Raw genomic sequence first — 111,363 nt, forward strand, 5'->3', positions numbered from 1 at the left:
CACCCCTGACCGCCGCTGGTACCCGATCGAGATCGAGGCGACGGCCAGGAGCCGCTTCGCGGAGTGGGAGGAGCAGCTCGACGCCGTTCTCGACGCCTACTTCGAGGACGGCGAGGAGGAGACGGACGCGGAGGACGTGGAGCCGACCGCGGATGCCGAGCCGACCGCGGATGCCGAGACGGCCGAGGACGCCGAGACGGCCGAGGACGCCGAGCCGACCGCGGACACCGAGACGGCCGAGGACGCCGAACCCACCGAGGACGCCAAGTCCCCGGACGGCAAGGCGAAGTCGTCCGACAAGGACTGAACTAGCTGCAGTACTGGGCTTCCTTGCCGATCGACCGGTACATACAGTCGGCGTTCTCCAGGAGTTGCAGCACCGCGTCGCGGTTGCGTGACGTCTCCCGGGCGATCACCTCGTCGGGCGGGTAGAAGCCGCCGCCGGAGCTGGAGGTCGGGTACATCTCGAAGGTGTACCCGAAGATCTTCTGGCTGCCCCACAGCCAGTCGTCGATCGACCCGTCGGTGATGTACAGGTCGCTGGACTGCTCGGGCGTGTAGCCGTTGCTCGCGGCCATCTTCTGCCCCACGGTCGCGAACGCGTTGCGGTCGTCCGTCGTCAGGCCGGTCGCGGTGTCCGCGGTGGTGTAGCCGTAGGGCCACAGCACCAGTTCGCTGTACGTGTGGAAGTCGATGCCGGCCTTGATCTGCTGCACGCCGCCGACGACCCGGCTGCGCACGAAGTTCGCGACGACCTTGACCTCGGGCGCCGACTCGGCGGCCGTGCCCCGGTAGGTCTCGGAGGACGTCGACCCGGAGGAACCGCCGCAGCAGCCCCAGCGGTAGTTCCAGTTGCGGTTCAGGTCCGTACCGACCGCCGAGGAACCGGAGTTGGGCTGCCGGTTCTTGCGCCAGGAGCGGTAGGCGCCGGTGGCGACGTCGTACTCGCCGCCGTCGGGGTTGAGGTCCGGGACGATCCAGATCTCCCGGTTGTTGACCATGCTGGTCACCCGGGAGTCGGTGCCGTAGTCGGACGTCAGCTCGCTGAGCAGATAGAGCGCCATCTCGACGGTGAGGTGCTCGCGGGCGTGCTGGTGGTGGGTGAACAGCACCTCGGGCTCGGCCTCGTCCGTGCCCACGTTGTCGCTGATCTTGATGGCGACGATGTTCCGGCCCTGGTACGAGGTGCCGATGACCTGCTGGCTCACGATCGACGGGTAGGCGGCGACGGCCGAGTTGATCGCGCTCGTCATCTCCGCGTAGTTGTGGTAGTTGGAGTCGGCCGAGGGGAAGTCGAAGAGCTGGAACTCGTCCGCGCTGCTCGACCGGTCGGGGGCGGCGCCGAGCGGTGTGATGTCGTAGCCCTGGGCGCGCAGTTTCGCGATCTGCGCCGCGCGTCCGGAGATCACCACCCCGTGGTCGTCGACCTCGTCGATGCTGACGCCGGCCTGCTGGAGCGCGGTGCGCTCCTTGACGGTGGCGTGCGTGTGGACCTCGTACTGGAGGATCTGGTCCGCCGCGGGGGTCGCCGTGGCGGTGCTGTCGGCGCTGGCGTCCATGGTGTTCATGGAGACGGGCGCCGCGAGGGCGAGGGCGAGCAGGGCGGCCAGCGCGGTGGTCCGTCTGCCGCCACGGGCGCCTGAGCCTCGGATGCGAAGTCGCATGAAGCCTCCTAGTTGCTCCGGGGTCTCCGGAGGTGGGGGCGCTCATCGTCCGGCGATGGCATGAACAGGTCAAGAGTCAATAAAGGCCCGATGGCCAAAAACTGTGTGACTCCTGTGGAGCCCCGGCCTCCGCCGTTCCCCCCACCCGCCGCGCGGGTAGAGGCGCGGGTATGGCTGACACCTCGGGGAACACGCGGGCCACAGGGGCCGACTCCGCACCACGCAGGTCCAGTTGGAGACACATCGGTCCCGGCATCGTCGTCGCGGCCACCGGGGTCGGCGCCGGTGACCTCGTCGCCACACTCATCGCGGGCAGCAACTTCGGTTACACCCTGCTGTGGGCGGCCGTGCTCGGCTGCCTCGTCAAGATCTCCCTCGCCGAGGCGGCCGGCCGCTGGCACCTGTCGACCGGCCGGACCCTCTTCGACGGCTGGGCCGGCCTCGGCCGCTGGACCTGGTACTTCTTCGGGATCTACGCCGTCGTCTGGGGCTTCGTGTACGGCGCGGCGGCGATGTCGTCCAGCGCGCTGCCGCTCCAGGCGCTCTTCCCGGACGTGATGGACCTGGAGTGGTGGGCCATCGCCTGCGGCCTGACCGGACTGGTCTTCGTCTGGTTCAACAAGTACGCCGTGTTCGAGAAGGTCATGACGGTCCTGGTCGGCGTCATGTTCCTGGTCACCGTCTACCTGGCCGTCCGCGTCACCCCCAACCTCCCCGACGCGCTGGCCGGCCTCGTGCCCGTGCTCCCCGACGAGAAGGACTCCGTCCTCAACACCCTCGGGCTCATCGGCGGCGTCGGCGGCACCATCACGCTGGCCGCGTACGGCTACTGGGTCAACGCCAAGGGCTGGACCGACACCGGGTGGATGAAGGTCATGCGGCTCGACAACCGGGTCGCCTACGCCACCACCGGCATCTTCGTCGTCGCGATGCTGTTCGTCGGCGCGGAACTGCTCCACTCCTCCCACGTGGCCATCGCGAGCGGCGACAAGGGCCTGCTCCAGCTCACCGACATCCTGGAGGAGAAGTACGGCACCGCGACCGCCAAGTTCTTCCTGATCGGCTTCTTCGCCACCTCCTACACCTCGCTCATCGGCGTCTGGCACGGCGTGAGCCTGATGTTCGCGGACTTCGTGAGCCGCGTGCGCGGGGCGACGGCCAAGGGCGAGGAGGTCGCCTCGGGCGTCCGCGAACGCTCCTGGCCGTTCCGCGCCTACCTGCTCTGGCTGACCTTCCCGCCCATCGTCCTGCTCTTCCAGGGCCAGCCCTTCCGCCTGATCATCCTCTACGGCGTCCTCGGCGCGGCCTTCCTGCCCTTCCTCGCCGGCACCCTCCTGTGGCTCCTCAACTCCTCGCGCACACCGGCGCCCTGGCGCAACGGGCCGCTCAGCAACGTCATGCTCGTCATCGCCGGACTGCTGTTCCTGGTCCTGTGCGTGAAGCAGATCTGGGACCAGCCCTGGGCGGACTTCTTCTGATCCCCTGACCCTCTGATCCCCTGATCCCCGCCCACGTGTCCTACGGGAGCCAGGTCGTGCTGAGGGCGATCTCCCGGAGCTGCTCCATGGACAGGGCGGGCGCGGTGCGCGTCGGCGCCTCGTGCTGGGTGCCCGCGTTGAAGGCGCTGATGACGACACGGAAGCCGTCGGGGCGCAGGGTGTCGACGGTCCACATGGCCTGGCCCGCGACGTCCTTGTCGCCGCCGCTCTTCTGCTCGGCGACGAGGGTGCCGTCGTCGAGGGTCTCGGCGCCGCTGAAGGCGGGCGTCCCGACCATGTCGCCCATGTCCGGCTGCACATTGACCTGGACGAGGCTCCTGCCCCTGCCGTCGTCGACGACGACATAGCCGAAGGCGGAGGCGTCCTCCTCCCGGCTCCGGGTGACCACGTCGAGCCCGGCGGGGAGGAGATCGACGAGGTGCTTGCCGACGTCGGGCACACCGGTCGTGGACTGCGAGGGCGTGGGCTCGGCCGAGGGACCCTCTTCCTCCTCGGGCACCGCGTCGATGATGGGCAGCCACTTCGGCGAGGTCACCGCCTGCTGCAACTCCGTGACGTCCAGCGGCGGTGCGGGCCGGGTGACCGAGGCCCCCTTCTCCTCGGGGGAGTTCCACTCGTTCAGCGACACGTGCCTGCCGTCCGCGGTGATCAGGTCGGCGGACCAGTGCAGGGTGCCCTCGGGCTGGTCCGCGTAGACGTACCCCTGGAGGACCATGAGCAGCGAACCGTCGTCCAGCCGGGTCGTCGTGCAGTCGTCGTACGGCGTGTACACCTTGCTCGGGCAGGTCGTCAGCTCGCGGGCCCGCGCGCTGCCCGGCTCGGTGCGCCCGAGGCTCAGGGAGACGAGCGCCTCCCCGTCCCCGTCGTCCCAGACGAGTCGCGCCAGCGGACCGAACGTCGCGTCCGTCCCCTCGCCGCTCTGCCGGGTGAACTTCCCGTACCCGAGCACCTCCTGGAGCGTGGAGACGATCGTGTCGCCCGACACGGGCGGCACCGTGGAGGAGGCGCTCGGCTTCGAGGCGACCGTGGACCGGTCCGCCGCGGGGGAGCCGCTGCCCGGCGAGACCAGCAGGGCGCTGCCCACGCCGACGAGGGCGAGGGACGCGGCGCCGCCCACGACGGCGGCCCGGCGCCGCAGCCGCAGCCGGCGCCCGCGCGCCAGACCGGCGTCGACGAGCGCGGTCCGGTCGGCGTCGAAGGTCCCGCCGGCATCGCGCAGCGCGGCGGCGACACGGTCCTCGAAGGGATCGCTGTCCTGGTGAACGGGCATGGCAAACCACCGTTTCCGCGAGGGTGTGAGGTGAGGTGAGGGGGTGGGAGGGAAGGGGGTGTCAGTGGCGTGGTGTCAGCGGCGCGCGTACTCGCCGAGATCCTCGCCGAGCAGGTCCCGCAGCCGCCCCAGCGCCCGGGTGCAGCGGGTCCGTACGGCGGCCGAGCTGGCGTGCAGGGCGTCGGCGGTCTCCTCGATCGAGCGGTCCTCCCAGTAGCGCAGGACGACCACCGCCCGGTCCTTGGCGGGGAGCCGGGCCAGCGCCTGGAGCAGCGTCAGCCGCAGCGGTACGTCCCCCTGCTCGGCGCCGGCTCTGTCGGGCAGGACGTCGGTGGCGCGCTCGGTGCTGCTGCGCCGCCGCTGATGGGCGAGGAAGGTCCGGGTCAGGACGGTCTGCGCGTAGCCCGCCGGGTTGTCGGCGCGGTTCACCCGGTGCCAGCCGATGTACAGCTTGCCCAGGGTCTCCTGGACGAGGTCCTCGGCGAGATGCGTGTCCCCGGCGGTGAGCAGACAGGCCGACCGGTACAGATGGCCCGCCCGCGCCGCCGCGAACTCCGCGTACTGGTCCGCAAGGACCTGCCTCATGTGTCTCCCCCCCCGCCGTGCACCGTCTTCACTTCACTGATGCGGTGGCCCCCGGGAAATGTTTCACGGGAACAGGACCGGAAACGGCGAGCGGCGGCCGGTCGCGGGCCGGGTAGGTTCTCCGGTATGACCCAGCAGCCGCCGCAGCAAGGAGTGTTCGGCCCGCCGCCCGCGTACCCCGCGTACCCCCCGTCCCCTCCGTACCCCCCGGCCCCTGGGGCGGCCCCGCCCGGTCCGGAGTTCATGGCCGTCGACCGGTACGGCTCGGTCGTCGTCGACGCGTCCGGTGTCGCCTTCGAGATCCGGGGCGCGGAGGCCGAGTTCGCCTGGCCGGAGATCCACACCGTGCACTACAAGGCCACCGAGAACGGCAAGGCGCTGGTCGTCGCGGTCGTGCTGCACGACGGCCAGTTCTACGAGTGCGAGGTCACGGCGAGGCCCCGCGAGCGGTTGCGCGAGTGGTTCGCGGGCCTCCAGGCGGTCCTGGGCCACTACAAGCCCATGCGCTGACGGGCGCCCCCCGGTGAGGGGGAGCGCCCGTCCAGGTTTCCGTGACGCGTTACGGCAGCGCGTGGACGTGCGCGCCCACCGCGTTGGACCAGGCGTTGCCCGCCGAGGCGTCCCAGTTCGTCGACCACGTCATGGCGCCGCGCAGGTCGGGGTAGGTCTTCGAGGGCTTGAAGGAACCGCAGCCGGTGCCCTGGGTGAGGCAGTCGAGCGCGTTGTTCACCACGGTCGGGGAGACGTAGCCGCTGCCCGCGCCGCTGGTGGAGGCCGGGAGGCCGAGGCCCACCTGGGAGGGGGCGAGGCCGCCTTCGAGCTGGATGCAGGCGAGCGCGGTCAGGAAGTCGACCGAGCCCTGGCTGTAGACCTTGCCGTCGCAGCCGAGCATCGAACCGCTGTTGTAGTACTGCATGTTGACGACCGTGAGGATGTCCTTGATGTTCAGGGCCGTCTGGAAGTAGGAGTTCGACGTCGACTGCATGTCGATGGTCTGCGGGGCCATCGTGATGATCAGCGAGGAGCCCGCCTTCGACGACAGCGAGCGCAGCGCCTGGGTCATGTAGGTGGCGTTGAGGCCGTTCTCCAGGTCGATGTCGACGCCGTCGAAGCCGTACGTCTGCATCAGCGAGTAGACCGAGTTGGCGAAGTTCGTCGCGGACGAGGAGTCGTTGACGGTGATCGTGCCCTTCTCGCCGCCGATCGAGATGATCACCTTCTTGCCGGCCGCCCGCTTCGCCGCGACGTCGGCCTTGAACTGGTCGACGGTGTATCCGCCGAGCCCCGCCGAGTCCAGGTTGAAGGTGACCGCGCCCGGCGTGGTCGTGGCGTCCGCGAAGGCCACCGCGATGATGTCGTACTGCGACTGGACGGCCGAGATCCTCTGCACCGTGGCGCCGTTGTTGAAGTTCTGCCAGTAGCCGGTGACGGCGTGCCTGGGCAGCGCGGGTCCGGTCGGGGTCGCCGTCGTCGTGCCGGTCACCGCCGCCGACTTCGCCGACTCACCGGCCGAGTTGGTCGCCGTGACCTGGAAGGAGTACGAGGTCTGCGCCGCGAGCCCGGTCACGGTCGCCGAGGTGCCGGTCACCGCCGCGACCTTCGTACCGGAGCGGTAGACGTTGTAGCCCGTCGCGCCGGACACGGCGTTCCAGGCCAGCGAGACCGAGGACGAGGACGTCCCGGAGACCGCGAGGCCGCCCGGCGTGGCCGGGACCGTCGGCGCCGGGTCGGTGCCGCCGCCCCCGTCGGGGCCGAACACCGACACGTCGTCCGCGTAGTAGGCGGCCTGGCCGTACCAGCCGTGCGTGTAGACGGTGACCGAGGTGGTGGAGGCGCCGGTGGTGAACGTCGTCGACAGCTGCTTCCAGGACGCCGAGTCCGGTGTCCACGTCGACACGTCCGTGGTGCCGGTGCCGGTCACCCCGAGGTAGGAGTAGCCGCCCTGCACCCAGGCGCTGAGCGTGTACGTCGAGTTGGCCTTGACCGCGACGGTCTGGGTGCACTTGGCGTTGTCCTGCCCGGCGGGGGTCGCCTTGAGCGCGGACGCGCCGCCGTGCACCGGCGAGGAGACGGTCGTGCCGCTGCTCGCCGTACAGGTCCAGTTGGTCAGGCCGGACTCGAATCCGGCGTTCTTGGCGTTGTTGACGTCCGCTGCGGACGCCTGGCCCGCACCGGCGAAGGAGAGGGCGAGGGCAGCGGTGACGGCTCCTGACCAGAGCCGTAGAGATCGTCTCTGTGGGGACATGACAACAAAATGGTCTAGGCCAATCGGTCTGTCAAGGGGCCTGGGCCGAATAGGTCCAGACCAGATGTGCGGGAGTGGGGGTGCGGGCCGAGGCAAGGGCCCCTGGTTCGCATTCCGTCCGGCGAGATGCTCAACCTGCCCCGTTTTGGCGTAACTTGTGTCACGGCAGTTCCTCGCCAGCTACACAAACGCTGTTCTCCGGTCACAGAGCCGTGGTTAAAGTGCTCAGGTAGTCACGCAGTGAAGTCGACTGAGTGTGCCGGAGTGACGCCGGTCGGTCCGGCGGGCAGGGGAACGGGGAGCTGCGCATGCCAACTGCCATTGCCGTGACCGGCGCCGACATGGCACTGCCGCCGCACGACGAACGGACCGTGCCCGCCGTCGTCCTGGGGGACCTCGCGACCGAGCCCCTGGAGCGGTCGCTGGCCGGGGTGCAGTCCCTCGTCGAGCAGTACGGGCATCTGATCGTCGTCGCCTCGCAGGCCGTGCCCGCGAGCGTGGAGCGCAGACTGCACACCGTCCGCTCCCTCCTGGAGAGCGACCGGATCGCCTTCTTCCGCCCCGATCTGCCGCCGCTCGGTCTCGCCGTCCTGGCCCGCCAGTTGCGGCAGCTCGCCTCCTGCGACCTCAGCCCCGGTGTCCTCGCCTCCGCGGGCCGGCTGCTCACGCACTACATCCACACCGGCGCCGTGCTCGGCTCGGTCGCCAGGCTCGACCGCGTGCCCGTCGGCCTGAAGTCCCACGCCAAGTCCTGGGTGCCCGGCAGCCAGTTCGGGGTCGTCGCCCACCCCGAGCCGCAGCTCGTGCGCATCGGACCCGAGGCCGCCCTGTCCGGCCCCGAGTTCGGCACCAGCATGCTGATCGCCCGGGGCCAGCTCCAGTCCGACTGGGTCGCCTCCACCCTCGCCTCGTCCTGGAACGTCCAGGGACTGCGGGAGGTGCCCCTGCCCGCCGAGTCCGCGACCTGGTGGGGCACCCCCAAGCTGATCGAGTTCTGCTCCTTCCTGCCCGACCTGTCCGTCCTCTACCAACTGGTCACGTCCGTCCGCCGGACCACCTGTCACTGGTGCGGCATCGACGTCATCGGTGACCGCTGCGTCTTCTGCTCCGCGACCTCCCCGCTCGTCGAACAGCGGGACGTCGAGCACGGGGCGGAGGACGGCCGGGTGCCGGCCGCCGGCCGGGCCGCGGGCCGCCGCGCCATCGAGGGCGGCCGGACCGCCACGAACCAACTCACCGCCGGATAACAGCTGGTGAGCCCTGTCGACCGAGATCCCCCAATGAGGTTGTACGGTTCATGAACTCCCGTCAGCGCCGCGGCGTCATACTCCTGGTCCTGTCCGTCGTCTGCGCCCTCGCGGCCTTCGCGGGCGTCCTCACCGTCATCAGCGACGTGAAGTCCAAGGTCGGCCCAGAGGTCACCGCGTACCAGGTCAAGGCCGAGATCCAGCCCTACGAGACCTTGAACCGAGGCCAGTTCGAGAAGATCTCGATGCCCGAGCGCTGGCTGTCGTCCAACGCGGTCACCGATCTGCGGGACATCGAGGGCAAGATCGCGGTCACCGCCCTCAAGAAGGGCTCCCTGCTCCAGAGCGACATGATCGTGCCCCAGCCCGCCCTCCAGGCCGGGCAGCAGGAGGTCGCCATCATGATCGACGCGGCGACCGGCGTGGCGGGCAAGATCACGCCCAACTCCACCGTGAACGTCTACGCCACCTTCGAGGGCCAGCGGCAGGGCGATCCCGCCCAGTCCAAGATCATCGTGACCAACGCCCGCGTCCTCGACGTCGGCCGGCTCACCCCCCTGGACCCCGACGACGGCGACCGCACCGGGCGGACCACCGAGGCCGTCCCCATCACCTTCGCCCTGTCCACGCTCGACGCACAGCGGCTCACCTACGCCGAGTCGTTCGCCCAGCGCGTCCGGCTGGCCCTGGTCGCACCCGGCGGCGACACCCCGGTCCCCGACCAGGACCGCACGTACGAACTCGCGAAGGACAAGTGAGCGCCGATGCCCATCAGGATCCTGCCCGCCTCCGGTGACGCGGACGCGGTCCGCTCCCTCACCACCCTGCTCAGCCAGCTCCCCGACGCCGAGCCGGTCGCCCCCGTCGCCGACTCCACGCAGCTGATCGACACCCTGGCCCGGCTCGCCGCCGAGTCCGTCGACGAACTCCCCGAGGTCGTCGTCGTGCACGAACGCATCGGCCCGGTGCCCGCCCTCGAACTCATCCGCGAGGTGGCCCTGCGCTTCCCCGCGGCAGGCGTCGTCCTCGTCACCTCCGACGCCGGCCCCGGCCTCTTCCAGGCGGCCATGGACTACGGCGCCCGCGGTCTCGTCACCCTGCCCCTGCACTACGAGGAACTCGCCCAGCGCGTCCAGGCCGTCGCCCAGTGGTCCAGCGGGGTGCGCCGCCATCTCGGCAGCGGCGGCGACGTGTTCACCGGAGTAGGCGGCACCGTCGTCACCGTCAGCGGCTCCAAGGGAGGCGTCGGCGCCACCCTCACCGCCATCCAGCTCGCCCTCGCCGCGCAGGCCGCGGGGCGCAGCACCGCCCTCATCGACCTCGACCTCCAGACCGGGGACGTCGGCTCCTTCCTCGACGTCCAGTTCCGCCGCTCGGTCGCCGACCTCGCCACCATCACCGACATCTCCCCCCGCGTCCTCGCCGACGCGGTCTTCCGCCACGACACCGGGCTCGCGCTGCTCCTGGCCCCCGGCGAGGGCGAACGCGGCGAGGAGGTCACCGACCGGGCCGCCCGGCAGATCGTCAGCGCCGTCCGCTCCCGCTACGAGGTCGTCGTCGTCGACTGCGGTGCCCAGCTCAGCGGCGCGGGCGCGGCGGCCGTCGAGATGGCCGACACGGCCCTGCTGGTCACCACCCCGGACGTCGTCGCGGTCCGCGGCGCGAAACGCACCGTGCGCATGTGGGACCGGCTCCAGATCCGCAAGGCCGAGGAGACGACCGTCGTCGTCAACCGGCACACCCGCGGCACCGAGATCCAGCCGCCGCTGATCCAGCGGATCACCGGCACCGCGGTGGCGGGCACCCCGATCCCCGCCAACTTCAAGGAACTGCAAGGGGTGGTGGACGCCGGCCGCGTCCACGAACTCGACAACAAGAGCGTCGTGAAACAGGCCTTGTGGACCCTGGCCGGCGAACTCGGCCTGCTCGGACCGCCGAAGACGGCGGGCGCCGCGCACAAGGCCGGCCGCTCCTCCGTGGCGTTCCGCCGCCGCAGGGAGCTGGAACCGTGAAGCGGCGCGACGCGGGCCAGGTCACCGTCGAACTCCTCGGCATGACCCCGATCATCATCGCCACGCTGGTGCTGATGTGGCAGTTCGTGCTGGTGGGGTACACCTTCACGCTCGCGGGGAATGCTGCCGACGAGGCGGTGCGGGCCGCGACGGCCGCGGCCCCGGGCGAACGCCTCGGGGCGTGCCGGGCGGCGGGACTCGACAAGCTCCCGGACGCCTGGGACGGCGAGGTGGAGTGCGGCACCGGCGGCGGCTACGTCACCGCCGACGTCACGCTCCGCGTCCCCGTGCTCTTCCCGGGCTCGATCGGCTTCCCGTTCGACGTGCGCGGCCACGCGGGCGCCGTGGAGGAGGAGACGGACTGACATGTCGTACGACGGGAAGTCCCGCGCCCCAGGCCCCCGCCGCGGCCGGGAGCGGCACCGCACCCTCCGGGACCGGGAGCGGCATCGCACCCTCCGGGACCGGGAACGGCACCGCACCCTCCGGGACCGGGGGCAGGCGGCCCTGGAGTACCTCGGGTTCATCCCCGTCCTGATCCTGGTGGCCCTCGCGGGCGTCCAGGTGGGCCTGGTCGCCTACACCGCCCAGCAGGCCGGTACGGCGGCCCGGGCGGGCGCGCGGGCGGCGTCGCTGGAACGGGGCGCCCAGGACGGCTGCGTCAACGCGGTCAGCGGCTGGCTGTCCGTGAGCTGTTCCGAGGCGGTGGGCGGCGACGAGGTGACCGTCACCGCCAGCGTCGACATCCCGTCCGTCGTGCCGGGCTGGGACTTCGGCGACGCCCACCGGACGGCGACGATGCCGCTCGACCACTGAACGAGGCTGGACGAGGAGCAAGATGAGTCTGCGGTCACGCATCAACACCCCCGAGGAGAACGGCAAGCGGGGCGAGGACGGCCACCTCGTCGCCTCCTACCGCGCCAAGCTCCTGGAGGAGATCGACCTCGCCGAGATGAGCTCCCTCGCGGCGGCCGAACGAAGGGCCCGCCTGGAACGGGTCCTCGGCCACATCATCAGCCGCGAGGGCCCCGTCCTGTCGACCGTGGAACGCGCCCAGCTCATCCGCAGAGTCGTCGACGAGGCCCTCGGACTCGGCATCCTGGAACCCCTCCTGGAGGACGCGTCGATCACCGAGATCATGGTGAACGGCCCCGACTCGATCTTCGTCGAACGGGGCGGCCGGGTCGAGCAGTTGCCGCTCCGCTTCCCCTCCCACGACCAGCTCATGCAGACCATCGAACGGATCGTCTCGACCGTCAACCGGCGCGTGGACGAGTCGAATCCGATGGTCGACGCCCGGCTGCCGTCCGGCGAGCGCGTCAACGTCATCATCCCGCCGCTGTCCCTGACCGGCGCGACCCTCACCATCCGCCGCTTCCCGCGCTCCTTCACCCTGCACGAGATGGTCGGCTTCGGCTCCCTCGACGAGCACATGGTGTACCTGCTGGCCGGCCTGGTGCAGGCGAAGTTCAACATCATCGTGTCGGGCGCGACGGGCACCGGGAAGACGACCCTCCTCAACGCCCTGTCCGGACTGATCCCGGAACGCGAACGCATCATCACCATCGAGGACTCCGCGGAACTCCAGCTCCAGCAGTCCCATGTGGTCCGCCTGGAGTCCCGCCCCCCGAACGTCGAGGGCCAGGGCCGCGTCACCATCCGCGACCTGGTCCGCAACTCGCTGCGGATGCGCCCCGACCGGATCGTCGTCGGCGAGGTCCGCGGCGGCGAGTCCCTCGACATGCTCCAGGCCATGTCCACCGGCCACGACGGCTCGCTCGCCACGGTCCACGCCAACAGCACCGAGGACGCGCTGATGCGCCTCAAGACACTGGCGTCCATGTCCGAGGTCGAGATCCCCTTCGAGGCCCTGCACGACCAGATCAACAGCGCGGTCGACGTGATCATCCAGCTCACCCGGTTCCCCGACGGTGCCCGCCGGATCACCGAGATCGCCGTACTGGACAGCCACGGCGGGGAGCCGTACCGCCTGGCGACCGCGGCCCGCTTCCACGCCCGCCCCATGTCCGCGGACGGCCGGGTCCACGGCGTCTTCGAGTACTTCCCCCTGCCACGCCGCACCGCCGACCGCCTCTACATGGCGAACCAGCCCGTCCCGCAGGTCTTCGGTGTGGCCCAGTCCGTGGCCCAGCTAGCGACGAGAGAAGCCAGGTAGGTCGACTCATGGAGCTGCACGATCTGATCACGCTCACCACCGGTGTCACGCTGCTGACCTGCGCCTTCGCGGTGGCGGGCCTGCATGCCTACGCCGCGGGCCGGGCGCAGCGCCAGGCACTGGTGGACCGGCTGTCCTCGACCGGCCAGATCCCGGCCGGTCTGCGCAGGCGCCGCTTCCCCACCCTCGACCGACGCCTGCGCGCCACCCGCTTCGGCCGGCGCCTCGAACTGCGCCTGGCGGCCACGGGCCTGGACGTCACCCCCGGCGAGTTCTTCGTCTACATGCTGGCCACGGTGGCCGGCCTCTGGCTCCTCGGCCAGGCCGTCCTCGCCCCGTTCTTCGGCCCCATCGCCGGACTGCTCGGCGCGTGGGCCGCCTTCCAGTTCCTCAACTGGCAGCGCCAGAAACGCATCGAGAAGTTCATCAACCAACTCCCCGAGATGGCCCGCATCCTGGCCAACGCCACCCAGGCGGGCCTGGCCCTGCGCACCGCCATCGGCATGGCCGCCGAGGAGATGGAGGCCCCGGCCGCCGAGGAACTCGGCAAGGTCTCCAGCCAACTCGCCCTGGGCGCCTCCCTGGACGACGCGCTCGGCGAGATGGCCGCCCGGCTCCCCTCCCGCGAACTGGTCGTCCTCGTCACCACCCTCGTCCTGTCCAACCGGGCCGGCGGCCAGGTCGTCGGCGCCCTGCGCAACCTGACCGAGACGCTGGAGGAACGCAAGGAGACCCGGCGCGAGGTCCGCACCCAGCTCTCCCAGGTCAACATGACGGCATACGCCGTCCCCGTGCTCGGCGTGGGCTCCCTGCTGCTGATGAACAGCGTCAAGGACGGCGCCCTGGACCGGATGACCGGCTCCCCCCTCGGCCAGGGCGCCGTCATCATCGCGTTCCTCCTCTACGCCGTCGGGTTCGTCCTCATCCGCCGCCTGTCCCGCATCGACGTCTAGGGGGACACGACCATGGCACTCGTCCTCGCACTCCTCATGGCCCTCGGCGTCTACGGCGCCTTCGCGGGCGTCCGCATGTACCGCGCGGACACCAAACTCCCCAGCGACCTCGCCCTCGCCCTGGAGATCGGCTCGACCCGCACCGGCGCGGTCGACTCCGTCATCGACCGCCTCGGCATGCGGTACGCGCCCGCCGTGCTGCGCGTCATGGGCCCCAAGCAGGTCGCCAAGTACCGCCGCAAGATCGACCTCGCCGGAAACCCCGGCGGCCTCACCATCGACCGGTACGCCGCCCGCCGCGCCGTCTACGGCTTCCTCGGCTGCTTCGGCGGACTGGCGTTCATCCTGCGCGGCCAGTTCCTCGGCGCGCTGCTGATGTTCGCCTTCGCCGCGTTCTGGACGGAGGTCGGCATCTGGTCGGCGATCCGCGTCCGCAAGGACGTCATCGAACGCACCCTGCCGGACTTCCTCGACGTCCTCGCCGTCGTGGTCAGCGCGGGCCTCGGCTTCCGCCAGGCACTGGACCGCGTCGCCACCCGCTACGAGGGTCCCTGGGCGGACGAACTGCGCATCACCCTGCGCCAGATGGACCTCGGCATGAGCCGCCGTGAGGCCTTCGCGGAACTGCGCCGCCGCAACGACTCCGAGCAGGTCGCCATGTTCGTCACCGCGCTCCAGCAGGGCGAGGAGCTCGGCGCGCCGATCGTCGACACGCTCATCGCGCTGGCCAAGGACATGCGCCGCACCGACGCGCAGAACGCCCGCCGCAAGGCGGCCCGCGCCGTACCCAAGGCCACCATGATGATCACGACCTTCATGGTCCCGGCCACGATGCTCCTCCTCGCCGCCGGCCTCATCCTCGGCTCCGGCACGGACTTCGGAACGATCACGGGGGAGTAGGGGCGGGTATGAGTGGGGTGGGGGTGAGCGGGGTGAGCGGGGTGAGCGGAGTGGACGGGCTTCGGGCGAACGGGTTCCGGGTGAACGGGCTTCGGGCGAACGGTCTCCGGGCGAGCGGGGTCCGGGCGAGCGGGCTTCGGGCGAACGGGTTCCGGATGAACAGGTTCTTGGCGAACAGGTTCTGGGCGAACGGGTTCGGCCTGGGGCGCTTCAAGAGGCCGGAGGCAGGAGTCTCGCTGCCCGCCGAGGGCGAACAGCCTCCCCTGCCACCGTCCCCCGCTCCCACCCCAGCCCCCGCCCCCGACATCCAGGTCAACGCGCTCCAGGCCCTGTGCCGCCAGGTCTCCGGCTTCCGCCTCGCCATGATCGCCGTAGCCGCCCCGGCCGCCCTCCTCAACGCCGCCCCCGGCGTCGGCGCCCGGCTGGTGGGCGCGGCGGTCCTCGTCACCTTCATGGGCTCCTACGTCCTGTTCCGGGACTGGGAGCGGTTCGGCCCCCTCCTCCTGCGCCACCCCACCCTGCTCGTCGTGGACACCTTCTTCGGGGCCCTGCTGCTCGTCGCGGCGGGCCCCGACAGCACCCTGGCCTACGTCAGCGTCTGCACCCCGCTGCTGGCCGGTCTCCTGTACGGCTGGCGCGGCGCGGGCTGCTTCGCCAGCCTCCAGGGCCTGATCCTCCTGACCGTCTACGCGAGTTCGCGGACCCTCCACTCGACGGTCGCCGAGGATCTCCTCCTGCCCGGCCTGTGCGTCATCACGGGCGCCGTCGGCGTCACCCTGCGCGGCCTGATGTTCCGCTTCGGGGCGGCGACACGCGCGCTGACGGAGGTCCAGGCCCGGCTGGCCGTCGCGGAGGCGGTGAGCGCCGAACGCGCCCGTCTGGCCCGCGAGATGCACGACTCCGTCGCCAAGACCCTGCACGGCATGGCCCTCGCGGCGGACGGCCTGGCCGCCTCGGCCGCCGCGGACGGCATGAACCGGGAGCAACTCGGCCGGCAGGCCGAACTCGTGGCCCGCGCCGCGCGCCGCGCCGCCGCCGAGTCCCGCGAACTCCTGACGGACCTGCGCCGCGAGACGGACCCGGCCCACGGCACGGACGTGTTCACCGAACTGGCCGCCAGGGTCAGTGACTTCGCCGCGCGCACGGGCCTGAGGACGACGTGCAGGACACCGGAAGCACCCACACTGCCGTCCCTCCCACCCGTCCCGCCCGCCGTGGCCCGCCAGGTGCTCACCATCGTCACGGAGGCCATGGAGAACGCCGCCCGGCACGCCTCCCCGACCCGGGTCGACGTGAGCGCGGCCGTCGAGGACGACGTACTCGTCGTCAGCGTGTACGACGACGGCTGCGGTCTCGCGCCCGACACCAGCCTCGAACAACTGCGCCGCGCGGGCCATTTCGGCCTCGTCGGCATGGTCGAGCGGGCCATGGCGGTCGGCGCCCGCCTCCGTATCGGCCGCGGCACGCGTTCCACCGGCACGGAGGTCCGGTTCGAACTCCCGCTGACCGCCCTCGCCCCAGGCTCGTCCCCCACCCCACGAGAGGAGGCCGCCCGATGCCGGACCTGACCACTCCGCAGCACGGCCCCGCGCAGCCACCGCCCCACGATCCCGTGCCCCGGGCCCACCTGCGGGTGCTGGTCGCGGACGACAACCCGGTGGTCCGCGCGGGCCTGACCGCCCTGCTCTCCGGCCGTGCCGACATCACCGTCGTCGCGGAGGCGGCCGACGGCCGCGAGGCCTACGACGCGGCCCGCCGCCTGCACCCCGACGTCATCCTCCTCGACGTCCGCATGCCCGGCGTCGACGGCCTCTCGGCCCTCCCGCACCTGGTGCGGATCGCCCCGGTGCTGATGCTGACGTACAGCAACGAACCGGAGACCGTCCGGGAGGCGATGCGCAAGGGGGCCAAGGGGTACCTGGTGCACGGCGAGTTCAAGGTGGACGAGCTGGTGACCGCCGTACGCCGCAGTGCGAGTGCATACGAATCATCACCCGGGAAACCCAGCAGGGAAGCTATTTCTACGGAAAACCTTTCGCGAATGCAACCGGATGTGGGACAGTCGTCATCAGGATGGCCGGGGGGCCGCGCGGCCACCCCCGACAACTCGCGCTACCAACTCAGCACGAGGGAGGCGGAGATCATGGACCTCATCGCATCGGGCCTCAACAACCAGCAGATCGCCGCCACTTGTTTCATCAGCGAGAAGACCGTCAAGAACCACATCAACCGGATCTTCGCCAAACTCCACAGCACGAGCCGGGCGGAAGCCGCGGCGAAGTGGCTCGGCACGGCTCCGGGGTTGGGGTGAGGAGCGGTGACCGGAATTTGGGCCCTGGGGCCCTCGGCGAACAGGGGTTCTCACCAGTACGTTCCTCGTACCCCGGACAACGGAGAGGAACGTCATGAGCAACTGGATCCACACGACGGTCTCGTACCTCAAGGCTCGTGCGGAGCGGAGCGACAAGGGTCAGACGGCGGTGGAGTACCTCGGCATCATCGCGGTGGTCGTGGCCATCATCCTCATTCTCCTCGGCACGAACTTCGGGCAGCAGATCGCCGACGCGATCACCACCAAGATCGGAGAGATCACGGGCGGCTGATGCGCGGGCGCGCACGCGGAGACGCAGGGCAGGCATTCCCCATCTACATCACGGTGGTGGGCGGCCTGCTCTTCCTCGCGTTCGCGTATCTTGCGGTCGGCCAGGCCGCGGCGAACAGGAACGGAGCACAGACGGCCGCCGACGCGGCGGCCCTGGCGGCAGCCCAGGACCGACGGGATCTACTCGCCGGCCAGTGGGAGACGGACATCCTCGACCCGACCAAGTGGCAGGACATCTTCGACGGCATCGCCGACCTCGGCGAGTCGTGCTGGCGAGCGGACCAGCTCGCCGCACAGAACGACGCCGCGGTGCTCTCCTGCGCCCTGGACGGGCCGCTCAGGTACACGGTCCAGGTGAGGACCGACAAGACCGTGGGCGAGTCCGTGATCCCCGGCACCGAGAACAAGAGGTCCCAGGCGTCCGCCACCGCCGAGATCGAGCCGCTGTGCACGTTCGAACCCCCCGCCGAGGACGCGGAGGACGACGTACTGCCGCGCCTCACCTGCAAGGACCGGAACTGGGACCTGGACCCGGAGGATCTCGGTGAACTGCCCGAGCCCCAGGACCTGTTCGACGTCCATCTGGCCGACTGACAAGCGAACGACGAGGGACGAAGGAAGCAGACCCATGAGCATTCGGTTCACGGCGAAGGCCCGCAGGGGGGTGGTCGCGCTGACGCTCGCGACCGGACTGGCCATCGGTGCGGCCGGTTGCGGCGGGAGCGGAGACGACGACAAGAAGCCGGAGACGACGGCGTCCGCTTCCAAGAACGAGGGCTCCGATCCCAAGCCGCAGGAAGGTGACTCGGACGAGGTCCAGGCCGAACTGAAGGGCTCCAACGGGCTGAGTCTTCAAGTGACCACCGCGGACCGGGACTCCGGTGGCTTCCTCACCGTGAACGGCACGCTGAAGAACGACAGCGACAAGTCGGTGACGGTGCCGATCGCGCTCCAGGGCGACGAGACCGAGGTCATCGCGCACGGCAGGTCACTGGGGGGAGCCACCCTCGTGGACTCCCAGGAGAAGAAGCGCTACTACGTCCTGCGCGACACAGACGGCCGCCCGCTGACGACGACAGGCTTCTCCATCCTCAAGTCGGGGGAATCGGTGGCCGTCTTCATGCAGTTCCCTGCCCCCTCGGCCGCCACCACGGAGGTAACGCTCCAACTCCCCACCTTCTCCAGCGCCACGATCAAGATCTCCGGGTGAGGCCGGTCATGACCCGTACCCACACCCGCGTGGCCCTGGCGGCAGCCGCCGTCCTGGCCGCCACGAACCTCTACGGCGTCACGTCCGCCCACGCCGACGAGAGCCCCAGCGTGCCCCCGGGCACCGAGGCCTCGGCGTCCGCGCCGGTGGAGGTGGACCCCAACGACCCCGACCTGAAGCTCCCCGAGGGCGCGACGCTCGCCGAGCCCAAGGTCCTGGACATCAAGCAGGTGGTGGAGGACGAGGCCGGCGAGGAGCGCCGCGAGGACACCAACGCCGACGTCAAGTTCGCCCTCCAGGCCGAGGTCCTGTTCGGCAAGGACAGCTCGAAGCTGAGCGCCGACGCGAAGGCCCGTATCGCCGGGATCGCCGAGGAGATCAAGAAGCAGAACGCCACCCGCATCCGCGTGTTCGGCTTCACCGACAACCTGGGCTCCTCGGCCCACGGTGACGTCCTCTCCCGTCAGCGCGCCAACGCCGTACAGGATCTCCTGGACGACCAGCTCAGCGACTCCGGCGTCACCTACGAGGTCCGTGGCTACGGCGAGGACTACCCGATCGCCGACAACTCCACGGAATCCGGCCGCAAGAAGAACCGCCGCGTGGAGGTGTCGTTCCCCCGCACGGAGAGCTGAGGACCGGCGGACACGAGGGTGACTCGGGGGTGTGGCGGTGCCGCCGGACACGACGGACCGGCTCCGCGGACCGCGACGGCCGCCGGGCTCAGGCGCCCCTGATCTCGACCCGCCCTCCGGCCCGCACCCCCCACCCCGCCATGACCCCCGCCTCGGCCTCCACCACGTACCGGGCCCGCACCCGGGGCAGGCCGAGCCGTCCGGGCTTCATGGTCCGTACGGCGATCACCCGCATCCCGCGATCGAGATAGGCCACGTCGATCGCCATGCGCATCCCGAAGGTGTGCACCCCACTGGCGGGTGACAGCAGCAGAGCACCCTCGACGGAGTCCCGCCCCAACAGCCCCTTGCTGCGGGCCCGATAGGACGCGGCGATCTCCAACGGCACGTCCACGTCCACGGCTTCCCCGTGGACCACCAGCGTGCCCCACCCGTCACGCCACCGCTGCCCCATCCACGGGCCGCCCTTCTGTCTTTCGGGAACGACGTCTCACCCGAACCGCACGTGGTTCTGCCCCGGCAGGTGGGTGAGCTACCCCTCCAGCATCACCCGGACACCCAGGAATCCGCCTCCACGTCCGGGCTGATCCGGACGGCGCGGGCGAATTCGTCGACATCGTCGAGCGCCTTGAGGATCCGGCCCGCGTCGGGATCGGCCAGGACGACCAGCACATCCGCGGCCTCCGTGCCCTGCTCGTACCGCCAGGCGTAACGAAGGCCGACGTGCACCTCGTTGCTCTCCTCGTCCTGGTAATAGCGCAGCACGCGCAGGCCCGCCCCCAGATGAGGGGAGGGGAAGTCCTCGACGACGGGAGGCTCGACGGTGTAGTCCGCATCGGCGTGGGTCAGCGCGCGCAGCGCCGTGTCCCGGCCTTCGCCCTTCTCGCCCTCCTCGCCCTCCTCGATCTCCACCAGGTCGACGTATGCGGGGAGCGGGATCTCACGAGGGTGCGGGAGGTGGAGGAAGACCTCGAAGTCCGGATAGGCGGCGGGGGCGCGGACGGCGTACATCACAAGGATGTCGGTCAGAAGCTCGACCTCGCCCGGTTCCGGGACCTCCGCGGCGCACTCCGCCCAGAGGCATTCGGCGAAGTGGCGCGCCCACGCCTCGGGAGACTGCGCCTCCTCGACGTCCTCAAGCCCCGGTTCCGGCCACATGAGCGGAATGCGGATCCAGGGGGACAGATCCATGGCGTGCTTGACGTTGAGCCAGCTCACTCGTCACTCCATGCGAACGTTCCGACGATCGCGTCGAACAACTCGACCAGCACGCCGGTGAATTCACTGTCGACGTCGCCGTCACCCGGTGTGGAGAAGGTGACGCTGATCCAGCGGCCGGGGTCGTCCGGAACGGGGAGAACGTAATCGACCCGCCGCGTCGGAAGGGCGATCCGGCGTACGGCCTCGGGGGCGGAGCCCGGTTCCTCCTGGTCGGGAACGGAGCGGTAGGAACGGCGGAGTGCGGGTTTCCCCGCGACGTCCACCGTTGTCGCGGTCCCGCCGGGCACGTTCTCATCGGCCAGCCGGGTGAGCACCGCCTCCGGGGGAGTCGGGTGGTTCTGGCCGATCGGCATCTCGGCGACGATGAACGAGGCCATGAGGAAGATTCCCCCGCGCGGCAGCACCGGCAGGTAGAGGTCGAGGCCACCGTTCCTTCGGGCCGCACGGGCCTGCTTCTCCAACTGGCGGCGCATGTCCAGCCGGAAGCGCATCGCGTCGTCCCGGGCGATGCCCTCCGGGACCTCCGCCATGTGTGAGAAGAGCACCTTCTCCAGCGCGTCCTTCGTGCCCTCACGCAGAGGGATGCGGACCCAGCCGGGCGGCAGGACGAGTGCGTATCGACGAGGCGGCGCCTGCCGCACGGCATCCGCCGCGCTCATACGCGGGCCTGCTTCTTGAGCCGACGGCCGAGCACCAGGATGATCAGGGTGGAGAGCACTGAGATCCAGGCCAGCCAACTGTAACCGAGTGCCGCGAACAGGTTCGGGATCAGAAAGAGCAAGGAAACCATCTTGCTCGTCTGGGAGAAGTTGCCACCGTTCTGAGGGTCGCCGGCCAGATCCCGCTTCTTGATGAACAGGAGCAGTATCAGGACAGGCGCAATCATCATCGGCCACGCCGCGTATCCGTAGGTGAGCCAGTCCAACCCTCCGTATTCACTTCCAAGATCCTGGAAGGCGAAGCAGAGGATCGGTGTCAAAGTGAAGACGGCAAGATACTTGGTGGCTCGAGACTCTTCCTGGCTTCTGGCCGGAATCTTGGCCATGTTCTCCCACTCCAGAGAAATACGCTGCGGATCCGATTCTCACCAACGGCTTCCGACTTCACGTGTCAGGACGTCCTTGGCGTCGCAGTACTGGCCGGCGTGCGGGATATTTTCCCCGGCCTTGTCTCCAAGATCCACTCCTGTGGCCGCCAGGTAGTTGTATCGGAAGTTCCTGACGGATCTTTCCGTCGCGTCGGCTGCTGCCCGTACACCGGGATTCCCGCTGAACTCGGCCCGCATGGCCTTGGCGAACTTGCTCGCGCTCACGACCTCCCCGTCACCGCCGAGCAGCCGCTCCAGCCGGGTGGCCGTGGGGTGCGTCTCGCGTGCCCCGATCTGCCGCAGGGAACGCAGGGCGCGTGCCGCTCGGGCGCCGCGGGCCGAGCCGGTGCCGTAGCGCATGACGTTCTTGTCGAGCAGCTTGCGCAGATTCGCGTACCGCTGGAACCGCCCCGCCCGGCTGGCGGCCTTGAGGGAAGCCATCGCGGTCTTGACGCCCTTCATCGCGACACTGCCGAATCCCAGCGTCGCGAGCGCGAAGACGTCCATGGCCACGTCCGTCCAGTTGCCGTCACCGGAGAGGGCCAACAGCGTGTGTCCGACGCCGACGAGCGTGGTCAGGCCGAGAGCGGACAACGCGATGGCGGTCGCGATCCAACCGACCGGTGTGAAGAGGAGGGCGATGATCCCGATGGCGGTCGCGGCCCAGCTCAGGGCTTCGACGACGGTGCGGATCGTCTCCGCGTTGTCGTGCACCCAGTCCTTGAAGTCCTCCCATCGGCTGTCCTTGACGATGTCGGAGATGTCGCGGTCGATGTTCTCGGCGTAGTACCGGGCGCGTGAGTCGCGTTCGGAGACGACCTGAGCGAGGTTCCTGCGGTAGGAAGCCAGGTGGCCGGTGGGATCGGACTGCTCCGCCGGCTTGTCGTGGCCGTCCTTCTTCTTCGTCTCGGCGGCGTGCTCCTCGTCGGCCTGCCGGGCCGCACGGAGGACGCCGTCGGCCCGCGCCTGGAAGTCCTCCAGTTCGTCGGCCCAGTTGCCGAGGTCGCCGACCACGCGTTCGTAGCGTGCCGCCGTCTCACGGAAGTGTTTTTCGAGGTCGCCGGACTTCTCGCGGATCTTGTCCGCGTACTTGCCCCGCAGCGCGTCGCCGGCGGCGGCTTTGCGCAGGATGGCCGCCTGGTCGCGGAGGGTCGAGGCGAGGTTCGTCATCCTGGTGACTTCACCGCGGATGTCCTCCGGGTCGCCGGGGACGGGGTCCTTGTCCGCCAGCGGCTGCCAGTCGACCGGCCGGCGCCTGCCCTTGCCTGTCCCCACCCGTCAATTCCCCTTGCCTTCGCCGCTCTTCTTCCCGTTCGCGTTCCTGAGGTCGAGATCCAGCTTCTCGAAACTCTTGAGCGCGGTCTCCACGCGCTTGCCCAAGTCCTCGACGTTCGAGAGGAGTTCACGCCGGTAGTTGTCCCAGTTGCCGACGAAGGCGTCCATCGCGCCGGCGAGGGAGTGGTGGCCCCAGATGTCATCGATTTCGGCGCGGTGTTCTTCGATGTCCCTGAGGGCCTTTCGGATGTCCCGCAGGTTCGTCTTCGAGGACCCCAGGAGTGCGTAGTCGACCAACAGACGGTCGTGGTCCCCTATGGGTCTGTCTCCGTTCGCGCTTGCGTGGTCGCCTCAGCCTGCGTGGCCGGTGCTTCACTCCTCTTCCTTTGCTCGTTCATAAGTGGAACGAGCGCTTCGCCGCGGGGCCTCTGCCGGATGTGCCGCGTTATGCAACCGTTACAGGTCAACCCGCCCTCCGAAGGGGCGATTTAGGCGTATAAGCACCGCTGGTTGACGCCCTTAACCCTGGTGTCGCCCCACCCGTCTGGATAGCGTTGGTTCGCTCAAGAGAAGCCTCGCCTCACCGGGAGCCGACCGTGAACCGCCGCCCCTCATACCTCGCAGCGATCGCTCTGACTGCCGCCGCAGCCCTGTCGCTGTCCGCGTGCGGGAGCGACGACAGCCCCAAGGACAACGACAAGATCGCCGGCGCGGACACCGGCGGTGAGTCGTCGTCCCCGAGCGCGACAGTGTCGGAAGCCGCCGGGCGTCCGAAGATCGAGCTGCCCTCGGACCTCTCCTACACGTTCGACTGGCCGAAGACGGGCAACGAGGACAAGGACGCGGTCCTGTCGGACAGTGAGCAGTCCATCAAGGCTGTTGACCTGGCGATCGTCAACCAGGACGCACTCGACAAGGCGTACCCCTACTACTACGAGGGGGAGGCTGCCGTCGGTGTGCAGAAGTTCGTTCAGGAATACGTGGACGCCAAAGTCGCCATCACTGGGGCGTATCGCTTCTACAACCCTGTAGTGGCCGTCGACAAGGACGGAACCGCCTCCCTCAGCTACTGCGAGGACCAGGGGAAGGCGTACGTGAAGGACCTCAAGACCAACAAGGCCAAGAAGACCAAGGTCACTTCCGACAGCTACGTGATCTACCACACGTCCCTCAAGAAGAACGACGGTGGCGTCTGGGCGATCCAGAAGGTCGTTTCGCAGAGGGGGAGCGCCAAGTGCCAGCCTTGATAGGCGCAATGAAGAGGATTTCCGGTGCGGTCGCCGTGGGAGTGTGCTTGTCGCTGTGCGCACTGTCGGGCACAGCGCTCGCCGATGACTCCCCGACCGGGGGAACCCTGGAGTCGAGCAGCCCGGAACAAGAAGCCAAGACCGACGGCCGCGACCTCTCCGTAACGGTCGGCGGTGTCACCTTCGACCGTTCCAAGAACGGCAGCGGCAACTCCACCGGTGCTCTCACCTCGACCACGTCCTGGACGCCGCCCGCCTGCTGGTACGCGCCGAAGTACACCCCCCAGCAGCTTCAGGACTACCTGGAGCCGATCTGGGAGGCGCCGTCGACCGGCGACCAGTGGGATCTGGAGCAGCGCGAGAAGTACAACGCCAACGACGAGGAAAAGGGCTTCAACAAGGACAAGACCGGTGAGGGCTACTGGTGGGACTTCTACGTCGACGACAGCTACCCCCCGGGCTGGGACGCCTGTGACAAGGGCCCCTTCTGGGTGGACACGGGCGACGCCCCGCCGGCGGACATCGAGAACGCCGTCACCCCGGAGATCCTCGCCGAACTCGCCTACAACGAGATCCGCGTGCCCGGCACGGAAGTGACCCTGGCCCCCGCGAACACGACCAAGGTCAACCTCCCGACCTGGGCCTGGCTGGACGGCACCGAGTTCAAGCCGGTCTCCGTGACCGCCTCCGTGGATGTCCTCAACCTCACGGCCACCGCGACCGCGGAACCCGTCTCGCTCAGGATCGAGCCCGGCACGAAGGACGCCGTGAGCTACCCGGCGTCCGGCGTGTGCCAGATCGTCGACGGCAGGATCGGTGAGCCGTACGCCAAGGGCAAGGCCGGCCGGACGCCGCCGTGCGGGGTGAAGTACCTGCGCTCGTCCGGCGACGGCACCTACCCGCTCCAGGCGACCGTCACCTGGAAGATCACCTGGACCGGCACCGGCGGAGCGGGCGGCGACCTGCCCGACGGCAGCTTCGGCGCGACGCAGGACGTCGTCGTACAGGAGATCCAGTCCGTCAACCGGTGACGACCGGCACGTCCCGCTCTCGGGCGATCACTCCCCTCGGGAGAGTGATCGCCCGACGGTTCTGGCCGGTCGGACGGATAGAGTCCCTCACTCGCGCGCAGGGCGAGCAGCGGGGAGCGGGCGCATGGCAGAGCGGTTGGCCGTCGACGGTGACGAACTCTCCGACTTCATGGGGAAGCTGAGAAAGTCGGTGACCTCGCTCGCCGGTGTCCGCAAGGCACTCGCCGACGCGAGCGTCCAAGGGCTCGGCACGGACGATCTCGACATCGCGTGCGAGTTCTTCCAGGAGGAGTGGAAGTACGGCGCCGAGGAGATCGGCAAGCAGACCGAGGACCTGGCCGAGATCATCGGCAAGGGCCGGGACAGCTACCGCGAGGTGGACGACGCGCTCGAAGCGGCCCTGGCCAAGGCCGCCGGGGGCGGGAAATGACCGTCACGCCGGGCGTGGAACGCCCCGCCCCGACCGATTCCCGGCTGCGCGGGCACGCCTCGGACCTCACGAAACCGCAGGGGCTCCAGTCGGCACCGCGTATCGCGAACCCCGACTTTCCGCATCTGGGGTTCAACCCCGTGCCCGGCGACCCGCAGACCGTTCGGGAACTCCACAAGAAGCTCGGCACCTGCGCCAGGACACTTGAGGACGCCCGGGACGTCGTCACCAAGCTGCTCGACGGGAGTTGCTGGAAGGGTGACGCGGCGGTCGCCTTCCGGGAGCAACTCGACGGCGGGCCCTTGCCGTTGAACCTGAAGAACTCCGCGCATTCGATCCGCAAGGCGGCCCGGCAGCTCGTCCGGTGGGAGGAGGAGCTGGACGACTTCCAGCGGCGGGCCAGGAAGCTCGAAGGGGACGCGAAGAGTGCCCGTGAGGCGGTGGACCGTGCGAGGGGGCGCGCGGCCGAGGCGGGAGACGATCCCGGTCGTGAGACGGCGAAGAAGACGCCTGCGAGCGCCGAGCGGGCGGTGGACGAGGCCGAGGCCGAACTGGAGAAGGTCATCGCCAGGGCGCACAAGCTCGCCGAGGAGCACGAGGAGCAGGCCGGGCGCCGGGCGGACAGGATCCGGGACGCCACGAAGAAGCTCACGCCGCACGAGCCGGGCTGGTTCGACGAGGCGCTCGACTGGCTCGGCGACAACCTCCCCGACATCCTGAGCTTCGTCGCGGGAACCATCGCCCTGGCGGCGCTCCTGCTCTCGGGCCCACTCGGCTGGGGCCTGGCCACGGTGGCGGCACTCATGCTCACGTCTTCGGCGATCAGCATGGCCGCGTTCACGCTGAGGATCTCGGACGCCGAGACCTGGGCGTCACTCGAAGACGGTTTCACCAAGGGCGAGTTGGACGCGGACTTCTGGAGCAATCTGGTGTCCGTGGGCGCTGATCTCGCGGGAGCGCTGCCCGGTGCCGGAGCGATCGGCAAGGGCGCCTACACAGGACTCCGGGCGGCCATGCGAAGCACCGAGGCGTCGGGCCTCGGGCAACGAGCGGCCGTCTACGGGGCCAAGACGATGGACGAGGCGAAGGCCATCGCCCAACTGGACAACCCGCTCATCGCACGTGCCGTCCGAGGACTGAGCGATCCGGAGAGGGCCGCCAGGGCGGTGACCGTGACATCCGGTGTCGCGGGAGTGGGGACCGGAGGCTTCGGCCTTCACAACAAGCTGGTGGACGCCGAGGACGACGGAATCAAGGACGGAACCGTCGCGGGAATCGACGGATCACGACTCGTCCTGGACAACGGCGGGGTCTTCAAGCTCCTCGGCCATGTCTTCTGACCCACCGCGAGAGGAAAGGGAACATCGGTGAACCCTGCCGACCACGCCATGGGGTGGGACCATCCCCCCACGCGTCGCGCCTGGGCGCGGCACATGGCCATAAACACCGTCGGCCTCATCGCCTGGTCCGCCGCCTGGATCGGGCAGCTCTACGGCCTGGTGGCGTTCCTGTCTCCGGGGTTCGCCCTGCTCTTCGCGCCGACGCTCTGCTACGCGCTGTACCGTTCGGTCGTCCAGTTGGGCTACTTCCCGACAGCGTTCAGAATGCGCCGAGTTCTCCAGTTCTACCCTTGGCAGTTGCTCACCGCTGTGCCCCGTGGAGTCGACGAGCACCCGGCCGCCGAGGACGACGGAATCTGGATCGAACTGCCGGACCCGGCCGGATCCGCACACCGGTGTATTCCGCTCACCTTCGTCAGTCATCACCGCTCACTCTGGTGGTTGAGGCATATCGGAGGTCCGCGTACCAAGGCCGGGCTCAAAGCGCAGTTGGAGCCGTTGTGGTTCTCTGGCGACCCGCGCTTCCTCGGAGTCGTCGCGGTGTCCGCGAAGAACTCGGCGGCCCCCCGGCGACTGCATTTCCTCTATCAGCCCTCTGCGTTCGGCAAGAAGGCCGGACACAGAGGGTGGGAGGCAGCCGGCCCGGCCGACTCCGAACGCGCGCACCGAGCCGGCGCCCGAATTCCCGCGATCGATCCTGCCTGAGGCTCCCTATCCGCCCGAGAACTCCCCCCACCTGACAGGGACCATGAGCACCCCCACCGTCCTCGTCCACGAATCCTTCAATGACCCCCACGCGGAGCTGTGGTTCGCCGAACCCGCCGGATTCACCGCGGTACCGATGGAGACGCTGCTCTCCGAGCCGGGCTCCCCGGGCGCCGAGAATCTGCGCACCGCAGCCGCACCCCTCCTGGCGACCGCCCACGATGCCTCGGACCGTCGGCAGTTCATCGAGAGAATCGCCTCGGCCCAGAAGCTCCTCGGGGCACTTCGAGACGTCGGTACGGTTCACTGCTCCATCGGGCTTCACCGGGATGACGGCGAGGGCCCGGACGACTCCGACGCTCTGCCTCTCTTCTCCCTGTTCACCATCTCCTGGCTGGAGACGTCCGTCGCACCGCGCGGGATCACGGCGGCACGGGCGGTGACCTCCACCCCAGGTCACAGCCGGATCGAGTTCGTCGAGCTGCCCTGCGGCCCGGGAACGTTCAGCGAGTCCACGGTCGCACCGGCGCCAGAGAGCGAATTGCCGCAACAGCCGCTGCTGCAACTCCACGCCCACCTCCCCCACCCCGACAACAAACGCCTCGCCGTCCTCACCCTCAGCACGGGTGCTGTCGTCCGGCGGGCCGAGTACCGGGTCGTGCTGCGGCGGATCGCGGAGACCGTCCGGTTCGAGAACCCCCTGGAATGTGGGGCGGGGAGTGGTCGTCGGGGGGCCGGGCGGGTAGGGACACGCTCATGACCGGACTAGGCGCGGTGTTCAGGCCCCAGCTCGCCCCCGAGCGGCTTCGGGAGGTCGTCGAGGTCGCCGACGGGGCGGGGCTGGAGGAACTGTGGTTGTGGGAGGACTGTTTCAGGGAGGGCGGCATCTCCACGGCGGCGGCGGCCCTCGCGTGGAGTGAGCGGGTCAAGGTCGGAGTGGGGCTGCTGCCCGTCCCGCTGCGGAACGTCGCCGTCACCGCCATGGAAGTCGCCGCGCTGCACCGCATGTTCCCCGGACGTCCCGTCGTCGGCGTGGGACACGGCGTGCAGGACTGGATGGCTCAGGTGGGCGCGCGGCCCGAGTCCCCGCTGACCCTCCTGCGGGAGCATCTCGTCGCGCTGCGCGCCCTGCTGGCCGGGGAACGGGTCACGACCCACGGCCGGTACGTCCGGCTCGACGACGTCGCCCTCGACTGGCCCCCCACGGGCCCCGTGCCACCCGTGCTCGCGGGCGCCACCGGCCCCCGCACCCTGCGGCTCTCCGGCGAGGCCGCCGACGGGACCGTCCTCACCGCCTCCACCACCGCCGACGGCGTCCGCACCGCACGCCGGCTCATCGACGAGGGGCGGGAGTCCGCCGGCCGCGGCGCCGAGGCGCATCACGTCGTCGTCTATCTCCTCACCGCCACCGGCACCGACGGGCCCGCCCGGCTCCGGGCCGAACTCGAGGCCGAGGGGCTCGGCGCCGTGCCCGACCTCGGGGTCGCCGGAGACGCCGGCGCCGTCGCGAAGGCGGTCCAGCGGCTCGCGGAGGCCGGCGCGGACACGGTGATCCTCCAGCCCACGGGCGACGAACCCGACCCGGAGGGGTTCGTACGGTTCACCGCCGAGCGGGTGCGCCCCCTGGTCGCCGGCTGACCGACCCCCCCTGCCTACATCCCCTACATCCCCTACATCCCCTGCATCCCCTACACGCCCGAACGCCCCGGCCGATAGGCCCCCGTGGCCCCGTCCAGCAGCTCCCGCACCACGTCCATGTGCCCCGCGTGGCGAGCCGTCTCCTCGATCATGTGGACCAGGACCCAGCGCAGGGTGACGGTGTGGTCCCGCCACGGGGGCCGGCCGACGGCGTCGAGGGGGAGTTCGGTGATCGCGCGGTCGGCGGCGGCGCGGGCCCGGGCGTGGAAGGCGACGATCCGCTCGGTCGTCTCGTCCTCGCCCGCGCTCATGTCCTCCCCCTCGTACGGGTCGAACCACAGCGGCTCCACCTCACGGCCGAAGCTCTCCACGAACCAGCCGTACTCCACCGACCCCAGATGCTTCACCAGGCCGAGCAGGCTGGTGCCCGACGGGGTCATCGGGCGCCGCAGCCGCTCGTCGTCGAGCCCCTCCAGCTTCCACAGCACCGCCTCCCGCATCAGGTTCAGACTCGCGTGCAGGGTCTCCTTCTCCCCGCCCGCGTACGGCAGCCCCGTCGCTCCGCCGTCACCCGCACCCGTACCCCTACTCGCACCCGCACCCGTACTTCCATCCGCACCCGCACCCGCATCCGTACTCGTCATGCCGCCCATGAATAGCAGCGCCCCACATCACCGCGCCATAAATCCCGGCGCCCACCGACACCCCTCTGCGACGATCTCCCCATGAACCCCGGTCACGCGCACCGCCCCTTCGAGGAACTCGTCGCCGAGGGAGCCGCCGTCCCCACCGACGGCTGGGACTTCTCCTGGTTCGAGGGCCGGGCCACCGAGGCGCGTCCCTCCTGGGGGTTCGCCACCGCCCTCGCCGACCGGCTCGCCGGGGCGACCGCCGCCCTGGACCTCCAGACCGGGGGAGGGGAGGTCGTCGACTTCGCCCTGCGCCAGGTCGCGCCGAAGGCACCGGTGCTGGCCGTCGCCACCGAGGGCTGGCCGCCCAACATCGCCAAGGCCACCGCACTGCTGCGCTCGCGGGGCGTCGCCGTCGTCGCCTCGCCCGAGGACGCTCCGCTGCCCTTCGCGGACGGCGCCTTCGACCTCGTCTCCAGCCGCCACCCCGTCAGCCCGAACTGGCCCGAGATCGCCCGCGTCCTGCGCCCCGGCGGCACCTACTTCGCCCAACACGTGGGCCCGGCCAGTGTCTTCGAGCTCGTCGAGCACTTCCTCGGCCCCCTCCCCGACGCGGTGCTCTCCGCCCGCCACCCCGACCGCGAACGCGCCGCCGCCGAGGCCGCCGGGCTCGACATCGTCGATCTGCGCGCGGAACGCCTGCGGATCGAGTTCCACGACATCGCCGCCGTCGTCCACTTCCTGCGCAAAGTCGTCTGGATGGTCCCGGACTTCACCGTCGAGAAGTACGACGACCGGCTCCGCGCCCTTCACCGGCACATCGAGGCCGAGGGCGCCTTCGTCGCGCACAGCACCCGCCACCTCGTCGACGCCCGCAGACGATGACCGGCCGCGCCCGGCGCCCTCACGCATGCGGCCCGGTCGTCACCTTCCCCACCACCAGCTCCACCTCCGGCGCCTCCAGCACCGCACCCACCCGCTCCGCCCGCTCCGCCAACTCCCTTGCCTGCCGCGCCGTCAGCCGCCCGAGCGGCTCCACCGTCACCGTCGTACGACGTCCACGGCGCCGCTGGTGCCAGACCCCGGCCACCGTCCCGTCGACGAGCAGCACCGGGTGGTTCCCCGCCTGCCCGCCCGCCAGCGCCCTCCGGTACGCCTCCCCGGGGAACAGCCGTTCGCGGGGCCGCGCGGCGATGCCGTAGGCGTCGAAGTACGGCAGCAGGCGCACGCCTCTCGTGGGTTCCGCCGGAAACCCGGTGTCCCCCGCCACCACCCACGCCCCTGCCTCCTCGAACCGGACCTCTTCGAACCGGACCTCTTCGATCTGCCCGTCCTCCGCCATCGACCGGAACACCCCCGTCGTCCAACCCCCGGGCGCGGCGAGCCACTTCGCGCACCACGCCGGTGTCGAGGGGCCGTACGCGCGCAGATACCGCCGTACCAGTTCCCGTACCGCCTTCTCGGCCGGCAGCGGGGTGAAGCGGGGCGGGCGGGTGTACGTCACCTTCCGGCCGCGGTTCGGGCCGAAGCACAGGGCGCCGGACCAGCCGGCCCGGTGCATGACCTGGCGCCAGCGCGGCCACAGGGTCTGGAAGGCCGGCATCACCAGGTCACCGGCCCAGGGTCCGGTACGGGCCACGACCTCGTCGTTCAGCTCGTCGACGGTCAGGCACACGCCGTCCAGCGCCTCCCCGATCGCCGCCACGATCCGCTCGGCCTGCTCGGGGGTCGTCCGCACGCCGGGCGCGAAGCCGCTTCCGCCGGCCGGGATCGCGGGCAGCGCCCCGCACCACAGGGGCAGTTCACGGGCGGGGAGGAGATGGACGGTGCCGCGCGGGCCGTGCGTCTTCACGAGCCCCGCCGCCGAACCCTCTCGCAACGCCGCCGAACCTCCCCCCAACGCCACCGAACCTCCCCGCGCCGCCGCCGAACCTCCCCGCAACGCCTCCGAACCTCCCTCCGACGGACCCGGACTCCACAGAGCCGCGCGGACGTCCGCCCGGGTGAGCCCCTCGCTCCGCAGTCCCACCGAGAGTTCCGCCGCGGACAGCACCTGGGCGTGCGCCCCGAGCATCGCGGCGGCCACGTCCGCCGGTGCCACGGAGCCGTTCGCGGACGTGGCCAGGAACTGTCGTTCGAGGCGGCGTGCGGCGGCCTGTTCCCACGTGATCCTCACTGTCATGGCTCGACGCTAGGAGCCGACTAGGTCGGATGCGGTCCTCGATGCCCGCCCGCAGCCGCTCACACAGTCGTTCACGCAGCCCTGCACGCAGCCCTTCACGCAGCCCTTCACCGCTCTCCGCGGCCGATCGCGGTCCGAGATCGCAAATCTGGGCAATCAGTGCACGAATGGTCCATTTCCCCTTGATATCCACGGCGTTCGCCGAGTTTCCGCATCGTTATCACCGATGGCTCGCTTCCCGCCCTCGGCTCACGTAGGTTCAGGCCAAGGTAATTCGCGTGAGCAAAGCCGCGCGTAGGGCACCGCGCGGTGGAGGGGGCCGCGCGGCGCCCTGTCCGCACGCCGCCCGAGGTCCGTCAAGCGGGCGCCCGCGACCCCGTCAAAGGGACGCCCGCGACACGGTTCACCCGAGTGGGGGATGGGGTGTCGCGGCGGAAATTCCCCTGTGATTCGGCCATGAACCGGCCATGAACCAGGCGTTTCGCGCTCATCGGGCCGTCGCCGCGTGAATGCGGAGAGTAGTTGTCTCCCGCCGATGCGCGCAGCATCACTTACGAAGGGTTATGGTGGAAACCCCCCCTCGGGCCGGTCCGTCTCCCCCCCACGGACCGGCCCGTTTTTTGTGTCCGGGCACAGCGGTCGCCCAGCCCACCCCCAGCCCCGAAGGCAACCCTGGCCGCAACCCCCGGTACCCTGCCTGACGCGGGGATCCGCAACGCACGGAGGGGCTCTCATCACGTGAACCTGCGCGACAAGCTGCGCGGCCTGCTCGTCAGGCTCTACGCGCGCCGGGTGGAAGGTCACCTGGACCACGCTCAGGTGCCCAAGCACATCGGCGTCATCATGGACGGCAACCGCCGCTGGGCGAAGGCCGCGAAGGCCACGACCGTGCACGGTCACCGGGCGGGTGCCGAGAAGATCGAGGAGTTCCTCGGCTGGTGCACCGAGACGGATGTCGAGGTCGTCACCCTCTGGCTGCTGTCGACCGACAACTTCGACCGGCCCCAGGACGAACTCGGCCCGCTGCTCGGCATCATCGAGGACGTCGTCCGCACCCTCGCCTCCGACGGCCGCTGGCGCGTCCACCACGTCGGCACCCTCGACCTGCTGCCGCAGCAGATGCAGACCACGCTCAAGGAGGCGGAGGAGTCCACCTCCCACGTCGACGGGATACTGGTCAACGTCGCCATCGGCTACGGCGGGCGCCAGGAGATCGTCGACGCCATGCGCTCGATGATGCTCGACGCCGCCGACAGCGGCACCTCGCTGGAGGAGCTCGCCGAGTCCGTCACCGTCGACGCGATCGGCCGCCACCTCTACACCGGCGCCCAGCCCGACCCCGACCTCGTGATCCGCACCAGCGGCGAGCAGCGGCTGTCCGGATTCATGCTGTGGCAGACGGCCCACTCCGAGTACTACTTCTGCGACGTCTTCTGGCCGGCCTTCCGCAAGGTCGACTTCCTGCGCGCCCTGCGCGACTACGCGGCGCGTCATCGCCGTTACGGCGGCTGACCTCCGGCGGACGGTCACACGCGGCAGGGACGCGAGTAACGAGGAGTTCACCAGCGCGCCGACATATGCGTCGGCATGGTGACGCATGTTCGAGGGCATAAGCCAAGCAGGTCGACACCCGAACCACGGGTGTCGGATCTCAGCGGGCGGCACGGGGCCGTCCGCCCGGGAGGCCCTTTGCACCAGCCCGAACGTGCGGTGACCGCGCGGACGAACAGGCGGAGGGCCGGTTTCCGGCCCGTGCAAACGGGCCGTCGACCGGTCCAGCTCCACTCCGTCGCTCCCCGACCTCATCCGAGGGGGTACGTCCTTCCGTGGTGACCAGCACAAAGCGTCGTCTTCCTGACCGGCGCACCTATGTTCTCGACACCAGCGTCCTGCTGGCCGACCCCAACGCCCTGAGCCGCTTCGACGAGCACGAGGTCGTGCTGCCGATCGTCGTGGTGACGGAGTTGGAGGCCAAGAGGCACCATCCCGAACTCGGCTACTTCGCCCGGCAGGCGTTGCGCCTGCTCGACGGGTTCCGGGTCAAGCATGGCCGTCTCGACGCCCCGATCCCGATCGGGGAACTGGGTGGCACCGTCCGTGTCGAGCTCAATCACTCGGACCCCAGCGTTCTGCCGAGCGGCTACCGCCTGGGGGACAACGACTCCCGCATCCTCGCGGTCGCCCGCAATCTGCAGGCCGAGGGGTTCGACGTCACCGTCGTGTCGAAGGACCTACCGCTCAGGATCAAGGCGTCCTCCGTCGGGCTCCTCGCCGAGGAGTACCGCGCCGAACTCGCCATCACGGACTCCTCCGGCTGGACCGGGATGTCCGAACTGACGCTGCCCGCCGAACAGGTGGACATCCTCTTCGAGGAAGGGCACGTGTACGCCCCCGAGGCGTCCGAGCTGCCCGTGCACACCGGTCTGACCATCCACTCCGAGCGCGGCAAGGCGCTCGGCCGGGTCACGGCCGAGGGCAACGTCCGTCTGGTGCGCGGCGACCGGGAGGCGTTCGGCATCAAGGGCCGCAGCGCCGAGCAGCGGATCGCGCTCGATCTGCTCCTCGACCCGGACGTCGGGATCGTGTCCATGGGCGGCCGGGCCGGCACCGGCAAGTCGGCGCTCGCGCTCTGCGCGGGCCTCGAAGCCGTCCTGGAGCGGCGCCAGCACCAGAAGGTGATGGTCTTCCGTCCGCTGTACGCGGTCGGCGGGCAGGAACTCGGCTATCTGCCGGGCTCCGAGGCCGAGAAGATGAGCCCCTGGGCGCAGGCGGTCTTCGACACGCTCTCCGCGGTCACCAGCCGTGAGGTCATCGAGGAGGTCACCGCGCGCGGGATGCTCGAAGTCCTCCCGCTCACCCACATCCGAGGCCGCTCGCTGCACGACGCGTTCGTGATCGTGGACGAGGCGCAGTCCCTGGAACGGAATGTGCTGCTCACCGTTCTGTCCCGGATCGGGGCCAATTCACGGGTGGTTCTCACCCATGACGTGGCACAGCGGGACAATCTGCGCGTCGGGCGCTACGACGGTGTCGTCGCCGTCGTGGAGAAGCTGAAGGGGCACCCGCTCTTCGCCCATATGACCCTGACCCGGTCCGAGAGGTCGCAGATCGCGGCACTTGTGACCGAAATGCTGGAAGACGGTCAAATCTGAGATAGCCGCAGGTCAGTTGGCGCCGTCCCGCGAAAGCCATTGAGCTTAGCGGGGCGGCGCCTTCGCGCGCCGAGACTTCTCAAAATCCCTTGCGTCAAACGGGATGTGAGCTTTCACACGCAACTCGGAATTGCCACTCGCCGCCGGGGTACGGCAGAGTCTCATTCCTGTCAGGCCCCGCATACGACACACCTGTACCCCTGGGGGTACCCCCACATCTTTGTAGTGGGGGAGGTACGGCACCACAGTTCAACTCCATAGTCGACGTCGTATGCCGCCCGAGTACCACACGGCGCCTCCCTCACGGGAGTTGCCCACCGGGCCCGTGCCTCCCGTGACCGTGCAGTGGGGAGGCCAGCGCCAAGGGCACGATTGCGTCCGCCAGGGTCACCGAAGCGGGCGATGCTGGAAGGAAACCGTGTGAGTCCGATTTCGGTCCGGGGATTCGCAGTGGCCTCCGCCACCGCGGTCACCGCTGTCGGAAGCGTCGTCGGCGTTGCCTCGGGCAGTGTCGCGCAGCCGAACGACGCCGAGGCGACGGCCGCCGATTCGACGCTCCTCGCGGACATACCCGCGGGCCAGCAGGCCCAGGTGCAGACCGCGTCCCTGACGCAGCAGGCCAACGTCCAGGCGATCGCGGCCGACGCGAGCGCCAAGAAGGACGCCGAGGAGTCCGCCCGCAAGGCGGCCGCCGAGACTGCCGTGCAGAAGAAGGAAGCCGCCGAGCAGGCCGCGAAGGAAGCCAAGGAGCGGGCCGAGGCCAAGGCCGCCGCTTCCCGCAGCTCCTCCAGCTTCCCCGTGCAGAGCTCCTACACCGTCGCGCAGATCAAGGCGATGGCGGCCCAGATGGTGCCCAGCGGGCAGTTCCAGTGCTTCAGCAACATCGTGGACCACGAGTCCAGCTGGAACTACCAGGCCGTCAACGCCTCGTCCGGCGCCTACGGCCTCTTCCAGGCGCTTCCTGGCTCCAAGATGTCGTCCGTCGGTTCCGACTGGCAGACCAACCCGGCCACCCAGATCAAGTGGGGCCTCAACTACATGGACAGCCGCTACGGCAGCCCCTGTGAGGCCTGGACGTTCTGGCAGGCGAACCACTGGTACTGATCCCGGTACCGGGTCGCCGAACCCGCTCAACCTTTCGAAGCCCCTCACCGTCCTTCGGTGAGGGGCTTCGATCGTGTGTGTCGGGGGACCTGTACGGTCGGTCGGGACGACTCCGGGGGGAGTGGTGGGGAAAGACGGGGGAAGAGGACGGATCATGTCGCGAGTGCCAGGTTGGCTCGGCCGGATCGGCTCCAGGCTGACGGAGGTGGGGGAGCGGTTGGACGAGCGCCGCGCCGAGGTCGAGCGGGAGAGCGACCCGCCGCCGCCGGAGCCCCCGCCGCCGCCCGCCCCCGTGCTGCCCCGCCCGGAGCCCGCGCAGATGGTCCCCTGGGGCATGCGGGTCGCCGCGGAGGCCGGCTGGCGGCTGCTCGTGCTCGCGGGCACTCTGTGGATCCTCATGCGGGTCATCAGCGCCGTCCAGCTCGTCGTGCTCGCCTTCGTCGCCGCGCTGCTCATCACCGCGCTCCTCCAGCCCGCCGTGGCCCGGCTGCGGCGCTACGGCGTCCCGCGCGGCCTCGCCACCGCCCTCACGGCCATCCTCGGCTTCGTGATCATGGGGCTGATCGGCTGGTTCGTGACCTGGCAGGTCATGGAGAACCTCGACAACGTCTCCGACCAGGTCCAGGACGGCATCGACGAGCTGCGCAACTGGCTGCTCAACAGCCCCTTCCACGTCACCGACAAGCAGATCAACGACATCGCCGAGAACCTGCGCAACGCGGTCGGCGCCAACACCGACCAGATCACCTCCGCGGGCCTGGAGGGCGTGACCGTCGTCGTCGAGGCGCTCACCGGCATCCTGCTGGCCGCCTTCTCGACGCTGTTCCTGCTCTACGACGGCAAGCGGATCTGGGAGTGGACGCTGAAGCTCGTGCCGGCCGCCGCCCGGCCGGGGGTCGCCGGAGCCGGACCGCGCGCGTGGGCCACGCTCACCGCGTACGTCCGAGGGACGGTGGTGGTCGCGCTCATCGACGCCATCTTCATCGGCCTCGGGATCTACTTCCTCGACGTGCCGATGGCCGTGCCGCTCGCCGTGTTCGTCTTCCTGTTCGCGTTCATCCCGCTCGTCGGCGCGGTCGTCTCCGGCGCGCTCGCCGTCGTCGTCGCCCTGGTCACCCAGGGCGTGTTCACGGCCGTCATGACGCTCGCCGTGGTCCTCGCCGTGCAGCAGATCGAGGGGCACATCCTCCAGCCGTTCATCCTCGGCCGGGCCGTCAGGGTCCACCCGCTGGCCGTGGTGCTGTCCGTCGCGGCGGGCGGCATGGTGGCCGGACTCGGCGGCGCCGTCGTCGCCGTGCCCCTGGTCGCCGTGACCAACACGGTGGTCGGCTATCTGCGCTCCTACGACCGGGAACGCGGCCGGGACGTGGTCGCCGACGTCCAGGACCGGGCCGAGGGGCCGGCACAGCCGCCGCCCCAGCCGCAGGGATGACCGGCGGACGCCGCTCGACATGCGCTGACCGGGGAGATCGCTACGCTCGGTCCTGATGACCGAAAGGATCCATCAGTGACCGTCAGCAGTTCCGCGGGCAACGGAGTCAGGCGGCGTCAGCCGTCCCTCGCCCAGTTGCGGGCCTTCACCGCCGTCGCCGAGCATCTGCACTTCCGGGACGCCGCCGCCGCGATCGGTATGAGCCAGCCCGCCCTCTCGGGCGCCGTCGCCGCGCTGGAGGAGACCCTCGGGGTGACGCTCCTGGAACGCACCACCCGCAAGGTGCTGCTGTCGCCCGCCGGTGAGCGGCTCGCCGTACGGGCCAGGGCGGTGCTCGACGAGGTCGCCGCGCTGCTGGAGGAGGCCGAGGCGGTCCGGGCCCCGTTCACCGGTGTGCTGCGCCTCGGCGTCATCCCGACGGCCGCGCCCTACCTCCTGCCGACCGTGCTGCGGCTCGTCCACGAGCGCTACCCCGCCCTCGACCTCCAGGTGCACGAGGAGCAGACCGCCCCCCTCGTCGACGGGCTCACCACCGGCCGTCTCGACCTGCTCCTGCTCGCCGTGCCGCTCGGCGTGCCCGGCGTCGTCGAACTGCCCCTCTTCGACGAGGACTTCGTGCTCGTCACCCCTCTCGGCCACCCGCTCGCCGGCCACCAGGACATTCCGCGCGAGGTCCTCGCCGGCCTCGACCTGCTCCTCCTCGACGAGGGGCACTGCCTGCGCGACCAGGCCCTCGACGTGTGCCGTGAGGCCGGGCGCGCGGACGCCCCCGTCACCACCACGGCCGCCGGGCTCTCCACCCTCGTCCAGCTCGTCGCCGGCGGCCTCGGCGTGACCCTGCTGCCCCGTACCGCGGTCACGGTCGAGACCGGCCGCAACGACCTCCTGCGCACCGGAACCTTCACCGCCCCGGCGCCCGCCCGCCGTATCGCCCTCGCCCTGCGCACGGGCGCCGCCCGCGCCGCCGAGTACCGGGAACTGGCGGGCGCCCTGCGGGAGGCGCTGCGGGCGCTGCCGGTGCGCGTGGTGGAACCGGCGGGGGCCTGAGGGGCCCGCGTTCCGTCCGGCCCCGGAATCCGTCGCGCATTCGGTCAAATGAGCGCCGAACAAAGCGAATTGACGTGCCCGGCAGCGCAGATTCCGTCAGTCGGGAGCAGGACGGGATACCGGCCTCGAAATATGCCCGGCGGCTGATACACATACCCCCCTCAGTGCTACGCGCCAGGCGTATGTGCGAAATGCAGCTTGATGCCAGGGGGAGTGATGTCGGGCGTCCGGGACTCCCTCGACCGTGTCGGTTACAACCTGCTGGCAGCCGCGCTGCTGGCCTGCGCCCGTGAGGAGTTCACCGGGGAACTGCGGGTGGACGGCACCCCCGGCGGGGTCCTGTACCTGCGCAACGGGTTCGTCGTGGGCGCCGACAGCCCCGGCGCGCCCGGTCCCGAGGCGCTGCTGCTGCGCTCCGGCCGGATCACCGGCGAGCAGTGGGCCACCCTGGTCAGGGAGTCCGGCGGACTGCGCTGGCCGGCGTCCGGGCTGATCGCCGGGGGGTACGCGGGCGCCGCGCAGCTGCGGGTCGTCTGCGTGATGGCGCTGCACGACGCGGCCTTCGCGATCGCCGCGGGCAAGGTCCAGGAGTGCGAACGCGCCACCGGCGCCGAGCCGCTCGCGACCGTCGCCGTCGGGGAACCGCCGGGCCGGCTGCTCCAGGACGCCACCCGCCGCCTCGCCGCCCTCGCCACCCTGCCCTACGCGGTACGGCCCGACCGGGAACGCCCGACCGCGGTCCCCGAGGCCGAGCCGCGCACCGAGCTCCAGTACGACCTGTTCACCCGCGCCGACGGCCGCAGTACCGCCCGTGACCTGGCCTTCCGTACCGGACGCGGCGTCTACACGGTCACCGTCGAGATCGCCCGCATGCTCGCCGAGGGGCTGCTCGCCTGCCCCGAGGTGCCCTTCCCCGTCCCGGTGCGGCCACCGCCCGACATCCAGGCCGTCCGGCCACGGGAACCGGCACCCCCGCCCCCGCCGCTCCCGCCCGGGCCGCCCGTCGACGCCGTCCCCGCCGAACTGCCGCGCCGCCGCCCCGGTGCGAGCGGTATCGCCGAGGCACTGGACCCGGGGCAGGACGGAGCGAGCTGGAAAGGATTCTTCCGTCTGCGGAACGGAGCGCCCCGATAACCGAGCCGATTCCTCGTCAGCCGATCGAATGCGAACAGAAATGCGAACAGAAATGCGAACAGAAATAGGGGAGTTGATTACATGGATCACCAAGCCCTGGCCCTCGAAATGCGGGGCCTCAGGGAACAGGTGACCGGCATCACCGACACCGCGGTCGCCGCCGCCGACGGACTGCTCATCGCCGCCGACACGGCCGACTCCATCGACCCGGAGGGCCTCGCCGCCCTCGCCGCGGCCGGCCTCGGCCTCGCCCGCCGCACCGTCGGCGCGACCGGGCGGGGCACCCTGCGCCGGACGGTGACCTACGGAAGTCACGGCTGCGCCGCGTTCTACGCCGTCGGGGACACCGCCCTGATGGTCGTCCTCGGCGACGAGGGCATGGACGTGGAAGGACTGCACCGGGCCACCCAGCCCGCTCTGGACCGAATCGACTCGATCCTCACCGGTACGGCCGAAAAGGCCGCGGAAGGAGTCTGAAGGGATGGCGACGAAGCGTATGACCACAGGTTTCTCCGACCAGGTGATGGCCCTGGTCAAGCACTTGCGTACGGACGCCCCGGACTGTGTCGCCTCGGGTGTGGTCGACATGTCCACCGGCATGCTGCTGTCGTACGAGACGGTCGAGAACCATCCGCCGGAGGTCCTCGACCTCCTCGCGGGCGCGACCCTCGACCTGTTCCAGGGACGCACGGTCGTGATGATCGAGGACGTCTTCAAGGAACGCCGGGGCGTCAGCACCGACGCCCACTTCTTCCAGGAGATCCTGGTCAACAGCGAGAACCTCACGCACCTGTTCGTGCGGCTGAGCGAGCAACAGGACGTCGTGGCCGTGGTGGTGTGCCGCAAGTCGGTCAACGTCGGCATGCTGTTCGCCCAGGTCCGCCGGGTGGTGCGGGAGTACAGCCTCTGAGCCGGAGCCCGGACACGGGAGGAGGGGCCCGCGATGGCGCGGGCCCCTCCTCCGTCACCGGCCGGGCCGGCGGCTACTCGGTGCGCAGCCCGTCCGGCCGCATCAGCCGCAGCAGCGGCGGCATGCTCAGCAGCGTGACCACGAGGACGACCGCGGCGCCCGCGCCCGTCATCGACAGCACGCTCGGCCAGTCCACCGCCACCGGCACCTTCGTCATCTTCATCAGGACCGCGCCCAGCGTCAGCCCCACCGCGGACGCGAGCAGCAGCCCGAGGCCGATGGGGATGGCCGTCTGCCACAGCACCGACAGGCTCAGCGTGCGCCGCCGGGTGCCGAAGGCGACCAGCGACGACAGCAGCTTCCTGCGCTCGCGCAACTGCTCCAGCTGGGAGACCAGCAGGCTCGCGCCGATCAGGGCCAGGACACAGGCGGCGCCCGCGAACAGACCGGTGCGGATCGACGTGTACGTGTCGTCGCGCTCGGTCGACACCCACTCCATGGGCTCGCGGTACGGGTCGATGCCCGCCGCCGTGTTGCGGACGTGCTCGCGCACGTCCGGCACGGAGTCGTCGAGGTTGAGGAAGAGCTGCCCAGTGACGGCCTCGCCGGTGTTCTTCGGCAGGGCACCCGGCGTCAGCACGAGCCCTCCGCGCCTGATCCCGTTCGGGTCGGGCACGGACCTGGCCTCCCTGATGTTCTGCGGCACCGTCCAGGAGACCGGCTCGTCCGCCTGCTCGAACCACAGGGTGCGGCCCGGCGCCACCACGGCCGCCGACGTGTCCTCGTACTCGGAGCCGGTGAGGCGGAAGACGTCGCCGTCGGCGCACGTGGGCAGCTGGGCGACCTCGCGCAGCGAGGCGCAGTCGGCGACGGTCGCCTCCATCACGTTCACGGCGTCCTTGCGCTTGTCGCCGAGGTACGCGGACGACAGCCCGATGACCCCCTCGACCCCGCGCACCTCGTCGAACGTGCGGCGGGCGGCGGCCACGGAGTGGCCCGTCGGCAGGTCGACCTGCATCTGCGCCACGGACAGGTCCTTGCCCGTCGGCTCGCTGTAGTCCCCGTCGACACCGGCGAACAGCATCTGCAGGGCGATCGCCCCGGCCACCGCCACCGCGATGCCGTTGACCATGCGGGCCGCGGTGCCGCTGCTCAACTGGAGCCGCCGTACCGCCAGTTGCCAGGCGACCGGGCCCGAGCCCAGCCGGGCGACGACCGCCTCGACGATCCACGGCAGCAGCGCGGTGATACCGACCAGCAGGCCCACCACACCGCCGACGACGAGGTACTCGTTGAAGTCGCCGCCCTCGTTGCCCTGCCCGATCATCGGGTAGAGCATCGCCAGTCCGGCCACCGGCAGCAGCAGCCGCCACCACAGCCGGCGCCGCGAGGGCTTCGCCGTGCGGACCACGCCGAGCGGCTCGATCACCACCCCGCGCATCGCGAACTGCGTGACCAGCACGGCGGCCAGCGGCACCACGAGGCCCACCAGCAGGGCCAGCGCCGGCGAGGGGTTGAGATAGCTGGGGAACACGCTCACGTCGAAGACCTCGACGGACCCCGCGATCTCCCGGCCCAGCAGGAAGAAGGCCGCGCCGAACACCAGACCGAGGAGCGCCCCCGCGAGCGCCTCGCCCGCGGCGACCCGCCGCGTCATCCGGGAGTCGGAGCCCACCAGCCTGAGGGCGGCGAGCCGCCGGTCACGCCGTTCGCCGCCGAACCGCACGGCCGCCGCGATGAACACGGCGACGGGCGTCAGCAGCGCCACCAGCACGACGAGGATCAGCAGCAGCAGGACCGGGTCCATGGTGTCCGGCATGGTGTCCGTGGTCCCGAAGCGGTCGATGCGGTCGATGCTGCCGCCGTTGATCTGCGGCGCGAGCCCTTCGGCGCCCCGGTAGAAGGCGAGTTCGGCCGAGCCGATCAGCCCGCTCTCCCCGATGGTCCCGACGATCCGGTCCGGCAGCCGCTCCCGCAGCAGCTTCCCGTCGGCCGACTTCAGCAGCGCGTCCAGCGCGGGGGAGACCACCATCTCGCCGGGCGCGGGGAACCTCGCCACCCCGGGCGGCAGCGGCGCCCGCGCGCCCTCCGGCTCCAGGGCCCGCCCCCGGACGGACTTGTGGTGGTAGGTCGTGCCCGCGCTCGCGACGATCAGGGTGTCGTCGCCCTTCTCGACCGAGGTGGAGGTGTACGACATGTCGGAGCGGGAGTCCTCCCGCGCGTGCCGTGCCTCCAGCGCGTTCGGCAGCGCGGTGGCCAGGAGCAGCAGCGCCACCCCGAGCCCCACGCCCACCCCCGTGAGCAGGACCCGCACCCAGCCCTCGCGCCCTCCGGCGAACGCGAACCTGGCCCCCATGGCGAAGTCCCTGAGCGACTGCCTCATACGACGCGCTCCATGTCCCGGGACCTGCCGTCCCGTACGACGATCTCGCGGTCGGAGTAGGCGGCGACCCGTGCCTCGTGCGTCACCAGCACGACGGCCGCGTTGGTCGAGCGGGCGGCGTCGGTGAGCAGCTCCATCACGCGCTCGCCGTTGAGCGAGTCGAGCGCGCCGGTCGGCTCGTCGGCGAAGAGCACCCGCGGGTCGGTCACCAGGGCGCGGGCCACGGCGACCCGCTGGCCCTGGCCGCCGGAGACCTCGCCGGGCCGCTTCTTGCGCAGCCCGTCGACCTCCAGGCGTTCCATCCACTTCAGGGCCGCCCGCTCGGCGTCCTTGCGCGGGGTGCCGTTCAGCCGCAGCGGCAGCGCCACGTTCTCCACGCAGGTCAGCTCCGGGACGAGCTGGCCGAACTGGAAGACGAACCCGAACTCCGAGCGGCGCAGCCGGCTGCGCCCGGCATCGCTCATGGTGGCCATCTCGTGCCCGTTGTAGACGATCGACCCGGAGTCGGGCGGCACGATCCCGGCGAGACAGTGCAGCAGGGTCGACTTGCCGGACCCGGAGGGGCCCATCACGGCGACGACCTCGCCCGGGTGGATGGAGAACTCGGCGCCGTCGAGGGCGACGGTGGGCCCGTACGCCTTGTGCAGGTCGTCGGCGACCAGCAGGGAACCGGCAGGAGTCACTTGGCCACCGCCTCGGCGAGCTTGTCGAGCCGCGCGGCGGTCAGTTCCAGCCAGCGCAGATCGGCTTCCAGATGGAACAGGGCGTGATCGCAGATCAGCTGGTCGGCGAGATCGCCCTTGCGCTTGCGGTCGGTGAGGATCCGCATCAGCCGCAGATGCTCGGAGCGCTGCGTGTCGAGGATGTCGGCCGCGTCGCGGTGGGTGAGCAGCGCGAGGACGACCTTGGTGTACAGCGTCGACTGGAGATACGGCTCCGGCTTCTCGGGCGTCGCGAGCCACTGCTGGACGTCGGTGACGCCGGCCTCGGTGATCGCGTACCGCTTGCGCTCGGGACCGCCGCCGGGCTCGATGCCGTCGACCTCCACGAGGCCGTTCTTCAGCAGCCGGGACATCGTCGAGTAGACCTGGCCGTAGTGCAGCGGCCGGTCGTGACCGAACTTCTCGTCGAAGGCCCGCTTCAGGTCGTAACCGTGGCGCGGGCCTGACTCCAGGAGCCCTAGAAGGGTGTGACCGATGGACATGCCGAGGACTGTACACGGGGTGTATACCCACGATGTATACGCGGAGTGTGTAGATCATGGCCCGGTGTACGACGGCCCAGGTGGGGGCCGATTGTCACGGTTCTGCTACACGGGACCGGGGATGCGATGTCCATGCCAGGGCAACCCTTCGCGCTGCTCACTGGTCGGTTCCATCGGGACGGGTGCTGATTGTCACGTCCGAAAAAGGACGGATCGGCCGCCCTTGGTCACATCTCCCGGTGTTAGCTTTCTGAGCTGACCTGGGCGGGGAACCTGTGTGACATCTGCGCACACTTGAGCGAAGCGGAGCGGAACGGACGTATGGGACGAGCGGAAGAGAGACGAGCGCGTCAGCGCGGCGGTCACCGCGCCGCGCCCAAGGACCGTTCCTCACGGCGGGCCACCGGCAACGCCTCGACGGCGACGGCGGCGGGCGAGACGTCCGGCAGGTCGGCCGGCCGGGCGTCCGCGAAGGCGTCCGACAGGAGCTTCATCCGCAGGATGTTCACCTGGAAGAAGGTCCTCGGCACGTTCCTCGGCCTCTGCCTGCTCGGCATCGGCGGCTTCCTCCTGCTCTACATCCTCGTGCCGGTCCCCGAGGGGAACGCCGAGGCGGAGCTCCAGAGCAACATCTTCGAGTACAGCGACGGCTCCGTCCTGGCCCGCGAGGGCGACGTGAACCGTGAGATCGTCGACCTGGCCAAGGTGCCCAAGGACGTCCAGCGGACCTTCGTCGCCGCCGAGAACAAGAGCTTCTACAGCGACTCCGGCGTCGACCTGAAGGGCACCGCCCGCGGCCTGTACAACACGCTCAGCGGCAAGGGCGCGCAGGGCGGCTCGACGATCACCCAGCAGTACGTCAAGAACTACTACCTGAGCCAGGAACAGACGGTCACCCGCAAGCTCAAGGAGCTGGTGATCTCCCTGAAGGTGGACCGCCAGAAGACCAAGGACGAGATCCTCGCGGGCTACATCAACACCAGCTACTACGGCCGCGACGCCTACGGCATCCAGGCCGCCGCCCAGGCGTACTACCGCGTCGACGCCGAGAAGCTCTCCGTCGAACAGGGCGCCTACCTCGCCGCCCTGCTCCAGGCCCCGAGCCAGTACGACTGGGCGGTCGCCTCGGCGACCAGCAAGAAGCTGGTCACGGCCCGCTGGAACTACGTCCTGGACAACATGGTCGAGGAGGGCTGGCTCGACGCCGGAAAGCGCGCGGACATGAAGTTCGCGACGCCGAAGGAGCCCAAGGTCGACGCCGGACTCAAGGGCCAGAAGGGCTACTTCGTCAAGCTCGCCAAGCAGCAGCTGGTCAAGCAGCTGGTGAGCCAGGACGGCATCTCCGAGGACGAGGCCGAGGCCCAGATCAGGCGCGGCGGCTACACCGTCACCCTGAACATCGACAAGAAGAAGCAGGCCCAGCTCGAGAAAGCGGTGAAGACCCAGCTCACCGACAACCTCGACCCGGACAAGCGCAAGGTCGACAAGAACATCCAGGCCGGTGCCGCCTCCGTCGACCCGAAGACGGGCAAGATCGTCGCCCTGTACGGCGGCGAGGACTACGTCAAGCACTACTTCAACAACGCCAACCGCACCGACTACCAGCCCGCGTCGACCTTCAAGCCCGTCATCCTGGCCGCCGCCCTGGAGGAGGGCGCGCAGACCCAGGACGACAAGAAGATCACCGCGAACACGGTCTACGACGGCACGAGCAAGCGCCCCGTCGAGGGCAGCGACATCGCCTTCGACCCGGAGAACGAGGACGACACCGACTACGGCGACGTCACCGTCCAGACGGCGATGAACAAGTCGATCAACTCCGTGTTCGCGCAGCTGGGCGTCGACGTCGGCATGGACAAGGTCCTGGAGACCGCCGAGAAGCTCGGCATGGACACCGGCGACCTGAAGGCGCTGCCCGCCTACACCCTCGGCACCATGGGCGCGAGCCCGCTGCAGATGGCCGGCGTCTACGCCACGCTCGACAACCACGGCAAGAAGGTCACCCCGACCATCATCGAGTCGGCCGAGAAGCAGGGCACACCGATCGAGATGCCCGACCCGATCGGCGAGCAGGTCATCAGCCGTGAGACCGCCGACGCGGTGACCTCGGTGCTGACCGGCGTGGTCGACGACGGTACGGCCAAGACGTCCGTCCGCGACAACTCCAAGCGCCAGGGCCAGGAGGTCGCCGGCAAGACCGGTACCTCCGACGACAACCTCTCGGCCTGGTTCACCGGCTACACGCCCGACCTGGTCACGTCGGTGGGGCTGTTCGGTGAGAACTACAAGACCAAGGCGCAGGCGAAGATGTACGGCGCCGGCGGCTTCGACCGGGTCAACGGCGGTGGCTTCCCGGCGCAGATCTGGGCGGCGTACATGTTCGGGGTGACGGACACGGACGCCAAGTTCGACCTGGAGACCGACCAGGGCGCGGCGGTGGAGCCGTCGTACACCCCGACCCCGACGAAGTCGGCCAGCCCGACCCCCAGCGACGAGCCGACGACCGAGGAACCGACGACCCAGGCCCCGACCCAGACGCCGTCGAAGACCCCCACCCAGACACCGACCCAGACCCCGACGACGACCGCGCCGTCGACCCCGACGACCACGGACCCGACGGAGGACATCCCCGAGGATCCGGTCGACCCGGACAGCGAGCAATGACGAAGGGCGCCCGGCGGATCTCCCGCCGGGCGCCCTTCGTCCGTGCCGCTCGTCGTCGTCAGCCCCGGTTCAGCTCGAACCAGACGACCTTGCCCGTGCTGAGCCGGGTCGCTCCCCAGCGGCGGGCCATCTTGTTGACGAGGTAGAGACCCCGGCCGCCCTCGTCGGTCGCGCGGGCCTGGCGCAGCCGCGGCAGCTGGGGCACGTCGTCGCCGACCTCGCAGCGCAGCACGTCGGTGCGCAGCAGCCGCAGGGTCACCGGACGGGTCGCGTAGCGCACCGCGTTGGTGACGACCTCGCTGACCAGCAGCTCGACGGAGTCGCTGAGCTCTTCCAGCCCCCAGCGGGACAGGGCGCGCCGGGCCAGACGGCGGGCCCGGCCGGGTGCCGCGTCCTCCGGCTCCAGGAACCAGTACGCCACGTCGCTGGGCGCGATGCCGTCGAAGCGGGCGGCGAGCAGCGCGATGTCGTCGTCCCGGTCACCGGGGCCGAGCATGTCGAGGACCTCGTCGCACAGCGCCTCCAGCGGCGGCGGATGGTCCGGGCCGGTCAGCTGGGCGGTGGCCGCGAGCTTCTCCCGCAGCTGCTCTATGCCGGTCCACACGTCCCGCAGCCGGGACTCCACGAGCCCGTCCGTGTACAGCAGCAGGGTCGCCCCGGCGGGCGCGTCCAGCTCCACGGCCTCGAAGTCCACGCCGCCGACGCCGATCGGGGCGCCCGGCGGCACCCGCAGCACCTCGGCCCGCCCGCCCAGATGCAGCAGCACGGGCGGCGGATGACCGGCGTTGGCGATGGTGATCCGGTGCGAGACCGGGTCGTACACGGCGTACAGGCAGGTCGCCATGCGGTCGGTGCCCAGCCGCTGGGCCTGCTCGTCGAGGTGGTGGAGCACCTCCTGCGGCGGCAGGTCGAGCCCGGCGAGGGTCTGCGCGGTCGTCCGCAGCTGGCCCATGATCGCCGCCGACGTCATGGAGTGGCCCATCACGTCCCCGACGACCAGCGCCACGCGGCTGCCCGGCAGCGGGATCGCGTCGTACCAGTCGCCGCCGACCCGCGCGGTCTCGGCGGCGGGCAGATAGCGCGAGGCGAGCCGGACGCCGGTCGGACGCGGCAGGGTCTCCGGGAGCATGGTCCGCTGGAGTTCGTCGGCGATGTACGCCTCACGGCCGTACAGCACCGCCTTGTCGATGCCGAGCGCGCTGTGGGTGGCGAGCTGGGCCGCCACCAGCAGGTCGTCCGGGTCGAAGGCGAGCCGCTCGGGGCGGCGCAGGAACAGGGCGGCGCCGATCACCCGGCGCCGGCCGCGCAGCGGGGCGAGGATCGCGCGGCGGCCGTCGGGAACGATCAACTCGCTGCCCTCGCCGAGCAGTTCCGGCAGCGCGGCATGGGCCGCGGGCGAGTCGGTGAACACCGGGCGCACCCCGCGCAGCACCTCGGCGAGCGCGCCGCCGGTCCGTACCTCGCACAACTCGGCGGTGATCGCCGACAGTTCGGTCAGCTCGGTGGGTTCGGGCTGGAGCGAGGGTATGGCGAAGCCGCCGCCCTCGGTGTCCCGTTCCTCCGGGATCCGGTCGGTGCGGCGCAGCCGCAGCACCAGCGGGCCGGTGGGCCGCTCGTCGCCGACGGGCAGCGGATCGCGCAGATAGACCAGGATCGCGTCCGAGAACGTCGGCACGGTCGCCCGGCACAGCCCCATCACGATCTCGTCGAGGTCGATGCCGCGCGCGATGCGCCGGGTCGCCGCGCCCACGAAGCGCAGCCGGTCCCCGTCGCGCCGCATCGGCGTCGGCCGCCCCGGTTTCGTCACACCCTGCCCCGTACGCCGCTCCTCGGACCCCTGCTGCCCGGCCCCGGGCTGCTCCGGCACCGGACGCGGCCGGTGGGTGTCGGTACCCGCGGCGGTCGCCGAGGGCTGGGAGTGCTCGGGATCGCCCTGTGCCGCCGCCTCGGGCCCCTGCGGGGCCGTCTCGCCGTCGGCGCGGGCCTGTGCCGGTAAGGCGCCGTGCGGGGGCGTGGAGGCACGCAGGAGCGCCCCGCGGGGATCCGCGGGGTCCACGCCCGACTGGGGGCGCTCGAAGGAGGTGGGCTGCTCCGTCACGCGTGTCAGTTCCGTCCGTCGGGGGCTGCGCGCCGTTCGTCCCGCAGAAGTGCCGATACCCGGAATACGTGCCTCGGGAACGGAACCCCGGTGCGGCCGGAGGCGGGGGACCGTCCGTGGTCCGTACCGGTCTCGCGCTGGTACCTCTCGATCACGTCCTGCCGCCCCTCGGTGACGATCGGTCAAGCTCGGTGCACGCTCTGGCAGTTGCCGCCACGCGCTCTTGCGGAGGACGATCCTACGTTTGTAGCCCGGGGGCGCATCAAGGGTCTCATGAGGACACGTGCGCGGGCGTACGGTCCCAGTCCTCCGGGAGCAACGGTACGGCCCAGGAGGGATCCGGGCGCCAGTGCTGCCAGCCGTCGGCGAACGGGGCACCCCACGCGCGGATGCCGGCGATGGCCGCGCGGCCCGCCGCCCGGACCCGTTCCGCCTGGCCGGGGGGCATCAGGCCGTCGTGCTGGGCCTGCGCGAACTCGTCCTCGTCACGCCAGTGCCAACTGCGGTCCGGGTGCACGGAGATGTCCAGGAAGTGGTCCTCGGAGTCCACCCCGCCGTCCCAACGGGACAGCGGCTCCTCCAGGTTCACGTACCAGTTCTTGAACTGCCAGCCCGGCTCCCAGAACAGCCACACCGACCACGGCTCACCGGGCCGCGCCACCTTCAGCACCCCCGTGCCGAACCACCGGTCGAGCTGCACGGCGCGCGGCTTGGTGTAGCGCGTGGCCAGCGGCTCCGCGTGCACCGAGGTGCCGTCGGCGAGCACCGGCTTCACGCACTCGGTCCCCGGCGCCAGCCAGACCGCGAGCAGCTCGGGGTCGTCGCGCACGACGGTCACCGGGCGTGCGATGTGGAAGCGCGCACCGCCGTTCTCCCGGTACCGCCACAGGATCTGACTCCCGGGCTCCCAGAAGACCGACGACGTGCCCGCTTCCACCGCTCTCACCGCTCCACCGTCTGCCATGCACAGATATTAGGTGCCATGGGCATACGACGCCGTGGCACACGTCATGGTTCGCGCCGCGGCCGAAAATGGTTACGGACGCGTCATACGCAGGACATCCAGCGCCGAGTCCAGCTGCTCGACGGTCAGATCGCCGCGCTCCACGTACCCGCCCTCCAGGACGACTTGACGGATGGTCTTCCGCTCCGCGAGCGCCTTCTTGGCGACCTTCGCGGCCTCCTCGTACCCGATGTACTTGTTCAGCGGCGTGACCACGGAGGGTGACGACTCGGCGTACTCCAGGGCCCGTTCGCGGTGCGCGACGATCCCGTCCACGGTCCGGTCGGCGAGCAGCCGCGAGACGTTCGCGAGCAGCCGTACGGACTCCAGGACGTTCCGGGCGATGACCGGGAGCATCACGTTGAGCTCGAAGTTCCCGGCCGCGCCGGCGGTGGCGACGGTGGCGTCGTTCCCGACGACCTGCGCGGCGACCATCAGCACGGCCTCCGGGATCACCGGATTGACCTTCCCCGGCATGATCGAGGACCCCGGCTGGAGATCGGGCAGCGAGATCTCCGCGAGGCCGGTGCGCGGCCCCGAGGCCATCCAGCGCAGATCGTTGGCGATCTTCGTCAGCCCGACCGCGATGGTCCTGAGCTGCCCGCTCGTCTCGACGACGCCGTCCCGCGCGCCCTGCGCCTCGAAGTGGTCCCGCGCCTCGGTGAGCGGCAGCCCGGTGGCCCGGGCGACCTCCTCGATCACGGCGGCGGAGAAGCCGGGAGGCGTGTTGATCCCCGTGCCGACCGCGGTGCCGCCCAGCGGCAGCTCGGCCAGCCGCGGCAGCGAGGCGTGCAGCCGCTCGACGCCGTACCGCACCTGGGCCGCGTACCCGCCGAACTCCTGGCCCAGCGTGACGGGCGTGGCGTCCATGAGATGGGTCCGCCCCGACTTCACGACGTCGGCGAACTCCTCGGACTTGCGGGCGAGGGCGCCGGCGAGGTGCTCCAGCGCCGGGATCAGGTCCCGGGTGACGGCGGCCGTCGCGGCGATGTGCAGGGAGGAGGGGAAGACGTCGTTGGACGACTGCGAGGCGTTGACGTGGTCGTTCGGATGCACGTCCCGGCCGAGCCGCTCGGTGGCGAGCGTGGCGATGACCTCGTTGGCGTTCATGTTGGACGAGGTCCCGGACCCGGTCTGGAACACGTCCACCGGGAAGTGCGCGTCCCAGTCGCCCCGGGCCACCTCACCGGCCGCCTCCTGGATCGCCTCGGCCACGTCCGGGTCGAGCACCCCGAGCCGCGCGTTCACCTTCGCCGCGGCGCCCTTGATCCGCGCGAGCGCCTCGATGTGGGCGCGCTCGATGCGCTGACCGGACACGGGGAAGTTCTCCACGGCCCGCTGGGTCTGCGCCCGCCACTTCGCGTGCGCGGGCACCCGGACCTCGCCCATGGAGTCGTGCTCGACCCGGAATCCCTGTTCCTGCTGCTCATCGGCCACTGCCGATCACCTCCGACTGGACAGCGTCACCGCCGCCGAGGCTATTCCTGGCGTACGGCCTGTCCCGGCAGGCTCGGCCGGACGCCGGCGGCCGGAAGCAGGGCGCCCAGGTAACGGTGCAGCCGATCGGCGCGTGCCTGCACCTCCCGGGCGTGCTCCGACAGCTCCCGGGCCCGCAGCTCGGCCTGCTCCGACTCCTCCCGCAGCCGCTGCGCCTCGTGCTCGTACCGGACGATGTGCTGGCGGACCTCGGCGAGGACGTCGTGCTGGGGGAGGTCGTGCGGGTGCTCGTGCGCGCAGCGGCTCCCGAAGTGGAGCGTGGCGTCGGGCTGCGCCGTCTGTCCCCGTTTCAACCCGGTGACCTCGTCGCACAGCGTCTTCAGTGCCTGTTCCAGCCGGTCGGTGCGGGAGTTCTGCCGGGCCTGCCACTCCACCAGTTCATTGAGCAGCGAGGTGACGACGTCCTTTCCGGCCTCGATCTCCTCTTTGACCGCGCGATGTCTCTCCCGCCAGTATTCGACGGTACGTTGCTCGTCGCCGTCGGCATATCCGCAGGCCAGGCAGACCGCCCTGATCACGTCCTCGACGAGTTTCCAGGGCGCCAACTCCGTTTTGCACCAGGCTTTGTAGATCCCCGACTCGCTGCGCACGCTCATCTCGGCGATCCGCGGCACGGAGACCTTCGCCTCGGTGCGGAATGCGATGAGCTCGTCGCAGAACTCGTCGAGCGAGGACGTCCTGCGATGACTTGCCAACGTTGATCGTCCACCCTTTCCGCCGACCAGTCTGGCAGCTCGCCGAAGATCCAATTGCCGTCCGCGTCTTCGTCTTTTATCGGAAAACGCGAGAGGCGTCTGTGGGCCGGGGGAGCGGCGTGGCCGGTGGTACATATGAACCTGCGCCGTCGAACCGGGTTCGTACGCAAGCGAGTTGCCCGAGCCTGCCATTGCTTTCGGGCGCCCGGAATTCCTGACGGCCGTTCCTGTTCTACCGAGAGGGTGTGTCCATGCGTGGACGCGACGACCGTGATTCCGAGCTGCGATTCCATCTGGCGGAACTGGCCGCCAACTTCCTGGCGTTGCTCTCGATCCTGGCGACCATGCTGGTCATCGTGCTCGCGGCGGACGCGGGGCCGACGGTGATCGCCGCCATCGCGACCGCCGTGTCGGTGTCGTTCCGCGGCTGGCTGGCCTACCGCCAGCGTCACTCGGACCTCGCGCGGCCCGGGACGGAACCCGTCACGTCCACCGGTTCCGCCGCTCCCCGGCTGCCTGCACCGCGCCGCTCGCGGGACGAGTTGACGGAGGCGAGGACCGACGGCGCCGAGAAGGACGCCGACGGGACCCCCTCGGACTGACAGGCGGTCGGCCGCACCTCCTGCGCACGGGTGAGGGCCCCGGTCACGCTTCGTGACCGGGGCCCTCACCTATGCGTACCCGCAGGTGTCACGCCAGCCCGGGACCCCGTACCGGAATGGACGTGAACGTCGGGGCCGGGGCCGGGTCCTGGAAGAAGTCGTTGCCCTTGTCGTCGACGACGATGAACGCCGGGAAGTCCTCGACCTCGATCTTCCAGACCGCCTCCATGCCGAGCTCCTCGTACTCGACGACCTCGACCTTCTTGATGCAGTCCTGGGCGAGCCGCGCGGCGGGCCCGCCGATGGAGCCGAGGTAGAACCCGCCGTGCGCGTCGCACGCGTCGGTGACCTGCGCCGACCGGTTGCCCTTCGCCAGCATCACCTTGGAGCCGCCCGCCGCCTGGAACTGCTCCACGTAGGAGTCCATGCGCCCGGCCGTCGTCGGGCCGAACGAGCCGGACGCGTACCCCTCGGGGGTCTTCGCCGGGCCCGCGTAGTACACCGGGTGGTCCTTCAGGTACTGCGGCATCTCCTCGCCCGCGTCGAGGCGTTCCTTGATCTTGGCGTGCGCGATGTCACGGGCCACGACCAGCGGACCGGACAGCGAGAGGCGGGTCTTGACCGGGTACTTCGTCAGCTCGGCGAGGATCGTGTCCATCGGCTGGTTCAGGTCGATCCGAACGACGTCCGACGACTCGTCGAGGTGCTCGTCGGTGGTCTCCGGCAGGAACCGCGCCGGGTCCGTCTCCAGCTGCTCCAGGAAGACGCCCTCGGCGGTGATCTTCGCGACGGCCTGCCGGTCGGCCGAGCAGGAGACCGCGATGGCCACCGGGCAGGAGGCGCCGTGCCGGGGCAGGCGCACGACCCGCACGTCGTGGCAGAAGTACTTGCCGCCGAACTGCGCGCCGATACCGATCCGCTGGGTCAGCTCGAAGACCTTCTGCTCCAGGTCCTTGTCCCGGAAACCGTGCCCGAGCTCGGAGCCCTCGGCGGGGATCTCGTCGAGGTAGTGCGCGGAGGCGTACTTGGCCGTCTTCAGCGCGTACTCGGCGCTCGTGCCGCCGACGACGATCGCCAGGTGGTACGGCGGGCAGGCGGCCGTGCCGAGCGAACGGATCTTCTCCTCCAGGAACTTCATCATGGAGGCCTCGTTCAGGACCGCCTTGGTCTCCTGGTAGAGGAAGGACTTGTTGGCGGAGCCGCCGCCCTTGGCCATGAAGAGGAACTTGTAGGCGCCGCCGTCGGTCGCGTACAGCTCGATCTGCGCGGGCAGGTTGGAGCCGGTGTTCTTCTCGTCCCACATGGTCAGCGGGGCCATCTGCGAGTAGCGCAGGTTGAGGTTGAGGTACGCGTCGTAGATGCCCTGGGACAGGGCCGCCTCGTCGCCGCCCCCGGTCAGGACGTTCTGGCCGCGTTTGCCCATCACGATCGCCGTGCCCGTGTCCTGGCACATCGGCAGGACGCCCGCCGCCGCGATGTTCGCGTTCTTCAGCAGGTCCAGGGCGACGAACTTGTCGTTGTTCGACGCCTCGGGGTCGTCGATGATCCGGCGCAGCTGCGCCAGGTGCGCGGGGCGCAGGTAGTGCTGGATGTCGTGGATCGCCTCGGCGGCGAGCGCGCGCAGCGCCTCCGGCTCGACCTTGAGGAACGTGCGCCCGTCGGCCTCGAAGGTCGAGACACCCTCGGAGGTCACCAGCCGGTAGGGGGTGGTGTCCTCTCCCATGGGGAGCAGATCGGTGTACGCGAACTCAGGCATGTCGCCCATTCCTCACTCGACAAGACGGCCGCCCGCCTCCTTTGGCGAGCCTCACCAGCGTAGAACCTGTCCAAGACCGGAAGCTTGTGAGGTAAGGCTCAGTCGCGCCGCGCGGCGCTCGTGCGAGGCGCGGCACCGGGTTGTCCACAGGGGGTAGTCGCGATCTATCGCGTTTGGGTACGCTGTGGCCGTGGACCTTCAGAAGCAGGACTCCTCGCCCCGTGCGCCCGCCGCCGAACTGCGCGCCTCCGACGCCGACCGCGACCGCGTCGCCGACATCCTGCGCGAGGCGCTCGCCGAGGGCCGGCTCACGGCCGACGAGCACGCCGAGCGGGTGGAGGGCGTGCTCGCCGCCAAGACCGTGGGCGAGCTGGACGTCTTCATCCAGGACCTCCCCGCCGCCCACCGGGGCCGTACGGTCCCGACGGCCCCCAACCGCCCCACCGGCCCGCCCGCCGAGCCCGACGACAACGTGGTGGCGGTCTTCAGCAGCGCCGTGCGCCGGGGCCGCTGGCGCGCGGGCCGCCGTATCCACGCCTACGCCGTGTTCGGCAGCGTCGAGATCGATCTGAGCGAGGCCCTGTTCGAGTACCAGCAGATCGTCATCAAGGCGATCTCGGTCTTCGGCACCGTCGAGGTCCGTGTCCCGGAGAACGTCTCGCTGCGCGGCACCGGCGGCGGAGTCCTCGGCAACTTCGAGGTGGACACCCTGGACTCCACCGAGCCGAACGCGCCCGTGGTGTACGTCGACGGCTGGGCGATCCTGGGCAACATCGAGGGCAGGCCGAAGCGGGGCCATCTCGTCGCGGACATCCTCGATCGCGTTCAGCGCAAGGTCGGACACAGTTTGCACAAGCATCTGGATCGTTGACGGTCGCGAATCCGGCGGCGGCGGAGGGCGGCGGTCCGCCCGCGCTCCACGCACAGAAGCGCACGACTCCACCCGGAATCCAGCGGTTCGGAACTGAGTGCATAGGCGCGCACACAGCGGGTAGAGCTTGCTGCATCGTCTCTCGCTCGCGAAGCCGTCGTCAGGAGTAGACCGTGCTGCATCCGCCGCATTCGTCCCCGCAGGTAGCTCATGTTCCGGCCCAGCGGGTACCAGCGGTGCCGGCGCAAGATCGGGACCAGGACGCTCCATGGCACACCGAGGCGGTGTGCCGGCGGGACGAGGCCGGACTGTTCTTCGCCCCCTCCAAGGAACCCACCGCCGCCCGGCTCTCCCGCGAGGAGGCCGCCAAGCGGGTCTGTGCCCGCTGTCCGGTGATGGTCGAGTGCCGCGAGCACGCCCTGCTGCAACCGGAGCCCTACGGCGTCTGGGGCGGCCTCACGGCGGCCGAACGCCGTGTGGTGCTGGCCCGGCGCCGCCGCCGGGACGTGGAGCTGCAGAAGGCCGTCCGGGCCACCGACCGCATAGCGCAGGCAGGCTGACCCGCCGGGCCGGCCGACCCCGACCACAGCGAAAGGGCGCCCCCTCCGCACCGGGGGCGCCCTTTCGGCTTGCGGGCCCGGCGTCCGCCGAACCCGCCCGACCGCCGGACTACTTGGCCCGGTCGAAGTCGATCGCGCTGTAGGCGCGCAGCTTGCTCAGCCGGTGCTCGGAGTCGATCCGCCGCACCGTCCCCGACTTCGAGCGCATCACGATCGAGTCGGTCGTCGCGATCTCGGAGCGGTAGCGCACCCCGCGCAGCAGCTCGCCGTCGGTGATGCCGGTGGCGACGAAGAACACGTTCTCGCCGGAGACCAGGTCGTCCGTGGTGAGCACCCGGTCCAGGTCGTGCCCGGCGTCGATCGCGCGGGCCCGCTCCTCGTCGTCCTTCGGCCACAACTTGCCCTGGATGGTGCCCCCGAGGCACTTCACGGCACAGGCCGAGATGATGCCCTCCGGCGTACCGCCGATGCCGAGGAGCATGTCGACGCCGGTGCCCTCGCGCAGCGCGTAGATCGATCCGGCGACATCGCCGTCGGAGATCAGCTTGATGCGCGCGCCGGCCTCGCGGATCTCCTTGATGATCCCCTCGTGCCGGGGACGGTCCAGGATGACCACGGTGACGTCCTCCGGCGAGGACCGCTTCGCCTTGGCGACCCGCCGGATGTTCACGGACACCGGCGCGTCGATGTCGACGAAGTCGGCGGCGTCGGGGCCGGTGACCAGCTTGTCCATGTAGAAGACGGCGGACGGGTCGAACATCGACCCGCGGTCCGCGGCGGCCAGCACGGCGATCGCGTTCGGCATGCCCTTGGCCGTCAGCGTCGTGCCGTCGATCGGGTCGACCGCGATGTCGCACTCGGGCCCGGTGCCGTCACCGACCCGCTCCCCGTTGAAGAGCATCGGCGCCTCGTCCTTCTCGCCCTCGCCGATGACGACCACGCCGTTCATCGAGACGGTGGAGACGAGGGTCCGCATGGCCCGCACCGCGGCCCCGTCGGCGCCGTTCTTGTCACCGCGCCCGACCCAGCGGCCCGCGGCCATCGCGGCGGCCTCGGTCACCCGGACGAGTTCCAGGGCGAGGTTGCGGTCGGGAGCTTCGCTGGGGACTTCGAGTTCGGACGGCAGCTGATGATGCTCGGTCATCGAGGCGCACCTTTCTGATACGACGACGGCCGGATGAGGGTTCGATCCTCGACTCTATCGTCAGTCCGACAAGATGAGCAGGGGACCCCACGGATGAGCGCGACGGGCACCTGCGACGATAGGGGGCGTGGCTGGTACGAAGGGCAAGCAGAAGACGGTCCGGGACATGGTGCTCTCCCTGGGGCTGATCAGTGTCATGGCGGGGATCATCTATCTCTTCATCCCGCACGACGACTCCGCACCCGAGGTGAAGACGGTCGACTACCGCGTCGAACTGCTCACCGCGCGCCGGGCGGCCCCCTACCCGGTGCTGGCCCCCTCCGGTCTCGCCGACACCTGGAAGGCGACCTCGGTCCGCTACCAGGGCGAGCCGTACGCCACCTGGCACCTGGGCTTCCAGGCCCCCGACGGCGAGTACGTCCAGATCGAGCAGTCCACCGAGAAGGCCTCGGACTTCATCGACGACGCCACCCAGGGCAGCGAGGCGACGAAGACCACCGAGACGATCGGCGGCGACACCTGGACCCGCTACAGCGGCGGCCGGTACGACGCCCTCGTCCACCAGGCCGACGGTGCGACGACCGTCGTCGCCGGCACCGGTTCCTACGCCCAGCTCAAGCAGGTCACGAACGCCCTGGACGAGAAGTAGCCCGCCGGGCCGGCGTCACCCGTCGGCCTCCTCGCCGTCCGCTTCCTCCTCCTCGGCCAGCGCCGCGTCCAGCCGGGCCCGCGCGCCTTCCAGCCAGCGGCGGCACACCTTGGCGAGCTCCTCGCCGCGCTCCCACAGCGCGAGGGACTCCTCCAGCGTCGTACCGCCCGCCTCCAGCCGTCGTACGACGTCGATCAGTTCGTCCCGCGCCTGCTCGTAGCCGAGCGCCTCATCCACCTTGCTGGTCATGCGCCCACCCTAAGCATCGGTTCTGACATCGACCCGGACCGTGAACTCGCCCTCGGAGACCCGCGCCCGCAGCACCTCGTCGCCGGTGACCTCCTCGGGGTCGCGCACGACATGGCCGTCGGACCTCTGCAGGACCGCGTACCCGCGCTTGAGGGTCGCCGCGGGCGACAGCGCCACCACGCGCGCGTGCGTGTGCGTCAGCTCCGAGTCGGCGCGGTCCAGGAGATGGCCGAGGGTGCGGTGCGCGCGCTCCACGAGCGAGGCGACATGGTCGGCCCGCTCGTCGACCATCCGGTGCGGGTCCTGTATCGACGGCCGGGCGAGCGTGTGGGCGAGCCCGCGCTCCTCCCGCTCGACGGCCCCCCGGACGCACCGCCGGGCCCGGTCCCGCAGCATCCGCACCCGTTCGACCTCCTCGCCCACGTCCGGTACGACCTTCTTGGCGGCGTCGGTCGGGGTCGAGGCGCGCAGGTCCGCCACGTAGTCGAGGAGCGGGGTGTCCGGCTCGTGCCCGATCGCGGAGACGACCGGGGTGCGGCAGCCGGCGACGGTGCGGACCAGCTCCTCGTCGGAGAACGGCAGCAGGTCCTCGACGCTGCCGCCGCCCCGCGCGACGATGATCACGTCCACCTCGTCCCGCGCGTCGAGCTCCTTGACCGCCTGCACGACCTGCGGCACCGCGTGCACACCCTGCACCGCCACGTTGCGCACCTCGAAGCGGACCGCGGGCCACCGGTGCCGGGCGTTCTCCAGCACGTCCCGCTCGGCGGCCGACGCCCGCCCGCACACCAGGCCGACGAGCTGCGGCAGGAACGGCAGCGGCTTCTTGCGGTCGGCCGCGAACAGCCCTTCGGCGGCCAGCGACTTCTTCAGCTGCTCCAGACGCGCGAGCAGCTCCCCGACGCCCACGGGCCGTATCTCCGCGGCCCGCAACGACAGCTGGCCCCGCGGCGCGTACCACTCCGGCTTCGCCAGGACGACGACCCGCGCGCCCTCGCTCACCACGTCGGCCACGGCGTCGAACACCTGCCGGTAGCAGGTGACGCTCACCGAGATGTCGTGCGACGGGTCCCGCAGCGTCAGGAACACGACGCCCGCCCCGGGGCGCCGCGAGAGCTGGGTGATCTGCCCCTCGACCCACACCGCGCCGAGCCGGTCGATCCATCCGCCGATGAGCCGCGACACCTCGCCGACGGGCAGCGGGGCTTCCGCGGACGTGTTGAGAGCCATGCCCGTGAGCGTAGTCGGCACCGCCGACAACGGGCCGGACCGTCCCCGCGGGCGGCGTACGGGGGTGTCCGTCGGCGTGGTGACGCGGGCCGGGGGAGGCCGCGTTCTTAACTTCACGACATGGCAAAAGGTTCTTATATGGGCACAGCGGGCCTGTCGGTCGCTCTGGTGATCACGGCCGTCGCCGCCCAACCAGGCAACGCGGCCCTCGTCCGAGACACGGTCACCATCGGCAACCCCGTGGACGGCAGCAACGGGTTCGGGGTGGTCGTCGAGGACGACGCCGTCCTCGGCAGCACCGAGTCCGAGGGGCCGGTGGCCATCGGCGGGAATCTCACCTACGGAGACGGCTACAACGTCGCCCTGAACACCGCCGGGAGCTACATCGCCCCCGGGGACTCCAACCCGACGGCGCTGCTGGTCGGCGGGCAGGTCGACCACGCCGCCAGCAGCTCGGTCGGGGTGCTCAAGGTGCTCAGCGACGGGTACCTGAAGATCGGCGACATGACCGGCGCCCAAGCGCTCACCACGGACGCCAACGGAGCCTCCGTCAACACCCATGTCGACGCCACCGGTGCCGCCTACGACGCCACCCCGCGCATCGAGCTGACGGTCCAGCAGTCCGCGGCGTCCGTCGCGCAGTCGGGGCTCATGGACTTCACCTCGCTCTTCTCGACGTACCGCGACCGGTCCGACGAGATGGCCGAGTGCGCCACCAACGTGACCCTGCTCGACGGCAACGGCGTGCCCCTCGCCGACCAGGACGACATCCCGGCCGGCAGCAGCGTCAAGATCGAGCTGGTCACCGGCCGGACCAACGTGCTGCACCTGACGGGGGAGCAGCTCAACAATCTCGACGAGCTGACCTTCGTCAACCAGCCGACCGCCGACACCCCGCTGCTGATCGTCGTCGACACCACCGCCGACGGCGGCGACTACACCTGGCACGTCCCCAACCTGGCCGGCGTCTCCGGCACCCAGGCCCCCTACATGATCTGGGACTTCCCCGACGCCACGCAGATCACCATCGCCGACGGCGACACCGTCGAGGGCACGATCTACGCGCCCCGCGCGCACCTCGTCGACCTCGACCCGTCCAACATCGAGGGTGACGTCATCGTGAAGTCCCTGGTCGCGGGCCCCCTGGCGACCGGCTCCAGCGCGGCGGTGAACGCGGGGGAGATCCACTACTTCCCGTTCGACGCGGAACTGACCTGCGAGGACGAGTCGCCGACCCCGACGCCGACCCCGACGCCCACGCCGACCCCGACCCCGACTCCGACGCCGACGCCCACCCCGACCCCGACGCCCACGCCGAGCCCCACCCCGTCACCGAGCACGACGTCGACCCGTCCGGCCCCGCCGCACCCCGGCCCCACCGGACAGATGCCGGACACCGGTGCCGACACCCCCGTCGGCCCGCTCGCGGCCGTCGCCGCGGCTCTGGTCGGCGCGGGCGCCGCGCTCACCGTCTGGGCGTCACGCCGTCGCCGAGGACGTCACGAGGCCTGACCGGACCCCTCCGGGGGAACCGGCCCGGCCCGGCGGTGCTGGGCGACCAGCACCGCCACCCCGATCAGGAACCACACCGCGCCGACCACCTGCGCCGCCCGGGACGCCTCGACGATCACCGCGACCGTGATCGCCGCGCCCACCACGGGCATCAGCACATGCCGCCACCAGATCACCGGCCCGCCCGCCCGGCGCACCGCGAACCAGCTCACCACGCTCGCGTGCAGCAGCGTGAACGCGGTGAGCGCGCCGATGTCGACCACCGACACCAGATGGTCCATGCCGTCGTCCCGCCGGGCCGCCCAGACCGCCGCGACGAGCGTGATCAGGGCGGCGCAGGCCAGCGCCACCCGCGGAACACCCGAGTCGGTCCGCGACAGGGCCCGGGGCAGCCGCCGGTCGCGGCCCATCGCGAACAGCAGCCGCGCGGCGGCGGCCTGCCCGGCCAGCGCCGCGAACGCCGCCCCGATCGCCTTGCTGACGGCCACCAGGTCGTGCAGCCAGGTCCCGACGGACACGTCCACGGCGTCGTAGAAGGCCGAGCCCTGCCTGCCCGGGTCGGCGGCCAGCTCCGCGCTCGTCACCGGCTCCAGGAGCGCGACCAGATACGTCTGCGCCACGAACAGCACACCCGCGAGCGCCAGACAGAACAGCACCGCGCGCGCGACCTTCGCCGAACCGCCGGTCACCTCCTCCGCGAAGGAGGCGATCGCGTCGAAACCGAGGTACGACAGCACGGCCACCGACACCGCGCCGATCACCGCCGAGAGCGCGAACGCCCCCTGCGTGCCGTCGCCCGACAGCGGCGACAGCCAGCCCCGCTGCGCGCCGTCCCGCGCGAGGACGACGACCGCCGAGACCACGAAGACCAGCAGGACGACGATCTCCATCGCCAGGACGAGGAAGCCGACCCGGGCCGCCGCCCGCACGCCCCACAGGTTCAGCAGCGTCGTCACGACGACCGCCAGCGCCGTCCACACCCACCGCGAGACCTCCGGGACCAGCGCGTTCATCGCGATGCCGGAGAAGAGATAGGCGACCGCCGGGATCAGCAGATAGTCCAGCATCGCCATCCACCCGGCGACGAACCCGGCCTCCTTGCCGAGCGCCGCGCGCGCGTAGGCGTACACGGAACCCGCGCGCGGGACCACCCGCACCATCTGCGCGTAGCTGAACGCGGTGAACGCCATCGCCACCGTCGCCACCACATAGACGAGCGCGACCGCGCCGTGCGACCGCGCGTCCAGCGTGCCGAACACGCCGACGGGCGCCATCGGGGCGATGAAAAGCAGCCCGTAGACCACCAGATCCCGGAAGCCCAGACTGCGCCGCAGGTCATGGCCCGGATCGGGCGCTCGATCGGTCGTGCCGGTCTCGGACATCCCTGCCTCCGCCAGTAGCCTGCCGTCGCGCGGTCCCCGCCCTTCACACATCCCGGCCAGTCTCGCCGCCGACGCGATCTTTGACCTGTCGAGCGCGGCCTTACGATGGGACGCATGACTGCTTCGCCTGGCCGCCGTGTCCTGCTCGCCGCCCCCCGTGGCTACTGCGCGGGCGTGGACCGCGCCGTGATCGCCGTCGAGAAAGCCCTGGAGCAGTACGGCGCTCCGGTCTACGTCCGGCACGAGATCGTCCACAACAAGTACGTCGTGAAGACCCTGGAGAACAAGGGCGCGATCTTCGTCGAGCGCACGGAGGAGGTGCCGCCCGGCAACATCGTGATGTTCTCCGCGCACGGCGTCGCCCCCGTCGTCCACGAGGAGGCCGCGCGCGGGCAGCTCGCCACGATCGACGCGACCTGCCCCCTGGTCACCAAGGTCCACAAGGAAGCCGTCCGCTTCGCCAACGACGACTACGACATCCTCCTGATCGGCCACGAGGGCCACGAGGAGGTCATCGGCACCTCCGGCGAGGCCCCCGACCACATCCAGCTCGTCGACGGCCCCGCCGACGTCGCCAAGGTCGAGGTCCGCGACGAGTCGAAGGTGGTCTGGCTCTCCCAGACGACCCTCTCCGTGGACGAGACGATGGAGACCGTCGACGCCCTCAAGGAGAAGTTCCCGCAGCTCATCTCCCCGCCCAGCGACGACATCTGCTACGCCACGCAGAACCGTCAGCTCGCGGTGAAGCAGATGGGCGCCGAGGCCGAGCTGGTCATCGTGGTCGGCTCCCGCAACTCCTCGAACTCCGTGCGCCTGGTCGAGGTCGCCAAGCTGGCCGGCTCCCGCGAGGCGTACCTCGTCGACTTCGCCGCCGAGATCGACGAGGCCTGGCTGGAGGGCGTGACGACGGTGGGCGTCACCTCCGGCGCCTCCGTCCCCGACATCCTCGTCGAGGAGGTCCTGGAGTGGCTGTCCCAGCGCGGGTACGGCGATGTGGAGCTGGTCAAGGCGGCCGAGGAGTCGATCACCTTCTCGCTCCCCAAGGAGCTGCGCCGGGACCTGCGCGAGGAGGCCGCGGCGCTGGTGGCCCAGCGCAAGGGCGCTTCGGGGACCTCCGGGGAGTGACCGTCAGTCCTCCGTCGTAACGTAGGGCCATGCAGATCTTCGGTGTGGACATCGGCGGTTCAGGGATCAAGGGCGCCCCTGTGGACCTGGACAAGGGCGACCTGGCCCAGGAGCGCCACAAGGTCCTCACCCCGCACCCGGCGACGCCGGACGGGGTGGCGGACGGCGTGAAGCAGGTCGTCGACCACTTCGGCTGGACGGGCCCGGTCGGCCTCACCTTCCCCGGAGTGGTCACCGGCGACACCACGATCCGTACGGCGGCCAACGTCGACAAGAGCTGGATCGACACGGACGCCGCCGCCCTGTTCACCGAGCGGCTCGGCGGCCTGCCGACGACCCTGGTCAACGACGCGGACGCGGCGGGCGTCGCCGAGATGCACTTCGGCGCCGGCCGCGACCGCAGCGGCACGGTCATCCTGCTCACCTTCGGCACCGGCATCGGCAGCGCCGTCTTCACCGACGGCGCCCTCGTCCCCAACACCGAGCTGGGCCATCTCGAACTCCACGGGCACGACGCGGAGAAGCGTGCCTCCAGCAAGGCCAAGGAGGACGGCGAGCTGACGTGGGAGCACTGGGCGCGCCGGGTCACGAAGTACCTGGCCCACGTCGAGATGCTGTTCTCCCCGGAGCTGTTCATCATCGGCGGCGGCGTGAGCCGCAAGTCCGAGAAGTTCCTGCACCTCATCGAGGGCATCGAGGCGGAGATCGTCCCCGCACAGCTCCAGAACAACGCGGGCATCGTGGGAGCGGCGATGCGCGCGGCGGAGCGCGGCCGGAGCTGACGGCTAACGCTGACGGGCAGCCGCCGCTCTGCGGCGGCGGCCGATCATCCGGATCCGCCGGACGGTGACGATGACACCGGCGATCAGCGTCCCGCCGTACAGCCAGCCCGCCTGGGTGGCGAGGGCGGTGACCAGGCCCATCAGGCGGGCGCCGAAGCCGTCCCCGCCGTCGGCGACGGGCAGCAGTCCGACGGCGAAGGCGATGGGGACGACGACGGGCGCGGTCGACAGATCGCCCCGCCGCACCCAGACCGCGGTCAGCACGCACACGGGCAGGAACAGCACGCCGTACACGGTCAGCGAGGACCCGAACAGCAGCGCGTCCAGGCAGCCGAGCACGAGCATCGCGGCGCCGCAGAACAGCCCGCCGCCGAGGCCCGTCAGCCGGGGTTCGGGGAAGCGGCGTCTGCCGGCCTGATCCGCCGGAGCAGGACGTCGTACGGCCGCCGGACGGCGTTCGCCCCTGGCCTGCGGGGGCAGGGAGGGCGTCGCGCGGCGCGCTCGGAGGTGCGGGGGTCGCGTCCTGTGTTGCTCCACTGGACCAACTTAGGTCGGTTTATGTGCCAAATCCCCGCTCAGACACGCCGAGGGGCGGACCTTGGCCAGACGTTCGACTCGTCGCCGGCCGGGTGCGGGGAACGCCGTAGACTGGTGGATCGACCCAGGCCCAAGGCTTCAGTCCCAAGGCCCGCAGGGCCTCCAGCCTCTCCTCCTCACGTACGGGAAGTCGCAACGTGTCGCTCACGATCGGAATCGTCGGTCTGCCGAATGTCGGCAAGTCGACCCTGTTCAACGCCCTGACCAAGAACGACGTGCTGGCGGCCAACTACCCGTTCGCCACGATCGAGCCGAACGTCGGTGTCGTGGGTGTCCCGGACACGCGCCTGACGAAGCTGGCCGAGATCTTCTCCTCCCAGCGGATCCTCCCGGCGACCGTCGACTTCGTCGACATCGCGGGCATCGTGCGCGGCGCGAGCGAGGGCGAGGGCCTCGGGAACAAGTTCCTGGCCAACATCCGTGAGTCCGACGCGATCTGCCAGGTCATCCGTGCCTTCAAGGACGAGAATGTCGTCCACGTCGACGGCAAGGTCTCGCCCAAGGACGACATCGAGACGATCAACACCGAGCTGATCCTCGCCGACCTCCAGACCATCGAGAAGGTCCTCCCGCGCCTCCAGAAGGAGTCGCGCATCAAGAAGGACGTCGCCCCGAAGGTCAAGGCCGTCGAGGAGGCCAAGGAGATCCTGGAGAAGGGCGACACCCTGTTCTCCCAGGGCGTCCTGCAGGGCTCGGACCGCGCCGAGCTCCTCCACGACCTGCACCTGCTCACCACCAAGCCCTTCCTCTACGTCTTCAACGTCGACGAGGACGAGCTGACCGACGACGCCTTCAAGGACGAGCAGCGCGCGCTGGTCGCCCCCGCCGAGGCGATCTTCCTCAACGCCAAGCTGGAGCAGGACCTCGCCGAGCTCGACGAGGAGGACGCCATGGAGCTGCTGGAGTCCGTCGGCGCCGAGGAGCCGGGCCTGGCCACCCTCGCCCGCGTCGGCTTCGACACCCTCGGCCTCCAGACCTACCTGACGGCCGGCCCCAAGGAATCCCGCGCCTGGACCATCAAGAAGGGCGCCACCGCCCCCGAGGCCGCCGGAGTCATCCACACCGACTTCCAGAAGGGCTTCATCAAGGCCGAGGTCATCTCCTTCGCCGACCTCGTCGAGACCGGCTCGGTCACCGAGGCCCGCGCCAAGGGCAAGGCCCGCATGGAGGGCAAGGAGTACGTCATGCAGGACGGGGACGTGGTGGAGTTCCGCTTCAACGTGTGATCGATCCATTGCTGAACGTTACGCGACTCGTTAACGTACGAGTTTGGGGCCGAGCTCTCTTGTGAGCTCGGCCCTTTTGCGGGTTCCTGAGTGGACCCTTCCTGAGTCTCGCAGATGGCGTTCGCGTGGCAATCGTGCCTGTTTCCTGCTATTTCCGATCTTGCCGCGGCGGGACATAGCGGAACATCAGCCGTCGGGTGCAGCTCGATTCAATGGAGTGATCGAGCATCCTGCACAGGCGGCCGAACACCTTTCGCTATGGGCCAGGCAGGGTTGTCGTGCCGCACGACGGAGTCACGAAGCTCTATCCAACCCGGAAGGAATTTTCGTCAACTCCTGTTGTGATCGTTAATCACAAGTGGCAATGGCGGACAGGTCTGGCATTCATTTGTTCTCAGGCCGAAAGGCTGCTCGGCATGTCGTACCGTGCTGGGTCTCAGAGAGACGCGGAGGACAGATGGCGCCTGACGTCTTCGACTGCGTAGCGGCATACGTGCGTGATGTTTGTGGTGAAGGCCCGGTCTGTGTCCATGTGGACGACGCTCGCGAATGTCAGATCAAGCGGCATCCGGACTATGTGAAGTTCCGCTCCCGGGCTGTAGCTGCACGAGCGGCACGGAAGCCGTCTCAGCTGTGGGAATCGATGGTCTCCATGGGGCGCATGTCTGACATGCGTGGCGACAACAAGTGGCGGATGGTCGTTGTGGACTGCCTCACCCCTTTCCTTCGCGCACGCTCTTGGTCGATCTCCCGAGAATTCTATTGTGATTTGGGAGACGTCCGATCGGACATGTTCGAAGCCGCCCTCGATGTTTGGGAGGAGACGGCGAAAGGTGTCCCCCCTAGGGAGGTTCCGACGTTGATGGTCAAGGCGGCCATCAGCGCCGCCTACCGGCGTGCGAATGTCCATGAAGGCGAAAGTTCAACCAGTGACGTAGAAGACCTTTTGATGTTCGAAGAGGTCGTGATGGATTCCACATTGAAGGCGTCTTCGATTATTCACGACGCGGACCCGAGGGATCCCGCCATCGTCGAGCAAATTAGGGGCGAGCGGACTGGTGCGTTATGGCAGATGTACGGTCTATGGGAAGTGGTTAACCGCTACCATGAGGATCTTCGGGCTGGTCGTCGCCCGGGTCTGCGAGGCATCCTTGCGACAGAAACGATGCTAGCCCGTACGTGGGTTACGGGTAGTAATTTCTATTACCACATCTCCGACTTCTATCCCAAATTCGTTGCTATTCCGGCTGCTGCCGAAGCATTGGGAATCGCCAAATCCACTGCTTATAAGATGGTGAGAGCGGGATCTTTTCCCTGTCTGACTACGCGCATGGGAAGCGGAATTCAGGTGCCTACGGAGGCCTTGATGCGCTCGCTTTCCATTGCGGATATTATCGTTCACCTTGACGACGTGGAAAACGGGGCAGCTCACGTCGGAGGAAACTGATGTCAGCTCCGAGCGTGATCAGGTAGCCGTGCCCATCTCCGTCCCCGCGGTATGGGGCCCGTAGAGGTTTGTTGTCGGAGATCATCTGCCGTCAGACGGTGCGGATGACCGGGGCGGGTTTGATGTCCTGGGCGTCGATGAGGGTGCGGATGTCGTCTGGGTCCGAGGTCCAGATGATGGCGCCGAGGCCGGCTGCCATGGTCACGACGGTGGCGTCGACGATGTCGGAGGTGCCGGCCTTGCCGCAGAGGATGCCTGCGGTTTTGGCGGTTTCGAGGCCGACGGGTACGACATGGCATCCGGCGAGAAACTTGCCGAGTCTGACCTGGCGGCGGGAGTCCCGCCATGCCTGGCTGACGACGACGGACGGGACGTGGATGTCCCGTCCGTCTTCCAGAGCCAGGCTGTGTCGGGCCCACATGCGCCGGTCGTCATTGTCGATCGCGATCAGGACCCCAGCGTCGTACAGGTAGGGGATGTTCACGCGGCCGAGGCTCCCGGATTGCTGAGGTATTCGGCGTCGGCGGCGGCCAGATCCGCGCGGGCGGCGGCAAGCTCTTCCGGGGTGAAGGCGCCGTGCTCGGCCTGCCACTCCTGAATGACGGCGCGGCCGGCTCGCAGGCGCAGCTCACGTTCGGCTGCTCCGGCGACGAGGCGGGAGAGTGGGATTCCTTCTTCCTCGGCGGCTCCGGCCAGGGCTTCGACCAGGGATTCGTCGAGGGTGATAGTCACCTTCTTGGTAGCCATACATTCACCATAGTGCGGTATGGCCTCTGGTGTCGATGTGCGGTCCAGGCGCCAGTGCACGGTTTCGCGTAGGGGCCAGGCGACGGATCGGGGCTGGGCTGGGCTGGGCTGGCGAGCGTTTTCAGAGGTGCATGAGGGACGTCCGGGACCGGAAATCCCTCTGTGACCGTCCGCGGTGTCGGCGCGGGTGGACGGTGCGGTACCGGGAGCTGGGCGGTAGGGCGAGGGTGGCAGCGGGAGAGGTGGTTAGCCCGACGGGTGGGCCCGGATGGTGCGGACGCATCCGCCGACTGGGTCGAGAGCGACAAGAAGGCCGACGTTCGCTTCGATCCTGCGCCTGGGCGGGTGTCGTTGCGGGTCTGGGCTCAGGAGTGGCTGAAGCGACGGGTCATCGGTGAATCGACGCGCCGCAACTACGAAGGGCTCGTCCAGAACCATCTCGTGCCGCGCCTGGGACGGAAGGGGCTGGCCGGGCCGGCACAGCGCGACTTCGAGGAGTTCGCCAAGGAGCTGCACTTCTCCGGTGCCGGGATGGCGGTCTCCACGATCAACGATCGGCCGGTGACGGTGGCCGCGATGCTAAAGGTGGCCGTCGTCGAGAAACACATCCCGCACCATCCCGCCCGCGGCGTCCGGGTCTCCCGGGCAGCCCTGTGCGCGGCGGACGAGGACGAGACTCCCGCGCTGGGCGAGGAGGATCCGATCGCGGAGCACATTCGTCCCGCAGTACCGGCTCGCGGTATGTCCGCAGGCAGGCACCGGCCAGTGCCAGTCAGGCACCGGCCAGCGCCGCGGCGAGGCCCTCGCCTTCGCCGCCGGGTGCCGAACGATCCGGCTTCGTCAGGGTCCGCTGGCAGGCTGTGTCATGCGCCCGAGAGGACCGAGCGCGCCATGTGTACACAACGCGTCGATGCGCTGACGGCTCCACTTCTGCGTCTCGCGGGCACAGGCCCTGTCGGACGGGACATCGGCGTTCTGCTCCGGGCCGGACGAACGCCCCGTCCAGGCCGGATCGGGCGGTGGGAGGATGCGGGGACTGCGAGAGAGGGGCGGGACGCGTGGGGCGTGGCGAGCGGGACACCGTCGCAAGGGGAACGCGACTGTACAAGGCGGCCCAGGCAGTGGTCGGTGACCACGCCGCGGCGGTCGAGGCGGTGCGGGCGGCGCTGAAGCCGCTGCATGACGCGACGGTCACGCGGGAACTCGACGCCATCCCTGTCGCCCGGCTGCAGGACGTCACCGAGGGACGCCTGCGGCTGGGGAGCGTCGAGAAGAGCGGCCTGACCACGGTGGGCCGGGTTCTCGAAGCGGGCCCCTACCGTCTGCGGCAGATTCCCGGTGTCGGGCAGCGCACCGCGGACCAGATCATGGCCGCCGCCGGCCGGCTTTCCGAAGCCGTGCACGAGTCGGTGGCCGTCCACATCGACGTGGACCGGCCGGAGCCGAACACCACCGCCCTCGTCATGGCTCTGCACGTACTGGTGGAAGCGGGCCCGGACACCCGGCGCGCGGTGGACCGGGCCGTCGCCGTGTCCGAAGCGCTCGGCACATGGCTGGTCGACGCGAGGCCCGCCGCCGGGCGTCTCAGGATGCTCCTGGCCGGCCAGGAGAAGAAAGCACGTGCGCGCGCGGCGGTGACCGAGATCCGCTCCCTGGTGGAGGAAGCGGACCGGACTGACCTGCGCGAACTGCTCGCCCAGGCATCCGTGGACCTGCTGCGTGGGTCTTCGTCCGACATTGCGGCATGGGTGGACTTCGAACTCCGCTCCGCGGAGTACTACAGCCTGCTTGCCGAGATCTCCGGGCGGCTGCCCGACGCGGCGGCCGCCGAGGGGTTCCTGCCGGAGGAGATCGCCGAGCGGGTACGGACGCAACAGCTCGACGACACGCACCGGCGGGTCTCTCTGCGCGGTTACCAGGCGTTCGGCGCGCGGTTCGCCCTCGCGCAGCGCAAGGTGATACTCGGCGACGAGATGGGTCTGGGGAAGACCATCCAGGCGATCGCCGTGCTGGCACATCTGGCCGCCGGTGGGCAGAGCCATTTCATGGTCGTCTGCCCGGCGAGCGTTCTCGTGAACTGGACTCGGGAGATCGAGGCGCGCAGCACCCTCCGTGTCATCGTCCTGCACGGACCCGACCGGCACTACGCGTTCGCCGACTGGAAGGGGCGAGGCGGAGTGGGGGTGACGACGTTCGACGCACTGCGCGGATTTTCCGCACCGGGCGGCGGGGAGGTCGGGCTGCTGGTGGTCGACGAAGCGCACTCGGTGAAGAACCCGAAGGCCAAGCGGTCCCAAGCGGTCGGACTGTGGGCGGAGCGCTGCGAGCGCGTCCTCTTCATGACCGGAACCCCGATGGAGAACCGGGTCGTGGAGTTCCGCAACCTGGTCGAGATGCTCGACGGCGGTGTCGCGGACTCCCTCGGCGAACGGGACGCCTTGGCCGGATCGGTCGCCTTCCGCAAGGCCGTGGCCCCGGTCTATCTGCGGCGCAACCAGGAGGACGTGCTGACGGAACTCCCGAGCCTTCAACGGACCGACGAGTGGGAGGAACTGAGCGCGTCGGACGAGGAGGCCTACCGCGAAGCGGTGCGCGCGGGCAACTTCATGGCGATGCGCCGGGCCGCGTACCTGCGCCCTGAAGGCTCGGCCAAGCTGGACCGGCTCCGCGACATCGTTCAGGAGGCCGGCGAGAACGGGCAGAAGACGGTGATCTTCTCCTACTTCAAGGACGTGCTCGGGGTGGTGAGGACTGCGCTCGCCGCGGGACCCACCGCCGGTGTTCCGATGTTCGGTCCGCTCACCGGCAGCGTCCCGGCCGGGCGGCGGCAGCAGATCGTCGACGACTTCGCCGAGGTCGCGGGACCGGCGCTGCTCCTCGCGCAGATCCAGGCGGCCGGTGTCGGCCTCAACATGCAGGCCGCCTCGGTCGTGATCATCTGCGAACCGCAGATCAAGCCGACCATCGAACACCAGGCGACGGCACGTGCCCACCGTATGGGTCAGGTCAGGCCGGTTCAGGTGCACCGCCTTCTTGCCACCGGGGGAGTGGACGAGCGCATGGTGAGGATGCTCGAGGAGAAGACCCGGCTGTTCGATGCCTACGCCCGCCGGAGCGCCGTGGCCGAAGCCACCCCGGACGCGATCGACGTGTCGGACACCGAGCTGGCTCGCCGGATCGTCGAGGAGGAGCAGGAACGACTGGGGATGACGGAGCGAAAGGCCACGGCGTCCGGCTGAGAGGGACTTCCGGCCCGCGGGGGCCCGACTCCTCCGAGTCGGGCCCTTTGTGCCGGTTGTTCCCAGGGGTGCGCGGGATTGCCTCCTGATCGGCCAATCCATCCTCCGACCTGCTCCGGATTACGCGCGGACCCCTGATCACGAGCGTGGGAGAAGGCGATGGAGCGGACGTCGGGAAGTGCCGGGCACCCTGCGGAGGGCTCGCCCGGCCCGCGGCGCGGGACGGCCGTGGTGGGCTCCGGGGTGGCGGGGCTGACCGCCGCGTACATCCTGGGCAGGACCCGTCACGTCACCCTGTACGAGGCCGACGAACGGCTCGGCGGGCACGCGCACACCCATGAGCTGACCTCGCCGTACGACGGGCGGGTGCACAGCGTCGACTCCGGCTTCATCGTGCACAACCGCCGCACCTACCCGAACCTGCTGCGCCTCTTCGACGAGCTGGGCGTGCCCACGCAGGAGTCGGAGATGAGCATGTCCGTGCGGTGCGAGGGCTGCGGACTCGAGTACGCCGGCGCGCGCGGCCCCGTCGGACTGTTCGCCCAGCCGCGCAACCTGCTGCGCGCACGCTATCTGCGCCTGCTGACCGAGGTGCCCGCCTTCCACCGGGCGGCCCGGCGGCTGCTGGCCCGGGACGGCGACGACACGGTGACCCTGGGCGCCTTCCTGGACCGGGAGGGCTTCTCCGCCTACTTCCGCACCCACTTCATGACCCCGGTCGTCTCGGCCGTCTGGTCCTGCGACGCCGTCACCGCCGAGCGCTACCCGGCCGCCTACCTGTTCCGCTTCATGGACCACCACGGCATGCTCTCCGTCGGCGGCTCACCGGTGTGGCGCACGGTCAGCGGCGGCTCGCGCGCCTACGTCGACCGGATCGCCAAGCAGCTCCCCGACGTCCGCACCGGCACCCCCGTCCAGGCCGTACGGCGGCACGCCGACGGCGTCGACATCACGGCCGCCGACGGCACCACCGAGTCGTACGACGCCGTCGTCGTCGCCGTCCACCCCGACCAGGCCCTGCGCCTGCTCGCCGACCCCTCCGACGCGGAGCGCGAGGTGCTGGGCGCGTTCCGCTACTCCCGCAACCCCACGCTCCTGCACACCGACCCCGGGCTGCTGCCCCGCGCCCGCGGCGCCCGCGCCTCCTGGAACTACCTGATGCCCTCCTGCGAGGCCGCCGCCGACCGGGTGCGCGTCAGCTACGACATGAACCGGCTCCAACGCCTCGACGCCGCCGAGACGTTCGTGGTGACCTTGGGAGGGGAGGACCGGGTCGACCCGGACCGGGTACTGGCCCGCATGGTCTACGAACACCCCGTCTACACCCCCGAGTCGGTGGCCGCCGGACAGCGCCTGCCCGAACTCAACAGCGGCGTCTGCGCGTTCGCGGGCGCCTACCACGGCTGGGGCTTCCACGAGGACGGCTGCCGCTCCGGCGTCGCCGCCGCCGCCGCGCTCGGAGCGCGCTGGTGACCGGCGCACCCGCGCTCTACCCGTGCACCGTGGCCCACGTGCGCACCGGCCCCCGCCGGTACGCGCTGCGCCACCGCACGTACCTGTGGCTGATCGACCCCGACCGGCCGCCCCGACTGCCCGCCGCGCTGCGCCCGTTGGCCCGCTTCGACGCCCGCGACCACTTCACCGGCGACCACCCCACCCTGCGCGCCGGTCTCGACGCCTTCCTCGCCACGCACGGGATGTCCCTGGACGGCGGACGCGTGCTGATGCTCACCCACGCGCGGGTGTTCGGGTACGTCTTCAACCCGCTGACCCTCTACTGGTGCCACGGCCCCGCCGGTGACCTGCGCTGCGTGGTCGCCGAGGTCCACAACACCTACGGCGGCCGGCACGCCTATCTGCTGACCCCGGAGGCGACCGAAGGCACCGGCGTGGACAAGGAGTTCTACGTCTCGCCGTTCTTCCCCGTCGACGGCCACTACCGTATGCGGCTGCCGAGCCCCGGCGACCGCCTCGCCCTCACCGTGCACCTGGACCGCGAGGGCGGACGGGCCTTCACGGCGACGGTACGCGGCAGCCGGCGGGAGGCCACCGCCGTCGCGCTGCTGCGGCAGGCGCTGCGCCACCCCCTGTCCACCCTCGTCGTGTCGGCCGCGATCCGCTTCCACGGCATCCGTCTCTACCTGCGCGGGCTGCCCGTCCAGCCCCGTCCCGACCACCCCAGCACCCCGGAGAAAGCGACATGAGGACAGCCGAAGCCCGCTCCGACGCCCCCGAGCCCGCGGACGCCCCCGAGCCCGCCGACGCCCCCGACCTGGCCGTCGTCCCCGAGCCGGCCGTCCCCCGGCCGGACGCCCCCGGGCCCGCCGCCGTCGACCCCGCCCGCTGGCCGGACGTCGCCGCCGTCCCGCGGGCCTCGCGGGCCCGCCGCGCCGTCACCGAGGCCGTCGTCCGCCGGGCCCTGCACGGGCTGCCCCTGCGGGTCCGGTTCGCCGGCGGCGACACCCTCGGACAGGGCGGACCGCTCCTGGACGTGCGCGACCCCGCCGCCTTCCACGCCCGGATCGGCACCGGCGGCCTCGTCGGGTTCGGCGAGTCCTACATGGCCGGCGAATGGGACGCCCCCGACCTCGTCGCCGTCCTCACCGTCCTCGCCGCGCACGCCGCCGACCTGGTCCCGGCCCCGCTCCAGCGGCTGCGCCGCCTGTGGGCGCTGCGCCACCCCCATGACGAACGCAACACCCCCGACGGCTCCCGCGCCAACATCAGCCGCCACTACGACCTGTCCAACGACCTGTTCGCCCTCTTCCTCGACGACACCCTCAGCTACTCCTCGGCCGTCTTCCGCGGTTTCCCGGCGAGCTGGGACCGGCTCGCCGACGCCCAGCACCGCAAGATCGACCGGCTCCTGGACCTGGCCGAGGTCGGCGAGGGCACCCGCCTGCTGGAGATCGGCACCGGCTGGGGCGAACTGGCCCTGCGCGCCGCCGCCCGCGGCGCCCACGTCACCTCGCTCACCCTCTCCCAGGAGCAGCGCGCCCTGGCCCAGGAGCGGGTCCGGGCGGCGGGACTCGACGACCGGGTCACCATCGAGCTGTGCGACTACCGCGAGGCACAGGGCACCTACGACGCCGTGGTCAGCGTCGAGATGATCGAGGCGGTCGGCGCGGAGTTCTGGCCGACGTACTTCCGCACCCTCGACGAACGGCTCGCACCGGGCGGCCGGGTCGCCCTCCAGGCCATCACCATGCCGCACGACCGGATGCTCGCCTCCCGGTCCACCTTCACCTGGATCCACAAGTACGTCTTCCCCGGCGGCCTCATCCCCTCCACCGAGGCGATCGAGGACACCGTCCGCACCCGCACCGGCCTCACCCCCACCCGCCGGGACGGGTTCGGCGCCCACTACGCCGAGACGCTGCGCCTGTGGCGCGAACGCTTCACCGACCGCGCCGACGCCGTCGACGCCCTGGGCTTCGACCGGACGTTCCGCCGCCTGTGGACCTTCTACCTGGCCTACTCCGAGGCCGGCTTCCGGGCCGGCTACCTCGACGTCCAGCAGTACCTGTTCACCAAGGAGGACCCCGCCCGATGAGCACCCCAGCCCGCGGGAGGGCCGCCCACCGGCTCGCCGCCCTCGCCGAGGACCTGCTCGGCGGGCCCCTGCCGGTCCGGCTGCGCGCCTGGGACGGCAGCGAGACCGGCCCGGCCGACGCCCCCGTCGCCGTCCTGCGCTCCCGGCGCGCGCTGCGCCGCCTGCTGTGGCAGCCCGGCGAACTGGGCCTGGCGCAGGCGTACGTCACCGGTGAACTCGACGTAGACGGCGACCTCGGGCAGGCCCTGCGCACCGTGTGGGCCGCCCAGCGCGAACGGGGCCTGCGCCCGCCCCGGCTCACCCCCGCCGACCGGGCCCGCGCCGTGACCACCGCCGCGCGGCTCGGCGTCATAGGCCCGCGCCCCGCGCCCCCGGCCTCCCAGGCCCGGCTGCGCGGCGGCCTGCACAGCAGGGCCCGCGACCGGGCCGCCATCAGCCACCACTACGACCTGTCCAACGACTTCTACGCCCTCCTCCTCGACGAGACCATGGCCTACTCCTGCGGCTACTGGGCGGACGACGGCCCCGGCTTCACGGCCGCCGACGCCCAGCGGGCCAAGCTGGAGCTGATCTGCCGCAAGCTCGCCCTCAGGCCCGGCGCGCGGCTCCTGGACATCGGCTGCGGCTGGGGCTCGCTCACCCTGCACGCCGCCGAACGCCACGGCGCGCTCGTCACCGCCGTGACCCTGGCCCGCGAGCAGGCGGCGTACGTGCGCGAGCAGGTCCGCGAACGCGGGCTCGACGAACGGGTCGAGGTGATCTGCCAGGACTACCGGGACATCGAGGGCGGCGGCTACGACGCCGTCTCCACCGTCGAGATGGGCGAGCACGTCGGCGACGCCGAGTACCCGGCGTTCACCGCTGCCCTGCACCGCCTGGTCAGGCCGTGCGGACGGGTCCTGGTGCAGCAGATGTCCCGCGGCCCCGTCGCGCCCGGCGGCGGCGCCTTCATCGAGGCGTACATCGCCCCCGACATGCACATGCGCCCGCTCGGCGAGACCGTGACCCTGTTGCAGGGAGCCGGTCTTGAGGTCCGGCACACCGAGTCGCTGCGCGAGCACTACGTCCGGTCCGTCGGCGCCTGGCACCGCACCCTGGAGGACCGCTGGGACGCGTTCGTCCGTCTCACCGGTGAGGAGACCGCCCGGGTGTGGCGGCTCTACCTGGTCGGCGGGGCGCTGGCCTTCGAGGAGGGACGCATGGGCGTCGACCAGATCCTGAGCGTGCGGCCGGGACCCGGCGGCGACAGCGGCATGCCGGCCACCACCCACCAGTGGTACGAGGGGCTGGAGAAGCTGTGAGCGGCTTCCCGTGGGGCGCGTTCGCGCTCAACCTCGCCTGGGCCGCCGCCGCGGCCCTCGCGGTCATGCTGGTCACCTTCGCCGTCGCGGTGCGCCTGGGCCTGCACCGGATCGTGGACATCGCCTGGGGGATCGGCTTCACCGCGGTCGCCGTGACGACCTTCGCCGCCTCCACCGGGGAGGGCGACCTCGTACGGCGGCTGCTGGCGACCGCGCTCACCGCGCTCTGGGGGCTGCGGCTCGCCACGCACATCGCCCGGCGCGGCAGGGGCCACGGCGAGGACCCGCGCTACGAGGCGATGCTCGCCAAGGCGCCCGGCAACCGGAACGTCTACGCCCTGCGGATGGTGTACCTGCTCCAGGGCGCCCTGGTGTGGCTGGTGTCGCTGCCCGTCCAGGCCGCGCAGTACGTGCCGGAGGCGCCGTCCGCGCTCACCTGGGCCGGCGTGGCGCTGTGGGCGGTCGGCGTCGGCTTCGAGGGGATCGGCGACGCCCAGCTCGCCCGTTTCAAGTCCGACCCCGCCAACCGGGGACGGATCATGGACCGGGGCCTGTGGTCCTGGACCCGGCACCCCAACTACTTCGGCGACTTCTGCGTCTGGTGGGGCCTGTTCCTGCTGGTCTGCGACACGCCCGCGGTGGCCGCCGCGTGCCTGGTCTCCCCGGTGGTGATGAGCCTGCTGCTGACCAAGGGCAGCGGGCAGCGGCTCCTGGAACGGCACATGGCCGGCCGACCCGGCTACGCCGAGTACGTGGCGCGGACCAGCGGCTTCTTCCCCCGCCCGCCGAGGTCGCGGTGACCGCCGGCCCACTGCCCGCGACGGGCGCCCTCGTGCCGCTGCGGCTCCCCGCCCGCCCCCGCGCCGCCGTGCTCGTGCTGCACGGCGGGCGGGCCGACGGCCTCGGTCCGGCGCGGCCCTGGCAGCTCGCCGCCCTGCGGATGCGCCCCTTCCACCGGGCCCTCGCCGACGCCCTGCCCGACGACGTCCTGCTCGCCGGGGTGCGCTACCGGGTCCGCGGCTGGAACGGCACCCGGGCCGACCCGGTGCCGGACACCCTGGACGCGCTCGGACAGCTCGCCGCGCTCGCCGGACCCGTGCCGACGGTGCTCGTCGGCCACTCCATGGGAGGCCGGGCCGCCCTGCGCGCCGCCGGGCACCCCCAGGTCGGCGGGCTGCTGGCGCTGGCCCCCTGGTGGCCGCCGGACGAGGAGCCGGGGCCGCTGGCGGGACGCCGGGTCGTCGTCCTGCACGGCGCACGCGACCGGGTCACCGCGCCCGCCGATTCCGCCGACCTGGTGCGCCGGGCGCGCGGCACCGCCGAGCGGGCGGCGATGGCCCTGGTCCGCGACGGCGACCACGCGATGCTGCGCCGGCCCGGTTTCTGGCACGGGACGACGGCGGCGGTGGTCGCGCACCTTCTCGACCCCGGGGGCCGTCCCGACCCGCTGCCGCCCGAGTGTTATGCCCCGGGGCCGGTTCCCGTGCTGTGAGCGGGGCCGGTTCCTGTGCTGTGAGCGGGCCCGGTCCCCGTGCTGTGAGCGGGGGAGGCCTTGGCCAGTTCGGCGGTGAACTGTGCGCCGGTGAGCAGTGCCAGGTTGGACAGCCACAGCCACATCAGGAAGACGACGACCCCGGCGAGGGAGCCGTAGAGCCTGCTGTACGCGCTCAGGGTGGAGGCGTACAGCGCGAAACCGGTGGAGACCACCAGCCACAGCAGGGCGGCCAGGACCCCGCCGGGCAGACTGTGCACCCGCCGCCGGGCCCCGTCCGGGCCGGTGTGGAAGACGACCACGACCAGCAGCGCCACCAGGCACAGCAGCAGGGGCCAGCGCAGCACGCTCCAGGCCCAGGCCGCGGTGGCGCCCAGCCCCAGCAGCCGGCCCACGTACTCGGCCAGCGGCCCGGTCAGCAGCAGGGCCAGTGACCCGGCCAGCAACAGGAGCAGCAGCCCGAGCGCGGTGAGCACGATGCGCGGCGCCCGGCGCCAGGGCGAACGCCGGTCCTCGGCCCGGTGCATACGGTGCAGGGCGCGGCGGAAGACGGCGAGATAGCTGGAGGCCGACCACAGGGCGCTGACCGTGCCGGCCACCAGCAGCGGCCACGCCCCGTTGTCCGCGCCCAGCATCCGGGACAGGGCGGCGTGCAGGGCGCTCGCCGACTCGGCGGGCGCGTACGCGGTGACATGGCTGACGAACTGCTCCGCGGTGTCCGGGCTGATCAGGCCGAACGCGAGCACCGTCACCATCAGCGCGGGCAGCACCGACAGGATCGCGTAGTACGTCAGGGCCGCCGCGTAGTCGGATATGTCGTCGTTCCACAGCGACGCCGGGGTGCGGCGCAGCGCGGGCCACCACGCGGCGGGCCACCGCACGCGCAGGACCCGGGCGACGGCGGCACGGGGGACCGCGGGACGGGCGTCGCCCGTGTACGGGTCAGCGGACATGGGGCTTGCGGTGCGCTGCGGCGCTGACGCGCAGACGGGTGTGCGCGCGGTACGGCGCGGCGGACTCCTCCGCCTCCGCGGCCACCGCGCACAGGTCGGGCAGCACGGCCCGCGGCGAGGCGTCCGGGGCGAGCCAGACCCGCAGGCGCACCTCCAGGCGGCGCCGCGAGCGGGGCAGCACGCGGGCGCGGCTGCGGGCGACACCGGGCACGGTGCCCGCGCGCAGGGCCACCGCCTCGGCCAGCGCCCGCGCCCGCACGGTGCCGCCCGGTGCGGGCAGCGGCAGCGGACGGCCGGGCCCGGACCGGAACTGGGCGAGGAACCAGCACCCGAAGAGCAGGCTCAGCACGATCGCCGCCGCGAGGACGGACGGCGTCCACCAGCCCTCGCCGCGCAGCCGCGCCAGCCGGCCGGTGTCCAGCAGGGCGTGGTGCCCCGCCGTGAGGGTGCCGCTCACCGCGACCCACCCGCCCGCCAGCACCAGCGCCAGGCCGGTGCCGCCGAGGCCGAACCGGTTGAGGGCGGTCCGTGACTGCCGCATCACGCGTCTCCTTCCGCTTGCCCCGCCGGAGCCTGCCACAGCGGCGAGGGGGTCACACGCACCCGCAGCCCGCGGGGGCGGCGCAGGGCGCAGGACGCGAGCGCGCCCCCGGCCGCCGCGGTGACGTCGTCGCGGACCCGAGCGGACTCCCCGAACAGGAGCCCGGCCCGCACCACGACCCGGCGGCGCCCCGTCCGGACGCGCACCGTGCCGACGCCGGGCACCGCGCCCACCGCGTCCCGTACCAGCGCCTCGACGGCCGGCCGGTCCACCGCGGCGACGACCCCGGCGGCCGGGACCCGCACGGTCGCCCGCCGGCGCAGTCCGGGGGTGACGGCGAGGACGATCAGCCACCCGCCGAGCAGCGCCGTCAGCGCTCCCGCGACGGTCACCGACCGGTCGGCGGGCCCGTGCTGCGCCAGCCAGTGCACGGCCTGCACGCGCCAGGCGGCGGCCGGGCGGTGCGCGGCGTGCACGAGGACCAGGTCCACGGCGAGGGCGGCGCAGGCCGCGGCGGCCAGGGCGGCCTGCACGGCGGCCGGGACCCGGCGCCGGGACCACAGCCGCCTGGGGGTGCGCCCGGCGGGCGGGGCCGGGTCGGCCTCCGTGCGCGCGGGTCCGCCCCGGGCGGGGGTGAGCGAGGTGACCCTGATCCGTGCGGGAGGCACGTCGAGGCCGGTCAGCTCCCGGGTACGCCCCGTGACCCGCTCCTGGAGGCCCCGGACCGTCTCGGTCAGCGGCGCCGGGTAGGGGAGCGCCACGTCGAGGGCGACCCGCGCCCGGCGCCCGTGCACGGACGCCGCCGCCTTCGCCGTCCGCGCGGCGGTGGCGGTCTCCGCCGCCGGGCGCCCGTCGGCCGGGGCCGCGGGGGACGTCTCGGCCGCGGTCGCCAGGGACTCGTCGGCGGCCCGCTCGGCGATCCTGCGCACGGCCCGCTCGGTGACCGTGGTGGTGCCCCGCTGCGCGGCGGTGGTCATCGCCGGCCCCGTTCGAACGCGTCCCGGACGTCCCGGACGCTGCCGCCGCCCTCGACCCAGCGGCCCGCCGCCCAGCCGAGACCGCCGAGCGCCCCCACGAGCAGGAACGCGCCGAAGCCGCCGAAGTACCCGGCGAACGCCAGGGCCATCCCCGCGATCATCCCTACGAACGGTGCGCTCACGCCCGTCCACCTCCCACCTGGATGCCTGCCGTCTGCTGCTGCCGCTGTCCGGTTCCGCCGGAACCGCTACTCCACGCGGCCCTCGGCCCCGCTCGCGGGCTCCTCCTCGTCGGGCAGCCGGACGTCGTTGACGGTGATGTTCACCTCGACGACCTCCAGGCCGGTGACGCGCTCCACCGCCGAGATCACGTTCTCCCGCACGTCCCGGGACACGTCCGTGATGGGCACGCCGTACTCGACGACCAGGTCCAGGTCGATGGCGGTCTGCCGCTCGCCCACCTCGACCTTGACGCCGCGCCCCACGTTGGGACGGCCGCCGGGCACCCGGTCGCGGACGGCGCCGATGGTCCGGGAGAGGCCGCCGCCCATGTCGTACACGCCCGGGATCTCCCGGGCGGCGATGCCCGCCACCTTCACGACGACGAGGTCGGCGATCGAGGTCCGGCCGCGGTCCGGGGCCGGCTGGTCCGCTCCGGTGGCGCCGCCCGAGACGGCGGTGGTGCCCTCGGTCCTGCCGCCCGCGCGGGGCGCCGGGGTCTCGCTCTTGGCTGCCGCGGTCTGCGTGGTCATGGTGATGCCCTTCCTGCCGTGACTCGTTCGTCGGATGCCTGTACTCCGTTCGACCCGGCGCGGTCACCGCTGTGACGCGGATGCCCGGAAAAAGTCCCGGGGAACGCGGTGGGGGCCGAACACGGACGCATCCGCGCGTGCCCGCGGCCGTGAAGTGAACCGGTGCGTCACACGCGGCGCACACGGGTGTCCAACCTGAAGAGACCGGACGAGAGGAGCCGCCCAGTGGCGGGGGCCCGCAGACTGACCGCACCACCGGAGGCCGGTGCCGGCACGGGTGACACCGGCGACACCGGTGACCCGCTGCTCGTGGTCCGGGCCGCGGAGGGCGACGAGGATGCCTTCGCGGCGCTCGTGCAACGCCACGCGCCGGCGCTGATCCGGCTGGCGACCCGACTGCTGGGCGGCCAGGCGGAGGCGGAGGACGCGGTGCAGGACGCCTTCCTCAGCGCATGGCGGCGGCTGCCGGAGTTCCACGGCCAGGCGTCCTTCGGCACCTGGATGTACCGCATCGTCACCAACCGCTGTCTGAACGTGCTGCGGGCCCGCAGACCGGTGGCGCCCCTGGAGGCGGCGGGCGAGGTCCCGGCGGCCGAGCACGCCACCTCCCCGGCCCGCATCACGGAGGCCCGCGACGCGGTCCGGGAGGTCCGGGAGGCCCTCGACCTGCTGTCGGCCGAACAGCGTGCCTGCTGGGTGCTGCGCGAACTGGACGGCCGGTCCTACGAGTTCATCGCGGACGCGGTCGGCATCAGCCAGGAAGCCGTCCGGGCCCGCGTCTTCCGTGCACGCCGCTGTCTGACACAAGCACTGGGGGCCTGGCGATGACCACCCACACCGACCCGCCCGAGGGCGTCCGCGCGGGCGACGACGACGAGCGGCTGCCGTGCGGACGGCCGCTGTCCCAGGTCTGGGACGACTGGGAGCGGCGGGTCCACGACCCCCACGCGGCCGGCTGTCCGCACTGCCGCCGGGCCGTGCGCGACCTCGAACAGCTGGAGAGCGCGGTGCGCGGTCTGCGTGAGGAGACCCCGGAGACCACCGCGTACGACGCCGAGCCGCTCACCCGGCGGGTCATGGACCTGGTCCGCCTCGAACTGCGGCCCGGCCGTCCGCTGCCCCTGGGCGAGCCGGCCGAGGACCTGTGGATCATGGAGACGGTCGTCGCCCGTGCCCTGCGCGCGGCGGCCGAGACCGTCGAGGGCGTCCGCGCGGGCTCCTGCCGCATCACGGACGCCGACGGCTCCGAGGCCGGGGCGGTCGAGGTCCGTCTCGACATCCACGCGCCCGCGCACGTCGCGCTGCGGCAGCTCGCCGAGCGGGTACGGGAGCGGGTGCGGGAGGCAGCCGGACGGGAGCTGGGCATGGCCATAGCGTCCGTGGACATCCGCGTCACCGACCTCGTCGACACCCGGGCCGAGGGCCGCGAAGGAGACACCGTATGACCGCGCATCCGCCGCCCGCCGCACAGGCCGATCCGGTCGAGGACGTCGCCCGGGTCGTGGAGCTCGTGCCGGGCGTCGCCTTCCTCAGACCCGGGCTGGCCTCCCGGCTCCGCTCGGCGCTGTCCCGCCCCGACCGCTCCGGCGGCCGGACGCCCACCGCGGGAGTGCGGCTGACGCCCGGCCGGGACGGCGACGCTGGCTGGCACGTCGACGTCCAGGTGGTCGCCGTGCGCCGGGCCAGGGCGCTGGACGTGGCCCGCGCCGTGCGCACCGCCGTCGAACACCACCTGGCGGACCGTTTCCCCACCGCCCCGGCGGCCCGGGTGACGGTGACGATCACGGGCCAGGTCTGAGCGGCGCCCCTGTGCCCTACGGGTGCGGGACCGGCATCGTCGTCATCAGGTGGACGAAGACGGTCCACGCGCCCGCCGCGAGTGCCAGGACGCGCAGGCGCCGACGGCGCCCCGGGGTGACGGGGTCCGGGCCGGGACCCACCGGCAGACCGGGCCGGACGGTGACGGGGCGCGGGGGCGGCACCGGTGCGGGGCCGCCGCCTACGGTCCCGCGCGGTCTCGCCGGGGCGGCCCGGCCCGGGGCCGGGACCAGGCCCTGGGACAGGCCGCCCAGGAAGGCCGCGTAGGCGGCGCGGCGCAGGCCCGTCGGGGCGGTGCGGCCCGCCTCCCAGGACCGTACGGTCGCGGCCGTCACCCCGAACGCCGTGGCCACGTCCGCCACGCTCATGCCCCAGGCCCGGCGCAGCCGGGCGCACTCCTCGGGCAGGGGCAGGGGCGTCTTGCCGTCGCGGCGGCGGGGGTGGGAGGGCATGGGCCGCGGAGGCCGGGTGCTGAGTGTCATGACCGTATGACAACCCGCACGGCGGCCTGTTACTCTCCGTCAGCTTTTGCACCCGTATGGGCGCATACGCTCCTCCACGGTCAGGCGGGAAGCCCCAGCAGGGCGACCGGGTCGGAGGTGGGTTCCGCGGACCCGCCGGCCGGTTCCACGGTGACGCCCACGCCCGAGGCCCCGTCGACGGCGCCCTGGAGCAGGACCGCCTGGTCGGTGCGGCCGGGGTCCATCAGACCGGCGGAGCGCATCGCCCCGTGGTCGTCGAACCACAGCTGGTAGACCGTGCCGTCGGCGGGGCGGGCCATCCCGGAGGTCAGGAACACGGCACGGTCCTGCTCCTCGGAGACCACGACCGTGCCGGTGGCGCCGTCACCCAGCGCGGCGGTGCGCGTCCGGGCGTCCGGCGCGGCCAGCACGGACGCGATCTCCTCCGTCGCGTTCCGCGCGCGCTGCGCCTGGCGCTGGGCGTCCTCGGCCCGCTGGTGCTGCCAGACCGTCGTCCCGCCGAGCACGGCCGCCGCCGCGAGGCAGGCCGCCAGGGCCCACCGGGACAGCAGCCGGGCGCTTTGCGAGGGACGTCCGGCGCGGGCCGCCGTCAGCCCGCCGGGCGGTTCCTGCCGCACGGACGAGACGCGGCGCAGCACCTGCTCGCGCAGGTCGGAGGAGGGGCTCACGGTGACGGCCAGGCCCAGCCGGGCCGCGGTGGCCGACAGTTCGGCGGCCTCCTGCGCGCACGGCTCGCAGCCCGCGAGATGGCGCTCGAAGACGGCGGACTCGTCGTCGGGCAGGGCGTGCAGGGCGTAGGCGCCCGTCATGCGGTGCAGATCGTCCGGAGTGGTCACGCGGTCACCCCCAGGCAGTCGCGCAGGCGGATGAGACCGTCCCGCAGCCGGGTCTTGACCGTGCCCAGCGGCAGCGACAGCGCCTCGGCCACCTGCCGGTAGGTGAGCCCGCGGTAGTAGGCGAGCGTGACGGCCTGGCGCTGGATCTCGGTCAGCGTGCGCAGACAGCGCCGCACCTGTTCGCGCTCCAGCCGGGCCTCGACCTGCTCGGTCACCTCGTCGAACTCGGGTGTCCGCTCCAGCAGCGCGGCCTTGTGGTCGCGCGCGGCGGCGGCCTCCACGGACCGGACCCGGTCCACCGCGCGGCGGTGCGCCAGGGTGAGGATCCAGTTGACCACCGTCCCGCGGTCGGACCGGTAGCGGGGAGCGGTCCGCCAGACCTCCACCAGCACCTCCTGCGCCACCTCCTCCGACTGCGCCTGGTCCCGCAGCACGGCCCGCACGACCCCGAGCACGGAACCGGCCACGGCGTCGTAGACGGAGGCGAACGCGTCCTCGTCCCCGAGGGCCACGCGGCCCACCAGCTCCTCAAGATCCGGTTCCGACGCTGGATTTCTGCCGATGTGTACGGCTTCTCTCACGGGGGGCCTCCGCTGTTGGGACATCTCCGGACGTAATCCGATCCCGCTGCGGCGGCGGATTGGTCCCTGCCACGACCTTGTCGGCGGTCCGTCCCCCCGCCCGCCCGGGACCGGACCGTCAGCCCGTCGCGAGGCCCGACTTCAGGCCCGCCCCGCACAGCGGTACGACCGCGCTGCGGGTGCCGAGGGCCCCGTCCCGGACCGCCGCCCAGCAGGCCACCCCGGTCGCCTCGACGAACAGGCCCATCGACGCCAGGTCCCGCTGGGCGTGCCGGATGCGGTCCTCGGTCACCGTCAGGAACGTGCCGCCGGACTCCCGCACCGCGCGCAGGATCTGCCGGGCCCGGGGCGGGCGGGGGATCGCGATGCCCTCGGCGAGGGTCGGGGCCACCGGGGTCACGCTTTTCAGGTCCTCCAGCCCCTCCTCCCAGGCCCGGGCCAGCGGGGCGACCGCCGCCGCCTGCACCGCGTACAGCGCGGGCCGCCGCTCGATCAGCCCGGCGCCGTGCAGCTCGGCCACCGCGAGGGCGGCCCCCAGCAGCAGCGTGCCGTTGCCGACGGGGACGACCAGCACGTCGGGCAGCCGGCCCCCGAGGTCCTCCCACAGCTCGTGGACGTACGTCTTCGTGCCGTGCAGGAAGTAGGGGTTGTGCACGTGGGAGGCGTAGAAGGTGCCCGGGGTGTCCGCCGCCTCCCGGGCCGCGCGCGCCGCCGCCTCCCGGTCGCCGGGGACCACCTCGAGGCGGGCCCCGTGCGCCCCGATCTGCTCCAGCTTCTTCGCGGACGTGCCCTCCGGGACGTACACCGTGCAGGGCAGCCGGGCGCGGGCGCAGTACGCGGCGACCGCCGTGCCCGCGTTGCCGCTGCTGTCGGCGATCACCCGGTGCGGGGCCAGCCGCAGCGCGAGTTCGGCGAGCAGGACCGCGCCCCGGTCCTTGAACGACAGCGTCGGCATCAGGAAGTCCAGCTTCGCCGAGACGCTGTCCCGCAGGGGCACGAGCGGGGTGCGGCCCTCGCCGAGGGAGACCGTGGGCGCGCCGAGCGGCAGGGTCTCGGCGTACCGCCACAGGGAGTTCGCGCGGCCCGTGAGGGCTTTGAGGGGCGCGGGGGTGGGGGCGAAGTCCAGGTCGAGGGGGCCCTGGCAGACGGGGCAGCACCAGGCGAGGGAGTCGGCGGGGACGCGGGCGCCGTCCACGGGGCAGTAACGCTCCGGCAGTAGGGTCATGGCCGCAGCGTAACCGTGACGGTTCGTCACCTCCGGTGCCCGGCACGTCGGCTCCGTCACCGGGGCCGGGAAGGTCGTCACCGCGGGCGCCCGGACCCCCGCCCACCTGGCGGTCGGCGCGGCCTCCGCCAGGACGCCGGCCTGCGCGTCCGCCGTTCCGCCGCCGCTCACCCTGCGCTTACCATGCGCCCAGTCGTATGACAGTTCGCCACTCCAGCCCGAACCAGGAGCACGGTACCCGTGTCCATACCCCCGCCCCCCGGCCCCCACCAGCCCCAGGGGCCGTACCCGCCGGGCCCCTACACCCCGCCCGGTCCGTGGGGCTACGGCTACGGCGGCTACGCGCAGCCCGTGCCCGTCAACGGGGTCGCCATCGCCGCCCTGGTGCTGGGCATCCTCTGCTTCCTGCCCGCCGTGGGGCTGGTGCTGGGGCTGATCGCGCTCGCGCAGATCCGGCGCAAGGGCGAACGCGGCAAGGGCATGGCGGTCGCGGGGGCCGTGCTGTCCACGGTCGGCCTCGCCCTGTGGAGCCTCTCGCTGGCCACCGGTGCCGTCTCCGAGTTCTGGGACGGCTTCCGGGACGCCGCGTCCGGCGGCGGCACCGCCTACTCGCTGGACAAGGGCGACTGCTTCGACTCCGGTACCGGCTCCCTGACGGGCGACGCCTACGACATCGACGAGGTGCCCTGCGACCGCGCGCACCACGGCGAGGTGTTCGCCGTCGTGACGATGCCCGGCGACTCCTTCCCGGGCGACGACGAGATCGGCGACACCGCCGACGAGAAGTGCTACGCCCTCCAGGAGCGGTACGCCATGGACGCCTGGGCCGTCCCCTCGGACGTGGACGTCTACTACCTCGTCCCCTCCGAGGACAGCTGGGGCTTCGGTGACCGGGAGATCACCTGCCTGTTCGGCAACGTCGACGAGGACAAGTCCCTCACCGGCTCGCTGCGCAACGACGAGACCACCCTCGACCCCGACCAGCTGGCCTTCCTCGACGCCTCCAACGCGCTGGACCGCGCCCTGTACGAGGAGCCCGAGGACTACGCCGAGGACGACCTCGCGGTGAACCAGGAGTGGGCCGGTGACGTCGCCCGCGCCTTCGGGACGCAGGCCGGAGCGCTGGAGGAGCGCGAGTGGAGCGACGGCCACGGCGAGGCGGTGCGCGGCCTGGTCGCCGATCTGCGGGCCGCGGCGAAGAAGTGGGAGGCCGCGGGCGCGGCCGAGGACACCGACGCCTACTACGAGCACTACGACGACGCGTGGGCCTATGTGGACGGCGACACCACCGTCACCGCCCGCGAGGCTCTGGGCCTGGCGACGACCGTGCCGAAGTACGACGAGGACTACGACGACGGCGGCGGCGGGACGGACGCCGGTGAACTCGATGTCTGATCGCGGTGTGATCGTGTCCATAGCGGGGAGAAAGTGCCTGCGTAAAGCCTGACCCGGGAACATGTCATCACATCGAGTGATTCTCTGGCCTTTGCTTGCGGCGCTGAACCCACGGTTGCCAGGCTGTTGCTGTCTGTACAACCTGATGGGAGCGGCCCGTGACATTCGGTGAGCAGCCGGCGTACCTGCGTGTGGCAGGTGATCTCCGCAAGAAGATCGTCGACGGTTCGCTGCCGCCCCATACCCGTTTGCCCTCGCAGGCCAGGATCCGCGAGGAGTACGGCGTCTCGGACACCGTCGCCCTGGAGGCGCGCAAGGTGCTGATGGCCGAGGGGCTCGTCGAGGGCCGCTCCGGCTCCGGGACGTATGTGCGCGAGCGTCCGGTGCCGCGCCGGGTCGCCCGCTCCGGCTACCGCCCGGACGGCGGGGCCACCCCGTTCCGCCAGGAGCAGGCCGACGCCGCCGCGCGCGGCACCTGGGAGTCCAGCAGCCGTCAGGCCGAGGCCTCCGGGGCCGTCGCCGAGCGGCTCGGCATCCGCCCCGGCGACCGCGTGATGTGCACCAGGTACCTCTACCGGGAGAGCGGTGAGCCGATGATGCTCGCCACCTCCTGGGAGCCCCTCGCCCTCACCGGCCGCACCCCCGTGATGCTGCCCGAGGAGGGCCCCCTCGGCGGCATGGGCGTCGTCGAGCGCATGGCCGCCATCGACGTCGTCGTGGACAACGTCACCGAGGAGGTCGGGGCCCGCCCCGGTCTCGCCGAGGAACTCCTCGCCCTCGGCGGTGTCCCCGGCCATGTGGTGATCGTCGTCCACCGCACGTTCTACGCCTCCGGCCGAGCCGTCGAGACCGCCGACGTCGTCATCCCGGCCGACCGCTACCGCGTCGCCTACCACCTGCCGGTGAAGTAGCGCACGCCTGTCCGGCGCCCGGCCCGCGGGAAGGGCGCCGTCCGCCCCTGCGCGCGCCGTTGGAATCTGGCCGTTCTCGCAGGTCGCCCCGCGCGCGTGGAGACCGCGCTGACCGGATGTGTTCCGGCGTCCGCGCGGCGCACTCTCGGTCGCGCGCCCCCTGCGTTCTGGCTGGTTGCGTACCTCTTTGTGAAAAGGCGGCTTCGCTGCGTAAAGGTTAGGCGTAGGCTCGGGCATATGCGGATTGCGGTTTCCTTAGCGGGCGGGGCGAGGCGACAGCCGCGGAGGCCCGGGCGAGCCGGGCCGGGAAGGGGTGGTGGGCGGCGATGAACGACGGCACGATCACTCTTCCCTGGCTGGTCATACGGCAGGACGACAACGGCAACCGCTACCGCGTGGGCCGGTACGCCACCCGTGCCGAGGCACAGAAGATCGCCGACAGCCTCGACGACCGGGGCCACAAGCAGCTCTACTGGGTCGAGCGCATCGCCCAGAACGGCGACGGCACCCGCAACTGACGGGCGCCGCCCTTTTGTAGGCTCCGGGCCATGACCGAACGGACCCTCGTGGTCGGAGCCGCCCTTCTCGACGCCGGCCGCCTCCTCGCCGCGCGCCGCAGCGCACCCCCCGAACTCGCCGGCCGCTGGGAACTGCCCGGCGGCAAGGTGGAACCGGGGGAGGAGCCCGAGGCGGCCCTCGTGCGCGAACTGCGCGAGGAACTCGGCATCGAGACCGAGCCGGGCGCCCGCGTCCCCGGAGAATGGCCCCTGCGGCCCCCGTACGCCCTCCAGGTCTGGACGGCCCGCCTCCGGGCCGGTTCCCCCGCCCCCGAGCCCCTCCAGGACCACGACGCGCTGCGCTGGCTGAGCCCGGACGAGGTCTGGGACGTCGACTGGCTCGACCAGGACGTCCCCGCGGTCCGGGAGCTGCTGGCCGGATGGGACGAGGCGCGCACCCCCGGCGCCGGCGGCGCCGCGCGCGCATAGGCGCGCGGCACCACCTCCGGGGGACTCCCTACGCCGTTCGTGCCACAGTGCGCCCGTCCGCGCGGTACTGCGCCCCGGATATCGGGTATGTGGCCACTAACCCCACGAAACCGGACATGGGTGTGGCCTGGGAAGTGATCGGCGTGATCGACACCGAAGGCGAGTGCGCCGAGTGGTCCTTCCCCGCGGACCCCGGCGCCGTACGCGCCGCCCGTGCCGCCGTCCGCGGCCGGCTGCGCGACTGGGGCCTGGACGGCGTGTGCGATGTGACGGCCCTGCTCGTCAGCGAACTGGTGACCAACGCCCTGCGGCATGCCACCGGCCCCATCGGCGTACGCCTCGTACGTCCCGCGCGCCCCGGTGACGTACTCCGCGTGGAGGTGTCCGACCCGCTTCCCGATCCGCCGCGCGAGCGGGTCGCCCGGCCGGACGACGAGAACGGCCGGGGGCTCGCGCTGGTCGCCCACGTCTCCCTGCGCTGGGGCACCCGCCCAGGTGGGACGGGCAAAACGGTGTGGTTCGAGCTCGCCGTGCCGGACTGAACCCGTCCGGTCGCCGGTCGGTGCGGGAGTGCGTGATTCGACAGTGTGTCGGCTGGTTAGAAGACTGGAAGTGTTGTCGCGGTACGGTCCAAAAACCGCTGGGACCGTGCTGTGATCGTGAACACCGTGTTGTGCGGCGCCGTAGTGCTGGATACTGCGGGCAGCCGCTCCCGGTGACCGGTGCCGGGTGCGGTGAGCTGGAGGGGACGGTTCGCGTGAGCGAGATACCAGCGAAGGCCACGGAGTCCGAGGACCCGTCGGGCGGCGCGAGGTCACGTGCGGCGGTCGAACTCCCGACCGCGCAGGGTGACGATACGGTCTCGAACAGTGACGTCACCTGGCAGAGCAGCCCGCCCGGCTCGATGTACGACTACATCAAGGTCGCCTCCTTCTCCATAGGCCCCGACGGGCTCGTGGACCAGTGGAGCCTGCGGGCCGAGCAGCTCTTCGGCATCTCCGCGGAGCGGGCCGTCGGCATGGACCCCATCGAGGCGTTCATCGACCCCGACCAGCGGGAGCGCGGCCAGCGCAAGATGGCCGAGATCCTCGACGGCCGCGAGTGGACCGGGGTCGTCCCCTTCCGGGTGCCGGAGAGCGCCGACGGGAAGGGCGGCCGGGAGGGCCTCGCCGAGGTCTATGTGATGCCGACCCGGACCGAGGAGGGCGAGAAGGCCGCGGTCTGCATCGTCGTCGACGTCCGCACCCTGCGCAGCATCGAGACGGACCTCGCCGCCGCGCAGTCCATTTTCGGTCAATCTCCTTTCGGTTTCCTGCTGATCGACCCCGACCTGCGGATCCGCCGCGCCAACCTGCGGTTCGCCTCGCTGTTCGGCGGGACACCGGAGGACCACCGGGGCCGGGGTGTCCACGACTACCTCCTGCGCCCCGAGGCCGAGCGGGTGATGGCCACCCTGCGCCGGGTCCTGGAGACCGGCGACCCGATCACGGACATGCACGTCACCGGCTTCCTGCCCGGCTCCGACGAGCGCCGCCACTGGTCCGTCAACCTCTACCGGGTGCACAGCGGTTCCGGCCGCCCCATCGGCGTCGCCTGGCTCGCCACCGACATCACCGCCCGCCGCCAGGCCGCCCGCGAGGCCGCCGCCGCACGGCGCAATCTCGCCCTTCTGAACGAGGCCGGCGCCCGCATAGGCAACTCCCTCGACCTGGAGACCACCGCCCGCGAACTCCTCGACGTCGTCGTCCCCGGCTTCTGCGACCTCGCGACCGTCGACCTCTACCAGGGCCTGCTGGCCGGCGACGAGACCCCGCCCGGCCTCGCCGACGGCAGCGCGGAGCTGCGCCGCGTCGCGTTCGCCAGCGCCGTCTCGGACGCCCCCTTCACCGGCTCCGGGCCGCCCGTACCGGTCGGCGCCGTGCACCACTTCCCCTTCAACTCGCCCTGCGCGGACGCCCTGCGCACCGCCCGCCCGCTGTACATCCCGCCCGAGGAGGGCGGCCTGGTCCAGTCGACGCTCGCGGTGCCGATGGTCGCCCACGACACCGTCGTCGGCCTCGCCCAGTTCGCCCGCACCAAGGGCAGCGAACCGTTCGGCGACCGGGACCGGGACCTGGCCGTGGAACTGGCCGCGCGCGCGGCGGTCTGTATCGACAACGCCCGCCTGTACCGCCGCGAGCACGAGCGGGCGCTGATACTGCAACGGTCCCTGCTGCCCCCGGGCGACCCGGTCGCCTCCGGCCTCGACATCGCCTGCCGCTATCTCCCCGGCAACTCCTCCTCGGACCGGCCCAGCGAGGTCGGCGGCGACTGGTTCGACGTCATCGAACTGCCCGGTCACCGCACCGCGCTGGTGGTCGGCGACGTCATGGGCCGCGGCCTGCGCGCGGCCGTCGCCATGGGCGAACTGCGCTCCGCGGTCCGCACGCTGGCCCTGCTCGACCTCGAACCGGCCGAGGTGCTCAGCGCGCTGGACGAGATCGCGCGCGGCCTCGGCGCCCCCGGCGGCGTCCAGCAGGCCACCCGCGCCGCCCGCCGCCCCCGCGAGGCCGACCTCTCCGAGGTGTACCTGGCGACCTGCGTGTACGCCGTCTACGACTCGGTGACCCGGCGCTGCACCTTCGCGAACGCGGGCCATCTGCCGCCCGTCCTGGTCGAGCCCGGTGAGGCCGCCCTGATGCTGGACGTGCCGCCGGGCATGCCGCTCGGGGTGGGCGGGGAGCCCTTCGAGGAGGTGGAGGTCGAACTGCCCGAGGGCGCCCTGCTCGCGCTCTACACGGATGGACTGGTCGAAAGCCGCGATCACCCCCTCGACGAGGGCCTCCAGGCGTTCGTCGGCGCCCTCACCGACCCCGCCCGGCCGCTGGAGGACGTCTGCGACCACGTCCTCAACACCCTCGACACCCATCACGGCGAGGACGACATCGCGCTGCTGATGGCACGTGTCCAGGGCCTGCCCGCCGATTCGGTCGGCGACTGGACGCTGCCCCGGGAGCCCCGCAGCGTGGGCCGGGCCCGCGAGTACGCGCGCGGCCGGCTGCTCGGCTGGGACCTGGAACCCCTCGTCGACACCACCGAGCTGCTGGTCAGCGAGCTGGTCACCAACGCGCTGCGGTACGGCGAGGGCGAGATCAGACTCCGGCTGCTGCTGGACCGCACCCTGGTCTGCGAGGTCTGGGACTCCGGCCTCGTCCAGCCCCGCCGCCGCCGAGCCCGCGACACCGACGAGGGCGGTCGCGGTCTGCAACTGGTCGGCCTGCTCAGCGCCGCCTGGGGCTCACGGCGCACGCCACGCGGCAAGACGGTCTGGTTCGAACTCCCGCTCCCCGACGGCGGACACACCATCGTGGACCCGGCAGAGGCCCTGCTGAGCCTGTTCTAGGCCGGGTTCTGGGCGGGCCCTGTGGCGTCCTGCGGTCGGGCGGAGGCTTGTGAGCGGCGCGGGGCAAGTCCCGCTGCGCGACGGCGGGACGAGCGTTGTGGACCGGGCGGCGTCTTGCTGGGCCTGCTCTGGGAAGGGCGCGGGGGTGCCTGCCCTGCGGTGTCCTTCTGGCCGCATGGCCGGGCGGAGGCTTGCTGCCGGCGCGGGGGAAGTCCCGCCGGGAGTGTTCTAGGACGGGTTCTGGGGGGTCTTGCGGCGGCTTCTGGCGTGGGGTCCGCCGAAGCTCGCCGCCGCGCCGTCCGGCAGCAGGATGCCGCCGAGGAGGGCCCCGGCGGTGCCGCTCTCGTGGCCGGCCGCCCCGGCGAGCGGGTTGCCGTGTGCGCGGACGTCCCGCTCGGCGAGGTCCCGGGCCGCTCGCGCGAGCGTGCCGGCGCCGACCGGGTCGGTGTCCAGGAGCCGTACCGCCTCGGCCAGCCGGGTCCGGGCGGCGGCGCCCACCGCGCCCCGGTGGACGCCGATGAAGCCGTCCGCGCCGGCCACGGCGTCGCGGCCCACGAGCAGTGCGGCGGCCCCCAGCACCCCGGCCGAGGGCTCCGCGGCGAGCGGCGTCAGGGCGGTCACGACCCGGCGCAGGGCGTCCAGCGGGTCGTGGGGCCCCCGGGTCGTCTCGTCGCGGACGACGGCCAGGACCCCGTCGGCGTGCAGGACGCGGGCGCGGGGCTCGCCCACCACCTCCCGCGGGACCTGCGCGAGCAGTGCCTCCGCGCCCGTGAGGGCCGCCGGGAGCAGCGCGGCGGCGGAGCCGAGGTCCCGGCCGAGCCGTTCGACGCCGTCGAGGAACACCGCGGCCTGGGCGACGGCGCCCTCGGCGGCGCGCAGATGCGGGGCGGACCGCTCGTTGTCGGCGAGGTCGACGGCCTGCCGGGCCTGGTTGAGCCGCAGGCCGGCGAAGACCAGCCGGTCCCTGGCCTGCTCCGGGTGGCCGACGACGGAGGCGAGGGCGCCGGAGGCGTACCGCTCGCCGAGGGCGGTGAGGAGGGCGTCCACGGTCTGGGTGCGCCCCGCGAGGGCCCGGAACCGGGTCTCGGCGATCTCCAGGGCCCCGGTCGGGTCCGTCTCCAGCGCCCTGAGCTGGTCCACCCCGGCCGCCCCCGCGTCCAGCCGCCGCCCCGCCTCCTCGCACCGCCCGACGATCCCGGCGAGGGCGTGCCGCCGGGACTCCTCCTCGGCGGGGACGCCGTCGTCGTACCGCTGCCGCAGGCGGAACGCGCTGTCCAGTTCGAAGGCCGCGTCGGCGAGGACCGCGGCGTGCGGGGCGACGGCGTCCTCGCCGAACCGTCCGGTCACGAAGGCGAGTTCCTCACGGCTGGTGCGGACGCAGTCGTCGGCGGTGACCAGCCGCGCGCGGGCCCGTTCGTCGAGCTCCCCGAGGGGCGGGGGAGCGGACGGCCGGACCGAGGCGCCCACCGGGGCGGTGCGGGTCCGGGCCCGCCGGGCGCGCCGCAGGTACACGTACCCCGCGACCGCCACCGCGGCTGCGACGGCGGCCAGCGGCAGCACCAGGTCCGCGGCCGTCGCCGCGGCCTCCTGACGCGCCTCGGGCCGCGGGGCCCGCTCGGCGTGCGCCACCGTCGTCCCCGGCAGCAGCAGCCACAGCACCCCGGCCACCGCACCCACCAGCGTGTGCGCCACCCGCACGGATATGTGCGAGGTCGCCCGGCGCGGCCGGCCCCGGATCATGGAGGACGTCATGTTTCGGAGCGTATGGGCAGGAATGTGGGGGCGCGAGCGGGGGCGGAACCGGGGGTGACCGGGGGAAACGGGGCACGGGCACGGGGGCTCGTGCGAGCATCGGCGCCATGGGCGACGGGTGGGTCGTGGTGGCCGTGCTGGTACTGGCGTTCGGGACGGTGACCGGCCTCGCCGCCGTCACCCGGGACCGGCTGCCGCCCGGGCGCGGACGGGAGAAGGTGCGCCGGCCGCGCCTGTGGGGGTACGGCACGCTGCTCGGCATGGCCGGGATGGGGGTGTTCCTGTTCGTGGGGCCGCTCCAGGGGCCGGACGCGGGGCGCTTCCCCGTCGCGACGGCCGGGATGGGCGTGTTCTTCGCGGGGCTCTGGGTCCAGCGGCTCGCGACGCGGCCCGCGAAGGACCGGCGGACCCGGCAGACCGGGGAGACTCGGCAGCCCGGGGAGACCCGGGAGACCCGCGAAGACCGCCCCGTCTAGGGGGTCCGCCTCCTGATCTTCGAGCCCAGCCACACCAGCGGGTCGTACTTGCGGTCGACGGCGCGTTCCTTCAAGGGAATCAGGGCGTTGTCCGTGATCTTGATGCCCTCGGGGCAGACCTCCGTGCAGCACTTGGTGATGTTGCAGTAGCCGAGGCCGTGCTCGTCCTGGGCGGTGCGCTTGCGGTCCAGGCCGCTCTCGTCGGCCGCGTCCAGGGGGTGCATGTCGAGTTCGGCGACGCGCATCAGGAAGCGGGGGCCCGCGAAGGCCTGCTTGTTCTCCTCGTGGTCGCGGACGGCGTGGCAGGTGTCCTGGCACAGGAAGCACTCGATGCACTTGCGGAACTCCTGCGAGCGGTCCACGTCCTCCTGCATCATCCGGTACTCGCCCGGCCCGAGATCCGCCGGCGGCACGAACGCCGGTATCTCCCGCGCCTTCTGGTAGTTGAAGCCGACGTCCGTGACGAGATCACGGACCACGGGGAACGCCCGCAGCGGGGTGACCGTGATCGTCTCCTCACGGGTGAACACCGACATCCGCGTCATGCACATCAGCCGAGGCCGCCCGTTGACCTCCGCCGAGCACGAACCGCACTTGCCCGCCTTGCAGTTCCAGCGGACCGCCAGGTCGGGGGCCTGGGTGGCCTGGAGCCGGTGGATGATGTCGAGGACCACCTCGCCCTCGTTCACCTCCACCGTGAAGTCCTTGAGGCCACCGCCCCCGACGTCGCCCCGCCACACCTTGAAGCTGGCCTTGTAGCTGCTCACTCGTACAGCTCCTCTTCGGCGAGGTACTTGACCAGCTCCTCCTTGTCGAAGAGGGCGAGCAGGTCCGGGCGGATGGGTTCGGTGGTCTCGCGGACGAGCGCGATCTGGCCGCGGACCGCGTCCGTGGCCGCCAGCCCGCCGGTGATGTCGGCCAGCCGGCACAGCAGGTTGACGTTGCGCCAGGCGCGGTCCATCCCCGGATGGTCCTCACGGGTGTGGCCGCCGCGCGACTCGGTGCGCTCCAGCGCGGCCCGCGCCACGCACTCGCTGACCAGCAGCATGTTGCGCAGGTCGAGGGCGAGATGCCAGCCCGGGTTGAACTGGCGGTGCCCCTCGACACCGGCGCGCCGCGCCCGTACCCGCAACTCGGCCAGTTTCTCCAGGGCCTGGGCCATCTCTCCCTCGCGGCGGATGATGCCGACGAGGTCGTTCATCGCCTGCTGGAGCTCCTGGTGCAGGGTGTACGGGTTCTCCGGCGGACGTCCGTCCGCCTCGCCCGGCGCGGGGCCCTCGGCGGAGAACGGGCGCAGCGCCTCCGCCGCCGCCGTGTCGACCTCGACGTCGTCCACCTCGGGCCGCTCGAAGGCGAGGCCCGCCGCGTACTCGGCCGCGTGCCAGCCCGCCCGCCGCCCGAACACCAGCAGGTCGGACAGGGAGTTGCCGCCGAGCCGGTTGGAGCCGTGCATGCCGCCCGCGACCTCCCCGGCCGCGAACAGGCCCGGCACCCCGCGCGCCGCCGCCGTGTCCGAGTCGACGGCGATGCCGCCCATGACGTAGTGGCAGGTCGGGCCGACCTCCATGGCCTCCGCCGTGATGTCGACGTCCGCCAGTTCCTTGAACTGGTGGTACATGGACGGCAACCGGCGCTTGATCGTCTCGGCGGGCATCCGGGTCGACACGTCCAGGAACACCCCGCCGTGCGGGGAGCCGCGGCCCTCCTTCACCTCGGAGTTGATGGCCCGCGCCACCTCGTCGCGCGGCAGCAGCTCGGGGGGACGCCGGTTGTGGTCGGGGTCGTCGTACCAGCGGTCGGCCTCGTCCTCGGACTGGGCGTACTTCTCCTTGAAGACGTCCGGGACGTAGTCGAACATGAACCGCTTGCCCTCGGAGTTGCGCAGCACGCCGCCGTCGCCGCGGACGGACTCGGTGACGAGGATGCCCTTCACCGAGGGCGGCCAGACCATGCCCGTCGGATGGAACTGCACGAACTCCATGTTCAGCAGCGGCGCCCCGGCCAGCAGCGCCAGCGCGTGCCCGTCGCCCGTGTACTCCCAGGAGTTCGACGTCACCTTGAAGGACTTGCCGATGCCGCCGGTCGAGACGACCACCGAGGGGGCTTCGAGGACGAAGAAGCGGCCGGACTCGCGTTCGTAGGCGAAGACACCGGAGACCCGGTCGCCGTCCTTGAGGACCCGGGTGACCGTGCACTCCTGGAAGACCTTCAGCCGGGACTCGTAGTCGCCGGTCTCCTTCATGTCCTGCTGCTGGAGGGAGACGATCTTCTGCTGGAGCGTGCGGATCAGTTCCAGGCCCGTGCGGTCGCCGACATGGGCGAGACGCGGGTACTCGTGGCCGCCGAAGTTGCGCTGCGATATCCGGCCGTCGGCGGTCCGGTCGAACAGGGCGCCCCAGGTCTCCAGCTCCCACACCCGGTCGGGGGCCTCCCGCGCGTGCAGCTCGGCCATCCGCCACTGGTTGAGGAACTTGCCGCCGCGCAGGGTGTCGCGGAAGTGGACCTGCCAGTCGTCGTGCTCGTTGGCGTTGCCCATCGCCGCCGCGATGCCGCCCTCGGCCATCACCGTATGGGCCTTGCCGAACAGCGACTTGCAGATCACGGCGGTGCGCGCGCCCCGCTCCCGGGCCTCGATGGCCGCCCGGAGGCCGGCGCCCCCGGCACCGACCACGACGACGTCCCACTCCTGGCGGTCGACCACGGACATCAGAGGGTCCCATCCATCTCGAACTCAGAAGAAGCGCGGATCATCGAAGGCTCCGGACGCGACGAGGAAGACATAGAAGTCGGCGAGCGCCACGCTCACCAGCGACGCCCACGCCAGCAGCATGTGACGGTCGTTCAGCTTCCCGATCCAGCGCCACATCCGGTAGCGCACGGGGTGCTTGGAGAAGTGCTTGAGCTGGCCCCCGACGATGTGCCGGCACGAGTGGCAGGACAGCGTGTACGCCCAGATCAGCACGATGTTGAGGAGGAACACCAGGGTGCCGAGCCCCATGTGGCCCCACGCGTAGTGCTCGTCGCGGAAGGCGAGCACGGTGTCGTAGGTGAGGATGCCGGCGACGAGGAGCGCGGCGTAGAAGAAGTACCGGTGCAGGTTCTGCAGGACCAGCGGGAAGCGGGTCTCGCCGGTGTACTTCTTGTGCGGCTCGGCCACCGCGCAGGCCGGCGGGGACGCCCAGAAGCCCCGGTAGTAGGCCTTGCGGTAGTAGTAGCAGGTCAGCCGGAAGCCGAGCGGGAAGACCAGGATGAGGATCGCGGGGGACAGGCCCCACCAGCCCCCGAAGATCTCCCAGTTGGGCCCCGACCGCATGGGCTCGCAGTTCTCCGCCACGCAGGGGGAGTAGAACGGCGAGACATAGGGGGCCGCGTAGTAGTCGGCGTTGGCGAAGGCCCGCCAGGTCGAGTACACGACGAAGAGGAACAGTCCGGTGGCGGTGGCCGCGGGCGCCAGCCACCAGCGGTCCGTGCGCAGATGCGGGGCGTCGATCGCGGCGCGCGTACCGGACCGTACGCCGCCGCTCTTGGGATGGGGTTCCGTACCAGTGGCCAACGCATGACTCCGGTCGGGTTCAGGGGGCGTGGCGGTCGCGGGCGCCGAGTCCCTCGTCGTCCGAGTCCGTCCACAGGCTGGTGTCGTACGGGGTGTCGGGGATGGTGACGAGATCGGGGCGGTGCGTCTGGGCCAGCGCGGGGTCGGCCTGCGCCAGCAGCGCGAGGCTCTCGCGCAGCCGGTCGGCGTCGACCCGGACGCGGCGCATCTCCAGGCCGCCGCTGCCCAGCTGCCGTTCCAGGCGTTTTACGTGGCGGAGCACTTCGTCGAGGCAGCGCTGAGCCGCCGTCAGGTCGTCGTGCAGGGCCATGACGTGACCTCACCTCACTCGGGGTGGCAACGTTCATGTGCGCCTGCGAGTGTTGCGCGTCACACCTGCCGGTGGGAAGGGACGTGCACGGATTGGCGGATCGCGAGCCTCCGTGCGCGCCCCGGGTGCGCCCCGCGTTGCGCCGCACGGTGAGGTCCGGACGGCCCGCGTTGCGCCGCACGGGTGGGGTTCGGGCGGCCCGCCGCCGTGTCGCCGCGGTCGTCCCCGCCCCGTCCTCTTCAGTGGCGGCATACATCTGATCAGCTCCATATACCGCCAAACGTGATCACCACAGGCGGCGCACCCCCGGAGGTAGACGGCATGTCCCACGACGGCGTCGGACCACGCGCGGTGATGCGCTCGGCCGCCTTTCTCACCGCGGGCGCGCTCGCGGTGACCGTGCTCTCCGGGTGCGGTTCCCCCGACCCGGCGGGCAAGCCGCTGGCCGGCTCGGACATCGCGCCGGCCGCGCGGGCGAGCGTCGCCGACGGGGGGAGTCTGCGGTGGGCCGTGGACTCGGTGCCGGACACGCTGAACACCTTCCAGGCCGACGCGGACGCCACGACCACCCGTGTCGCGCAGGCCGTCCTGCCGTCCATGTACCGGCTGGACGACCAGGGACGGCCGCGCGTCGACACCGACTACCTGGAGAAGGCCGAGGTCGTCGAGACCGAGCCCAAGCAGGTCGTGCTGTACAAGCTGAACCAGCAGGCCGTGTGGAGCGACGGCCGGGAGATCGGCGCCGCCGACTTCGCCGCCCAGTGGCGCGCCCTGTCCGGCAAGGACAGCGCCTACTGGACCGCCCGCAACGCCGGGTACGAGCGCATCGAGAAGATCGAGCGCGGCAGGAACGACCTGGAGGTCCGCGTCACCTTCGCGCGGCCCTACGCCGACTGGCGGTCCCTGTTCTCGCCGCTGTACCCGAAGGACGTCATGGGCTCCCCGGACTCCTTCAACGACGGCGCGCGCAGGAAGCTCAAGGTCACCGCGGGGCCCTTCGCCCTGAAGAAGGTCGACCGCAAGGGCGACGAGGTCGTCCTCACCCGCAGCTCCCGCTGGTGGGGCCACCCCGCCAAGCTCGACGAGATCGTGCTGCGCGCCGTCCCGCGCGACAAGCGGGCCGCGGCCCTCGCCGCCGGCGACCTGGACCTGGCCGACATCGACCCCGAGTCGGTCAAGCGGATCACCCTCGCCGCGCGGCCCCGGCAGAGCAGCACCCCGCTCATGGGCCCCGGCAGCGACCTCACCGCCGCCGACTCCCTGCACTCCTGGGCCGTCGCCAACGGCTCCGACGAGGACGCCGCCGAGGAGGAGACCGAGGCCCGCGCGAAGCAGCGCAAGAAGATCAGCGCGTACGCGGACGAGCAGGTCGCGCTGCGCGGCTTCGAGGTCCGCCGCTCCCTGGAGCCCGCCTCCACCCAGCTCGCCCTCAACGGCGTCGACGGCCCCCTCGCCGACGAGCGGGTGCGCCGCGCGGTCGCCCGCGCCCTGGACCGCGAGGCCCTCGCCAAGACCGTCCTCGGCCCCCTCGGACTGCCCACCGAACCCGTCGGCAGCCATCTGGCGCTCGCCGGACAGGCCGCCTACGCCGACAGCAGCGGCGCGCTCGGCGGCCAGGACACCGAGGAGGCGCAGGCCCTGCTCTCGGACGCCGGCTGGGTGCGGGGCGGTCCGGTGAAGGAGGAGAAGAAGGGCGAGGAGGCCGCCGGCGCCAAGGGCAAGAAGGCCGAGGACGACTCCGACGGCGACGACGGCACGTACATCGTCGGCGAGGACGACAAGGCGCCCGCCGAGGCCGACCGGGAGAAGAAGAAGGGGCACCCCGAGCGCGGGGACGGCTCCCAGCACCTCGCCCAGGACGGCAAGCAGTACACCACCGGCAAGCTCAAGGGCGGCGCCCCCGGCGCCTACGCCCCGCGCGGCACCGCCGCCCCCGCCGGAGCCGTGCCCGAGGCGCTCGCCAAGGACGGCAAGGCGCTGACCCTGCGGTTCGTGGTGCCCTCGGGCCCCGGCTCGGAGACGCTGCGCACGGTCGCCGACCGGATCTCGGCGATGCTGGCGAAGGTCGGCATCCGCACCGAGATCGACAAGGTCGAGGACGAGAGCTACTTCAAGGACCACATCGCGTCCGGCCAGTACGACCTCGCCCTGTACTCCTGGCCCGCCTCCGCCTTCCCGGCCACCGACTTCCGCCCCGTCTACGCCAAGCCGGTGCCCGCCGCCGACGGTTCCCTGAACGTCGAGCAGAACTACACCCGGGTCGGCACCGACCAGGTCGACCAGCTCTTCGACCAGGCGGTCGGCACCCTCGACGAGGGCGAGAGCAAGGGCCTGATCCGCAAGGCGGACTCCCGTATCTGGGCCGCCGCCGGATCCATCCCGCTCTACCAGCGCCCCCAGCTCACCGCCGCCCGCAAGGCCGTGGCCAACGCCGGCGCGTTCGGCTTCCGCAGCCCGGTCTACGAGGACATGGGTTTCCTGAAGAAGAGCGCCCCGGCCTCGGCGAGCCCGACCGGCCGATAGGCCCTCCGGGAGCCCGGGAGGCGGCCCCCGGAGGCCGCCTCCCCCAGGGGCACGTACCATGGGGTGAGGCCGTGGCATGTACAGCCCGGCAGGGTCCGCGTAACACAGACGTACGCGCAGGCCCCTTCCACACCACTCCGGGAGTACGCCGCACTATGGCCACGCGCCACGACATCCGCAATGTCGCCATCGTCGCCCACGTCGACCACGGCAAGACCACCATCGTCGACGGCATGCTCAAGCAGGCCGGCGCCTTCGCCGCGCACCAGCTCGAAGGCGTCGACGACCGCATGATGGACTCGAACGACCTGGAGCGTGAGAAGGGCATCACGATCCTCGCCAAGAACACGGCGGTGAAGTATCACCCCAAGGACGGCGGGGACCCGATCACGATCAACATCATCGACACCCCCGGCCACGCCGACTTCGGTGGCGAGGTCGAGCGCGGTCTGTCGATGGTCGACGGTGTCGTGCTCCTCGTCGACGCCTCCGAGGGCCCGCTCCCGCAGACCCGCTTCGTGCTGCGCAAGGCGCTCCAGCAGCGGCTGCCCGTCATCCTGTGCATCAACAAGACGGACCGCCCCGACTCCCGGATCGACGAGGTCGTCAACGAGACCTACGACCTGTTCCTGGACCTGGACGCGGACGAGGAGCAGATCGAGTTCCCGATCGTCTACGCCTGCGGCCGTGACGGCATCGCCTCGCTGACCAAGCCGGAGAACGGGACCGTCCCCGCCGACTCCAACAGCCTGGAGCCGTTCTTCTCGACGATCCTCCAGCACATCCCGGCCCCCACGTACGACGAGGAGGCCCCCCTCCAGGCGCACGTCACCAACCTGGACGCCGACAACTTCCTCGGCCGTATCGCGCTGCTCCGCGTCGAGCAGGGCGAGCTGCGCAAGGGCCAGACCGTCACGTGGATCAAGCGCGACGGCAGCATGACCAACGTGCGGATCACCGAGCTGCTGATGACCGAGGCGCTCACCCGCAAGCCCGCCGAGGTCGCGGGCCCCGGTGACATCTGCGCCGTGGCCGGTATCTCGGACATCATGATCGGTGAGACCCTCGCCGACACCGAGAACCCGATCCCGCTGCCGCTGATCACGGTCGACGAGCCGGCGATCTCCATGACCATCGGCACCAACACCTCGCCGCTGGTCGGCCGGGGCGGCACCGGCAAGGGCGCCGACAACAAGGCGGCCGTCAAGGACCGCAAGGTCACCGCCCGCCAGGTCAAGGACCGTCTGGACCGCGAGCTGATCGGCAACGTCTCGCTGCGGGTCCTCGACACCGACCGTCCCGACGCCTGGGAGGTCCAGGGCCGCGGTGAGCTGGCGCTCGCCATCCTGGTCGAGCAGATGCGCCGCGAGGGCTTCGAGCTGACCATCGGCAAGCCCCAGGTCGTCACCAAGGACGTCGACGGCAAGACGTACGAGCCGGTCGAGCGCATGACGATCGACGTGCCCGAGGAGCACATGGGCGCGGTCACGCAGCTCATGGGTGTCCGCAAGGGCCGGATGGACAACATGTCCAACCACGGCTCGGGCTGGGTCCGCATGGAGTTCGTGGTCCCCTCGCGCGGTCTGATCGGTTTCCGGACCGAGTTCCTGACCCAGACCCGCGGCACCGGCATCGGCCACTCCATCCACGAGGGCTTCGAGCCCTGGTTCGGCACCCTGACGACCCGTAACAACGGTTCGCTGGTCGCCGACCGCTCGGGCGCCGTCACCGCCTTCGCGATGACGAACCTCCAGGAGCGCGGTGTGCTGTTCACCGACCCCGGCACCGAGGTGTACGAGGGCATGATCGTCGGCGAGAACTCGCGCTCCGACGACATGGACGTGAACATCACCAAGGAGAAGAAGCTCACGAACATGCGGTCCTCGTCGGCCGACTCGTTCGAGGCGATCGTCCCGCCGCGCAAGCTCTCCCTGGAGCAGTCGCTGGAGTTCTGCCGCGACGACGAGTGCGTGGAGGTCACCCCGGAGGCGGTTCGCATCCGCAAGGTGAACCTGGACGCCCGTGAGCGCGCCCGCGCCGCGAGCCGCGCCAAGCACGGCTGACGCCCGCACACCTCCGAGCAACCGGCCGGGCACCGCTGACCAGCGGTGCCCGGCCGTGCTGTGTCCGCACCCGGTGAAGGACCGGGGCATACAGGGTTTTCCCTACGCCATGACCGGTCGGCGCCGCCCGATCGTGTTCGTGGACGCGCGACGCTAGGGTGGCCCGAACGCGTGGTGCGCCGACCCGTTCCGGTCGGCGGCCGACCGCGGGTGACGTCGAGGGCATGACTCCGTCACCGGGAGCAACTGATTTTTCGTCAGGTTGTCCGATATTTGGAATCCGCGTGTCGATAGTCATGTAACAAGTCCGTTTCGTGGCCTTCTCCGGGCGGACTGTTTGTCCAGATTTTGGAAGATGTACGCGTTAGCTGTGACTGAATTGAGATTAAAAGACTGTGGTCGGCACATGGCTCTTGGCAGATAGTTAGCGGCGTAGCGCTCGGGTCAATGGGTCTCGCGCCGCTGATGCGGCGCCGACTCGCGAGCACCAAGGGGTGGTCTGACTCTCCGTCAGGGGTGTCGGGGAACAGGCGCCCCTCCTGTTGGTGAGCACGTGGAGTCATGAGGAGGAGTCCCATGCGTGGTGTCACGACCACTCGGTGGGTCACGACGCCCAGGTCGGGCAACTGTCCTTGCGCGTGCGGCGATTGGCGCTGAGAAGCCCGTCGGCCGCCTAGCGTCACCGCGCGCCTACGCGCGTCCGACTGCGAGGTTTCCCCTCCCGGGGTGTCCTGACGCTTCTGCGTGATCCGGTCTGCGACCTCGCGTGTCCGCGAGGTCCGGGTCCGGTACATCCATATCTGTGAAATGGGCGAACTGTGACAAGTTCTATCGACATTGAGGGCGGCGACGCCCGGGCCGACGTCGACGGAAAGGGCGATGCGGAGCCGGGGCGGAAGCCCGAGGTGCTGGAGGGCCGTTCCCCGGGCCAGCTCATGTGGCTGCGCTTCCGGCGCGACCGCACCGGCGTCGTCTCCGCCTGCGTCGTCATCTTCTTCTTCGCGGTGGCCGCGCTCGCCCCGGTGATCGCGAAGCTGTACGGCAAGAACCCGTACACGCTCTACGCCCAGGAGCCCGAATTCCCCTTCCTGCTGGACGACTTCGCGATGCCCTCGGGCGGATTCGGCGGTGTCTCCGGCGACTTCTGGTTCGGTGTCGAACCGCAGCTCGGTCGCGACGTGTTCACCCAACTGCTGTACGGCATGCGCACCTCGCTCTACATGGCCGTCCTGGTGACGCTGCTGAGCGTGGTCACGGGCGTGCTGATCGGCGTGGTCAGCGGCTACTTCGGCGGACGGGTCGACTACTGGCTCGGCCGGATCACCGACTTCTTCCTCGCCTTCCCGAGCCAGCTCTTCTTCATCGCCTTCATGCCGGTCGTCACCGCGCTGTTCGTGGACCCGCGGGACGAGACCCCGACCTATCTGCGGGCCGTCGCCATCATCCTGGTGATGTGGGTCCTCGGCTGGATGGGCATGGCCCGGCTCGTCCGGAGCTCCGCACTCTCCCTGCGGGAGCGGGAGTTCGTGGAGGCGGCCAAGGTGTCCGGAGCCTCCTCCTGGCGGATCGTCCGCAAGGAGATCCTGCCGAACATCGTCACCCCGATCCTGGTCCAGACGACCTACATCCTGCCCAGCACCATCCTGACGATCGCCTTCCTCTCCTTCGTCGGCGTCGGCTTCGTCGAGCCGACTCCCGACTGGGGGCGGATGTTCGCGACCGGTGCCCGGATCTACGAGCAGGACCCGTCCTATCTGCTGTTCCCGGGCGGCGCGTTGGTGATCTTCGTGCTCGCCTTCAATCTTCTCGGCGACTCCGTCCGGGATGCCTTCGACCCAAAGACCGGACGCTGATCGTCCATCGATGGGGGGCGCTGACCCCCGCGCCGGTACACCGCGCGCGTCAGTCAGTTCATGTGGATATCAACCGACAGGTAGGTGCAGAGAGCATCATGAAGCCCATCCGATCGCGCAGAGTGCGTGCCATGGTGGTCGCGGCAGCGGCCGGCGCCCTGGTCCTGACAGGCTGCTCCGACAACGGCGGGGGGAACGCCAAGGACCAGTCCAAGAACAAGGCGGACGCCGCCGAGCAGTCGAAGCCCGTGGCCTACGCCGACGCCGCCACCTCGACCGGACCGGCCAAGGAGGTCGCCGGAGCGAAGAGCGGCGGCACCATCAATGTCTACATGCAGTCGGACATGACCCACATGGACCCGGGTCAGATCTACGTCAGCGACGCCGGCCAGTTCGCCAACCTGATCCACCGCGGACTGACGGACTACCAGGAGGACGCCAAGGGCAACCTCACGGTCGTCGGTGACGTCGCGACCGACTCGGGTACGACCACCGACGGTGGCAAGACCTGGAAGTACACGCTCAAGGACGGCATCAAGGACGAGGACGGCAACGCCATCACCTCGGCCGACGTCCGCCACTCCATCGAGCGTCTGTACTCGAAGGTCATCTTCGACGGCCCGACCTTCGTCCAGAGCTGGCTCTCCGGCTCCGACTACCGCAAGGCGCTGCCGGACGGCCCCTACAAGGGCAAGCACCTCCCGGACTCGGTCCTGGAGACGCCCGACGCCAAGACGGTCATCTTCAAGTTCGACACCCCGCGCCCCGACCTGCCGCAGGCCCTCGCCATGGCCGGTTACGCGATCGTCCCGGAGAAGGACGACACCAAGGAGAAGTACGACAAGGCGCCCAAGGCGCTGGGTCCGTACAAGATCTCCGAGTACAAGGCCGGCAAGTCCCTCACGCTGGTCAAGAACGACCAGTGGGACCCGAAGACCGACTCGGTGCGTCACCAGTACGCCGACGGCTTCAACTTCAGCCTGACGATCGACCAGGCCAGCCAGACCAAGCGTCTGATCGCCGACCAGGGCGAGGCCAAGAACTCGATCCAGTTCACGGACAGCGTGGACCCCGCGCAGATCCAGGACGTCGTCAGCGACGCGGCGACCAACAAGCGCACCATCAAGGGCTACCAGGTCTACGTCTGGCAGATGACCTTCAACCTCGACCGGTTGAAGGACAAGAAGATCCGTGACGCCATCACGTACGCCATCCCGAACCAGTCGATGATCCAGGCCGACGGCGGCAAGTACGGCGGCGAGCTGGCCGGCGGTCTCTTCGCCCCGACCCTGCCGGGCTACGACGACAGCTACGACCCGTTCGGCAAGAAGAAGACCCCGAACGGCAACCCGACCAAGGCCAAGGAACTGCTGAAGGAGGCGGGCTTCAAGGAGGGCACCAAGATCACCTACGCCTACTCCAACAGCCCGCGTGGCCAGGCCCAGGCCGTCATCATCAAGGACGCCCTGGAGAAGATCGGCTTCGACGTCCAGTCGAAGGAAATCGACCGCGCCACGTTCTACGAGCAGATCGGCAAGCTCGACAACCCGTACGACCTGTACATGACCGGCTGGGGCCAGGACTGGTCCTCCCCGTCCACGGTCGTCACCCCGGTCTACGACGGCAGCCTGGTCGCCGACGGTGCCTCGAACTACTCGCACGTCAAGGACGCCAAGGTCGACGCCCTCATCCAGGAAGCCCTGAAGCTTCAGCCGGAAGAGGCCGCGGCGAAGTGGGAAGAGGCGCACCACCGTCTCGTCGAGGACATCAACGTGGCCGCCCCGGTCTACTACTCCAAGCAGATCCAGCTCTACGGATCGAACATCGGTGGCGCTCGCTTCAGCACCAACTCCAGCTACATCGACATCAACCAGCTGTTCGTGAAGCAGCCGTAACCCTCCGTTCCGGCTGATTCCCGGGGGTGCGTGCCGCACGGGGCGCACCCCCGTCCAGCCGCACCCCCCTCCGGCCGCCGCTTTTCGAAGAGAGCAACCGACCCGCCATGTTTCAGTTCCTCATTCGCAGGCTGACAGGCGCCGCAGTGATCATGTTTCTGATCGGTGCCTTCACGTTCTTCCTGTTCTATACGGTCCCGCAGGACTTCGCCGCGCTGTCGTGCGGCAAGAACTGCTCGCCGGAAAACCTCGCTGTCATCCGGGAGAACCTGGGCCTGGACAAGCCCATCAGCACGCAGTTCTGGGAGTTCATGCGCGGGATCGTCGCCGGTCGCGACTTCGCCGTCGGACACTGCTCGGCGCCCTGCCTCGGAGTCTCCTTCGAGTCCGGCGACTTCGTCTGGGACTCCATCATCGACCGCTTCCCGCTGACGCTGTCGCTGACCGTCGGCGGTCTCGTCATCTTCCTGCTGTTCGGACTCGGCACCGGCATGATCGCCGCCTGGAAGCGCGGCAGTTCGGTCGACAAGGCCGTCACCGGCGCCTCCGTGGTGATCAGCTCCTTCCAGATCTACCTGCTCGGTCCGATCGTCCTCGGCATCTTCGTCTACAGCACCGGCTGGATGGAGAACCCGTCCTATGTGCCCATCACCGAGGATCCCGCCGGCTGGTTCGTCGGGATGCTGCTGCCCTGGGCCGTGATGGCCACGATCTTCACCGCGCAGTACACGCGTATGGCCCGCTCCACGATGATCGAGCAGCTCCAGGAGGAGCACGTCCGCACCGCCCGCGCCAAGGGCATGGCCCAGCGGTACGTGTTCTTCCGCTACGCCTGGCGCGGTTCGCTCATCCCGATCGTCACCATCATCGGCATGGACCTCAGCGCGCTCCTGTCGGGCGCGGTGGTCACCGAGTTCACCTTCGACCTCGCCGGACTCGGCCGTCTCGCGGTCAACTCCTCGCTGTCCAAGGACCTGCCGCTGACCATGGGCGTGATGTTGTTCGGGGCGTTCTTCATCCTGCTCCTGAACATCGTCGTGGACCTCGCCTACGCCTATATCGACCCTCGCGTACGCCTCAGCTAGGAGAACAACCGTGAGCACACTGACCAAGACCGAAGGCGAGCCGGTCCCGACCGGGCCGCAGGCCTTCCTCTCGGTCCGCGATCTGCGGGTGCGGTTCTCCACCGAGGACGGCATCGTGAAGGCGGTCGACGGGCTCTCCTTCGACGTCGAGCGGGGCAAGACGCTGGGCATCGTGGGCGAGTCCGGGTCCGGCAAGTCCGTGACCAACCTGACCGTTCTCGGCCTGCACAACCCCAGGTCCACCACCGTCGACGGCGAGATCGTCCTCGATGGGCAGGAACTGGTCACCGCGACCGAGAAGGAGATGGAGAAGCTCCGCGGCAACAAGGTCGCGATGATCTTCCAGGACCCCCTGACGGCGCTCTCCCCGTACTACACGGTGGGCCGGCAGATCGCCGAGCCCTTCATGAAGCACACCGGCGCCTCCAAGAAGGAGGCGAGGCGGCGCGCGATCGAGATGCTGGCCAAGGTCGGCATCCCGCAGCCGCAGACCCGGGTGGACGACTACCCGCACCAGTTCTCCGGCGGTATGCGCCAGCGCGCGATGATCGCCATGGCGCTGATCTGCGACCCCGACCTCCTCATCGCCGACGAGCCGACCACCGCGCTCGACGTCACCGTGCAGGCCCAGATCCTCGACCTGCTCAAGGACCTCCAGCAGGAGTTCGGCTCCGCGATCATCTTCATCACCCACGACCTCGGTGTCATCGCCGACATGGCCGACGACCTGCTGGTGATGTACTCGGGCCGGGCCGTGGAGCGCGGCAGCGTCAACGAGGTGCTGCACCGCCCCCGCCACCCCTACACCTGGGGTCTGCTCAGCTCGATGCCCCGGCTCGGCGGTGACACCGCGCAGGCGCTCACCCCGATCCCCGGCTCGCCGCCCAGCCTGCTCAACCCGCCCACCGGCTGCCCGTTCCACCCGCGCTGCGCCTTCACCGGCGAGGTCTCCGAGGGACAGTGCGCGACCGTGCGCCCCGAACTCGGCGACGGGCGGTCCGCCGCATGCCATCTGACGGCGGATCAGAAGCAGACCATCTTCATCGACAAGATCCAGCCCCGGCTGCGCTAGGAACCGACACATGAGTGACAATCTCACGCTCCCCGCACAGAAGAGTGCCCCGGGCGCATCGGCGGAGACTCTCCTCAGGGTCGAGGGCCTGACCAAACACTTCCCGATCTACGGCGGGTTCCCCATCAAACGCCGGGTCGGCGCGGTCCAGGCCGTGGACGGCATCGACCTCAGCGTCGGCGTGGGCGAGAGCGTCGGCCTGGTCGGGGAGTCCGGATGCGGCAAGTCGACCACCGGGCGGCTCATCACCCGTCTGCTGGAGCCCACCAGCGGGAAGATCACGTATCAGGACCGGGACATCACCCACGCCTCGCGCCGTCAGCTGGCGCCGGTGCGGTCCGAGATCCAGATGATCTTCCAGGACCCGTACTCCTCGCTGAACCCGCGGCAGACGGTCGGCACCATCATCAAGTCGCCGATGGAGGTCAACGGGATCGAACCGCAGGGCGGCCGGGAGAAGAAGGTCCGCGAGCTGCTCGAACTGGTCGGCCTCAACCCCGAGCACTTCAACCGGTTCCCGCACGAGTTCTCCGGCGGCCAGCGCCAGCGCATCGGTGTGGCCCGGGCCCTGGCGCTGAACCCCAAGCTGATCGTGGCCGACGAGCCGGTCTCGGCGCTCGACGTGTCGATCCAGGCCCAGGTGGTGAACCTGCTGCAGAAGGTCCAGCAGGAGATGGGGATCGCGTTCCTCTTCATCGCCCACGACCTCGCCGTCGTCCGGCACTTCTCGCATCGCGTCGCGGTGATGTATCTCGGCAAGGTGGTCGAGGTCGGCGACCGCGACTCGATCTACAACCGGCCCCGCCACCCGTACACCCACGCCCTGCTCTCCGCGGTCCCCGAGGTCCCGGTCGAAGGGCTGGAGGACAACAAGGAGCGCATCCGGCTCGCCGGTGACGTGCCGTCCCCCATCTCGCCGCCCTCCGGCTGCCGTTTCCGCACCCGGTGCTGGAAGGCGCAGGACAAGTGCGCGACCGAGGAACCGCCCCTGGTCCAGCTCTCCGGCAACGGCGACGGCCATCTGACGGCCTGCCACTTCCCGGAGGACCCGACCACCGAGGCCCGCGACGAGGACATCGTCCTCGACCCGGCACTGGCCGCACTGGAGGACGACCACCAGGAACAGCGGGACGAGGAGGACTAACCCGCCTTCGTGGCCAGGGTGATGATCTCCGGGGACGTGGGGGTGAGCGGCCCGCGTCCCCAGTCGCCGTACTGCTCCACGACGGTCAGGCCGGCCTCGGCCAGGAAGTGGACGAGGCGGTCGGGGCCGAGGAAGCGGATCGTGGAGCGGCAGACCACGGGGCGCTCCCAGTGCATGCCCTGGTAGGTCTCCGTGAACGTCACCCGGTCTCCCGTGACGGGCGGTTGGACGTCGTGCCACACATGGACGACGCTGCCCGACGGGTCGGCGATCTCGTGGACCTGCTCGGGCGTCCAGTGCTCCCAGGCGCGGGCGCCCGGATTGCGGGTGTCGAAGACGAAGTGGCCGCCGCCCGCGAGAGCGGTGTGCACGGCACGCAGGGCCTGGCGGACGTCGTCGTCCGTGACGAGTTCCTGGAAGGCGTGGCCGGTCATGACGACGAGGTCGAACGCGCCGTTCCAGCGGTGCGAGCGCAGATCCCCGAGCACCCACTCCACCCGGGGTTCGTGCCGCCGTGCCTGGACCAGCATCGCCGCGGCCGGGTCGAGCCCCACCAACCGTCCGCCGTGGCCCAGTTGACGCGCCCGCCCCAGCAGACGGCCCGTGCCGCAGCCGACGTCGAGGACGGCCTCGGCGTGCTGGATCAGCCCGAGGTGGAAATCGTCCCCCGGGCCCCAGGGGTTGAGGGTGTCGTAGAACTCGGCGAGCGCGAGATCCGCGAACGAACGGTCGACCACCGCGGCAGTCTGTCATACCGGCCGGGACGGCATGACAGGATCAGGCCTTCAGGAGAAGCGGGGAGGGGCCGGGGTGCTGCACCACGTCGAGCTGTGGGTGCCCGATCTGGACCGGGCGGTGACCTCCTGGGGCTGGCTCCTCGTGGAGCTGGGCTGCGAGCCGTACCAGGAGTGGGCGCACGGGCGCAGCTGGCGGGCGGGACGGACGTACGTCGTGGTCGAGCGGTCACCGGCGCTGCGCGGCGCCGAACACGACCGGATGCGGCCGGGGCTGAACCATCTCGCCTTCCACGTCCGCGACGCTGCCGCGCTCGACGCGCTGGTCGCCGAGGCGCCCGCGCACGGCTGGACGCTGCTCTTCCCGGACCGCCATCCCTTCGCGGGCGGGCCCGGGCACCGCGCGGCGTATCTGGAGAACGAGGACGGCTTCGAGGTGGAGCTGGTGGCCGGGGAGGGGTGAGGCGCCCCGGGGCCTCGACAAAGCGTTCGAC

Annotated in this window: 110 protein-coding genes and 1 pseudogene (1 of these 111 running past the window's edge); 68 read left to right on the plus strand and 43 right to left on the minus strand. The window is 71.0% G+C overall.

The window, feature by feature from the left end; translation table 11 throughout:
• A protein-coding gene (locus ACIPSE_RS06465; RefSeq protein ID WP_401658079.1) for a hypothetical protein crosses the window boundary here: on the plus strand, nt 1–307 show its 3' portion. Its footprint begins 392 nt before the window's first position; 307 of the gene's 699 nt are visible here — the last part of the coding sequence; the start codon falls outside the window, past its left edge; it ends in the stop codon at nt 305–307.
• Between the two features lies 1 nt (nt 308).
• Here the strand turns inward: ACIPSE_RS06465 and ACIPSE_RS06470 are convergent, their stop codons facing one another.
• A complete protein-coding gene (locus tag ACIPSE_RS06470; protein ID WP_401658081.1) occupies nt 309–1,664 on the minus strand; it encodes a M14 family metallopeptidase in 1,356 nt (451 codons plus the stop codon).
• A 170-nt stretch (nt 1,665–1,834) separates the two neighbouring features.
• Between ACIPSE_RS06470 and ACIPSE_RS06475 the strand changes: the two genes are divergently transcribed.
• A complete protein-coding gene (locus ACIPSE_RS06475; protein ID WP_401658083.1) occupies nt 1,835–3,142 on the plus strand; it encodes an Nramp family divalent metal transporter in 1,308 nt (435 codons plus the stop codon).
• Nucleotides 3,143–3,182: 40 nt separating this feature from the next.
• Here ACIPSE_RS06475 and ACIPSE_RS06480 read toward each other — a convergent pair whose 3' ends face one another.
• Nucleotides 3,183–4,433, minus strand: a complete 1,251-nt coding sequence (locus tag ACIPSE_RS06480; RefSeq protein WP_401658085.1) for a hypothetical protein — start codon at nt 4,431–4,433, stop codon at nt 3,183–3,185.
• A gap of 75 nt (nt 4,434–4,508) precedes the next feature.
• Nucleotides 4,509–5,018 carry a SigE family RNA polymerase sigma factor gene (locus tag ACIPSE_RS06485; RefSeq protein ID WP_401658087.1) on the minus strand — a complete coding sequence of 170 codons (510 nt, stop codon included), beginning with the start codon at nt 5,016–5,018 and terminating at the stop codon, nt 4,509–4,511.
• Nucleotides 5,019–5,261: 243 nt separating this feature from the next.
• On the opposite strand from ACIPSE_RS06485, the gene ACIPSE_RS06490 reads away from it, so the two are divergent.
• A complete protein-coding gene (locus ACIPSE_RS06490; protein WP_401658089.1) occupies nt 5,262–5,528 on the plus strand; it encodes a hypothetical protein in 267 nt (88 codons plus the stop codon).
• Between the two features lie 49 nt (nt 5,529–5,577).
• Here ACIPSE_RS06490 and ACIPSE_RS06495 read toward each other — a convergent pair whose 3' ends face one another.
• Entirely contained in the window at nt 5,578–7,263 is a 1,686-nt protein-coding gene (locus tag ACIPSE_RS06495) for a chitinase (protein ID WP_401658091.1), read from the minus strand.
• A gap of 308 nt (nt 7,264–7,571) precedes the next feature.
• Here ACIPSE_RS06495 and ACIPSE_RS06500 point away from each other — a divergent pair, with 308 nt between their 5' ends.
• From ACIPSE_RS06500 to ACIPSE_RS06565, 14 genes are all read left to right on the plus strand, one after another.
• Nucleotides 7,572–8,510, plus strand: a complete 939-nt coding sequence (locus ACIPSE_RS06500; protein WP_401658093.1) for a hypothetical protein — start codon at nt 7,572–7,574, stop codon at nt 8,508–8,510.
• A gap of 50 nt (nt 8,511–8,560) precedes the next feature.
• The gene (gene cpaB, locus ACIPSE_RS06505) at nt 8,561–9,268 is read left to right on the plus strand and encodes a Flp pilus assembly protein CpaB (protein ID WP_401658095.1); all 708 of its coding nucleotides are present in this window, start codon (nt 8,561–8,563) and stop codon (nt 9,266–9,268) included.
• Between the two features lie 6 nt (nt 9,269–9,274).
• Nucleotides 9,275–10,522, plus strand: coding sequence for a CpaE family protein (locus tag ACIPSE_RS06510; protein WP_401658097.1), 1,248 nt, complete (start codon nt 9,275–9,277; stop codon nt 10,520–10,522).
• 41 nt (nt 10,523–10,563) lie between these two features.
• Entirely contained in the window at nt 10,564–10,887 is a 324-nt protein-coding gene (locus tag ACIPSE_RS06515) for a pilus assembly protein (RefSeq protein WP_401659718.1), read from the plus strand.
• A 1-nt stretch (nt 10,888) separates the two neighbouring features.
• Nucleotides 10,889–11,338 (plus strand): TadE/TadG family type IV pilus assembly protein, encoded by a 450-nt coding sequence (locus ACIPSE_RS06520; RefSeq protein WP_401658099.1) that lies wholly within the window; start codon nt 10,889–10,891, stop codon nt 11,336–11,338.
• A gap of 22 nt (nt 11,339–11,360) precedes the next feature.
• Nucleotides 11,361–12,698 carry a CpaF family protein gene (locus tag ACIPSE_RS06525; protein ID WP_401658101.1) on the plus strand — a complete coding sequence of 446 codons (1,338 nt, stop codon included), beginning with the start codon at nt 11,361–11,363 and terminating at the stop codon, nt 12,696–12,698.
• Nucleotides 12,699–12,706: 8 nt separating this feature from the next.
• Nucleotides 12,707–13,651, plus strand: coding sequence for a type II secretion system F family protein (locus ACIPSE_RS06530; RefSeq protein ID WP_401658103.1), 945 nt, complete (start codon nt 12,707–12,709; stop codon nt 13,649–13,651).
• 12 nt (nt 13,652–13,663) lie between these two features.
• A complete protein-coding gene (locus tag ACIPSE_RS06535) occupies nt 13,664–14,551 on the plus strand; it encodes a DUF5936 domain-containing protein (protein WP_401658105.1) in 888 nt (295 codons plus the stop codon).
• Nucleotides 14,552–14,718: 167 nt separating this feature from the next.
• Entirely contained in the window at nt 14,719–16,119 is a 1,401-nt protein-coding gene (locus ACIPSE_RS06540) for a sensor histidine kinase (protein WP_401658107.1), read from the plus strand.
• Entirely contained in the window at nt 16,107–16,862 is a 756-nt protein-coding gene (locus ACIPSE_RS06545) for a response regulator (protein ID WP_401658109.1), read from the plus strand. The genes ACIPSE_RS06540 and ACIPSE_RS06545 overlap by 13 nt, the downstream gene beginning before the upstream one ends.
• Nucleotides 16,863–16,956: 94 nt before the next feature.
• Nucleotides 16,957–17,154, plus strand: a complete 198-nt coding sequence (locus tag ACIPSE_RS06550; protein WP_401658111.1) for a Flp family type IVb pilin — start codon at nt 16,957–16,959, stop codon at nt 17,152–17,154.
• The gene (locus ACIPSE_RS06555; protein WP_401658113.1) at nt 17,154–17,747 is read left to right on the plus strand and encodes a pilus assembly protein TadG-related protein; all 594 of its coding nucleotides are present in this window, start codon (nt 17,154–17,156) and stop codon (nt 17,745–17,747) included. The genes ACIPSE_RS06550 and ACIPSE_RS06555 overlap by 1 nt, the downstream gene beginning before the upstream one ends.
• Nucleotides 17,748–17,781: 34 nt before the next feature.
• On the plus strand, nt 17,782–18,363 hold the full coding sequence (locus ACIPSE_RS06560) for a hypothetical protein (RefSeq protein WP_401658115.1): 582 nt from the start codon (nt 17,782–17,784) through the stop codon (nt 18,361–18,363).
• 8 nt (nt 18,364–18,371) lie between these two features.
• Entirely contained in the window at nt 18,372–18,998 is a 627-nt protein-coding gene (locus tag ACIPSE_RS06565; RefSeq protein WP_401658117.1) for an OmpA family protein, read from the plus strand.
• A gap of 88 nt (nt 18,999–19,086) precedes the next feature.
• On the opposite strand, the gene ACIPSE_RS06570 is transcribed toward ACIPSE_RS06565, so the two are convergent.
• From ACIPSE_RS06570 to ACIPSE_RS06595, 6 genes are all read right to left on the minus strand, one after another.
• Nucleotides 19,087–19,452 (minus strand): DUF192 domain-containing protein, encoded by a 366-nt coding sequence (locus ACIPSE_RS06570; RefSeq protein WP_401658119.1) that lies wholly within the window; start codon nt 19,450–19,452, stop codon nt 19,087–19,089.
• A gap of 92 nt (nt 19,453–19,544) precedes the next feature.
• Nucleotides 19,545–20,216 carry a hypothetical protein gene (locus ACIPSE_RS06575; RefSeq protein ID WP_401658121.1) on the minus strand — a complete coding sequence of 224 codons (672 nt, stop codon included), beginning with the start codon at nt 20,214–20,216 and terminating at the stop codon, nt 19,545–19,547.
• The gene (locus ACIPSE_RS06580) at nt 20,213–20,878 is read right to left on the minus strand and encodes a hypothetical protein (protein ID WP_401658123.1); all 666 of its coding nucleotides are present in this window, start codon (nt 20,876–20,878) and stop codon (nt 20,213–20,215) included. Before ACIPSE_RS06580 ends, ACIPSE_RS06575 begins: the two co-directional genes overlap by 4 nt.
• Nucleotides 20,875–21,264: a hypothetical protein gene (locus tag ACIPSE_RS06585; protein WP_401658125.1), complete on the minus strand. Its 390-nt coding sequence runs from the start codon at nt 21,262–21,264 to the stop codon at nt 20,875–20,877. Before ACIPSE_RS06585 ends, ACIPSE_RS06580 begins: the two co-directional genes overlap by 4 nt.
• Nucleotides 21,265–21,303: 39 nt before the next feature.
• On the minus strand, nt 21,304–22,581 hold the full coding sequence (locus ACIPSE_RS06590) for a hypothetical protein (RefSeq protein WP_401658127.1): 1,278 nt from the start codon (nt 22,579–22,581) through the stop codon (nt 21,304–21,306).
• Between the two features lie 3 nt (nt 22,582–22,584).
• A complete protein-coding gene (locus ACIPSE_RS06595; RefSeq protein ID WP_401658129.1) occupies nt 22,585–22,878 on the minus strand; it encodes a hypothetical protein in 294 nt (97 codons plus the stop codon).
• Nucleotides 22,879–23,177: 299 nt separating this feature from the next.
• Between ACIPSE_RS06595 and ACIPSE_RS06600 the strand changes: the two genes are divergently transcribed.
• The 7 genes from ACIPSE_RS06600 to ACIPSE_RS06630 all read left to right on the plus strand — a co-directional run bounded on the left by ACIPSE_RS06600 (nt 23,178) and on the right by ACIPSE_RS06630 (nt 28,972).
• Entirely contained in the window at nt 23,178–23,828 is a 651-nt protein-coding gene (locus ACIPSE_RS06600) for a hypothetical protein (protein WP_401658131.1), read from the plus strand.
• Nucleotides 23,828–24,859 (plus strand): hypothetical protein, encoded by a 1,032-nt coding sequence (locus tag ACIPSE_RS06605; RefSeq protein WP_401659721.1) that lies wholly within the window; start codon nt 23,828–23,830, stop codon nt 24,857–24,859. Before ACIPSE_RS06600 ends, ACIPSE_RS06605 begins: the two co-directional genes overlap by 1 nt.
• A 124-nt stretch (nt 24,860–24,983) precedes the next feature.
• The gene (locus ACIPSE_RS06610) at nt 24,984–25,289 is read left to right on the plus strand and encodes a hypothetical protein (protein WP_401658133.1); all 306 of its coding nucleotides are present in this window, start codon (nt 24,984–24,986) and stop codon (nt 25,287–25,289) included.
• Nucleotides 25,286–26,629, plus strand: coding sequence for a hypothetical protein (locus ACIPSE_RS06615; protein WP_401658135.1), 1,344 nt, complete (start codon nt 25,286–25,288; stop codon nt 26,627–26,629). The genes ACIPSE_RS06610 and ACIPSE_RS06615 overlap by 4 nt, the downstream gene beginning before the upstream one ends.
• A gap of 93 nt (nt 26,630–26,722) precedes the next feature.
• Complete coding sequence (locus tag ACIPSE_RS06620; RefSeq protein ID WP_401658137.1) at nt 26,723–27,334, plus strand: hypothetical protein; 612 nt, start codon at nt 26,723–26,725, stop codon at nt 27,332–27,334.
• A 43-nt stretch (nt 27,335–27,377) separates the two neighbouring features.
• Nucleotides 27,378–28,094 (plus strand): hypothetical protein, encoded by a 717-nt coding sequence (locus ACIPSE_RS06625; protein WP_401658139.1) that lies wholly within the window; start codon nt 27,378–27,380, stop codon nt 28,092–28,094.
• Nucleotides 28,091–28,972: an LLM class flavin-dependent oxidoreductase gene (locus tag ACIPSE_RS06630; protein ID WP_401658141.1), complete on the plus strand. Its 882-nt coding sequence runs from the start codon at nt 28,091–28,093 to the stop codon at nt 28,970–28,972. Before ACIPSE_RS06625 ends, ACIPSE_RS06630 begins: the two co-directional genes overlap by 4 nt.
• A 50-nt stretch (nt 28,973–29,022) precedes the next feature.
• Here the strand turns inward: ACIPSE_RS06630 and ACIPSE_RS06635 are convergent, their stop codons facing one another.
• On the minus strand, nt 29,023–29,523 hold the full coding sequence (locus ACIPSE_RS06635) for a DinB family protein (protein ID WP_401659724.1): 501 nt from the start codon (nt 29,521–29,523) through the stop codon (nt 29,023–29,025).
• Nucleotides 29,524–29,697: 174 nt separating this feature from the next.
• Between ACIPSE_RS06635 and ACIPSE_RS06640 the strand changes: the two genes are divergently transcribed.
• A complete protein-coding gene (locus ACIPSE_RS06640) occupies nt 29,698–30,486 on the plus strand; it encodes a methyltransferase domain-containing protein (protein WP_401658143.1) in 789 nt (262 codons plus the stop codon).
• Between the two features lie 19 nt (nt 30,487–30,505).
• Here the strand turns inward: ACIPSE_RS06640 and ACIPSE_RS06645 are convergent, their stop codons facing one another.
• Nucleotides 30,506–31,783, minus strand: a complete 1,278-nt coding sequence (locus ACIPSE_RS06645; protein ID WP_401658145.1) for a winged helix DNA-binding domain-containing protein — start codon at nt 31,781–31,783, stop codon at nt 30,506–30,508.
• 738 nt (nt 31,784–32,521) lie between these two features.
• On the opposite strand from ACIPSE_RS06645, the gene ACIPSE_RS06650 reads away from it, so the two are divergent.
• The 8 genes from ACIPSE_RS06650 (at nt 32,522) to ACIPSE_RS06685 (ending at nt 40,562) form a co-directional block, all read left to right on the plus strand.
• Complete coding sequence (locus ACIPSE_RS06650) at nt 32,522–33,295, plus strand: isoprenyl transferase (protein ID WP_401658147.1); 774 nt, start codon at nt 32,522–32,524, stop codon at nt 33,293–33,295.
• Between the two features lie 314 nt (nt 33,296–33,609).
• Nucleotides 33,610–34,935, plus strand: coding sequence for a PhoH family protein (locus ACIPSE_RS06655; RefSeq protein ID WP_401658149.1), 1,326 nt, complete (start codon nt 33,610–33,612; stop codon nt 34,933–34,935).
• 420 nt (nt 34,936–35,355) lie between these two features.
• Nucleotides 35,356–36,039, plus strand: coding sequence for a lytic transglycosylase domain-containing protein (locus ACIPSE_RS06660; RefSeq protein WP_401658151.1), 684 nt, complete (start codon nt 35,356–35,358; stop codon nt 36,037–36,039).
• 154 nt (nt 36,040–36,193) lie between these two features.
• Complete coding sequence (locus ACIPSE_RS06665; RefSeq protein ID WP_401658153.1) at nt 36,194–37,471, plus strand: AI-2E family transporter; 1,278 nt, start codon at nt 36,194–36,196, stop codon at nt 37,469–37,471.
• A gap of 75 nt (nt 37,472–37,546) precedes the next feature.
• Entirely contained in the window at nt 37,547–38,518 is a 972-nt protein-coding gene (locus ACIPSE_RS06670) for a LysR substrate-binding domain-containing protein (RefSeq protein WP_401658155.1), read from the plus strand.
• A 216-nt stretch (nt 38,519–38,734) separates the two neighbouring features.
• Entirely contained in the window at nt 38,735–39,652 is a 918-nt protein-coding gene (locus tag ACIPSE_RS06675) for a MarR family transcriptional regulator (protein ID WP_401658157.1), read from the plus strand.
• 81 nt (nt 39,653–39,733) lie between these two features.
• Nucleotides 39,734–40,129 carry a roadblock/LC7 domain-containing protein gene (locus ACIPSE_RS06680; protein WP_401658159.1) on the plus strand — a complete coding sequence of 132 codons (396 nt, stop codon included), beginning with the start codon at nt 39,734–39,736 and terminating at the stop codon, nt 40,127–40,129.
• A gap of 4 nt (nt 40,130–40,133) precedes the next feature.
• A complete protein-coding gene (locus ACIPSE_RS06685) occupies nt 40,134–40,562 on the plus strand; it encodes a hypothetical protein (RefSeq protein ID WP_401658161.1) in 429 nt (142 codons plus the stop codon).
• Nucleotides 40,563–40,635: 73 nt separating this feature from the next.
• On the opposite strand, the gene ACIPSE_RS06690 is transcribed toward ACIPSE_RS06685, so the two are convergent.
• The 4 genes from ACIPSE_RS06690 to ACIPSE_RS06705 form a co-directional block, all read right to left on the minus strand.
• The gene (locus ACIPSE_RS06690; RefSeq protein ID WP_401658163.1) at nt 40,636–42,945 is read right to left on the minus strand and encodes an ABC transporter permease; all 2,310 of its coding nucleotides are present in this window, start codon (nt 42,943–42,945) and stop codon (nt 40,636–40,638) included.
• Nucleotides 42,942–43,628, minus strand: a complete 687-nt coding sequence (locus tag ACIPSE_RS06695) for an ABC transporter ATP-binding protein (protein WP_401658165.1) — start codon at nt 43,626–43,628, stop codon at nt 42,942–42,944. Before ACIPSE_RS06695 ends, ACIPSE_RS06690 begins: the two co-directional genes overlap by 4 nt.
• Entirely contained in the window at nt 43,625–44,149 is a 525-nt protein-coding gene (locus ACIPSE_RS06700; protein WP_401658167.1) for a PadR family transcriptional regulator, read from the minus strand. Before ACIPSE_RS06700 ends, ACIPSE_RS06695 begins: the two co-directional genes overlap by 4 nt.
• A gap of 362 nt (nt 44,150–44,511) precedes the next feature.
• The gene (locus tag ACIPSE_RS06705; protein ID WP_401658169.1) at nt 44,512–44,643 is read right to left on the minus strand and encodes a hypothetical protein; all 132 of its coding nucleotides are present in this window, start codon (nt 44,641–44,643) and stop codon (nt 44,512–44,514) included.
• Between the two features lie 7 nt (nt 44,644–44,650).
• Between ACIPSE_RS06705 and ACIPSE_RS06710 the strand changes: the two genes are divergently transcribed.
• A complete protein-coding gene (locus ACIPSE_RS06710) occupies nt 44,651–46,813 on the plus strand; it encodes a transglycosylase domain-containing protein (protein WP_401658171.1) in 2,163 nt (720 codons plus the stop codon).
• 58 nt (nt 46,814–46,871) lie between these two features.
• Here ACIPSE_RS06710 and ACIPSE_RS06715 read toward each other — a convergent pair whose 3' ends face one another.
• From ACIPSE_RS06715 to ACIPSE_RS06730, 4 genes are all read right to left on the minus strand, one after another.
• The gene (locus ACIPSE_RS06715; protein WP_401658173.1) at nt 46,872–48,911 is read right to left on the minus strand and encodes a SpoIIE family protein phosphatase; all 2,040 of its coding nucleotides are present in this window, start codon (nt 48,909–48,911) and stop codon (nt 46,872–46,874) included.
• A gap of 271 nt (nt 48,912–49,182) precedes the next feature.
• Entirely contained in the window at nt 49,183–49,875 is a 693-nt protein-coding gene (locus ACIPSE_RS06720; RefSeq protein WP_401658175.1) for a DUF402 domain-containing protein, read from the minus strand.
• Nucleotides 49,876–49,947: 72 nt separating this feature from the next.
• Nucleotides 49,948–51,351 carry a class II fumarate hydratase gene (locus ACIPSE_RS06725; RefSeq protein ID WP_401658177.1) on the minus strand — a complete coding sequence of 468 codons (1,404 nt, stop codon included), beginning with the start codon at nt 51,349–51,351 and terminating at the stop codon, nt 49,948–49,950.
• A 41-nt stretch (nt 51,352–51,392) separates the two neighbouring features.
• Nucleotides 51,393–52,106 carry a hypothetical protein gene (locus ACIPSE_RS06730; protein WP_401658179.1) on the minus strand — a complete coding sequence of 238 codons (714 nt, stop codon included), beginning with the start codon at nt 52,104–52,106 and terminating at the stop codon, nt 51,393–51,395.
• 251 nt (nt 52,107–52,357) lie between these two features.
• Between ACIPSE_RS06730 and ACIPSE_RS06735 the strand changes: the two genes are divergently transcribed.
• Nucleotides 52,358–52,708, plus strand: a complete 351-nt coding sequence (locus ACIPSE_RS06735; protein ID WP_401658181.1) for a hypothetical protein — start codon at nt 52,358–52,360, stop codon at nt 52,706–52,708.
• An 88-nt stretch (nt 52,709–52,796) separates the two neighbouring features.
• On the opposite strand, the gene ACIPSE_RS06740 is transcribed toward ACIPSE_RS06735, so the two are convergent.
• Nucleotides 52,797–54,464, minus strand: coding sequence for a fumarate hydratase (locus tag ACIPSE_RS06740; protein WP_401658183.1), 1,668 nt, complete (start codon nt 54,462–54,464; stop codon nt 52,797–52,799).
• 190 nt (nt 54,465–54,654) lie between these two features.
• Between ACIPSE_RS06740 and ACIPSE_RS06745 the strand changes: the two genes are divergently transcribed.
• Entirely contained in the window at nt 54,655–55,335 is a 681-nt protein-coding gene (locus ACIPSE_RS06745; RefSeq protein ID WP_401658185.1) for a DUF1707 domain-containing protein, read from the plus strand.
• 173 nt (nt 55,336–55,508) lie between these two features.
• Nucleotides 55,509–55,895: a WhiB family transcriptional regulator gene (locus ACIPSE_RS06750; RefSeq protein WP_401658187.1), complete on the plus strand. Its 387-nt coding sequence runs from the start codon at nt 55,509–55,511 to the stop codon at nt 55,893–55,895.
• A gap of 109 nt (nt 55,896–56,004) precedes the next feature.
• Here ACIPSE_RS06750 and glpX read toward each other — a convergent pair whose 3' ends face one another.
• Nucleotides 56,005–57,039 (minus strand): class II fructose-bisphosphatase, encoded by a 1,035-nt coding sequence (gene glpX / locus ACIPSE_RS06755; protein WP_401658189.1) that lies wholly within the window; start codon nt 57,037–57,039, stop codon nt 56,005–56,007.
• 127 nt (nt 57,040–57,166) lie between these two features.
• Between glpX and ACIPSE_RS06760 the strand changes: the two genes are divergently transcribed.
• Complete coding sequence (locus ACIPSE_RS06760) at nt 57,167–57,688, plus strand: DUF4245 domain-containing protein (RefSeq protein ID WP_401658191.1); 522 nt, start codon at nt 57,167–57,169, stop codon at nt 57,686–57,688.
• A 15-nt stretch (nt 57,689–57,703) separates the two neighbouring features.
• Here the strand turns inward: ACIPSE_RS06760 and ACIPSE_RS06765 are convergent, their stop codons facing one another.
• Entirely contained in the window at nt 57,704–57,937 is a 234-nt protein-coding gene (locus tag ACIPSE_RS06765; protein WP_401658193.1) for an exodeoxyribonuclease VII small subunit, read from the minus strand.
• Between the two features lie 9 nt (nt 57,938–57,946).
• Nucleotides 57,947–59,167, minus strand: a complete 1,221-nt coding sequence (xseA, locus tag ACIPSE_RS06770) for an exodeoxyribonuclease VII large subunit (protein WP_401658195.1) — start codon at nt 59,165–59,167, stop codon at nt 57,947–57,949.
• A 138-nt stretch (nt 59,168–59,305) separates the two neighbouring features.
• Here xseA and ACIPSE_RS06775 point away from each other — a divergent pair, with 138 nt between their 5' ends.
• On the plus strand, nt 59,306–60,679 hold the full coding sequence (locus ACIPSE_RS06775; protein WP_401658197.1) for a collagen-binding domain-containing protein: 1,374 nt from the start codon (nt 59,306–59,308) through the stop codon (nt 60,677–60,679).
• Here ACIPSE_RS06775 and ACIPSE_RS06780 read toward each other — a convergent pair.
• Nucleotides 60,667–62,061 carry an APC family permease gene (locus tag ACIPSE_RS06780; protein ID WP_401658199.1) on the minus strand — a complete coding sequence of 465 codons (1,395 nt, stop codon included), beginning with the start codon at nt 62,059–62,061 and terminating at the stop codon, nt 60,667–60,669. The genes ACIPSE_RS06775 and ACIPSE_RS06780 overlap by 13 nt on opposite strands.
• A 105-nt stretch (nt 62,062–62,166) precedes the next feature.
• Here ACIPSE_RS06780 and ACIPSE_RS06785 point away from each other — a divergent pair, with 105 nt between their 5' ends.
• Together ACIPSE_RS06785 and ppgK are read left to right on the plus strand one after the other, a co-directional pair.
• Nucleotides 62,167–63,186 carry a 4-hydroxy-3-methylbut-2-enyl diphosphate reductase gene (locus ACIPSE_RS06785; protein ID WP_401658201.1) on the plus strand — a complete coding sequence of 340 codons (1,020 nt, stop codon included), beginning with the start codon at nt 62,167–62,169 and terminating at the stop codon, nt 63,184–63,186.
• 29 nt (nt 63,187–63,215) lie between these two features.
• Complete coding sequence (gene ppgK / locus ACIPSE_RS06790; protein WP_401658203.1) at nt 63,216–63,968, plus strand: polyphosphate--glucose phosphotransferase; 753 nt, start codon at nt 63,216–63,218, stop codon at nt 63,966–63,968.
• Nucleotides 63,969–63,971: 3 nt separating this feature from the next.
• Here ppgK and ACIPSE_RS06795 read toward each other — a convergent pair whose 3' ends face one another.
• The gene (locus ACIPSE_RS06795) at nt 63,972–64,505 is read right to left on the minus strand and encodes a DUF6542 domain-containing protein (protein ID WP_401658205.1); all 534 of its coding nucleotides are present in this window, start codon (nt 64,503–64,505) and stop codon (nt 63,972–63,974) included.
• Between the two features lie 197 nt (nt 64,506–64,702).
• On the opposite strand from ACIPSE_RS06795, the gene ychF reads away from it, so the two are divergent.
• Nucleotides 64,703–65,791 carry a redox-regulated ATPase YchF gene (gene ychF / locus ACIPSE_RS06800; protein ID WP_401658207.1) on the plus strand — a complete coding sequence of 363 codons (1,089 nt, stop codon included), beginning with the start codon at nt 64,703–64,705 and terminating at the stop codon, nt 65,789–65,791.
• Between the two features lie 457 nt (nt 65,792–66,248).
• Entirely contained in the window at nt 66,249–67,238 is a 990-nt protein-coding gene (locus tag ACIPSE_RS06805; RefSeq protein ID WP_401658209.1) for a helix-turn-helix transcriptional regulator, read from the plus strand.
• Nucleotides 67,239–67,329: 91 nt separating this feature from the next.
• On the opposite strand, the gene ACIPSE_RS06810 is transcribed toward ACIPSE_RS06805, so the two are convergent.
• Together ACIPSE_RS06810 and ACIPSE_RS06815 are read right to left on the minus strand one after the other, a co-directional pair.
• Nucleotides 67,330–67,722 (minus strand): twitching motility protein PilT, encoded by a 393-nt coding sequence (locus ACIPSE_RS06810; protein WP_401658211.1) that lies wholly within the window; start codon nt 67,720–67,722, stop codon nt 67,330–67,332.
• Entirely contained in the window at nt 67,719–67,985 is a 267-nt protein-coding gene (locus tag ACIPSE_RS06815; RefSeq protein ID WP_039658197.1) for a hypothetical protein, read from the minus strand. The genes ACIPSE_RS06810 and ACIPSE_RS06815 overlap by 4 nt, the downstream gene beginning before the upstream one ends.
• A 1,058-nt stretch (nt 67,986–69,043) precedes the next feature.
• On the opposite strand from ACIPSE_RS06815, the gene ACIPSE_RS06820 reads away from it, so the two are divergent.
• The 7 genes from ACIPSE_RS06820 to ACIPSE_RS06850 all read left to right on the plus strand — a co-directional run bounded on the left by ACIPSE_RS06820 (nt 69,044) and on the right by ACIPSE_RS06850 (nt 77,570).
• Nucleotides 69,044–71,224, plus strand: a complete 2,181-nt coding sequence (locus ACIPSE_RS06820) for a DEAD/DEAH box helicase (protein ID WP_401658214.1) — start codon at nt 69,044–69,046, stop codon at nt 71,222–71,224.
• Between the two features lie 159 nt (nt 71,225–71,383).
• Nucleotides 71,384–72,697 carry an NAD(P)/FAD-dependent oxidoreductase gene (locus tag ACIPSE_RS06825; RefSeq protein ID WP_401658216.1) on the plus strand — a complete coding sequence of 438 codons (1,314 nt, stop codon included), beginning with the start codon at nt 71,384–71,386 and terminating at the stop codon, nt 72,695–72,697.
• Nucleotides 72,694–73,428 (plus strand): DUF1365 domain-containing protein, encoded by a 735-nt coding sequence (locus ACIPSE_RS06830; RefSeq protein ID WP_401658218.1) that lies wholly within the window; start codon nt 72,694–72,696, stop codon nt 73,426–73,428. Before ACIPSE_RS06825 ends, ACIPSE_RS06830 begins: the two co-directional genes overlap by 4 nt.
• Nucleotides 73,425–74,777, plus strand: coding sequence for a class I SAM-dependent methyltransferase (locus ACIPSE_RS06835; protein ID WP_401658220.1), 1,353 nt, complete (start codon nt 73,425–73,427; stop codon nt 74,775–74,777). Before ACIPSE_RS06830 ends, ACIPSE_RS06835 begins: the two co-directional genes overlap by 4 nt.
• Nucleotides 74,774–76,078 carry a class I SAM-dependent methyltransferase gene (locus ACIPSE_RS06840; RefSeq protein WP_401658222.1) on the plus strand — a complete coding sequence of 435 codons (1,305 nt, stop codon included), beginning with the start codon at nt 74,774–74,776 and terminating at the stop codon, nt 76,076–76,078. Before ACIPSE_RS06835 ends, ACIPSE_RS06840 begins: the two co-directional genes overlap by 4 nt.
• On the plus strand, nt 76,075–76,878 hold the full coding sequence (locus ACIPSE_RS06845) for a DUF1295 domain-containing protein (RefSeq protein WP_401658224.1): 804 nt from the start codon (nt 76,075–76,077) through the stop codon (nt 76,876–76,878). The genes ACIPSE_RS06840 and ACIPSE_RS06845 overlap by 4 nt, the downstream gene beginning before the upstream one ends.
• Nucleotides 76,875–77,570 (plus strand): alpha/beta hydrolase, encoded by a 696-nt coding sequence (locus ACIPSE_RS06850; protein ID WP_401658226.1) that lies wholly within the window; start codon nt 76,875–76,877, stop codon nt 77,568–77,570. The genes ACIPSE_RS06845 and ACIPSE_RS06850 overlap by 4 nt, the downstream gene beginning before the upstream one ends.
• Here ACIPSE_RS06850 and ACIPSE_RS06855 read toward each other — a convergent pair.
• From ACIPSE_RS06855 to ACIPSE_RS06875, 5 genes are all read right to left on the minus strand, one after another.
• Nucleotides 77,540–78,523 carry a YihY/virulence factor BrkB family protein gene (locus tag ACIPSE_RS06855; RefSeq protein WP_401658228.1) on the minus strand — a complete coding sequence of 328 codons (984 nt, stop codon included), beginning with the start codon at nt 78,521–78,523 and terminating at the stop codon, nt 77,540–77,542. The two genes, ACIPSE_RS06850 and ACIPSE_RS06855, sit on opposite strands and share 31 nt — an antisense overlap.
• Nucleotides 78,513–79,064, minus strand: coding sequence for a hypothetical protein (locus ACIPSE_RS06860; protein WP_401658230.1), 552 nt, complete (start codon nt 79,062–79,064; stop codon nt 78,513–78,515). The genes ACIPSE_RS06855 and ACIPSE_RS06860 overlap by 11 nt, the downstream gene beginning before the upstream one ends.
• Entirely contained in the window at nt 79,064–80,041 is a 978-nt protein-coding gene (locus ACIPSE_RS06865) for a DUF6286 domain-containing protein (protein WP_401658232.1), read from the minus strand. Before ACIPSE_RS06865 ends, ACIPSE_RS06860 begins: the two co-directional genes overlap by 1 nt.
• On the minus strand, nt 80,038–80,223 hold the full coding sequence (locus ACIPSE_RS06870) for a hypothetical protein (protein WP_401659801.1): 186 nt from the start codon (nt 80,221–80,223) through the stop codon (nt 80,038–80,040). The genes ACIPSE_RS06865 and ACIPSE_RS06870 overlap by 4 nt, the downstream gene beginning before the upstream one ends.
• Before the next feature lie 66 nt (nt 80,224–80,289).
• Nucleotides 80,290–80,793: an Asp23/Gls24 family envelope stress response protein gene (locus tag ACIPSE_RS06875; protein WP_401658234.1), complete on the minus strand. Its 504-nt coding sequence runs from the start codon at nt 80,791–80,793 to the stop codon at nt 80,290–80,292.
• 225 nt (nt 80,794–81,018) lie between these two features.
• Here ACIPSE_RS06875 and ACIPSE_RS06880 point away from each other — a divergent pair, with 225 nt between their 5' ends.
• From ACIPSE_RS06880 to ACIPSE_RS06890, 3 genes are read left to right on the plus strand one after another with little or no spacing between them, the layout of a single operon-like run.
• On the plus strand, nt 81,019–81,621 hold the full coding sequence (locus ACIPSE_RS06880; protein WP_401658236.1) for an RNA polymerase sigma factor: 603 nt from the start codon (nt 81,019–81,021) through the stop codon (nt 81,619–81,621).
• A complete protein-coding gene (locus ACIPSE_RS06885; protein ID WP_401658238.1) occupies nt 81,618–82,238 on the plus strand; it encodes an Asp23/Gls24 family envelope stress response protein in 621 nt (206 codons plus the stop codon). The genes ACIPSE_RS06880 and ACIPSE_RS06885 overlap by 4 nt, the downstream gene beginning before the upstream one ends.
• Nucleotides 82,235–82,591, plus strand: a complete 357-nt coding sequence (locus tag ACIPSE_RS06890) for a hypothetical protein (RefSeq protein ID WP_401658240.1) — start codon at nt 82,235–82,237, stop codon at nt 82,589–82,591. The genes ACIPSE_RS06885 and ACIPSE_RS06890 overlap by 4 nt, the downstream gene beginning before the upstream one ends.
• 16 nt (nt 82,592–82,607) lie before the next feature.
• Here the strand turns inward: ACIPSE_RS06890 and ACIPSE_RS06895 are convergent, their stop codons facing one another.
• The 4 genes from ACIPSE_RS06895 to ACIPSE_RS06910 all read right to left on the minus strand — a co-directional run bounded on the left by ACIPSE_RS06895 (nt 82,608) and on the right by ACIPSE_RS06910 (nt 85,735).
• Nucleotides 82,608–83,093 (minus strand): helix-turn-helix domain-containing protein, encoded by a 486-nt coding sequence (locus ACIPSE_RS06895; protein WP_401658242.1) that lies wholly within the window; start codon nt 83,091–83,093, stop codon nt 82,608–82,610.
• A gap of 80 nt (nt 83,094–83,173) precedes the next feature.
• Nucleotides 83,174–83,902 (minus strand): anti-sigma factor domain-containing protein, encoded by a 729-nt coding sequence (locus tag ACIPSE_RS06900; RefSeq protein ID WP_401659727.1) that lies wholly within the window; start codon nt 83,900–83,902, stop codon nt 83,174–83,176.
• A gap of 23 nt (nt 83,903–83,925) precedes the next feature.
• Nucleotides 83,926–84,510 (minus strand): sigma-70 family RNA polymerase sigma factor, encoded by a 585-nt coding sequence (locus ACIPSE_RS06905; protein ID WP_401658244.1) that lies wholly within the window; start codon nt 84,508–84,510, stop codon nt 83,926–83,928.
• Between the two features lie 118 nt (nt 84,511–84,628).
• Nucleotides 84,629–85,735: a pyridoxal-phosphate dependent enzyme gene (locus ACIPSE_RS06910; protein ID WP_401658246.1), complete on the minus strand. Its 1,107-nt coding sequence runs from the start codon at nt 85,733–85,735 to the stop codon at nt 84,629–84,631.
• 240 nt (nt 85,736–85,975) lie between these two features.
• Between ACIPSE_RS06910 and ACIPSE_RS06915 the strand changes: the two genes are divergently transcribed.
• The 6 genes and pseudogenes from ACIPSE_RS06915 to ACIPSE_RS06940 all read left to right on the plus strand — a co-directional run bounded on the left by ACIPSE_RS06915 (nt 85,976) and on the right by ACIPSE_RS06940 (nt 92,409).
• Entirely contained in the window at nt 85,976–87,130 is a 1,155-nt protein-coding gene (locus tag ACIPSE_RS06915; RefSeq protein WP_401658248.1) for a DUF4190 domain-containing protein, read from the plus strand.
• 158 nt (nt 87,131–87,288) lie between these two features.
• Nucleotides 87,289–88,041: a GntR family transcriptional regulator gene (locus tag ACIPSE_RS06920; protein ID WP_401658250.1), complete on the plus strand. Its 753-nt coding sequence runs from the start codon at nt 87,289–87,291 to the stop codon at nt 88,039–88,041.
• A 257-nt stretch (nt 88,042–88,298) separates the two neighbouring features.
• A pseudogene (locus tag ACIPSE_RS06925) lies at nt 88,299–88,559 on the plus strand (SPOR domain-containing protein); the annotation flags it as partial.
• 30 nt (nt 88,560–88,589) lie between these two features.
• Entirely contained in the window at nt 88,590–89,027 is a 438-nt protein-coding gene (locus ACIPSE_RS06930; protein ID WP_401658252.1) for a (deoxy)nucleoside triphosphate pyrophosphohydrolase, read from the plus strand.
• Nucleotides 89,028–89,143: 116 nt separating this feature from the next.
• Nucleotides 89,144–89,569 carry an ATP-binding protein gene (locus ACIPSE_RS06935; protein ID WP_401658254.1) on the plus strand — a complete coding sequence of 142 codons (426 nt, stop codon included), beginning with the start codon at nt 89,144–89,146 and terminating at the stop codon, nt 89,567–89,569.
• A 215-nt stretch (nt 89,570–89,784) separates the two neighbouring features.
• Complete coding sequence (locus tag ACIPSE_RS06940; RefSeq protein WP_401658256.1) at nt 89,785–92,409, plus strand: SpoIIE family protein phosphatase; 2,625 nt, start codon at nt 89,785–89,787, stop codon at nt 92,407–92,409.
• Nucleotides 92,410–92,637: 228 nt separating this feature from the next.
• Here the strand turns inward: ACIPSE_RS06940 and ACIPSE_RS06945 are convergent, their stop codons facing one another.
• On the minus strand, nt 92,638–94,161 hold the full coding sequence (locus tag ACIPSE_RS06945) for a hypothetical protein (protein ID WP_401658258.1): 1,524 nt from the start codon (nt 94,159–94,161) through the stop codon (nt 92,638–92,640).
• Nucleotides 94,162–94,268: 107 nt separating this feature from the next.
• Between ACIPSE_RS06945 and ACIPSE_RS06950 the strand changes: the two genes are divergently transcribed.
• A complete protein-coding gene (locus ACIPSE_RS06950) occupies nt 94,269–94,637 on the plus strand; it encodes a hypothetical protein (protein ID WP_401658260.1) in 369 nt (122 codons plus the stop codon).
• Here ACIPSE_RS06950 and ACIPSE_RS06955 read toward each other — a convergent pair.
• Genes ACIPSE_RS06955 through ACIPSE_RS06970 form a run of 4 tightly spaced genes read right to left on the minus strand, consistent with a single transcriptional unit; the run spans nt 94,634 to nt 98,500 of the window.
• Nucleotides 94,634–95,404 (minus strand): succinate dehydrogenase/fumarate reductase iron-sulfur subunit, encoded by a 771-nt coding sequence (locus ACIPSE_RS06955; RefSeq protein WP_401658262.1) that lies wholly within the window; start codon nt 95,402–95,404, stop codon nt 94,634–94,636. The two genes, ACIPSE_RS06950 and ACIPSE_RS06955, sit on opposite strands and share 4 nt — an antisense overlap.
• Nucleotides 95,401–97,344, minus strand: coding sequence for a fumarate reductase/succinate dehydrogenase flavoprotein subunit (locus ACIPSE_RS06960; RefSeq protein WP_401658264.1), 1,944 nt, complete (start codon nt 97,342–97,344; stop codon nt 95,401–95,403). Before ACIPSE_RS06960 ends, ACIPSE_RS06955 begins: the two co-directional genes overlap by 4 nt.
• Before the next feature lie 24 nt (nt 97,345–97,368).
• Nucleotides 97,369–98,190, minus strand: a complete 822-nt coding sequence (locus ACIPSE_RS06965; protein WP_401658266.1) for a hypothetical protein — start codon at nt 98,188–98,190, stop codon at nt 97,369–97,371.
• A 19-nt stretch (nt 98,191–98,209) separates the two neighbouring features.
• On the minus strand, nt 98,210–98,500 hold the full coding sequence (locus ACIPSE_RS06970; protein WP_401658268.1) for a hypothetical protein: 291 nt from the start codon (nt 98,498–98,500) through the stop codon (nt 98,210–98,212).
• A 321-nt stretch (nt 98,501–98,821) separates the two neighbouring features.
• Here ACIPSE_RS06970 and ACIPSE_RS06975 point away from each other — a divergent pair, with 321 nt between their 5' ends.
• The 7 genes from ACIPSE_RS06975 (at nt 98,822) to ACIPSE_RS07005 (ending at nt 110,135) form a co-directional block, all read left to right on the plus strand.
• The gene (locus ACIPSE_RS06975; protein WP_401658270.1) at nt 98,822–101,023 is read left to right on the plus strand and encodes an ABC transporter family substrate-binding protein; all 2,202 of its coding nucleotides are present in this window, start codon (nt 98,822–98,824) and stop codon (nt 101,021–101,023) included.
• Between the two features lie 155 nt (nt 101,024–101,178).
• Complete coding sequence (gene typA, locus ACIPSE_RS06980) at nt 101,179–103,086, plus strand: translational GTPase TypA (RefSeq protein ID WP_401658272.1); 1,908 nt, start codon at nt 101,179–101,181, stop codon at nt 103,084–103,086.
• A 905-nt stretch (nt 103,087–103,991) separates the two neighbouring features.
• The gene (locus tag ACIPSE_RS06985; protein WP_401659730.1) at nt 103,992–104,939 is read left to right on the plus strand and encodes an ABC transporter permease; all 948 of its coding nucleotides are present in this window, start codon (nt 103,992–103,994) and stop codon (nt 104,937–104,939) included.
• Nucleotides 104,940–105,037: 98 nt separating this feature from the next.
• Nucleotides 105,038–106,834 carry an ABC transporter substrate-binding protein gene (locus tag ACIPSE_RS06990; protein ID WP_401658274.1) on the plus strand — a complete coding sequence of 599 codons (1,797 nt, stop codon included), beginning with the start codon at nt 105,038–105,040 and terminating at the stop codon, nt 106,832–106,834.
• 107 nt (nt 106,835–106,941) lie between these two features.
• Nucleotides 106,942–107,919: an ABC transporter permease gene (locus ACIPSE_RS06995; protein ID WP_401658276.1), complete on the plus strand. Its 978-nt coding sequence runs from the start codon at nt 106,942–106,944 to the stop codon at nt 107,917–107,919.
• A gap of 10 nt (nt 107,920–107,929) precedes the next feature.
• The gene (locus ACIPSE_RS07000) at nt 107,930–108,991 is read left to right on the plus strand and encodes an ABC transporter ATP-binding protein (protein WP_401658278.1); all 1,062 of its coding nucleotides are present in this window, start codon (nt 107,930–107,932) and stop codon (nt 108,989–108,991) included.
• Nucleotides 108,992–109,001: 10 nt separating this feature from the next.
• Complete coding sequence (locus tag ACIPSE_RS07005; RefSeq protein ID WP_401658280.1) at nt 109,002–110,135, plus strand: ABC transporter ATP-binding protein; 1,134 nt, start codon at nt 109,002–109,004, stop codon at nt 110,133–110,135.
• Here ACIPSE_RS07005 and ACIPSE_RS07010 read toward each other — a convergent pair.
• Nucleotides 110,132–110,872: a class I SAM-dependent methyltransferase gene (locus tag ACIPSE_RS07010; RefSeq protein WP_401658282.1), complete on the minus strand. Its 741-nt coding sequence runs from the start codon at nt 110,870–110,872 to the stop codon at nt 110,132–110,134. The genes ACIPSE_RS07005 and ACIPSE_RS07010 overlap by 4 nt on opposite strands.
• A 73-nt stretch (nt 110,873–110,945) precedes the next feature.
• Between ACIPSE_RS07010 and ACIPSE_RS07015 the strand changes: the two genes are divergently transcribed.
• Nucleotides 110,946–111,332: a VOC family protein gene (locus ACIPSE_RS07015; protein WP_401658284.1), complete on the plus strand. Its 387-nt coding sequence runs from the start codon at nt 110,946–110,948 to the stop codon at nt 111,330–111,332.
• Nucleotides 111,333–111,363: the final 31 nt, after the last annotated feature.

The sequence above is a fragment of the Streptomyces sp. NPDC090106 genome, from assembly GCF_044747265.1.
In the GTDB taxonomy this organism is placed as follows: Bacteria; Actinomycetota; Actinomycetes; order Streptomycetales; family Streptomycetaceae; genus Streptomyces.

What these genes read in the sequence shown, in the direction of transcription:
- ACIPSE_RS06585 (WP_401658125.1), bottom strand. Translation starts at nt 21,264, where the DNA reads ATGGCCAAGATTCCGGCCAGAAGCCAGGAAGAGTCTCGAGCCACCAAG.
- ACIPSE_RS06860 (WP_401658230.1), bottom strand. Translation starts at nt 79,064, where the DNA reads ATGCGGCAGTCACGGACCGCCCTCAACCGGTTCGGCCTCGGCGGCACC.
- ACIPSE_RS06720 (WP_401658175.1), bottom strand. Translation starts at nt 49,875, where the DNA reads ATGGCAGACGGTGGAGCGGTGAGAGCGGTGGAAGCGGGCACGTCGTCG.
- ACIPSE_RS06875 (WP_401658234.1), bottom strand. Translation starts at nt 80,793, where the DNA reads ATGACCACGCAGACCGCGGCAGCCAAGAGCGAGACCCCGGCGCCCCGC.
- ACIPSE_RS06545 (WP_401658109.1), top strand. Translation starts at nt 16,107, where the DNA reads ATGCCGGACCTGACCACTCCGCAGCACGGCCCCGCGCAGCCACCGCCC.
- ACIPSE_RS06835 (WP_401658220.1), top strand. Translation starts at nt 73,425, where the DNA reads ATGAGGACAGCCGAAGCCCGCTCCGACGCCCCCGAGCCCGCGGACGCC.
- ACIPSE_RS06910 (WP_401658246.1), bottom strand. Translation starts at nt 85,735, where the DNA reads ATGACCCTACTGCCGGAGCGTTACTGCCCCGTGGACGGCGCCCGCGTC.
- ACIPSE_RS06710 (WP_401658171.1), top strand. Translation starts at nt 44,651, where the DNA reads ATGTTCACCTGGAAGAAGGTCCTCGGCACGTTCCTCGGCCTCTGCCTG.
- ACIPSE_RS06630 (WP_401658141.1), top strand. Translation starts at nt 28,091, where the DNA reads ATGACCGGACTAGGCGCGGTGTTCAGGCCCCAGCTCGCCCCCGAGCGG.
- ACIPSE_RS06525 (WP_401658101.1), top strand. Translation starts at nt 11,361, where the DNA reads ATGAGTCTGCGGTCACGCATCAACACCCCCGAGGAGAACGGCAAGCGG.
- ACIPSE_RS06610 (WP_401658133.1), top strand. Translation starts at nt 24,984, where the DNA reads ATGGCAGAGCGGTTGGCCGTCGACGGTGACGAACTCTCCGACTTCATG.
- ACIPSE_RS06780 (WP_401658199.1), bottom strand. Translation starts at nt 62,061, where the DNA reads ATGTCCGAGACCGGCACGACCGATCGAGCGCCCGATCCGGGCCATGAC.
- ACIPSE_RS06550 (WP_401658111.1), top strand. Translation starts at nt 16,957, where the DNA reads ATGAGCAACTGGATCCACACGACGGTCTCGTACCTCAAGGCTCGTGCG.
- ACIPSE_RS06535 (WP_401658105.1), top strand. Translation starts at nt 13,664, where the DNA reads ATGGCACTCGTCCTCGCACTCCTCATGGCCCTCGGCGTCTACGGCGCC.
- ACIPSE_RS06520 (WP_401658099.1), top strand. Translation starts at nt 10,889, where the DNA reads ATGTCGTACGACGGGAAGTCCCGCGCCCCAGGCCCCCGCCGCGGCCGG.
- ACIPSE_RS06570 (WP_401658119.1), bottom strand. Translation starts at nt 19,452, where the DNA reads ATGGGGCAGCGGTGGCGTGACGGGTGGGGCACGCTGGTGGTCCACGGG.
- ACIPSE_RS06705 (WP_401658169.1), bottom strand. Translation starts at nt 44,643, where the DNA reads ATGAAGCTCCTGTCGGACGCCTTCGCGGACGCCCGGCCGGCCGACCTG.
- ACIPSE_RS06900 (WP_401659727.1), bottom strand. Translation starts at nt 83,902, where the DNA reads ATGACGGGCGCCTACGCCCTGCACGCCCTGCCCGACGACGAGTCCGCC.
- ACIPSE_RS06530 (WP_401658103.1), top strand. Translation starts at nt 12,707, where the DNA reads ATGGAGCTGCACGATCTGATCACGCTCACCACCGGTGTCACGCTGCTG.
- ACIPSE_RS06785 (WP_401658201.1), top strand. Translation starts at nt 62,167, where the DNA reads ATGGGACGCATGACTGCTTCGCCTGGCCGCCGTGTCCTGCTCGCCGCC.
- ACIPSE_RS06615 (WP_401658135.1), top strand. Translation starts at nt 25,286, where the DNA reads ATGACCGTCACGCCGGGCGTGGAACGCCCCGCCCCGACCGATTCCCGG.
- ACIPSE_RS06500 (WP_401658093.1), top strand. Translation starts at nt 7,572, where the DNA reads ATGCCAACTGCCATTGCCGTGACCGGCGCCGACATGGCACTGCCGCCG.
- ACIPSE_RS06515 (WP_401659718.1), top strand. Translation starts at nt 10,564, where the DNA reads ATGACCCCGATCATCATCGCCACGCTGGTGCTGATGTGGCAGTTCGTG.
- ACIPSE_RS06475 (WP_401658083.1), top strand. Translation starts at nt 1,835, where the DNA reads ATGGCTGACACCTCGGGGAACACGCGGGCCACAGGGGCCGACTCCGCA.
- ACIPSE_RS06640 (WP_401658143.1), top strand. Translation starts at nt 29,698, where the DNA reads ATGAACCCCGGTCACGCGCACCGCCCCTTCGAGGAACTCGTCGCCGAG.
- ACIPSE_RS06975 (WP_401658270.1), top strand. Translation starts at nt 98,822, where the DNA reads ATGTCCCACGACGGCGTCGGACCACGCGCGGTGATGCGCTCGGCCGCC.
- ACIPSE_RS07005 (WP_401658280.1), top strand. Translation starts at nt 109,002, where the DNA reads ATGAGTGACAATCTCACGCTCCCCGCACAGAAGAGTGCCCCGGGCGCA.
- ACIPSE_RS06560 (WP_401658115.1), top strand. Translation starts at nt 17,782, where the DNA reads ATGAGCATTCGGTTCACGGCGAAGGCCCGCAGGGGGGTGGTCGCGCTG.
- ACIPSE_RS06840 (WP_401658222.1), top strand. Translation starts at nt 74,774, where the DNA reads ATGAGCACCCCAGCCCGCGGGAGGGCCGCCCACCGGCTCGCCGCCCTC.
- ACIPSE_RS06665 (WP_401658153.1), top strand. Translation starts at nt 36,194, where the DNA reads ATGTCGCGAGTGCCAGGTTGGCTCGGCCGGATCGGCTCCAGGCTGACG.
- ACIPSE_RS06690 (WP_401658163.1), bottom strand. Translation starts at nt 42,945, where the DNA reads ATGAGGCAGTCGCTCAGGGACTTCGCCATGGGGGCCAGGTTCGCGTTC.
- ACIPSE_RS06945 (WP_401658258.1), bottom strand. Translation starts at nt 94,161, where the DNA reads ATGACGTCCTCCATGATCCGGGGCCGGCCGCGCCGGGCGACCTCGCAC.
- ACIPSE_RS06510 (WP_401658097.1), top strand. Translation starts at nt 9,275, where the DNA reads ATGCCCATCAGGATCCTGCCCGCCTCCGGTGACGCGGACGCGGTCCGC.
- ACIPSE_RS06495 (WP_401658091.1), bottom strand. Translation starts at nt 7,263, where the DNA reads ATGTCCCCACAGAGACGATCTCTACGGCTCTGGTCAGGAGCCGTCACC.
- ACIPSE_RS06685 (WP_401658161.1), top strand. Translation starts at nt 40,134, where the DNA reads ATGGCGACGAAGCGTATGACCACAGGTTTCTCCGACCAGGTGATGGCC.
- ACIPSE_RS06950 (WP_401658260.1), top strand. Translation starts at nt 94,269, where the DNA reads ATGGGCGACGGGTGGGTCGTGGTGGCCGTGCTGGTACTGGCGTTCGGG.
- ACIPSE_RS06565 (WP_401658117.1), top strand. Translation starts at nt 18,372, where the DNA reads ATGACCCGTACCCACACCCGCGTGGCCCTGGCGGCAGCCGCCGTCCTG.
- ACIPSE_RS06700 (WP_401658167.1), bottom strand. Translation starts at nt 44,149, where the DNA reads ATGTCCATCGGTCACACCCTTCTAGGGCTCCTGGAGTCAGGCCCGCGC.
- ACIPSE_RS06765 (WP_401658193.1), bottom strand. Translation starts at nt 57,937, where the DNA reads ATGACCAGCAAGGTGGATGAGGCGCTCGGCTACGAGCAGGCGCGGGAC.
- ACIPSE_RS06675 (WP_401658157.1), top strand. Translation starts at nt 38,735, where the DNA reads ATGTCGGGCGTCCGGGACTCCCTCGACCGTGTCGGTTACAACCTGCTG.
- ACIPSE_RS06490 (WP_401658089.1), top strand. Translation starts at nt 5,262, where the DNA reads ATGGCCGTCGACCGGTACGGCTCGGTCGTCGTCGACGCGTCCGGTGTC.
- typA (WP_401658272.1), top strand. Translation starts at nt 101,179, where the DNA reads ATGGCCACGCGCCACGACATCCGCAATGTCGCCATCGTCGCCCACGTC.
- ppgK (WP_401658203.1), top strand. Translation starts at nt 63,216, where the DNA reads ATGCAGATCTTCGGTGTGGACATCGGCGGTTCAGGGATCAAGGGCGCC.
- ACIPSE_RS06815 (WP_039658197.1), bottom strand. Translation starts at nt 67,985, where the DNA reads ATGGCTACCAAGAAGGTGACTATCACCCTCGACGAATCCCTGGTCGAA.
- cpaB (WP_401658095.1), top strand. Translation starts at nt 8,561, where the DNA reads ATGAACTCCCGTCAGCGCCGCGGCGTCATACTCCTGGTCCTGTCCGTC.
- ACIPSE_RS06885 (WP_401658238.1), top strand. Translation starts at nt 81,618, where the DNA reads ATGACCACCCACACCGACCCGCCCGAGGGCGTCCGCGCGGGCGACGAC.
- ACIPSE_RS06970 (WP_401658268.1), bottom strand. Translation starts at nt 98,500, where the DNA reads ATGGCCCTGCACGACGACCTGACGGCGGCTCAGCGCTGCCTCGACGAA.
- ACIPSE_RS06895 (WP_401658242.1), bottom strand. Translation starts at nt 83,093, where the DNA reads ATGACACTCAGCACCCGGCCTCCGCGGCCCATGCCCTCCCACCCCCGC.
- ACIPSE_RS06470 (WP_401658081.1), bottom strand. Translation starts at nt 1,664, where the DNA reads ATGCGACTTCGCATCCGAGGCTCAGGCGCCCGTGGCGGCAGACGGACC.
- ACIPSE_RS06680 (WP_401658159.1), top strand. Translation starts at nt 39,734, where the DNA reads ATGGATCACCAAGCCCTGGCCCTCGAAATGCGGGGCCTCAGGGAACAG.
- ACIPSE_RS06930 (WP_401658252.1), top strand. Translation starts at nt 88,590, where the DNA reads ATGACCGAACGGACCCTCGTGGTCGGAGCCGCCCTTCTCGACGCCGGC.
- ACIPSE_RS06855 (WP_401658228.1), bottom strand. Translation starts at nt 78,523, where the DNA reads ATGTCCGCTGACCCGTACACGGGCGACGCCCGTCCCGCGGTCCCCCGT.
- ACIPSE_RS06990 (WP_401658274.1), top strand. Translation starts at nt 105,038, where the DNA reads ATGAAGCCCATCCGATCGCGCAGAGTGCGTGCCATGGTGGTCGCGGCA.
- ACIPSE_RS06995 (WP_401658276.1), top strand. Translation starts at nt 106,942, where the DNA reads ATGTTTCAGTTCCTCATTCGCAGGCTGACAGGCGCCGCAGTGATCATG.
- ACIPSE_RS06825 (WP_401658216.1), top strand. Translation starts at nt 71,384, where the DNA reads ATGGAGCGGACGTCGGGAAGTGCCGGGCACCCTGCGGAGGGCTCGCCC.
- ACIPSE_RS06480 (WP_401658085.1), bottom strand. Translation starts at nt 4,433, where the DNA reads ATGCCCGTTCACCAGGACAGCGATCCCTTCGAGGACCGTGTCGCCGCC.
- ACIPSE_RS06645 (WP_401658145.1), bottom strand. Translation starts at nt 31,783, where the DNA reads ATGACAGTGAGGATCACGTGGGAACAGGCCGCCGCACGCCGCCTCGAA.
- glpX (WP_401658189.1), bottom strand. Translation starts at nt 57,039, where the DNA reads ATGACCGAGCATCATCAGCTGCCGTCCGAACTCGAAGTCCCCAGCGAA.
- ACIPSE_RS06735 (WP_401658181.1), top strand. Translation starts at nt 52,358, where the DNA reads ATGCGTGGACGCGACGACCGTGATTCCGAGCTGCGATTCCATCTGGCG.
- ACIPSE_RS06805 (WP_401658209.1), top strand. Translation starts at nt 66,249, where the DNA reads ATGGCGCCTGACGTCTTCGACTGCGTAGCGGCATACGTGCGTGATGTT.
- ACIPSE_RS06620 (WP_401658137.1), top strand. Translation starts at nt 26,723, where the DNA reads ATGGCCATAAACACCGTCGGCCTCATCGCCTGGTCCGCCGCCTGGATC.
- ACIPSE_RS06865 (WP_401658232.1), bottom strand. Translation starts at nt 80,041, where the DNA reads ATGACCACCGCCGCGCAGCGGGGCACCACCACGGTCACCGAGCGGGCC.
- ACIPSE_RS06625 (WP_401658139.1), top strand. Translation starts at nt 27,378, where the DNA reads ATGAGCACCCCCACCGTCCTCGTCCACGAATCCTTCAATGACCCCCAC.
- ACIPSE_RS06580 (WP_401658123.1), bottom strand. Translation starts at nt 20,878, where the DNA reads ATGAGCGCGGCGGATGCCGTGCGGCAGGCGCCGCCTCGTCGATACGCA.
- ACIPSE_RS06740 (WP_401658183.1), bottom strand. Translation starts at nt 54,464, where the DNA reads ATGCCTGAGTTCGCGTACACCGATCTGCTCCCCATGGGAGAGGACACC.
- ACIPSE_RS06890 (WP_401658240.1), top strand. Translation starts at nt 82,235, where the DNA reads ATGACCGCGCATCCGCCGCCCGCCGCACAGGCCGATCCGGTCGAGGAC.
- ACIPSE_RS06555 (WP_401658113.1), top strand. Translation starts at nt 17,154, where the DNA reads ATGCGCGGGCGCGCACGCGGAGACGCAGGGCAGGCATTCCCCATCTAC.
- ACIPSE_RS06485 (WP_401658087.1), bottom strand. Translation starts at nt 5,018, where the DNA reads ATGAGGCAGGTCCTTGCGGACCAGTACGCGGAGTTCGCGGCGGCGCGG.
- ACIPSE_RS06935 (WP_401658254.1), top strand. Translation starts at nt 89,144, where the DNA reads ATGGGTGTGGCCTGGGAAGTGATCGGCGTGATCGACACCGAAGGCGAG.
- ACIPSE_RS06775 (WP_401658197.1), top strand. Translation starts at nt 59,306, where the DNA reads ATGGGCACAGCGGGCCTGTCGGTCGCTCTGGTGATCACGGCCGTCGCC.
- ACIPSE_RS06960 (WP_401658264.1), bottom strand. Translation starts at nt 97,344, where the DNA reads ATGTCCGTGGTCGACCGCCAGGAGTGGGACGTCGTCGTGGTCGGTGCC.
- xseA (WP_401658195.1), bottom strand. Translation starts at nt 59,167, where the DNA reads ATGGCTCTCAACACGTCCGCGGAAGCCCCGCTGCCCGTCGGCGAGGTG.